The sequence below is a fragment of the Streptomyces sp. NPDC004065 genome (assembly GCF_044903565.1).
In the GTDB taxonomy this organism is placed as follows: domain Bacteria; phylum Actinomycetota; class Actinomycetes; order Streptomycetales; family Streptomycetaceae; genus Streptomyces.
Window position 1 is genome coordinate 1 of the sequence record NZ_JBJDQT010000001.1, and the last position, 112,956, is coordinate 112,956.

Below are 112,956 nucleotides of genomic sequence, written 5' to 3' on the forward strand. Positions count from 1 at the left end.
TTCTTCCTGCCCTGAGGCTTCGTCCGGTCCTTACGGATCTCGAAGTCCATCGCATCCCCTGAACTGGGGTGTTGCAACGACTCCTAGAACCCAAGAACTTTCCGTACCGCCCCTTTCGCATGCCCCGCGCGGGCCACGGACGGCGTCCGCCGCACCGGTCCGCCGCCCGCCGTGGCTACTTCACCGCGAGGAGCAGGGTGTCCGAGGGCGAGCACCAGACCGGGCGCGCCTCCGCGAAGCCCTTCTCGCGCAGTACGCGGGCGTGCCACGCCGGGGAGGGCATGTCGCCGTCGGCGTGGTCCCCGTAGATCTCGTAGCGGCGGGCGGTGGGAGCGGCGAGGACCGGGTCCTCGGCGGCCAGCCGCCACCACTCGGCCCAGTCCAGGACGCCGGCCTCCTTGGCCCGGTCCATGCGCGCGTGCCGCTGCGCGCGTTCCGCCGCGTTGATCCGGGGAGTGGTCTCGTCGATCATGTGGTCCGCGTTCATGAAGACACCGCCGTCGCGGACGACGTCCGCGATCTGACCGTAGAGGGCCGCGAGGGGTTCGTTGTGCAGCCAGTGCAGGGCCGTGGCGGTCAGGACGGCGTCGTAGGAGCCGTACGGCAGCTTCGCCGGCCAGCCGGGGTCCCTCAGGTCGGCCGTCACGAAGGTGACCCGCTCGTCGCCCTCGAAGGTGCCGCGCGCGATGGCGAGCAGCGCCGGGTCGAGGTCGACGCCGGTGCTGGTGGCCCCGGGGAAGCGGGCCAGCAGCCGGGCGGTGATGGAGCCGGTGCCGCAGGCCAGGTCGAGGACGCGCGGCGCGGTGCCGACGAGGGCCTCCACCATGTCCAGCATGATGCGGAAGCGGTCCTCGCGGTCCGGCATGTACCACTCCTGCTGGCGGTCCCAGCTCTTCTGCCAGGCCTGCCAGTCGGCGCCCGCCGCACCGATGTCCGTCGTCGTATCCGTCATCGCCACCCTCCATGACACCACTTGCGTAATACCCTGGAACCACGACCGGCTATTACCCGACCGCTCACACGACCATAGAGCGCCCCCGTAAGGACTACAAGTGGAACTGGCCTATTACTCGGACTACGCCGTACGTCTCGTCAACAGCGAGGAGCCGGCCCGGGGCAAGGACACGCTGACCTCGGTCGAGGCCGTCCGGGACCTGTTCGGCGCGAACTCGTCGGCGGCCCGCCGGGCCACCGACGCCGATGTCACGCGCTTCCGCTCGGTCCGGGCCCGGCTGCGCTCGGTCTTCGAGGCGGCCGACACCGGGGACGAGACCCTCGCGGTCGACCTGCTGAACTCGCTGCTGCTGGAGTTCCCGGTGAGCCCGCAGATCTCCGGGCACGACCACCGCGACGAGGACGGCCGCCCGCTGTGGCACATGCACCTGGCCGACCATCCCTCGAACGCCACCGCCGGGTACGCGGCGATCGCCGCGATGGGCCTGGCCTTCCATCTGACCGAGTACGGCGTCGACCGCCTCGGCCTGTGCCAAGCGGCGCCGTGCCGCAACGCCTACCTGGACACCTCGACCAACCGCTCGCGCCGCTACTGCTCCGACCGCTGCGCCACCCGCGCCAACGTGGCCGCCTACCGGGCCCGCAAGCGCCTGGAGGCCGACCGGTCGGTGAGGACGGGCCTGGCGGCCGACAGCGCCCAGCGCACCAACTCCAGCGGCGACCGGCGGGCGGACGTGCGCGGCCGGTAGCGGAACCACACCTTGCCCAGGACCAACTCCTCCGGCACGGTGCCGTAGTCGGTGCTGTCTCCCCCGGCGTACGCGTTGTCCCCGAGCACCCACCAGCCGCCCTCGCGCCGCTCCGCCGCGCGCTTGACGACCAGCAGGTCCTGCTGGAAGGGATGCCGCAGGACCACCACGTCACCCGGCCGGACGCGGGCGCCGTACTGCACCAGGAGCCGGTCCCCGTGGTGCAGCGTGGGCACCATCGACGGCCCGTGGACCTCCGCCAGCCCGAAGGGCAGCACCGCCCCCCTGCGCTCGCTCTCCTGCGACAGCTCCGGCATTCCCGGCACCTCCCCGGTCCGTTCCTCCACAGTCCCAGTCTGACCCCGGACTTTTGCCCTAAGCCCTAGGGGGCACTCGCGAAAACACGCCTTGCAGGGAGTAATGTCCCACCTGAGAAGACGATCACGAGGAAGGAATGCTCCATGCTTTCCCGCCTGTTTGCCCCGAGGGTCAAGGTCAGCGCACACTGCGACCTTCCCTGCGGTGTGTACGACCCGGCCCAGGCCCGCATCGAGGCGGAGTCGGTGAAGGCCATCCAGGAGAAGATGGCCGGCAACGACGACCCGCACTTCCAGGCGCGTGCCACCGTCATCAAGGAGCAGCGTGCCGAGCTGGCGAAGCACCACGTCTCCGTGCTGTGGAGCGACTACTTCAAGCCGCCGCACTTCGAGAAGTACCCGGAGCTGCACCAGCTGGTCAACGACACGCTGAAGGCCCTCTCCGCCGCCAAGGCGTCCACCGACCCGGCCACGGGCCAGAAGGCGCTGGACTACATCGCCCAGATCGACAAGATTTTCTGGGAGACCAAGAAGGCTTGATCTTGGATCATGCTCTCTGACCTGCGATTTCCTTGGTTGCAGTGTCTCGGAGTCCGCACCCGGTCCGCAGGCCGCCAAGAACGGCGTCCATGACGGTCCGGGTGCGGTCTTCTTCGCCCGGCCAGAGGTGCGCGTAGATCCGCAGTGTGATGACGGCGGACTCGTGGCCGAGGACCAGCTGGACCTGCTTGACGCTCGCTCCGCCGGCGATGAGGGCGGAGGCGTAGAAGTGGCGCAGGTCGTGGGTCACCATGTGCGGCAGCTCGACGGGCTTGCGGCCTTCGCGCTCGGCCGTCTCATTCTCGGCCGCCCGGAGCGCCCTGCGGGCGCAGTTCCCCTCCGTCTTCCAGCGGCGGTAGTTGAGGGGCTCGCCCTCCTCCATCGTGAACAGCCACTCCTTGGAGGGGCGTGCGGCGAGGTGCGTGAGGAGGGCGTCGGTGACGACCTCGCCGACCGGTACCGTACGCCGGGACTTCACGGTCTTCGGTGGGCCGATCTTTCCCGACTGGAGGCGCTGCCGCTCGACACGGATGGTGCCAACCTTGAAGTCGATGTCCGACACCTTGAGGCCGAGCAGCTCGCCTATTCGCAAGCCTGATCCGGCGAGCGTGACAATCGCCGCGCGTATGTACGGTGGCATCACTCGGGCCATGGCCTCGACCTGCGCGACCGTGGGCGGGGTGACCTCCTCGTCCGGCATGGGCGGAAGCGTGATCCGGCGGCACGGGCTGGAGGCGATGACCTTGTCCTCGACAGCCGCGGTCATGACGCGCACGAGGACGTCGTAGACGTTGCGCACGCTGCCGGGACCGAGCTGTTCGGACAGGCTCTTGAACAGCACCTGTACGTCATTGCGGCGTATCGCCGCCATGGCGCGGGAGCCCAGCGCCGGGACGAGGTGCAGCCGCAGCGCGTTGTCCGTGATGCGCTCGGCCGCCTCACCCGCGATGAGCGACTCCTCCCACTTCTCCGCGTATGTCGCGAACGAGAGCCGTCCGGCGCGCGGGTCGACGTACTGGCCCGTGACGATGCTGGTCGTGACCTCGTCGAGCCAGCGCTGGGCGTCGAGCTTGCGGTCGAAGTGGCGGGCGTGCTCCTTGCCGTCGAGGTCGCGGTAGCGGGCCCGCCATTTGCCGTTGGGGCGCTTCTGAATGTTGGCCAAGTGGCCTCTCCTTAGGTTCGGTTAGCGGTAGTAGCCGCCGTCCTCGATGTGCTCCGTGAGGGTGCGGGCGTCGCGCTCGTCGCCCGTGAGGCGACGGCACTGCTCGTGGATGGCCCGCGAGCTGTCCGGGTGGGCCTGGATGTGTTCCGCGATGGCGGTGACGGCCCAATGCAGGCGGTCCTGTGCCTCGCGCGTCTCGTAGAACGCCTCGACGGCCTCCTGCACGAGCCGCCGGCCGTTGACGTCGAGCCCCTCCAGGGGCGGGGACATCAACTCTTCAAGGGGAAGCTCGAAGACGCGGGCGAAGGCGAGGGCCTCGTCGAGGTTGATCCTGCGACGGGGGGTGCCGTTCTCGATGCGCCAGACAGCCGTCTGGTTCATCTTGACGCCAGCCCTGGTCACCCGCTCCGCCAGCTCGGTCGTGCTCCACCCTCTGACTTCGCGCTTCGTCGGCGACGCCGCGCTCGCCGTCGCCCTCGGCAAGGCGGGCATGGTCGGCAGCCCGGAGGACGATCCGGTCCGCCCGCTGATCGAGGCCATCGAGGCACACACGGTTGCGCTGAACCGTATCGGCAGCAACCTCAACCAGATCACCGCAGCCATCCACCGTGGAACAGTGCCCGAGCGTGCCGAGGCGGTGCTGGACCGCGTCGAGCAAGCAGCCCAGAACAGCTACCGGCTCATCGACCAGCTCGTGGCGGAGGGAGCCAGCCATGGTGCCTGACGTCTCCACCGGCTCCGACACACGCGGACTGATCGTCTACCTCTTCGGCCCCGGCCGCCGCGACGAGCACACCGACCCGCACATCGTCGCAGCCTGGGACATGGCCGGCGCCCCCGACCCCGGCCGCGACCAGGCAGCCACCTACACCCAGCTCGCCAAGCGCCTCGACCACCACGTCGACCTACGCACCCACGAGCTGGGCGGCTAGAAGCCACCCCAGCATGTCTGGCACTGCCCGGTCCGTACCGCGCCCGGCGACCGCTACCTCACCGACACCGAGTGGGCCGAAGTCGCCCGCCGCATCGTGGCGGCCACAGGCATCGCCCCCGAGGGCGACGAGAAAGCATGCCGGTGGATCGCGGTGCGCCACGCGGACGACCACATCCACATCATGGCCACCACCGTCCGCGCCGACGGGCGCCGCCCCCGCACCCACCGCGACGGCCAGCGCGCACAGCAGGAGTGCCGCAAGATTGAAGCCGAGTTCGGGCTGCGCCGTCTGAAGTCCGGCGACCTCACCGCGCCGCCCACGCCGACCGGAGCGGAGCGCGCCAAGGCCCAGCGCCAGGGCCAGCAGGTCACCGCACGGCAGTGGCTGCGCGAGCAGGCATACGCGGTTGCTGCCGCCGTACGCACCGTGGAGGACTACTTCACCGTGCTGCAGTCCTTGGGCATCCAGGTCAAGACCCGCATCGGCCCCGAGACCGGCGACGTGATCGGCTACAGCCCGGCCGCCCCTGGCGACACCGCCCACGGCGAACCGGTCTGGTACGGCGGCTCCAAACTCGCCCCCGACCTGTCCATCAACCGTCTCCGCGAACGCCTCCCAGCCCAGAATGTGGCCGCCCGCCCGCAGCATGTGGCGGACCCCGCCAAGGCATGGCGGCACACCGCCACCGCACTGCACACCGCCCGCACCGTTCTCGACTCCGGCGACGAGGCCGCCGCCCAGGGCCACCTGGCCGCCTTCGGCGACGCCCTGTACAACGTGGCTAGCGCCACCACAGGCCCGCCTCGAGCGGAACTGCAAGCGGCAGCACGGGCGTTCAACCGCGCCCGCCGCTCGTCGATTCGCGCCGACCACCAGGCCGCCACCACCCTACGCGAGGCCGCCAAGGAACTCGCCAACGCCTCCCATGTGCCGGGCGGCGTCGCCATCGCCCTGGTCTTCACCGCCCTCCACCTGGCGCGCGCCGCCGCCAAGTGGCACGAACAACGCGGCCACCAACAGCAGGCCGCAGCAGCCGAGGAAGCCTTCCGCAACCTGCAGGCGGGCTACCAGCAGGCCGCCACACCAGTCCTGGCAGACCTCGCCCGACGCGCTCCCCGCGCCACAACCATCCACCGCTACGAGGACGATCTCCGTGCGGCCATCCCCGACCACGCCGACCGCATCCTCACCGACCCATCCTGGACCGCCCTGACCACCACCCTCGCCCGCGCCGAAAGCGCCGGCCACAACCCCCGCCACCTCCTGACCGAAGTCGCCGCCCACCGAGAACTCGACACCGCCGAACACCCTGCGGAGGTCCTCAACTGGCGCATCACCGCGCAACCAAATAGGCGGGCTCAAGCGGCTCGGAGGCGCAGCGCCGTCAGCGGCGCGTCGTCCATGTCCCCCACGCCACACCCTCCGGCCGCACCGGTGGGCATGAGGCCAGAAGACCGCCGTCGGCACCGCTGACGCTGGTCAGATGCCCTCGCCACACACCGTGGCGAGGGCATCGACTCTTCGCCCCGGGTCGCGTCAAGCCGCTTCCGTTTCGCGCGGAGCGGCGGGCACAGCAGTCCGCGTAGCGAGCAACTGCCCGGCCCACGCTCGGGCCATGGCCAAGTGTTCAGCCTGGAGCCCTGCGTGCGGTTCCGGCTGCACAAGGAGGGTCAGGGCCCCACTCGCTGTGCGCTCCGCAGCCCATGCGTGGTCCAGGCGAGTGAAGTCGTCGTCGATCCAGACAGCCGGGGCTTCTCCCAGCCAGGCGTCGACGTGGTCGCGCTTCCAGAGGTAGCCGTTGGGGTGGCTAGTGGTGATCTGGGGACGCGGCAGGTCGACATGCGGCAGGGGCGGGAGGTCGAGTAGTGGGCCGATCAGCGTGGTGGCGTCCTGGCGCCAGCTCGTGCACCAGACGGGCGTGATCAGACCCGTACGGAACACGTCCATGAGCATGGGGCCGTGGGCAGGGTTGAGCCAGATGGTGACCGGGTCGTCGGCGCTGCGGCCGGTGGGGACGACGTCATGTCGGGCGTGGGCGTCCGGGGTCGAGCCGTCCGCGTTGGGGAACGGTATGAGGACGCCGTCGATGTCGAGGAGCAGGTAGGGCGGGCGCATCGATTCCTCCACGGGGAGCCGGGGGTCAGAGCTTGCGCGCGGTGATCAGCAGGGTGGTGGGCCAGCGGCCCTGTCGGGGGTCGTGGAACTCCTGGGCCGAGGCGAGCCACATGCCCGCGCGGTCGAGGTGCTTCTCCCAGCGGGCAGCGTCGAAATCCCAGCGCGCGACGGGCAGGCGGGTGCGGTCGGGCAGTGTGACGTAGTCGCGGCGGGGCCGGTCGTCGACGGAGGGCTTCCTGCCGCCGCGCTGGGGGTGAGGGACGGAGAAGGCGAGGGTGCGGCCGGGTTTGAGGCGGTGGGCGATGGCCGGGAGCAGGAGTTCGGGCGCGACGAGGCCGATGGCACCGAAGACGGAGTAGATCGCGTCGAACTGCTCGTCGGAGGCGTGCAGGTAGTGCAGGGCGTGGCCGGCGACGAAGGTGAGGTTGTTCGGCCGTCCGTAGTGGGAGCGGGCGCGGCGTACTTGCAGGCCGACCAGGTCGACGCCGGTGACGTTGGCCGTGTGCCGGGTGGCGAGGCAGGCGGCGTTGTGTCCTGGGCCACAGCCGAGTTCTACTACACGCTTGCGGCGCAGGTCGGGGCCGAGGATCTCGGCTCCGGGGCCGAAGCCTGGCCGTGTGGTCCACTCCATGCGGGTGGGCGCGACGAGGGGTTCGGCCGGACCGGTGGCCGTGCGTTGGAGGGCGTGGGCGTACCAGGGTGAGGCTTGGGCGAGCACCTACACCTCCAGAAGGCGAAGGGCGTCGGTGACGTGCCGGCGGACGACCTTGATGTAGGTGAGGTCGGTGGCGGGGTCGTTGATCCAGCGGATGGCCTGCTCCATGAACCACTCGACGGCCCAGATGCGGTGCCATCCCAGCGCCCACTTTTCGGCGGGCAGGCCGCCGCGCTCGGCGAGGGCATCAGGGGTGCCGCCCTCGGTGACGTAGGACTCCAGGAAGACGCGCAGGCGTACGGGGTCGGGGTCTTCGGTGGTGCCGTGCCAGCTGGCGAGGTCGAGCGGGCCCGGTCCGGTGAAGGCGCGAGCGAAGTCCAGCAGGCGCCAGCCGCGCTGGCCGATGTGGAGGCTGGTGGGGTGGAACTCGGAGTGCACCCAGCCGAACGGGGCCAGGGTGGTTCCCTGCGCGCGGGTGTCGGCGGCCTGGGCGATCTGGTCGAGGGCCTGCTCGACGTCGTCGGCGTCCTGCCAGCGGTCGGCCTTGCGAAGCTGGTCGAGATGGTCCAGGGCGCGGCTGGGCAGGGCCCGCAGCCCCTCCTCGTGCAGTACGGGCAGCGCACCGGCGGTGCGGGTGCGGTGAAGGACCACGGCCGCTGCAGCACCGTCGAGGTCGTCCGCTTCCCGGATGGGGGTGCCGAGGTCCTCCAGGAGCATGCCGAGCCAGCCCTCGACGTGAACCGAGGTGTAGACCTTCGGGGCGGGAATGCCAAGGGTGTCCACCAGCCGGAGGGCCTGGTCCTCGCTGTCGAAGGGCCTCTTGGCGTACTTGAAGATCCGGGTACTGCCGTCGGGAAAGGTCACGCGTTCGACGCCGGACATCGACCACACCCGTACCTCCTCGCGCTTGGGCGTGGGCTGGTCGACGAGGGTGCACAGGTTGGTGAGGAGGTCGGTGGTGAGGTTGTCGTTCACGGGGGCTCCGTTGCGTTTTGTGGCGTCCGGGGCGGGCGAGCGTGCCTGCCCGCCCCGGAGCCTTGCTGCCGGGTGTTACGCGGCGGGGGCCACGCGGTGTGCGTAGACCTGCTCGAGCCAGCCGGCCTTGAAGGCGGCCAGGTCGTCACGGAAGGTCGCCATCGACGCACCGTAGGGCGCGACGACGCCGCCGGACTGGTCCGGCACGGACTGGCAGCCGTGCACGAGGCGCCCGCCGAGCGCGGCGTGGGCCTTGATGGACTCGATCCGGCGGTGCTCGTTGAACCAGCCGCCGTGATAGACCTCGTCCAGCATCCCGCCCATGTCGTCGTCTAGGTCGAAGACAACGGAGGTGGCGGCGGGGAAGAACCAGCAGGGGCCGACGTTGGAGATGTGTCCGTCCAGCTCGACCTTGTTGAGCGCCATCAGCGTGGCGGCCTCGCGCAGCATGCGCAGGTGCTCGGCGGTGATCTGCGGCAGGCCGAGCCCGTCGAGGTGCTCGTCGCGGAACAGGTAGGCGTACACCTCGTACGCGGTGGACAGCACGCGGGCGGCGTCCGACGTGGACTCACCGTGGCTCTTGATGAAGTCCAGCGCGAGCTGTTCGACCGCGCCCTCGGTGGTCTCCTCCACGTCCAGGAGTTGGGACTTGACCAGTTCCCAGTCGGCGACGAGCCAGGTGTTCGACTCGAAGCGGAAGAAGTACATGGCCGGGTCGATCGTGATACGCCGGCCGTCGACCTGGATGCCCGGCAGGCGGCTCCAACGCTCGTCGAACGCCTGCGGCAGCTCGACCGTGATGGCCGTGGTGTCGATGGTGGTCACCGTGTCTCCGTCTCTGATCGGCCGGGTACGGGCACAGGAATGCCCGGACCCGGTGCGGGTGTACGGAACTTCGAGGGAGCCGCCCGGAGCCGTGGGGAGAGCCAGGATTGCAGTCGGGCAGTCCGGGCGGCTGCGATTAAGTGAACCCGCCATCACGCACAGTGGGTACGGTGAGGGCGAGGCCAAGCGGTATACGCGGTTTACAGACCCAGGACGGAGGAGGTCATGGCGGCACCCAACAGACCCAATATCCGCCTGCGCGAGGTCATCGCCGCGATCGACTGCACGTACGAAGCGCTGGCCAAGGACGTGCGCCGGATCGCCGCTGAGAACGGCGAGATCATCCACACCAACAAGTCGGCGATCTCCCACTGGGTCAACGGCACCAGGCAGCCCACTGGTCAGACCGGCCACTACCTCGCGGAGGCCCTCTCTCGCAGGGCCGGCCGCACCATCACCCTCACCGAGATCGGCCTGCGTGACCCGGAGGGGGCCTCCCTGACGACCCGGACCCCGTCTTCACGGCCACCGACCTGGGCCGCGCCGATGTTGAACGGCGTCGCTTCCTGGCTTTGGCCGCTTTCACCACCGCAGGCGTGGCCATGCCACTGGCCTACGACCATGAGGCCGCATCCCGCATGCTCCGCGCCCGCACCGGCAGGGCCCTGGTCGGGGCGGAGGACGTCGACGTGGTCCGCCAGATCACCGCCGCGTTCAGAGCGGCCGACGAACGCCTTGGCGGCGGCCACGGACTGACCACCGTCACCGCCTACCTCGCCGACACCGCCGCGCCCATGCTGCGCGCCCGCTTCCCCTCCGACGCATTACGGCGCGGTGCCTTCGGCGCCGTCGCCGAGCTGGCCTACCTCGCGGGCTGGAAACACCACGACCTCGGGCACGAAGGCGCCGCCCAGCGCTACTACCAGGTCGGCTACCAACTCGCCTGCGAAGCTGATCCGCACGGCCACGCCGCCTGGATGATGCGCGCCCTCGCCCACCAGGCCCTCAGCCTCAAGCAACCCCACCACTGCGTCGACCTCGTCGAAGGCGCCCTCAGTCGCGGACTCGGCCACGTCGACGGCCAGACCGAAGCGCTGCTCCACATCACCCACGCCCGCGCCTTTGCCGCCGCGGACGAGAAAGCCGCAGCGGCCCGCGCCCTGCTGGCAGCCGAGGACGCCCTGCTCCGCGAAGACGGCCCCCAGCCCAGCTTTTCCCTCGTGAGCGGACCAGCCGCCGGCACCGTCGCAAGCCACACGGCCCGCACGCTGACGGACCTCGCCGATCACGTCGGAACCGAGCAACAGCACCGGGACGCGCTCGTGCGCTGGGACCCCGTGAAGTACAAGCGCGTCCACGCCCTCACCTACGCCGACCTCGGCGACAGCCTCGCCGCCCAGGCCCGCGCCGATGAGGCCGTCGCCGCCTGGAGCGAGGCCCTCACGCTGATGGAGGGCATGACCTCCGACCGCACCCGCAAGGCGATCACCTCCATCCGATCAACCCTGGCGGTCTACCAACGGCGCAAAGTGCCCGGCGCCGCCGAACTCGCCCGTCGCGCCCGAGAGGCACTCGCCTAACATGCCCACAAATCCGGCCGAAGAAGGGACCCCCGTGGCTCAGCCGACAACCGATGACCAGCCCAAGGCGCTCAAGCCCGCCCTGGAATCCATGACCCTGCTGGTCGCCGCCGTCATCGTCCACGACAAGGCCACCAACCGCGTAGTCCTCCTCCAGCGCAGCGACCAGGCCAAATTCGCCAAGGGCCAGTGGGACCTCCCGGTCGGCAAGAGCGAGCCCGGCGAGCCGATCACCGCGACGGCCGTCCGCGAGCTGTACGAAGAGACCGGTCTGACCGTCAAGCCGGAAGCGCTTAAGGTCGCCCACATCATCCACGGCGCCTGGGGCGTGGAGGCCCCAAACGGCTTCCTCACGGTCGTATTCGTCGCCCACGAGTGGACAGGCGAGCCAGAGAACCGCGAACCGTGCAAGCACGCACAGGTCCGATGGGTCGGTGCCGACGCCATCCCCGAAGACTTCGTCGAGACCACCGCCAGCGCGCTCCACCGCTACCTCTGCGGCGGGCCCCAGGTCTCGCTTGACGGCTGGCGGTAGCGAGAGGCAGCTCCGTTTCGCAAAGGCCGTCGTCGCAAGGCATCGGTGGGCTCGTCCGCTTCTGCAGCAGTGTTCGCGCCAGTCGCGATTGTGCCCCTACGCCAAGTGCCCGGGGAGGCGGCCGTACGGGATGTCGGAGACTGCAGGCTCCTGCGGGCGCCCCGACGACGTGACACGGATCATGCAGCGAGATCAAGTCAACTCATCTTATTAACCGACACATTGGGAAAGGTGCCGCTGTAGGTTCCCCTGTGACCATTCTTGATCGTTCCTAGGGGGAACCTTGTCGCGTTCGCGCGCGAGATTCTTGGCTTCGGTGTGCGCCGGAGTCACCGCACTTACCGTTCTCGGCACCGCTCCGTCGGCGAGCGCCGCCGCACCCAAGGAAGCCTGCACCGGCCTCTACAACGCCCGCATCACCTTCTGGGCGATGACGTGCAGCCAGCCGGGCGAGCCGATGATCGGCGGCTTCGCCACGTGGCGGAACATACCGATCACCTTCGATCAAAGCGATACAGGTTCGGCTACCGTCCAGGCAGCCAACTATCTGCGCGTCAGCCCGAACACGTCGAGCGGGCCACTCGCCCCCAACATCGAGATCGGCCTGTACGCGGAGAAAACAGGAAAAACCACCTCCACCTACGGTCCCCGCTGGTCGGAGCTGACCACCAGCGGTGGCCGCACTCAGGCCATCAAGGCCGGGGTCAACCCCACCAAGCCGGACAAGCGCAACCACACCTACATGACCGTCCGCCAGGCCAGCGGCAATCAGTGGGATGTGCTCTACGACTTCAACAAGGTCGGCTCCACCACCAAACAGCTCAAGGTGATCGGGGGCAACACCAACCGCATCGACGTCGGCCTTGAGGTGACCGGACCTAAGTACGTGGACGTCCCCTCCATCGCGAACCGCATGCAATTTATGACGGGAAACAAGGTGTGGCAGCAGGTGGCGACGGCCAACGTAGGGTCTGTCAAACAAACGGTGTAACTCGGGTTGTTGGAGTTACTGGCGTGCTGCGGAGAGTCGGCCGTCGAAGGTGATGTCGAAGGCGTTCAAGGCTGTCTTCCAGCGCATGGTCCAGCGGGCCTGGCCCTTGCCGGTCGGGTCCAGCGACATGATCGCCATGTAGACGCACTTCAGGGCGGCCTGCTCGTTCGGGAAGTGCCCGCGAGCTTTCACCGCCCGTCGGATCCGTGCGTTCACGGACTCGATCGCGTTCGTCGTGCAGACGATGCGGCGGATCTCGGTGTCGAAGCGCAGGAACGGAGTGAACTCCTCCCAGGCGTTCTCCCAGAGCCGGACTATCGCCGGATACTTCTTGCCCCACGCGTCGGCGAACTCCGCGAACCGCTCGAGGGCCGCGTCCTCGGTCGCCGCGGTGTAGACGGGCTTGAGGACCTTCGCAATCTTGTCCCAGTCCTGGCGGGCGGCATAGCGGAAGGAGTTCCGCAGCAGGTGGACCACGCAGGTCTGCACGACGGTGCGGGGCCAGACGGCCTCGACGGCGTCGGGCAGGCCCTTGAGCCCGTCGCAGACGAGCATGAGGACGTCGTTCACGCCGCGGTTCTTGATCTCGGTGAGGATGTGCATCCAGTGCTTGGCGCCCTCGCCGCCGTCGCCGGCCCACAGGCCGAGGATGTCCCGCCGGCCCTCGGCCGTGACCGCCAGTGCGACGTAGATGGGCCGGTTTGCGACCGCGCCATCGCGGATCTTCACGTGGATGGCGTCGATGAAGACCACCGGGTAGACGGCGTCCAGGGGCCGGTTCTGCCATTCGGCCATGCCCTCCAGGACCTTGTCCGTGATCGTGGAGATCGTCTGGCGCGACACGTCGGCGCCATAGACCTCAGCCAGGTGGGCCTGAACCTCACCGGTGGTCAGGCCCTTCGCCGCGAGAGATATGACCATCTCGTCGACGCCGGACAAGCGCTTCTGGCGCTTCTTGACGATCTTCGGCTCGAAGGAGCCCTCGCGGTCGCGGGGCACGGTTATCTCCACCGGGCCCACGTCGGTCAGCACAGTCTTGGCGCGGGTGCCGTTGCGTGAGTTGCCGCCGTTCTTCCCCGCCGGATCGTGCTTGTCATAGCCAAGGTGGTCAGTGATCTCGCCCTCGAGGGCGGACTCCAGGAGCCGCTTCGTCAGCTGCTGGAGCAGCCCACCCTCACCGGTCAGCTGCATGCCCTCGGCCTGAGCCCGGCCCACCAGCTCGTCAATCAGCCGGTCGTCCACAGGCTTCGCCGGCACCGCCTCGGACGGGTCTACGGACTCGGTCTCTGTCACGTTGTTGCTGGTCATCGATGCATCTTCCATGATCAGGAGTTACACCGAACGTTTTACAGTCCCTCTTCACGCAGGCCCGCGTGGAACTCGTGATGAGCCAGAAGGACCCGGCAGTCAACGAAAGTGCCCTTCACATCTACGACGCCCTGAACCGACCTGAGCGAACCTTCCCCTCCTGGCCCGGCAAGAGCGTGCCGGGAGCGAAGGAGCCCCTGCACCGGCTCGTAAACCAGACCAAGATCGACGAGAACCGCGAGAAGTCGATTCGGGAATGCAAGAAAGTCTGGGGGGACTACACCGGCAGCGGCCTGCAGTGCGATGAGTACCCCTTCGCCTCCACCAAGGAAGGTTCCACCAAGGGGGACAATCGTTTCTCCGTCCGACTGATCGACGGCAAGGACAACCGCAAGGGCGGCGAGCGCCTCGCCGCGATGTATACGCTCAACCGCGTCCTGGACGGCGACGCGTTCTACATGAAGATCACCGGTTAGCGGAGAGGGCGGCGGCACCATGGCGCTCCTGACTGAGTACCGTTGCAAGGCCACCCCGGCCCGCTGCGTCGTGGAGGTCTACGACGCCGATGCCTACCTCGGCGACGAAGCAGCCCTGGACGCCGCCGAGGTACAGGTGGTCGCCGGCAACGGCTACCACCTGTACCTCCTCAGCCTGCAACCCGACATTGAAGTCGAGGTCGCCATCCGCGTCTGGGACATCGCACCCGGCCCGCCCGCCGAGGCCGAAGGCCACGTCCGTGTCAGCATCGAGTCCGAGACCGGAGTCCTCGTCGTCAACCAATTGGAATACGGCCCCGCAGGGGAGATGACCCTGCCCCGTCCCGGTGTCTACGAAGGTCACGCCTGGTGGGAGAACCGGCAGGCGACAGCCGACTACTACGCGACGACGCTCGACCACCCCACCGACGACACCTTCGAGGACCACCTCACCCAGGCGTGGAACAACCCCCCGGTCACCGAACGCTACGTCTTGGACCTCGCCTACATCCGCGAGCCCGAACCCGTCGACGACGAAGATCTGTAAGCCGACGCAGTCCGCACACAGTCCGCGGGACACCCGGTCGGGACCGTCGTACGCCATCGCCAGCCATCGGGAAAAGGCCAGGTCAGCAACCTGCGGCCATCATCACCGCAGGTCACCGACCTGGCCCATTACTAGGAGACCAAGAAGGCGTGATCTCCTCTTACGCCCTCTGACCTGCGGTTCTTCGCTGCAGCGTCAACTTCCGCACCCGGTCCGCAGGCCGCCGAGCACGGCGTCCATGACGGCCCGGGTGCGGTCTTCTTCGCCCGGCCCCAGATGGGCGCGGTCGACAGTCGCGTCGAAGGGCACGTCGTGCTGGTCCGCCCAAGCGCGGTACGAAGCCATGTGGCAACCACAGGCTCGAGTCGTGGACAGTGATGGTTCCAGGCAGTTCGACGACCTCCGCACGGCCGAACTCCTCGCCGGGGAAGGCGGGTCCGGGGACCCCGTGACGTCACCTGAACGGCACGGATCAACAGACGCTGCAATCCTGCCTGGAGAGCGCCCCTGACAGCTGCCTGGCCACCGTGACCGGCCGGCGTTTCTGCCGCCGGCATCCGGGTTCGTGCGCAGCCGCCTTCGACGTGCCCGGTATCGCTCTCACCGAAGAGCCGCCCGCGTCATCGGCAGTTGGGCTGAAGGGCCAGTCACTCGTCGCTGGTGACGGCGACGCCTTCTACATGAAGATCACCAGTTAGCAGAAAGGGCAGCGGCACCATGGCGCTCCTGGCTGAATACCGTTGCAAGGCCACACCGGGTCGCCGGGTCGTGGAGGTCTACGACGCCGATGCCTACCTCGGCGACGAAGCAGCCCTGGACGTCGCTGAGTTACAGGTGGTCGCCGGCAACGGCTACCACCTGTACCTCCTCAGCCTGCAACCCGACATCGAGGTCGAGGTGGCCATCCGCGTCTGGGACATCGCGCCCGACCCGCCCGCCGAGGCCGAAGGCCACGTCCCCGTCAGCATCGAGTCCGAGACCGGAGTCCTCGTCGTCAAGCAACTGGAATACGGACCCGCCGGGGAGACGACCCTGCCCCGGCCGGGCGTGTACGAAGGCCACGCCTGGTGGGAGAACCGGCAGGCGATGGCCGACTACTACGCGACGACGCTCGACCACCCCACCGACGACACCTTCGAAGACCACCTCACCCAGGCGTGGAACAACCCCCCGGTCACCGAGCGCTATGTGCTGGACCTCGCCTACATCCGCGAGCCGGAACCCGTCGACGACGATGACCTGTAAGCCGGGGCAGTTCGCACACGGACCGCAGGACAGCCGATCGGGACCGGCCCCCGCCACTTCGTCCGCCCGCGCTCGGCCGCCGAGCCCGGCCGCATGGGGAGCGCGGGGCGCGGGGTGCCGGGTGGGTTTGCCGGGTGGGGGGCGTCGGGCCGTCGGGCGTGGCATGCTGGCCCGGTGACGCGCGAAGACCTGGTGCGGTTGCGGCGGGCCCGTGACCGGATGAACCGCGAGTACGCCGAGCCGCTGGACATGGCCTCGCTGGCGCGTGACGCGCTGATGTCGCCCGGGCACTTCCAGCGCAGCTTCCGGGCCGCCTTCGGCGAGACGCCGTACGGCTATCTCATGACCCGCCGTATCGAGCGGGCGAAGGCCCTGCTCAGGCGGGGGGACCTGAGCGTGACCGAGGTCTGCATGGCGGTCGGCTGCACCTCGCTCGGGTCCTTCAGTTCCCGCTTCACCGAACTCGTCGGCGAGACGCCGAGCGCCTACTGGGCGCGGTCGCACGAGGACGGCGCGGTGATCCCGGCGTGCGTGGCCCGGACGTTCACGCGCCCGAGGCGCGCGGGGCCGCCGCCCGGGCCCTAACGTGTGGGCATGGACCTCAAACTCCGCCAGTGCTTCATCGCCGTCGACGACCATGACAAGGCGCTCATCTTCTACCGCGACGTGCTGGGGCTGGAAGTCCGCAACGACGTCGGGTTCGAGGGGATGCGCTGGGTGACCGTGGGATCGCCGCTGCAGCCGGACGTGGAGATCGTCCTGGAGCCGCCCGCCGCGAACCCCGACGCCTCCCCCGCCGACAAGGAGGCCATGGCCCGGCTGCTGGCCAAGGGTGTGCTGCGCGGCGTCATCTTCACCACCGCCGACTGCGACGCCCTCTTCGCCCGGGTCCGGGAGCACGGCGCCGACGTGGTCCAGGAGCCGATGGACCAGCCGTACGGGGTGCGCGACTGCGCCTTCCGGGACCCGGCCGGGAACCTGCTGCGGTTCATGGAGCGGTCCGAGGGCCGGGGCTGACGGCGGAGGTCCGGGAGCCAGGCGGACGGCCGGGGCGCCAAGAAGCAGGCGTGGGCGGCGCGTTGACCGTCCCGCGGCGGGCGCCCGGCCTTCCGGGCCCCGCCCCCGTGGGGAGCGTGCTCAGGATCCGGGCTCGGACGGCTCGTCGTCCCGCTGGTCGGCCGGGCGGGGCGCCGGCGCTCCGCAGTCGGGGTTGCGGCACGGTCCGGGTGCCCAGACCGGCACCCACGCGCCCAGCGTCTTGTGCCGCCGGACCACCATCTCGAGCGGCTGCCCGCAGACGGGACAGCGGTGCTCCCCGCTCGTCGCACGGCCGGGGCCGCCCGCCGCGCCGGCCCGGGCGGGGTCGTCGGAGCTGCGCATGCCCTCAAGCCTAGGACCGCCGCGGCCACGGCGCTCCCCGTCGTGCGGCCCGCGGTCAGGGCCGGGCGGCCGTCCGCGGCTCGCGCCACATCGGCCACATGCGGGGCCCGCCGTCCGGGAGGTCGAGCGGGGTGCCGGTGCGGGCGAAGCCCAGCCGCTCGTAGAGCCTGGTGCTGCGCGCGCTGCTGGCCTCCAGGTAGGCGGGCAGGCCCTCGCGGTCGCAGCGGTCCAGGACGTGCCCGATCAGCGCGCCGCCCAAACCCTCGCCCTGGCGGGACGGCGTCACGCCGATCATCCACAGGTACTCGTGGGCGCGGTCGGCGGGGTGCGCGGCGGCCGCCAGCCGGGCGATCCGCTCCACCCGCTGGTTCGCCGGATCGACCGCCTCCCGCAGCCGTACGGCGTCCTCGGCGCCGTCCCCCTGCCCGGCCCCGGGGTGACCGCCGGCGGGCACCGACACCCACAGCGCGCACGCCGTGCCGTCGGCGGTGACGTCGATCCGGCCCTCGGCGAGCACGATGTCGGTGAAGGCCGCCATCAGGCGGGGGTGGGTCCGGCGGCGGTACTCCTCGCCCGGGAAGACCCAGCCGCTCACCGGGTCGTCCTGGAAGGCCTCGTCCAGCAGCCGCACCACCAGCTCCCAGTCGTCCTCGCCCGCGGCCCGGATCCGCACGCCCATCTTCCGCCCCTTCGCCTCAACACGCCTGTCCCTGACGGGTGTTGAGCCTACCGGTGCCCATGGGGAGGGCGATGGGGGCGGGCCCCGCACACCGTGGGGAAGTGCGGGACCCGCCGGACCGGGGCCCCGGGGCCGTACGGGGTCAGGAGCCGTACGGCCCCGAAGGCTCCGGGGTCCTGCCGCGTGGCGGCCGGTCTCAGCTGGTGCGCCTGGTGACGAACTCCGCCAGGGCCAGCAGGCCGTCCGCCGCCGCGGGATCGGGGACGGCACGCGCCAGGTCGTCCATGGCCCGGGCCATCCGGTCGGCCGCCTGGGCCTGCGCCCAGTCGCGCCCGCCGGCCCGCTCCACCGCCAGTGCCGCCTGCTCCTCCTCCCCCTCCCGGTGGGGGCGGGCGTACAACTCGGCCAGTTCGGCGGCGGCCGGGGTGCCCGAGGTGAGCGCGGCGACCACCGGCAGGGACTTCTTGCGGACGGCGAGGTCGGCCCCGGCGGGCTTGCCGGTCCGGGCGGGGTCCCCCCATATGCCGATCACGTCGTCGATCAGCTGGAAGGCGAGCCCCGCCTGCCGGCCGAACGCGTCCAGCGCCTCGACCACCTCCCCGGCGGCGCCCGCGTACAGCGCGCCGACGGCGCAGGCGCAGCCGAGCAGCGCCCCCGTCTTGGCCTCCGCCATGGCCAGCACCTCGGTGAGCGTGACCGCGTCGGGGGCGCGTTCCTCCAGTGCCGTGTCCGCCTGCTGGCCCGCGCACAGCTCCACGACGCAGGCGGCCAGCCGGGAGGCGGCGGCCCGGGAGGCCGGGTGCGCGTCCTCGGCGAGCAGCCGCAGGGCCAGCGCCTGGAGGGCGTCCCCGGCGAGGATGGCGTCGGTGTCCCCGAACACCTTCCACGCGGTGGGCCGGTGCCGGCGGGTGGCGTCCCGGTCCATCACGTCGTCGTGCAGCAACGTGAAGTTGTGGACCAGTTCCACCGCCGCCGCGGCGCGCGCGGCGGCCGCCCGCGCCGCCGGTCCGCCGAGCGCGGCAGCCGCGGTCAGGACCAGCGCGGGACGGATCGCCTTGCCCGCGTTGCCCGCCGCCGGTGTTCCGTCCGCGTGCTCCCAGCCGAAGTGGTAGCGCACGATCCGGCGCATCGAGGCGGGCAGTGAGGTCACCGCCGCGCGCAGTTCGGGCTCGACCGCGGACCGCGCGCGCTCCAGGATCACCTCCGCGTCGTGGCCCCCGCCCGCGCCCCCGGGTGCCTCACCCCGCTCGCCGGCGGGCCGGCGCGGCAGTGGCCCGGCGGGTGCCTCCCCTCCCGGCACCGCCTCCTGCGACGGCACCGTCGCGCCCCCCGGTACCGGCACCGCGGCGGAACGCCGCGCGCCGGGCACACGCTGTGTCGTCTCCGTCATGAACTCGACCATCCGATCCCCCTCGGGCAGTCCCCGGGCGGCGGCGCCGGCGCCGCCGGAACCGGGCGCGTACCCCCGGGGTGTACCCGGCCCGCGGGGCCGGGACACCGTGAACAGGTGAGAGACCTCAGCGCCAACGGCCGACCTCGATGTTCTCGAGGACGCCCAGCGCGTCCGGCACGAGTACCGCCGCCGAGTGGTAGGCCGTCACCAGGTACTGGACGACCGCCTGTTCGTTGATGCCCATGAACCGCACGGACAGGCTCGGCTCGATCTCGTCAGGGATGCCCTGGGCGCGCAGCCCGATGACGCCCTGCTCCTCCTCGCCGGTGCGCATGGCGATGATCGAGCTGGTCCGGGCCTCGGTGACCGGGATCTTGTTGCACGGGAAGATCGGCACACCGCGCCAGGTGGGGATGCGGTGGCCGCCCATGTCGATGGTCTCCGGGACCAGTCCCCGCTTGTTGAGCTCGCGCCCGAACGCGGCGATGGCCCGCGGGTGGGCGAGGAAGAGTTTGGTGCCGCGGCGCCGGCTGAGCAGTTCGTCCATGTCGTCGGGGCCCGGCACCCCGTCGTGGGGCTGGATCCGCTGGTCGTACTCGCAGTTGTGCAGCAGGCCGAAGTCCCGGTTGTTGATCAGCTCGTGCTCCTGGCGCTCCTTGAGCGCCTCCACGGTCAGCCGGAGCTGCTGCTCGGTCTGGTTCATCGGCTGGTTGTAGAGGTCCGCCACGCGCGTGTGGATGCGCAGCACGGTCTGGGCGATGCTCAGTTCGTACTCGCGGGGCCTGGCCTCGTAGTCGACGAAGGTGTGCGGGATGTCCGGCTCGCCGCTGTGGCCGGCGGCGAGTTCGACGGCCTTCTCGCCGTACTTGTTGGTGCGCTGCGCCGGGATGGACCGCTGCCGCTGGAGGTGGGAGCGCAGCGACTCGGCGCGCTCGGCGACCTGCTCGAAGTCGTCACGCGACAGGACGAGGACGGTGCAGGCGGTGTCGGCGCGTGCGGTGTACTCCCAGATGGACTCGGAGTCCAGCAGCACCTGGTCGCCGAAGTGCGCCCCGTCGGCCAGGACGCCGAGGACCTGGTCGTCGCCGTAGGGGCCGGTGCCGACCTTCTCGACCCTGCCGTGGGCGAGCAGGTACACCTCCTCCGCCCGGTTGCCGAACGAGGCGATCACCTGGCCGGCGCCGATCTCCCGCTGCCGGCAGCGCCGGGCGAGTTCGGCGAGCACGTCCTCGTCCTCGTAACCCCGCAGGGCCGGCAGTTCGCCCAGCTCGGCCGGGATCACCTCGACCCGGTCGCCCGTCTTCACGAACGTGATCCGGCCGTCGCCGACGGTGTAGGCCAGCCGCCGGTTCACCCGGTACGTGCCGCCCTGCACGTCCACCCAGGGCAGCATCCGCAGCAGCCAGCGCGAGCTGATCTCCTGCATCTGTGGAACGGACTTGGTGGTGGTGGCCAGGTTCCGCGCGGCCGCGGTGCCGAGGCTCTGCTGCGGCCTGTCCGGCTCCGTGCGGATCTCTTCGCCTACCGACATAGACAATTGCCCTCCCGCTCATGCCCGGCGCGGTCCGCGCCGGGCACCGGTTTGCGGGCACAAGCCTTCCATCACGCAATGTGCTCGTGCCATTACACGAAAGAGCGGGAATGGATCATCGTCGTCCCGGGCACATGCGGCCTTTTCCGCCGGTCCGGCCGGGCCGCCGGACGGTTCCGCCGTCAGGCCCCCGGGCCCGCGCCCCGGACCCTGGCTCCGGGGACAATGGCCTGGTGACCAGTTCCGACGCTCCCGACGCTCCCGGTCCCGCCGCGCTCTCGCCGCGGCTGCCGTCGCCGCTGCAGGAGGCCGAGGACGACCGCTTCGCGCGCCGCGGTCTGCGGCTGCTCCTCAAGCGCGACGACCTGATCCACCCCGAGCTGGTCGGCAACAAGTGGCGCAAACTCGCGCCGAACCTGCCCGCCGCGGCCGGGCGGACGATCGTCACCTTCGGCGGCGCCTACTCCAACCATCTGCGCGCCACCGCCGCGGCGGGCCGGCTGCTCGGCCTGCCCACGGTCGGCGTGGTCCGCGGGCAGGAGCTGGCCGGCCGGCCCCTGAACCCCTCCCTGGCCCGCTGCGCGGCGGACGGGATGCGCCTGCACTTCGCCGACCGCCCGTCCTACCGCCGCAAGGAGGAGCCCGAGACCCTCGCGGCCCTGCTGCGCGCCGCCGGGGTGCGGGACGCCCACGTCGTCCCCGAGGGCGGCAGCAACGTCCTCGCCGTGCGCGGCTGCCGCGACCTCGGCCGGGAGCTGGGCGAGCACGCCGGCGTCGTCGCCCTGGCCTGCGGGACCGGCGGCACCCTCGCCGGGCTCGCCGCCGGTCTGCCGCCCGGCCGGCGCGCCCTCGGCATACCGGTGCTGAAGGGCGGCTTCCTGGCCGGCCGCGTACAGGCGCTTCAGGAGGAGGCGTTCGGCGCCCGCCGCGGCACCTGGTGGCTCGACGAGCGCTTCCACTTCGGCGGCTACGCCCGCACCACCGCCGAACTGCACGACTTCGCCGAGGACTTCACCGCACGCCACGGACTGCCCGTGGAGCGCGTGTACGTCGCCAAGATGCTGTACGCGCTGGTCGCGCTGGCCGGCGAGGGCGCCTTCCCGCGCGGGACGACGATCGCCGCGGTGATCACGGGCCGCCCGTTCCCCGAGGTGTCCTGACCCGCGCGCCCGGCTGTCCGGGTCACGCGGCCTCCCGGTAGGCCGCCGCCTCCTCCAGGTCCAGCCGGCGCAGCAGGCTGCGCAGCATCTCGTCGTCGATGTAGCGGCCGTCCCGCAGCCGTACGAACACCTCGCGCTCGGCGCTGATCACCTCGCGGGACAGGCGGCGGTAGGTGTCGTCGACCGACTCGCCGGTGACCGGATTGGTCTGGCCGAGGCGTTCCCACACGGAGTCGCGCCGGCGCTCCAGGACCATCCGCAGCCGGTCGGCGAGCGGTCCGGGCAGGGCGTTGCGCTCGTCGGCGAGGAGTTCCTCCAGGCGCCGCTCGGCGGCCAGCGAGGCCTGCGCCTGGGCGTTGGCCTCGGCGAGCGTGGCGGCCTGCGGATCGTAGCCGGGGAACTTCAGCAGCCGGATCAGCGGCGGCAGTGACAGGCCCTGCACCACCAGCGTTCCGATGACCGTGGTGAAGGTCAGGAACAGCAGCAGGTTGCGATGCGGGAACGGGCTGCCGTCGTGCAGCGCCGGCGGGATGGACGAGGCGATCGCGAGCGACACCACCCCCCGCATCCCGGCCCACGAGGTGATCAGCGCTCCTCGCCAGGTGGGGTTCTCCTCCCGCTCCCTGATCCGCCGGGACAGCAGCCGGGGCAGGAAGGCCGCCGGATACACCCAGACGAAGCGGGTGGCGACGACCACCAGGAAGAGGGCGGTCGCGTACCAGGCCGCCTCCGCGGCCCCGTACCCCTCGAGGCCGCCCAGGATGACCCGCAGTTGCAGTCCGATGAGGGCGAAGACCGCGGACTCCAGGATGAACGCGACCATCTTCCACACCGCCTCCTCCTGGAGCCGGGTGGCGAAGTCGACCTCCCACGCGCGGTGCCCCAGGTAGAGGGCGACCGTGACGACCGCGAGGACCCCGGAGGCACCCAGCTGCTCGGCGACGGCGTACGCGGCGAAGGGGATCAGCAGGGAGAGCGTGTTCTGCAGCAGGGCCTCCTTCAGGTGGGTGCGCAGCCAGTGCAGCGGCGCCATCAGCACCAGGCCGACACCGACCCCGCCGAAGGCCGCGATGGCGAACTCCTCGAGTCCGCCCGCCCAGGTCGCGCCCTCACCGACCGCCGCGCCCACCGCCACCTTGAACGCGGTGATCGCGGTGGCGTCGTTGAGCAGGGACTCCCCCTGGAGGATCGTGGTGATCCGCGAGGGAAGACCCACCCGGCGGGCGACCGCCGTCGCCGCGACCGCGTCCGGCGGCGCGATCACCGCGCCCAGCACCAGCGCCGCCGTCAGCGGCAGCCCGGGCACGATCAGATGGACGGCCGCGCCGACCACCACGGTCGCGAACAGCACGTACCCGACCGAGAGCAGCGCCACCGGCCGCAGGTATCTGCGGAGGCCGAGGTAGGAGCTGTCGACGGCCGACGTGTACAGCAGCGGGGGCAGCAGCAGCGGCAGCACGGTGTGGGCGTCGAGGCTGTACTCGGGCACCCCCGGGATGTAGGAGACCACCAGTCCGGCGGCGACCAGCAGCAGGGGCGCCGGCACGGGGGTCCGCCGGGCGGCGCCGGCCACCGCGGCACTGCCCGCCACCAGCAACAGCAGCGGCATCACGTCCATGGCCCTCGTCCGCCCATCGTCTCGTCCGCCCGTCTTCCCGCCCGCTTTTTCCGCGCGGTCACCGGCGCGCCCGTCGTAATCTGGCAATCATGAAACAGTGCACGCACGCCGGCACGCTGCCGGATCCGGAGCCCGCGGCCCAGACCGACACGTGCATGACGTGCCTGGCGGAGGGCACGCACCCGGTGCAGCTGCGGAAGTGCCTGACCTGTGGCCACGTCGCGTGCTGCGACTCCTCGCCGGGGCAGCACGCGACGAGGCACTACAAGGACACCGGCCACCCGGTGATGCGGACCGTCGAGCCCGGTGAGGACTGGCGCTGGTGCTTCGTGGACCACGTGCTCGTGTGACCGGGGCCGGGGACGGTTCGACCGTCTGACGTCTGGGTACGTCAACCCGGCGCGCGCAGTTCCCGATTGGCTCCGCAGACCCCTGTACACGGAGCGTGTCCGGAGTTTTACTATGAGTGACGGCAAGGGGTCGGGGCCCCGGGACAGGAATGCCGAGAGCGCGGTAGCGTCACCGCTGAACCACGTAGGGCGTTACCCCCGGGGGGCGACCCTCGGCCCTGAGAATGCTTGTACCACCTTGGAGGTGAGGGTGTCCCAGATCGCAGGCGAGCCCGCGGCGAACCAGGACTTCGTGGAGGTCCGGCTGCCGGCTGCGGGTGCCTACCTGTCGGTGCTGCGGACGGCCACGGCCGGCCTCGCGGCCCGTTTGGACTTCACCCTCGACGAGATCGAGGACCTTCGCATCGCGGTGGACGAGGCCTGCGCGATCCTGCTCCAGCAGGCCGTGCCCGGCTCGGTCCTCAGCTGCGTGTTCCGGCTCGTCGACGACTCGCTCGAGGTCACCGTCTCGGCCCCGACCACGGACGGTCACGCCCCTTCGCGGGACACCTTCGCCTGGACCGTCCTGTCCGCCCTGGCGGGCAAGGTCTCCTCGGCCGTGGACGAGGACAGGACCGTTTCGATCAGCCTCTACAAACAGCGCGGCGCGGGACCCGGGCCGGCGTGAGGAACGGGGACGGGCCGGTGCGGGACGAAGAGCGCGGCACACGGGAGCTGCCGGCCGAGGGCGGGATTCCCCCGCGCGCGGACGGGGCCGGGAATCCGGGCGCGGGCGGTCCGGACGCGGCCCGGCGCGCCCCGGGCGGCATCGACGGCATCCCCGAACAGGCCAGACCGCACCCGGAGGACGAGGCCCTCGGGGCGCGTCCCGCGGACGAGGCGCGGCGGCCGGACGGGGACGACGCCGTGACGGGCACGCCTTCGGCGGCGCGGAGCGAGGCCTCCGCCGGCCACGGGGGTCCTCCCACTCGAGACAGGCCGAGGGTGGGGGAGGAGGCGAGGTCTCGGGGAAGGGCGACGGGCGGGACGATGAGCGAGCACCAGCGGAACTCCGAGGACGACGCGCAGGGCGCGCCGAGTGTGCACGGCACGCCGCACGACCCGCAGGACCGCAGCGGCGCACGCGCGATGTTCGTCGAACTGCGCACCCTGAAGGAGGGCAGCCCGCAGTACGCGGAGCTGCGCAACCAGCTGGTGCGCATGCACCTGCCGCTGGTGGAGCACCTCGCGCGCCGCTTCCGCAACCGCGGGGAGCCGCTGGACGACCTCACCCAGGTCGCCACCATCGGTCTGATCAAGTCGGTGGACCGGTTCGACCCGGACCGCGGTGTGGAGTTCTCCACGTACGCCACTCCGACGGTCGTCGGCGAGATCAAGCGGCACTTCCGGGACAAGGGCTGGGCGGTGCGCGTGCCGCGCCGCCTCCAGGAGCTGCGGCTCGCGCTCACCACGGCGACGGCCGAGCTGTCCCAGCTGCACGGCCGCTCCCCCACGGTGCACGAACTCGCCGAGAAGCTCGCGATCTCCGAGGAGGAGGTCCTGGAGGGCCTGGAGTCGGCCAACGCCTACTCCACGCTGTCGCTGGACGTCCCCGACACCGACGACGAGTCCCCTGCGGTCGCGGACACCCTCGGCGCCGAGGACGAGGCGCTGGAGGGCGTGGAGTACCGCGAGTCGCTGAAGCCGCTCCTGGAGGACCTGCCGCCGCGCGAGAAGCGCATCCTGCTGCTGCGGTTCTTCGGCAACATGACCCAGTCGCAGATCGCGCAGGAGGTCGGCATCTCCCAGATGCACGTCTCCCGGCTGCTGGCCCGCACCCTGGCCCAGCTGCGGGAGAAGCTCCTGGTGGAGGAGTAGCGGCGCCCCGCGCCGCTACGGCTGCCGCTAGGGCTGCCGCTGCCCGGCGGTCCGCCGCCGCTCGGCCGGCTCCTGGGCGCGGCCCGGTCCCCTGATGCCGAGGGCCCGGGTCGTGGCGGGACTGACCAGCAGCACCAGCGCCGTCACGGCCACGACCGCGAGCACGACGCCGGCCGGGATGGCCACGCTGTCGGCCTGGAGCAGGCTGTAGGCCACGGGCAGCGCCATGATCTGCGTGATGACCGCCGGCCCCCGGCTCCAGCCGCGCCGCAGCAGCAGGCCGCGGGCGGCCAGCAGCGGCAGCAGCGCGAGCACCAGCACCGTGATACCGCCGGTGACCGCCTGCTGCCGGTCGCCGGTGTCCCCGGTGACGCCGAGGACGAGCATCCAGATCCCTCCGGCGAGCAGTGCCAGGCCCTCCAGCGCGCACAGCGCGGCGGCGTACGTCAGCCGCTTCGGGCGCGGCCTGGGGGCGTCCGCGGTTTCGGGGGTGGGGTTCTGCTCACTGCTCACCCCTGCAGGGTAGCCCTCGCGCGGCGGCCTCCCGTGTCGAGGCTCACGCCCGTGACTCTTACCCGATCCCTACCTCGGTATGGGCCGGGTACTACCCAGTAGGTACGCTGCACCCCATGCGTGCACTTCTCGTGGTCAATCCGGCGGCAACCACCACAAGCGCACGTACGCGCGACGTACTGATCCACGCGCTCGCGAGCGAGATGAAACTGGACGCGGTCACCACCGAGTACCGCGGCCACGCCCGCGACCTGGGCCGGCAGGCCGCGGACAGCGACGACATCGACCTGGTGGTGGCCCTGGGCGGCGACGGCACGGTCAACGAGGTCGTCAACGGACTGCTGCACCGCGGCCCCGACCCCGAGCACCTGCCACGCCTCGCCGTGGTGCCCGGCGGCTCCACGAACGTCTTCGCCCGCGCGCTGGGCCTGCCCAACGACGCGGTGGAGGCCACCGGAGCGATCCTGGACGCGCTGCGCGACGGCGGTGAGCGCACGGTCGGTCTGGGCCTGGCGTCCGGCACACCGGGCACGGAGGACGCCGCCGTACCGGCCCGCTGGTTCACCTTCAACGCCGGGCTGGGCTTCGACGCCGGCGTGGTCGGCCGGGTGGAACAGCAGCGCGAGCGCGGCAGGAGGTCCACCCACGCCCTCTACGTCCGGCAGGTGGTCCGCCAGTTCCTCGGGGAGACCCATCGCCGGCACGGGACGATCACCCTGGAGAGGGAGGACGGGGACCCGGTCACCGATCTGGTGGTCGCCATAGTGTCGAACACCTCACCGTGGACGTTCCTCGGCAATCGCCCGATGTACACCTCCCCCAAGGCGTCGTTCGACAAAGGGCTCGACGTACTCGGTCTCAGCCGTCTGTCCACGGCCGCGGTTGCCCGGTATGGCACCCAGTTGCTCACTTCGTCCCCGGAGCGGGGACCGCACGGCAGGCACGCATTTTCGTTGCACGACCTGACCCGCTTCACCTTGCATTCGAAGGTGCCGCTGCCTCTCCAGATGGACGGTGACCACCTGGGGCTGCGAAAGAGCGTGACGTTCACAGGCGTACGCCGTGCACTGCGTGTGATTGTGTGAGTGGAAGCGGCCAAAGTCCTTTCACTCGAACGTTTAGGCCAGGATCCACCCCATGGAAGTACGGCTGTGACCTAGTCGACACCGAGGAATCAAAAAAAACTTTCCGGAAGGGGTTGTATCCGCCGCCGAGGTTTGCGAGTCTCTACGTGGCGATCGGGGCGGCCCACCACACGGGCCCCAGAGGTCACCGGAACCCCTCTTCAATCCACAGGACCACGGTCAGGGCAACCTGGCGGTCGGCCCTTTGCTTGTCGAGGGATTCGTGAAAGCGTTCACATTCACAAGCAATCCGCACGAAATACCAAGAGAGGTAGCAGCCATGGACTGGCGTCACAACGCCGTTTGCCGCGAGGAAGACCCCGAGCTGTTCTTCCCCATCGGCAACACCGGTCCTGCGCTGCTGCAGATCGAGGAAGCCAAGGCCGTCTGCCGTCGCTGCCCCGTTGTAGAGCAGTGCCTGCAGTGGGCGCTCGAGTCCGGCCAGGACTCCGGCGTCTGGGGTGGTCTCAGCGAGGACGAGCGCCGCGCGATGAAGCGCCGTGCCGCCCGCAACCGGGCCCGTCAGGCCTCCGCCTGACCACAGCCACCCCGCTGACAGCCTGAGCTTGGCGGCGCGTACAGCGAGTACGCATCTCCCGCCCCCGAGCCGCAGCGCGCAGTACCCCGCGCTTGAAACAACAGCGAGCACTGGCCTCGGACCGAACGGGTCCGAGGCTTTTTGCTGTGCCGGGAGCCGTCAGCCGGGAGCGGGGAGCGGGGGAACGAAGAAGGACCGGAAGCGGAGAAGGACCCGGAGCGGAGACGGGGGTCGTGCGCCCCCGGGCCGGCGGGCGCACGCGCGGCACGGTGCCGGCTACTTCTGCGCCCGCACCGGGATGTCCAGGATCACGCGCGTGCCGCGTTCCGGGGCCGGGACCATGTCGAAGGCGCCGCCCAACTCGCCCTCGACCAGGGTGCGGACGATCTGCAGGCCGAGGTTGCCCGAGCGGTGCGGGTCGAAGCCCTCGGGCAGGCCCATCCCGTCGTCCTGGACGGTGACGAGCAGCCGGGCCTCGCGGCTGGTGCCGCCGCGCACCGCCGAGACCTCCACCGTCCCCGTCTCCCCCGGGCCGAAGCCGTGCTCCAGGGCGTTCTGCAGCACCTCGGTCAGCACCATCGACAGCGGGGTCGCCACCTCGGCGTCCAGGATGCCGAAGCGGCCGCTGCGCCGCCCGCTCACCCTGCCCGGCGAGATCTCCGCGACCATCGACAGCACCCGGTCGGCGATCTCGTCGAACTCCACACGCTCGTCCAGGTTCTGAGACAGCGTCTCATGCACGATCGCGATCGAGCCGACCCGCCGCACCGCCTCCTCCAGCGCCTCCCGGCCGCGCTCGGAGTCGATGCGCCGGGCCTGCAGCCTGAGCAGGGCCGCGACCGTCTGGAGGTTGTTCTTCACCCGGTGGTGGATCTCCCGGATGGTCGCGTCCTTGGTGATCAACTCGCGCTCGCGGCGCCGCAGTTCGGTGACGTCCCGGAGCAGTACCAGCGAACCGATGCGGGTGCCCTTGGGTTTGAGCGGGATGGCCCGGAACTGGATCACCCCCTCGCTCGACTCGATCTCGAACTCGCGGGGCGCCCAGCCGCTGGCCAGCTTCACCAGCGCCTCGTCCACCGGGCCCTTGGTGGGGGCCAGTTCCGCGGTGGTCCGGCCGAGGTGGTGCCCGACGAGGTCGGCGGCGAGGCCGAGGCGGTGGAAGGCCGACAGGGCGTTCGGGGAGGCGTACTGCACGATGCCGTCCGCGTCCAGCCGGATCAGGCCGTCCCCGACACGGGGCGAGGCGTCCATGTCGACCTGCTGGTCCGGGAAGGGGAAGGAGCCGGCCGCGATCATCTGCGCCAGGTCGGAGGCGCTCTGCAGATAGGTCAGCTCCAGCCGGCTGGGGGTGCGGACGGTCAGCAGATTGGTGTTGCGGGCGATGACCCCGAGGACGCGGCCCTCCCTGCGCACGGGGATCGACTCGACGCGGACGGGGACCTCCTCGCGCCACTCCGGGTCGCCCTCGCGCACGATCCGGCCCTCGTCGAGCGCCGCGTCCAGCATGGGCCGGCGGCCGCGGGGGACGAGGTGGCCGACCATGTCGTCCTGGTACGAGGTGGGGCCGGTGTTGGGCCGCATCTGGGCGACCGAGACGTACCGGGTGCCGTCGCGGGTGGGGACCCACAGGACCAGGTCGGCGAAGGAGAGGTCGGAGAGCAGCTGCCACTCCGAGACCAGCAGGTGGAGCCACTCGAGGTCGGAGTCGTCGAGGGCGGTGTGCTGGCGTACGAGTTCGTTCATGGAGGGCACGTCTGCGAGCCTACCTGGGGCTTTGTGCGTGGGCTCGGGTACACCCGCGGGCCGCGGCGCGCGAGAGGGACCCTCAACCCTCCCGGCACCGCAGCCCGGAGCAGTATCGGCCGTGGGGTGTGCGGTCCCGGTCGGCCGAAGGATGAGGACCCGGGGCAGTCAGGGCAGAGAGCTCCGGTTCCTCGGTCCGCCTTCCTGTGCGGGGAAGGCGGAGGCTCGTGCGTTCATCTGTCGCGCGCGGACGGGCCGCGTGCGTCGCGCTGTTCGAGACTTCCCCCCGCATTGTGGACTAGACCAGTTGCGCCTGTCCATGAGCGGGGCGAGCTTCGTCGGTGTTTCTTTCCACCGGCGGGCGGCCCCGCGGGACCGGCTCGCCGCTTCGCCGGTCGCCCGGCGTGCACCACGCAGCCTAGCCCGCCCGGCCCCGGATGCGGGACGGGATGACCGCCCCGATTTCCGCGAGTGCTCCGTTCCCCACCGGCTCGCGCCGTCGCGCGCCTCCCGGGCGGGCCCCGCCGGGCCCCCGCCCCTGCGGCAACCGCTCCCCGATCCGTGGGTCGCGGGGGTCAGTGGGTACTCCTGAGCCTGCGGGTGCTCCCCCGCCCACGCCGCTTCCCCGGCCCGTGGCTCCGAGCGCGCCGCACCCCGGCGCCACACCCCCACCTCTGTTAGATTGGTCTAAACCACACGACCCTCGTTGTCGGGTCCCGTCCCCTCTCCCAAGATCGGCAGGCCCAGCGTGGAAGTTGTCATCGTTCCGGACGCCCGAGCGGGCGGCGAGCTCATCGCCGAGGCCATGGCGCAGCTGCTGCGGCGCAAGCCCGACGCCCTCCTCGGTGTGGCGACGGGTTCGACGCCGCTGCCCGTCTACGAGGCGCTCGCGGCCAAGGCGGGCTCCGGCGCCGTGGACACCTCGCGGGCGCGGGTCGCCCAGCTCGACGAGTACGTGGGGCTGCCCGCCGACCATCCCGAGTCCTACCGCTCCGTGCTGCGGCGGGAGGTGCTGGAGCCGCTCGGGATCAAGATGGAGGCGTTCCTCGGGCCCGACGGCACGGCCGAGGACGTGCAGGCCGCCTGCGAGGCGTACGACAGGGCTCTCGCCGAGGCCGGCGGGGTGGACCTCCAGCTGCTCGGGATCGGGACCGACGGGCACATCGGGTTCAACGAGCCGTGCTCCTCGCTCGCCTCGCGCACCCGGATCAAGACGCTGACCGAGCAGACCCGCGTCGACAACGCCCGCTTCTTCGGCGGGGACGTGGAGCAGGTGCCGCACCACGTCATCACGCAGGGCATCGGCACGATCCTGGAGGCGCGGCACCTGGTGCTGCTGGCCACGGGCGAGGGCAAGGCGGACGCGGTCGCCGCGACCGTGGAGGGCCCGGTCGCCGCCGTCTGCCCGGCCTCGGCGCTGCAGCTCCACCCGCACGCCACGGTCGTCGTCGACGAGCCCGCCGCGGCCAAGCTGAAGCTCGCGGACTACTTCCGCCACACCTACGCCAACAAGCCGTCCTGGCAGGGCCTGTAGCCCCTGCCGGACCTCACCGGAAGGCGACGGGCAGCCCGAGGGCCCCGAGGCGCGGGGAGGGTCCTGGAGCCCCATCTCCGCGGCCCGTCGGGCGGACCGCGCCCGGCAGCCGCTCGCCGGGCCGGGCGGCCGGGCCTGGGGGCCGGGCCCGGGCGGGTCACCTGTCAGCCGCGCCGCCCCGGGCCGGGCGGTTCCCGGACCCCGCCGCACGGGCCGGGGTCGAGCCCGTAACCGAGGCGGGGCGAACTGCCCACGGCCCGGTACCGCCCCGGTCACCGGCCATCCCCACCTCACTCGCAGCCCGCGGCCCGGAACCCACAGCACGCAGCCCGCAGCCCGCCGGCCGGAGCAACCCCGGCCGCCCGGCCCGAGGGCCACGTGCCGTCGCCCTCGGGCCGGGTGCGCGCCCCGGCACGGCCTCCGGCCGCAGGGCGACCCCTCGTACCGCCCCCCGGCCGCAGACCGGCCACCTGGCACCCACGGCCGCACACCGGCCCGCCCCGCCCCACGAGGCCACCGCCCACGTGCCACCCGCCCGCAGTGCGCCCCCGGCAGAGCGTCCCGCCTTGGCCGGGTGGCGGGCCGCCGCAGGGCGCCCCGGCCGGACGGCAGGACGCCGTGCCGCGTCGCCGCCGGCGGCTCCGGCGGCTGCGGGGCGGAACCAGCGGCTCCGGCGCCGAACCGGCCCGGGCCGTCCCGGTGTTCACTCGCCCGCGATGACCTCCGCGGCGGCCCGGCCGCAGACGCGGGCCGCGCCGTGGGTGGCGATGTGCAGGGCGCCACGGGCCGGGGCCTGCGGGACGCCCATCTCGACGACGACCGTGTCGGGGCGGGCCGCGAGCAGGGCGCCGAGGGCGGACGCCATCCAGGGGTGGCGGTGTTCGTCCCGGACGACGGCGACCACCCGGCGGTCGCCGGCCGCCTCCAGGGCCGCGCGGCCCGCGTCCTCGCCGGCGAAGCTGCCCGTCCGGGTGCCCGGCAGCAGCCGGGTGAGCTCGGCGGCCACGCCCCAGGGCGTCTCGTCGCCGACCGCGATGTTGGCGACGGGCGTCAGCGCGGCCACGTAGGGCGGTTCGGTCAGCGGGGCGAAGCCCTCGCCGCCGGTGATCCGCAGTGCGCGCCGGGCCGCCCGCAGGCCGACCGCCTCGTCGGCGGCGGCCCGCGCCGCGGGAGCCGCCCGCTGAGTCCAGCGGGCGAGGGCGCGCACCCGAGCGGCGGCGTCCGCCAGCCGTTCCTCGGGCAGTTCACCGGCGCGGACGGCGGTCACGAGGGCGTCGCGCAGGCGCCGTACGGTCTCGTCGTCCGCCAGCCCGCCGCCCACGCAGATCGCGTCCGCGCCCGCCGCGACGGCCAGCACGCTGCCCCGTTCGATGCCGTAGGTGCCGGCGATGGCCCGCATCTCCATGCCGTCGGTGACGATCAGCCCGTCGTAGCCGAGTTCACCGCGCAGCAGCGCGGTGAGCACCCGGCGGGACAACGTTGCCGGACGGTCCGGGTCCAGCGCGGGGACCAGGATGTGGGCGCTCATCACCGCCTTGGTCCCGGCCTCGATCGCGGCCCGGAAGGGGGCGAGTTCGCGCTCCTGGAGCACCGGGGCGTCCACGTCGATGCGGGGCAGCGCGTGGTGGGAGTCGACGGCGGTGTCGCCGTGCCCGGGGAAGTGCTTGGTGCAGGCGGCCACGCCCGCGGACTGCAGTCCGGTGACGTAGGCGGCGGTGTGCCGGGCGACCAGCGCGGTGTCGGCACCGAAGGAGCGCACCCCGATGACCGGGTTGCCGGGATTGGAGTTGACGTCCGCGGACGGGGCCCAGTTGAGGTTCACCCCGCACTCCGCCAGGCGCCGGCCCAGCTCCCGGGCCACGGCCCGGGTCAGGTCCGCGTCGTCCACCGCGCCGAGCGCGTGGTTGCCGGGGAAGCTGGAGCCCGTGCGCACCTCCAGCCGGGTGACGTCGCCGCCCTCCTCGTCGATGGCGACCAGGACGTCCTCGCGTTCGGCGCGCAACTGTGCGGTCAGGGCGGCCAGTTGCTCGGGGGAGGCGATGTTGCGGCCGAACAGGCCGACGGAGGCCAGCCCTTCTCCCAGGCGGCGCAGCAGCCAGTCGGGGGCCTCGGTGCCGGTGAAGCCCGGCTGGAGGACGGTGAGCGCGTCACGCGTCAGGCTGTCGTTCTCCGAGTTGGACGCAGTGGTACCGCTGGCGAATGTCGTCATCGGGTGGCGTTATCCCTTCACGGCGCCCGCGGTCAGGCCCGCGGCCATCTTGCGCTGGACGAGGAGGAACAGGACGACGATCGGCACGGCCATCATCGTGGCGCCGGCCATCATCGGGGCGTACTCGGTGCCGTGCTTGGTGGTGAAGTTGCCGAGCCAGACGGTCGCGGTCTGGTGCTCCTGGCTCATCAGCATCAGCGCGTACAGGTACTCGTTCCAGGCCTGGATGAAGCCGTAGACCGAGGTGGCGACCATGCCGGGGGCGAGCAGCGGGAGGACCACGCGGAGGAAGGCGCCGGTGCGCGAGCAGCCGTCGACCATCGCGGCCTCCTCCAGTTCGCGCGGGATGTTGACGATGAAGCCGCGCAGCGTCCACACGGTGAAGGGGAGGACGAAGGTGAGGTAGGTGATGACGAGGCCGGTCAGCCGGTCGTACTGGTCGAGGTCGTTCAGCAGCAGGAAGACCGGGATGATCATGGCGACCAGCGGCACCATCTGCACCGCCAGGATGCCGACGATCACGATCTTCCGCCCGCGGAAGGCGAACCGGGAGATGGCGAGCGCCGCCAGCATCCCGACGACCATGCCGATCACCACGACCGACAGCGAGACCACCAGGCTGCGCCCGACCGGGCCCCAGAAGTCGGCGATGTCCAGGGCACGGCCGAAGTTCGACAGCGTCAGCCCCGTGGGCAGCAGGGCCGGGTCCGGGTCGATGGCGTCCTTGGCCGGTTTGAAGGCCGTGTCGAGCATCCAGTAGAGGGGGAAGCCGGCGGTGAGGAAGACCAGGAGGCCGACGAGGTTCCAGCCCAGTTTCGACCTGCGGCGGGACGCGGGGGCGAGCGTGCTCATTCGACCTCTCCGATCTTCAGCATCTGGCGCATGTAGACGGCGACGACGCCGAGCAGCAGCAGTACGGTGATCAGGGCGATCGCCGAGCCCTGCGCGTAGTCGTTGACCACGAAGGCGCGGTCGTAGGAGTAGGTGTTGAGCACCTGGAACTCCGCCTCGGGGTGGCCGCCCCGCATGACGAACACCTGCGGGAAGACGCCCATGTCCCAGATCACCGACAGGGTCGTGAGCATCACGATGATCGGCTTGAGGACGGGCAGGGTGACGTACCGGAAGACGCCCCAGGCGCCCGCGCCGTCCAGCCGCGCGGCCTCCTCCAGCTCCCTGGGCACCTGGGTCAGGCCGGCGCTGAGGGTGATGACCACGAAGGGCACGGCCCCCCACACCACCAGCAGCATGATCACGGCCAGTCCCTGGGGGCCGTCGGCGAACCAGTTGTGGCCGATCATCTCGACGCCGGGCACCTTGCTGAGCAGTGCGTTGAGGACGCCGTAGTCGGAGTCGAAGAGCCACTTGAAGACGGTGGTGGCCACGATGACCGGCATGCCCCAGCTCGCCACGAGCACGATGTTGATCAGGGTCTTCATCCAGGGGGAGACGCGCTGCAGCAGCAGCGCGATCGCCATCCCGGCGACCATGGTGAGCACCACCGAGCCGCCGGCGAAGACGACCGTGCGCAGCACGACGGCCCAGAACTCGCGGTCGCCGAGCACCTCGGTGAAGTTGGCGAGTCCGACCCACTCGGCCGGCTGGAAGCCCCACAGCTGGGGCTGGCCGAACTTCTGGAAGGACAGGGTGACCAGCCGGGCCAGCGGATAGGCCATCACCAGGGCCAGCACCAGCAGACAGGGCGCGAGCAGCAGCCAGGGCGTCGCCGCCCCGCCCGACGTCGCGCGCCGTCTGCGCGGCCGGTCCGGGGCGGCCGGCGGCGGCGCCTGCCGCGGTGGCGGCACCTTGGCGGGGGTGGTCGTGTCTGCGGCACTCATCGCGCGCTCCTCAGCGGTCCCTCAGGGGTCGTACGAAGGCGAAGCCCGGCACGGCCGCCGCGCCCGGCTCGGGCCCCGCACGGCCGTGCGGCCCCGCACGACCGCACACGGACGCGAAAACCCCGCACGGTCGCACGAGAAGCAGGGCCCCGCCCGGCGGCAGGGCCCTGCGCTCAGGTCACTTGTTGTTGATGACCTTGTCGATCGCGGCGTCCGCCTCCTTGGCGGCGTCCGCCACCGACTTCTTGCCGGTGCCGATGTTCAGCATGGTCTGCAGCACCTGGGCCTTCTCGACCTGGCCCCAGCCGGGCGCCATCGGGACGAACCAGTTGGACTCGGCCGCGGTGGCCGGGACGGCCGTGGCGGGGTCGTTCTTCAGCGTCGCGAGGTCGGTCTTGTTGTTGGGCAGGTTGCCCTTGGCCATCAGGCCCTTCTGGCCGGAGGGACCGGTGAAGGCGTTGATCCACTCGGCGGCCAGGTCCTGCGCCTTGGACTTGACCGGCACGGCCAGGTCGGAACCGCCGAGGAAGACCGGCATGTTCTTGCCGGACGGACCGGGCATCACGAAGTTCTCGAGGTTGTCCTTGAGCTTGCCGGTCTTGTCGTTCTTCGGGTCGGCCGCGGTCGCGCCCTCCCAGGCCGCGCCGAAGATCATGCCGGACTTGCCCTGGCCGTAGACGATGTAGCGGTCGGCCTCGTCCTTGGTCTTGTCGCCGTGCATGTACTTGTCGACGACGTTCTTGAACTCGGTGAGGCCCTTGACGGACTCGGGCGAGGAGAGGCTGGCCTTCCACTGGCCGCCCTCCTCCTTGGCGATGGAGCCGCCGGCGTCGTAGACGAAGGACATGGCCGCGTACCAGTCGCGGGTGGGCTGGTACCAGGCGCTGAACTTGCCGCCCTGCTTGTTCTGGACCTTGTCGAGGGCGGCGGTGAGCTCCTGGTAGGTCTTCGGCGCGGACTTCACGCCGGCCGCGGCGAAGACGTCCTTGCGCCAGTTGGCGACGCGGCCGCCCGCGTAGTACGGCACGCCGTAGGTCTTGCCCTCGTACGTCACCGAGGTCTTCAGGCCGTCGAGCCAGGCGGAGGAGCCGGCGAACTTCGCCGGGTCGACCGGGGCGAAGGCGCCCTTGACCATGTAGCCGAGCATCTCGCTGTTGCCCATCTCGACCACGTCGGGGGCCTTGTCGGTGGCCAGGACCGCGTCCAGCTTGGCGTTCTTGTCCGGCCAGCCGTAGTACTCGTGCTTGATCTTCAGGCCGGGGTGCTTCTGCCGCACCGCCGCGTCGGCGGCCTTCACCAGCTCGGGCCAGTTGTTCTGCGCGTCCACGGTGAGCCATACGGTCAGCTCCTTGGCGTCCGCCCCGCCCTTGCCGGAGTCCCCGCCCTTGTCACCGCCGCACGCCGCGATGGAGACCATCATGCCCGCGATACCGATCGCGGCTGCCAGCTTGCGCTTCACGCCACCCTCCTCAGGGATGCCACAAAACCCCCCTGCCTCCCCGCGGCTCAAGCGTCAACGCATACCGCCCGTGGGGCCGGGACCTGGACCAATGGTGTAGACCAGTACGGGGAGCTTGGCCCAGACCAATAGGGCTGTCAAGGGTGCGCAGGCACGCTCCTGACGTCCGTTATGGGACCGCGATATGCAGGGACCTTTCATTGCCCAACCGGCCAAACGGACGCGGTCGTTCCAGCGGAGCGCGGAGTGGACCACCGGCGCCCGGACCCCTGCGCGCGCACGCTCGCGCGCGTGGACCACGTGCCCCGGGAGGGGGTTGGACTAGACCAGCGAGAGTCACGGGGGTATACAGAGGAGATCACGGAGCGTGCGGGTGACCACCCCGCACGACAAGCCGTGCCACGATGTGAGCCGTGGCCGATGGATGTCGGTCGCTTCGGCACGTGAGCCGGGAAGGCAGAGCATGAGCACCGACGTCAGCAGTGCGGAGAACGAGGGTGGGGCGACCGTCCGTACCGCGCGTGTGCCCAAGTACTACCGTCTGAAGAAGCATCTGCTCGACATGACGGAGACCCAGGCGCCCGGGACGCCGGTCCCGCCCGAGCGGACGCTGGCGGCCGAGTTCGACACCTCGCGCACCACCGTGCGCCAGGCGCTGCAGGAACTCGTCGTCGAGGGGCGGCTGGAGCGCATCCAGGGCAAGGGCACCTTCGTCGCCAAGCCGAAGGTCTCGCAGGCGCTGCAACTGACCTCGTACACCGAGGACATGCGCGCCCAGGGCCTGGAGCCGACCTCGCAGCTGCTGGACGTCGGCTACATCACCGCCGACGACCGGCTCGCCGGACTGCTCGACATCACCGCGGGCGGCCGGGTGCTGCGCATCGAGCGGCTGCGCATGGCCAACGGCGAGCCCATGGCCATCGAGACCACGCACCTGTCGGCCAAGCGCTTCCCGGCGCTGCGCCGCAGCCTGGCCAAGTACACCTCCCTGTACACCGCGCTCGCCGAGGTCTACGACGTCCACCTCGCCGAGGCCGAGGAGACCATCGAGACCTCGCTGGCCACCCCGCGCGAGGCCGGCCTGCTCGGCACCGACGTCGGCCTGCCCATGCTGCTGCTGTCCCGGCACTCCCAGGACCGCGAGGGCCGCCCGGTGGAGTGGGTGCGGTCGGTGTACCGCGGCGACCGCTACAAGTTCGTGGCCCGGCTCAAGCGCCCGGCCGACTGACCCGGGCGGCCCGCACCCGGTCCACCCCGGACGGCGCGTACCCGATCGACCCCGGACGGCCCGTACCCGATCGGCCCCAAGGGGCCCGCACACGTCGAAGCGGCGCGGCTCTCGCCCGCGCCGCTTCGACCATGTCCCCAAACGTGTGCGGACAAGGGGTTCCGTTTCCTCGACACCGTGACCTAGATTGCCTGCGCGTTACATCGGTGACCTGCGAGGGGACGGAGCCGCACATGTCAGAAGCCCCAGAAGTCGGCAGAGGGATGGTGACACCCCTACGGGTGGTCATCGGCCTCTGCCTCGTCGCACCGTTCGTCGCGATGCTGTGGGTCGGTTCGTACGCCGACACCGACCCCGCGTTCATCGGCGTCCCGTTCTTCTACTGGTACCAGATGCTGTGGGTGCTGCTGTCCACGGCGCTGACGATGACCGCCTACAAGCTGTGGCAGCGCGACCAGCGCGGCCGGACCGCCCGGACCGCGGACGGGGGCGAGGCGAAGTGAAGGACGGCGTCAACGGCGTCGCGCTCGGCGTCTGCATCTTCTTCTTCCTGCTCGTCACCGTCATGGGCTTCCTGGCCGCGCGCTGGCGCAAGGCCGAGAACGAGCACAGCCTGGACGAATGGGGCCTGGGCGGCCGGTCGTTCGGCACCTGGGTCACCTGGTTCCTGCTGGGCGGCGACCTCTACACGGCGTACACCTTCGTGGCCGTGCCCGCGGCGATCTACGCGACGGGGGCGGCCGGCTTCTTCGCGGTGCCGTACACCATCCTGGTCTACCCGCTGATCTTCACCTTCCTGCCGCGCCTGTGGTCGGTCTCCCACCGGCACGGATACGTGACCACCTCGGACTTCGTGCGCGGCCGGTTCGGCTCCAAGAGCCTGTCGCTCGCGGTGGCGGTCACCGGCATCCTCGCCACGATGCCCTACATCGCGCTCCAACTGGTCGGCATCCAGGCCGTGCTGGACGTGATGGGGGTCGGCGGCGGCGACACCACCAACTGGTTCGTCAAGGACCTGCCGCTGCTGATCGCCTTCGGCGTGCTCGCGGCGTACACCTACTCCTCGGGGCTGCGCGCGCCCGCGCTGATCGCCTTCGTGAAGGACGCGCTGATCTACATCGTGATCGCGGTGGCGATCATCTACATCCCGATCAAACTGGGCGGGTTCGACGACGTCTTCGCCAAGGCGACGGACGCCTTCAGCCAGACCAACCCGGCCACGGGCAAGCCGAGGGGCGCCGTCGTACCGGCCGAGGCGGGCCAGTGGACGTACGCCACGCTGGCCCTCGGCTCCGCGCTGGCGCTGTTCATGTACCCGCACTCGATCACCGCGACGCTGTCCTCGCGCAGCCGTGACGTGATCCGCCGCAACACCACCATCCTGCCGCTGTACTCGCTGATGCTGGGCCTGCTCGCGCTGCTCGGCTTCATGGCGATCGCGGCCGGGGTGAAGGTGACCAACGGCCAGCTCGCCATCCCGCAGCTGTTCGAGAACATGTTCCCCGACTGGTTCGCGGGCGTGGCGTTCGCGGCCATCGGCATCGGCGCGCTGGTGCCGGCGGCCATCATGTCGATCGCGGCGGCCAACCTGTTCACCCGCAACATCTACAAGGACTTCATCAAACCCGACGCGACGCCCAAGGAGGAGACCCGGGTCTCCAAGATCGTGTCGCTGCTGGTGAAGGTGGGCGCGCTGATCTTCGTCCTGACCATGGACAAGACGGTCGCCATCAACTTCCAGCTGCTGGGCGGCATCTGGATCCTGCAGACCTTCCCGGCCCTGGTCGGCGGCCTGTTCACCCGGTGGTTCCACCGGTGGGCGCTGCTCGCCGGATGGGCGGTCGGCATGGTCTACGGCACCCTCGCCGCCTACGGGGTCGCCTCGCCCACGCAGAAGCACTTCGGCGGTTCGGCCAAGGAGATCCCGGGCATCGGTGAGATCGGCTACATCGGCCTGACGGCGTTCGTGCTCAACGTCGTCGTCACGGTGGTCCTCACCTTCGTGCTCAAGGCGCTCAAGGCGCCGGAGGGCGAGGACGAGACCCGGCCGTCCGACTACACGGCGGACGCCGGCGACCCGGGCGTCCAGGTGGAGCTGCCCCCGGCCACGGCGGGTGCCGCGCACTGAGCCGCGCACCGAGCCGCGCACCGAGCCGCGCTCCTCACGGCGGGCCGTCGGAGACATCCGGCGGCCCGTTGTCGTACCCGTGGGGCACACTCGCACGCATGGACATCGTGATCCGGCAGGCGCAGGCCGGCGAGTACGGAGCACTCGGCGAGATCACCGCGCAGGCCTATCTGCGCGACGGGCTGCTCGACTTCGGGGAGAGCGACGCCTATCTCGGCGAGCTGAGGGACGTGGCCAAGCGGGCGGCGGCGGCCGAGGTGCTGGTGGCCGTGGGCGAGGGCCGGCTGCTCGGCGGGGTGACGTTCGTGTCCGGCGGCGGTCCGATGGCCGACATCGCCGGGCCCGGGGAGGCCGAGATACGGATGCTCGCGGTGGCGCACGCCGCGCGGCACAGGGGCTGCGGCGAGGCGCTCGTGCGGGCCTGCCTGGAGCGGGCGCGGGCCGTGGAGGGCTGTGTCCGGGTGGTGCTGTCCTCGCAGCGCGCGATGCGCTCGGCCCACCGGCTCTACGAGCGCCTGGGCTTCGTGCGCACCCCGGAGCGCGACTGGAACCCGCTGCCGCATCTCGACGACATCCAGTTGATCACCTATGCGCTGACGCTCTGACACGCTGCGCAGCCGGCACGGCACACCCCGGCAACACCGCGCAGGGGCACAACATATGGGGGTGGTCGATCCACCCGGCACAAGATGTATGCTCATGCTCGCTGTCGCCGCAGGGGAATCCGGTGCGAATCCGGAACTGTCCCGCAACGGTGTACTTGTGCGTGTCCGTGCCCGTGGCCGGAGGCGCGCTCGCGTCAGTCCGAGGACCTGCCGACAGTGCGCCCGGCCGTCCGGTCCGGGCGCCTGACGTCCGGGCCTCGCGGAATGGGCCGGTGGACGCGGCGCCGTGCGCGCTCGTGTGCTGCCGCCCGCGCCCTCGCGAAGGCCCGCTGCCGAGCGAGGGAGAGCCCCCACGTGACCATCGCGCCTGCCGATCCGGCTCCAGCGACCGCGGTGGACGGTGACGGTCCCGGTGCCGCGCTGCTGCGGACCCTGACCGAGCTGACCGCCGACCTCCCCGACGCCGACCCCGGCCGGGTGGCCGCCGCCGCGCTGCGGGGCCGCTCCGCGCACGCCGACGAGGCGGAGTTGCGGGAGCTGGCCACCGAGGCGGCGGCCGGACTCATCTCCGAGGACCCCGCCTACTCGCGGCTGGCCGCCCGGCTGCTCGCCGTCGGCATCCGCGCCGAGGCCGCCTCCCAGGGCGTCACATCCTTCACCGGCTCCGTCGCCGTCGGGCACCGCGAGGGCCTGATCGCCGACCGGACCGCCGAGTTCGTACGGCGGCACGGCGAGCGCCTGGACGCCCTGGCCGACCCGGCCGCCGACGACCGCTTCGGCTACTTCGGCCTGCGCACCCTGCACAGCCGCTACCTGCTGCGGCACCCCACCACCCGCAAGGTGATCGAGACGCCCCAGCACTTCCTGCTGCGGGTAGCCGCCGGGCTCGCCGAGGACGACACCGCCCGCTCCGCCGGGGAAGTCGCCTCGCTGTACCGGCTGATGAGCCGGCTGGACTACCTCCCCTCCTCCCCCACCCTGTTCAACTCCGGCACCCGGCACCCGCAGATGTCCTCGTGCTACCTGCTCGACTCCCCCAAGGACGAGCTGGACAGCATCTACGAGCGCTACCAGCAGGTCGCCCGGCTGTCCAAGCACGCCGGCGGCATCGGCATCCCCTACTCCCGGGTCCGCGCCCGCGGTTCGCTGATCCGCGGCACCAACGGGCACTCCAACGGCATCGTCCCGTTCCTGAAGACCCTCGACGCGTCCGTGGCCGCCGTGAACCAGGGCGGCCGGCGCAAGGGCGCGGCGGCGGTCTACCTGGAGACCTGGCACGCGGACATCGAGGAGTTCCTGGAGCTGCGCGACAACACCGGCGAGGACGCGCGCCGCACCCACAACCTGAACCTCGCGCACTGGGTCCCGGACGAGTTCATGCGCCGGGTGAACGCCGACGAGCAGTGGTCGCTGTTCTCCCCCTCGGACGTGCCGGAGCTGACCGACCTGTGGGGCGAGGAGTTCGACGCCGCCTACCGCCGGGCGGAGGCGGCCGGGCTGGCCCGCAGGACCCTGCCCGCCCGGGAGCTGTACGGCCGGATGATGCGCACCCTCGCCCAGACCGGCAACGGCTGGATGACCTTCAAGGACGCCGCCAACCGCACCGCCAACCAGACCGCCGAGCCCGGGCACGTCGTGCACTCCTCCAACCTGTGCACCGAGATCCTGGAGGTCACCGACGACGGCGAGACGGCGGTGTGCAACCTGGGGTCGGTCAACCTCGGCGCGTTCGTGGACGGCGGGGACATCGACTGGGAGCGGCTGGACGAGACGGTCCGCACCGCCGTCACCTTCCTGGACCGCGTGGTCGACATCAACTACTACCCCACCGAGCAGGCGGCCCGCTCCAACGCCCGCTGGCGTCCGGTGGGCCTGGGCGCCATGGGCCTGCAGGACGTCTTCTTCAAGCTGCGCCTGCCCTTCGACTCCCCGGAGGCCAGGGCCCTGTCCACCCGTATCGCCGAGCGCGTCATGCTCGCCGCCTACGAGGCCTCCGCGGATCTCGCCGAGCGCAACGGCCCGCTGCCGGCCTGGGAGCGGACCCGCGCCGCCCGGGGCGTGCTGCACCCCGACCACTACGGCGTCGAACTCACCTGGCCCGAGCGCTGGGCGGCCCTGCGCGAGCGCGTGGCCGCCGTCGGGATGCGCAACGCGCTGCTGCTGGCCGTCGCGCCCACGGCGACCATCGCCTCGATCGCCGGCGTCTACGAGTGCATCGAGCCGCAGGTGTCCAACCTGTTCAAGCGCGAGACGCTGTCCGGCGAGTTCCTCCAGGTCAACTCCTACCTGGTCGACGACCTCAAGCAGCTGGGCGTCTGGGACGCCCGCACCCGGGAGGCGCTGCGCGAGGCGGGCGGCTCGGTGCAGGGCTTCACCTGGATCCCCGAGGAGGTGCGGCGGCTGTACCGCACGGCGTGGGAGCTCCCGCAGCGCGCCCTGATCGACATGGCGGCGGCCCGCACCCCGTTCCTGGACCAGTCCCAGTCGCTGAACCTGTTCATGGAGACGCCGACCATCGGCAAGCTCTCCTCGATGTACGCCTACGCCTGGAAGCGGGGCCTGAAGACCACGTACTACCTGCGCTCCCGCCCGGCGACCCGTATCGCCCGCGCGGCCCGCGCCGCCGTCCCCGTGCGGCAGACCGCCCCGGACCCCGAAGCGGTCGCCTGCTCCCTTGAGAACCCCGAGTCCTGCGAGGCCTGCCAGTGACCACCAGCCGCGACACCCACCTGCTCGACCCGGGCTTCGAGCTGACCCTGCGCCCCATGCGCTACCCCGACTTCTACGAGCGCTACCGGGACGCCATCAAGAACACCTGGACCGTGGAGGAGGTGGACCTGCACTCGGACGTCGCCGACCTCGCCCGGCTGAGCCCCGGCGAGCAGCATCTGATCGGCCGGCTCGTCGCGTTCTTCGCGACCGGCGACTCGATCGTCGCCAACAACCTGGTGCTGACCCTCTACAAGCACATCAACTCCCCCGAGGCGCGCCTGTACCTGAGCAGGCAGCTGTTCGAGGAGGCCGTGCACGTCCAGTTCTATCTGACGCTCCTGGACACCTATCTGCCCGACCCGGACGACCGGGCGGCCGCCTTCGCCGCGGTGGAGAACATCCCGTCCATCCGCGAGAAGGCGGAGTTCTGCTTCACGTGGATGGACTCGGTGGAGAGCATCGACCGGCTCGAGACCAGGGCCGACCGGCGCCGCTTCCTGCTCAACCTCATCTGCTTCGCCGCGTGCATCGAGGGCCTGTTCTTCTACGGCGCCTTCGCCTACGTCTACTGGTTCCGCAGCCGGGGCCTGCTGCACGGCCTGGCCACCGGCACCAACTGGGTGTTCCGCGACGAGACGATGCACATGTCGTTCGCGTTCGACGTGGTGGACACCGTGCGCAAGGAGGAGCCGGACCTGTTCGACGACGAGCTGGGCCGGCAGGTCACCGACATGCTGCGGGAGGCCGTCACGGCCGAGCTGCAGTTCGCGCGCGACCTGTGCGGTGACGGCCTCCCGGGGATGAACACCGACTCGATGCGGCAGTACCTGGAGTGCGTCGCCGATCAGCGCCTGGTGCGCCTCGGCCTGCCTCCGGTGTACGGCTCCGAGAACCCCTTCTCCTTCATGGAGCTCCAGGGGGTTCAGGAGCTCACCAACTTCTTCGAGCGGCGTCCTTCGGCGTACCAGGTGGCGGTGGAGGGCACCGTCGACCTGGACGAGGACTTCTGAGCCGGGGCGGAGGACTCCGCCCCCTCGTGTGCCGCCCGGGCCTCCTGGGCCTCGCGGATCCTGCGGTCGATGCGGCGGTCGTGCACGATGCCGATCACCGACGGCAGGACCATGAGGACCAGGAGCCCGAGGACGGCGACCATGGCGATCAGGCCTTGCAGCTGTTCCGTATCCATGAACACCACTGTCGCGCCTGATGCTCCTTACCGTGAGTGGCAGGACTGCCGTACACCTTCAATTTCCTGCCATCGAGGAGCACACTGGCGGCATGCTGAAGAACGTGGCGGCCGTCCTGCTGGACGGCGTGCACCCCTTCGAGCTCGCCGTCGTGTGCGAGGTGTTCGGGCTGGACCGCAGCGACGAGGAGCTGCCGGTGTACGACTTCGCGGTCGCCTCCGCGGAGGGCGGGACGCTGAACACCCATGTCGCCGGCCTCACCGTGTCCACCCCGCACGGGCTGGAGCGGCTGGAGGAGGCCGACCTGATCGCCGTCCCGGCCTCGGACGCCAATCTCGTCCGCGACTACCCGCCGGACCTGCTCGACGCCCTGCGCCGGGCGGTGGACCGCGGGGCCCGGGTGCTGAGCGTCTGCTCGGGCGTCTTCGTCCTGGGCGCGGCCGGGCTGCTGGACGGGCGCCGCTGCGCGGTGCACTGGCGGCACGCCGACGAGCTCGCCCGGCGCTACCCACGGGCGCGGGTCGAGCCGGACGTGCTGTACGTGGACGAGGACCCGGTGATCACCTCGGCCGGCACCGCCGCGGGCATCGACGCCTGTCTGCACATCGTGCGCAAGGAGCAGGGGCCGGAGGTCGCCAACAGGATCGCCCGGCGGATGGTGGTGCCGCCGCACCGCGACGGCGGGCAGGCACAGTACATCGAGCGGCCGCTGCCGCGGCCCTGCGACACCGTCGGCGAGGTGCTGGTGTGGATGGAGCAGCACCTCGACCAGGACGTCACCGTGGAACAGCTCGCCGCCCGCGCCCATATGTCGCCGCGGACCTTCGCCCGCCGCTTCCAGCAGGAGACGGGCACGACGCCGTACCGCTGGATCCTGCGCCAGCGCGTGCTGCTGGCGCAGGAGTTGCTGGAGGCGACGGACGAGACCATGGACGCCATCGCCGACCGGGCCGGCTTCGGGACGGCCGCCGCGCTGCGGCACCAGTTCGTCCGGGCGCTCGGCACCACGCCGAACGCCTACCGGCGCGCGTTCCGGGGCCCTCGGGCCGCCTGACCGCGCGCCGGGCGGCGCCGGCGGCCGGTCAGCGGGCGACGGGCCGTACCAGCAGGTTGTGCGGGCGCAGGGTGATGCCCACCCGGACCGCGTCGTTCGACCCGGCGACCTGCTCCAGGCGGAAGCCGGTCGCCACCGCCGCCGTGAAGAGGCTCAGCAGAGCCATGGAGAAGTGGTCGCTCGGGCACTTGCGGTTGCCCACGCTGAAGGGGCGCATGGCGTATTTCGGTACGTCCTTGGAACGTTCCGGACGCCACCGGTCGGGGTCGAACTCCAGGTGGTCCGCGTACGACCGCGGATCGCGCTGGATGGCGTACGGACTGTAGATGATGTCCGCCCCGGCCGGAATGCGATACCCACCGAGTTCCGTGTCGGCGACCGCGCGGCGGGTCAATATCCATACCGCCGGGCGCAAACGCATCGTCTCGACGATGACATTGTTGGTGTGGGTGAGAGCGCGGACGTCGTCGAATCCGACGGGTCGGCCATTGGTCGCCGATTCGACCTCCGCACGGATGCGGTCGGCGTGTTCGGGATGCGCGGCGAGTGCCTGAAGCAACCACATGATCGTGGAAGCGATGGTTTCGCTGCCGGGGGTGAGGATGGCGACCACCTGGTCGTGGATCTCCTGCTCCCCGATGGGCTCGCCATTGTCGTCGGTCGCCTCCAGCAATGCCGTCAGCAAATCATCCGGCTTTTGACCGGATGCGCGGCGCTCCGCGACGATCTCGTCCACGAGGAGATGCAAATCGGCCAGCGCCCGGTTGAATTCCCGGTTGCCCGGCAGCGGCAGCCGGTACAGCGGCCCGAGCGGGACGACCATCCGCTGGTACATCCCGCGGAAGACGGTGGCGAGCGCGCCGCACAGCCGCTCGGCCCGCTCGTCCATGAACTGGCCGCGCAGCAGGCAGCGGGCGGCCACGCGCACCGCGAAGCGGAAGGACTCCGAGGTGCAGTCGACGACCTCGCCGGAGCGCCAGCGCCTGGTCAGCGCGTGCGTCTCCGCCTCCATGATCGGCCCGTACTCCGGGATCGCGTCGAGCCGGAAGGCGGGCTGGATGGTGCGGCGCTGGCGCCGGTGCAGGGCGCCGTTGGCCGTGGCCACGCCCTGCCTGCCCAGCAGGTCCTCCAGGGACTCCCACAGCGGCCCTGAGATGATGTAGTCGGGGCTGAGGGCCACCGCCCCGGTCAGGGCCGGCGTGGTGACGGCGTACACCGTCTTCGGACCCAGCCGCAGCCGGACCACGTCGCCGTGGTCGCGCAGCTGGGCCATGAAGGCCAGCGGGTCGCGGACCAGCTTCAGACCGTGCCCGAACACCGGGACGGCGCCGCCCGCGACGGGCGGTTCGGCCGGACCGGCGGCCGCCTTGCGCGACGTGCCGGGCGTCTCGGGTTTCACCGACTCGACGGTCATTTCTCACCTGCCGCTTCGTTGTTGACGTACGGGGGCGTGGACCGGTCGTCCCAGCTGTCCACCGCGTAGCGGCCGGACTCGTGGTGGAACCAGTAGACGGAACTGAACCAGTTCCGCATATTGCCGACACAGGCCCGTACGGCGGCGCCGAGTTCCTTTCCCCGTACCGTGCCGTCCGCGAGGTCGTCGGCGAAGCGTAATGCCTCACGCTCGGCGACGATGAATTCGGAGATGCATTCCTCGACGCGTCGCCTGATTTCGGTGATCGCCTGCTCCAGGGTCAGCCCCTCATGGGTGACGAGACTGATTCCGAGATTGTGCACCTCGTCGCCCGCGATTTCCTTGGGCAGCGAGCACAGGTCGTTGTACCAGGCGGCGAATTCCTGGCTGAGCAGTGCCGGGCGCCGGTATGCGCGGTTCTTCCGCACGGCGGCCGGGAGTTCCAGTCCCGCGCTCGGCTCCAGCAGGTCGGTCCAGATCCAGTGCGCGAAGGTGAGCCGGCGCAGCGCCAGGTATTCCTCGACCGTGGGGATGACGCCCTCGGTGCGGTTGTGGAACTCCCGGTCGTACGCCTCGATCACCGCGTGGAAGTGGCGCGCGAAGCGGGCGTTCCACCGCGCCGACAGGAACGAGTAGAGCCGCAGCACGCTGTCCGCGAACCCCGCCACCAGGGCGTCCCGGTGGTGCAGGTGCTCCTTGGGGGAGTCGAGGGCCGCGTGCAGCGCCCTGCGCAGCCGGCGCCAGGCGGCGGGCCGGCCGTGGACGATGTCGCGGTCGTGGCGGTCGTCCCAGACGAAGAACCACGCGCTGTAGTCGGCGATCGCCTGGAGGACCTCGTCGGGGGCGCCGAGGTAGTACCCCGCCATGAGGTCGGTGTAGCACAGGCCGTCGGCATATTCCTCCACCTTGTCCGCCGGCATCAGCCGCTTTTCCAGCAGCCAGCAGCGGGTCTTCTCCTGTAGCTCCGGCCAATAGGCGTGCAGTTGCCTGGGAAACGCGGTCTCGATCACCGGCAGGGCGAGCGCCGGTGGAACGGCGAGCGCCGTCGCCGCCGCCCTGGATGTGGTGCTGTGTGGGAAAGCTGGCACGAACAAACCCCTCTCAGCCGCCGGTCGCGTACGCCCCTTACGTCGTGCCGGGCGCACGCCGTCGCATATCCCCGCACTATCCATTCAGCACCACAACTGACCGGTCTGGGAACGGATTTGGCTCAGCCGCTCCACCGGGATGCGGAGAATCACCCCTTGTGTGGCTGAATATGAATCAATAAGTGTGCACAAGGGATCGATTGTGCGACGCACACACGAACGGCGCCCACCGGACAACCGCCGGCGGGCGCCGTGTGCACGGGGAACTTGAGCCCCGACTGCCGCGAGGGGCTCAGTCGTTGGCGACCACCGGGTAGCGCGGCTCGTTCTCGGCCATCTGCCGCAGCGCGTCCTTGCGCTCGCGCTTGGACAGCCGGTCGATGTAGAGGTAGCCGTAGAGGTGGTCGGTCTCGTGCTGCAAACACCGGGCGAAGTAACCGGTGCCGCGCACCTTGATCGGGTTGCCCTTCTCGTCCTGCCCGGTGACCTCGGCGTAGTCGGGGCGGGCGAGCGGCGCGTAGGCGGTGGGCACGGACAGGCAGCCCTCGTTGCTGTCGTCCAGCCGGCGCCGCTCCGCGGGCAGCTCGACCAGCTTCGGGTTGCAGACCACGCCGACGTGCCGGACGCCCTCGTCGTCGGGGCAGTCGTAGACGAAGACCTTCAGGTCGACGCCGATCTGGTTGGCGGCCAGGCCCACGCCCTCGGCGGTGCGCTGGCTGGCGAACATGTCCGCGACCAGCTGCTGGAGCTCCTCGCCGAACTCGGTGACGTCCCGGCACTCCTTGTGCAGCACCGGGTTGCCGACGACCGTGATCGGACGCGAGGTGCCCCGCTCGCGCCAGGCCGTCTCGCGCTCCTCGGTGTCCTCGGTGTCGATGACGAAGCCCTCGTCGTCCACGGGGAGCACGCCCGCGTGCTGCTGATCGGTGTCCTGCTGCGCCATGACCGACGTACGCCTTCCTGCAAGCCTGGGGAAACCTACGGGTACAGCCTAAAGGTCACCGTGCCCGGTCATGGGCTCAGCAGACTTCCTCGAGGTCCCGCCAGTCCCGCGAGTCCGGGCTGTCCGCCACCCAGCCGTCCAGCAGGCCCCGCACCAGTGAGGCGGGGGCCGCCAGTCCGCACTCGCGCTCGGGCACCCACAGCTGCCCGTCGGTGCGGTGGCCGAGCGGTCCGGGATGCCCCGGCTCGCTGTGGTCGTGCGGGTCGAGGTGCACGCCGTCGCCCTCGTCGGACGGCATCCGCGACTCCGAGCACATCCGGCACAGCAGCCGCACGGAGGACGACCAGTCCTCGGCGGCGAAGCCCGCGTCGGCGGCGAGCTGCTCCAGGGCGTCCCGGTCGGCCTCGGTGGCGGCCTCCAGCAGCACCACCCAGGTGGGCACCGGTGAGGGCGCCCACAGCTCGATCTCGTCGAAGACGGGGTAGGTGTGCCCGGCCGCGGTGGTCCGCTCGCCGTGCGGCACACCGTCGTGCAGGACGACCTCGCCCCAGCGCCGTCCCGAGGACGGCAGCGGAATGGACAGCACCTCGATCCGGGCCGGGTCCAGCCGCCGGCCCCACACCACCTCGGCCTCGCCCTCCGGCGACAGCCGCACGGCCGCGCTGCCCAGCTCCATGCCCACCGGCTCCCCGGTGGCGGCCACTCCCCCGGGCACCTTCAGCCCGTACGCCTGCCAGGCCCGCCGGGCCAGCGGCCAGTCCTGCAGGGCGGTGGCGGCGATGCCCACGTTCCACCAGTCGGGCGCCCCGGTCTCCCGCTCCAGCAGGGCCACGGCCCGCAGTCCCGCCGTCCTGGCCTGCTCCCAGTCGTGCCGGAACTTGTGCAGCAGGGCCAGGTTGAACCAGGACTCCGACAGCCACGGCTCCAGATCGGCGGCACGCGTCAGAAGTGCCCCCGCGTCCTCGTACCGGCCGTCACCGATCAGGGTGAACGCCCGGTCGGTGGCCTGCCGCCAGGAGGCGGAGGGCCGGTGCCGTCCCTTTCCGAAGATCCTCACGATTCCCGCCTGCCAGTTCCGTTCAGTGGGCTGGCTTCTGCCCCCGGACAGCCTCTCATTCGCATCCAACCACGTGCCGTTGGAAGGGCGCTCATTACCCATGGGTTACCCCGCGCCGGGCAGCGTCAGACAGTCCCGCGCGAGCACTCTGGCCAGTGACTCCACCACCTCGGGGGCGTACTCGCCCGCGCCGGCCAGCCGCAGCTCCTCCAGCGCCTTCAGGCCCCCGCCGGGCCCGGCGGCGCGCGCCTTCTCCTCGTAGGCGTTCACCGCGCGCACGATCCGCGCGGACAGCGGCTGCTCCCGGCAGGGGTCGGCCTGCCGCTCCACGACCACCGCGACCTCGGCGTCCACCCCGGTCTGCCGGACCACGGCCCCGCCGAGCAGCGCGATGCGCCGCTGCTCGGCGGCGGGCAGGCCGGCCGTCGCGCCGGCGGGCACCGGGTCGACCAGGCTGAGCTGCCCGATGTCGTGCATCAGGGCCGCGTGCTCCAGGACCGTCAGCTCCGGCCCGGACAGTCCCAGGTCCCGCCCCACGGCCCGGCTGAGCGCGGCGACCCGGCGGGCGTGCCCGGCCGGGGTGCAGCCGGCCACCTCGGTGGCCCGGGCCAGGCAGGCGATGGTCTGCCGGTAGGTGGCCCGCACGGCCGCGTACCGCCGGTAGGACAGCTGGGTGAGCAGCAGCGGCACCGAGAACACGGGCAGCGCCCACAGGCCCACCACGGCGACCGCGAGGGCCATCACCGCGCCGGTCGCGCACACCGCGGAGCCGATCCCGAGCAGCCCCCGCAGTTCCTCCCGCAGCAGCGGACCGAACGGCCACCCGGTACGGCCGTGGGCGGAGGCGGCCGCGAGCACGGCGCCGCACAGGGCGGTCAGCACCAGCAGCGCGACCAGCAGCACGGCGTAGGCGGGGCCGCCCCACTCCCGGAACACGCCTCGGCCGTACAGCGGTTGGAAGCAGACGGCGGCGAACGCGACGGTCAGCACCCGGCGCGCGAGGTGGTCCAGGCTCGGGCTCCGGCCCCGCGCGATGTGCGGCACGCTGCCGAGCAGACCGGCGGCGAGCACCACGGCGACCACCTGGAAGGCGCCGTGGTGGGTGGGCCGCCCCGCGTCCTCGCCGAGCAGCGCGTACGACAGCGCCCCGGCGGCCCCGAGCGGCGCGGCCTCGCGGACGTCCGGGCCGCTCCACCGGGTGACCTCCCCGACCAGCACCAGCGCCCCGAAGGCGAGCGCGGCCCCCGGCTCCTCCAGCCCGGTCCACAGGGTGACGGTCAGGGACAGCACGGCCACCGCGAGGGCACAGCCGCGCACGGCCGGCAGCGGGCCGGGCCGGCTCACCGGCGTGCCTCCTGGGGGCCGGGCACGGCGGGGGACGCCGGGGGCGCGGGCCCGTCGTCGTCGGCGGTGACGGCCGGGTGCCAGCCGTACCGGGTCAGCGCCCGCACCAGCGCGGCCACCACGCGCGGATCGAACTGCGTCCCGGCGCAGCGCTCCAGCTCGGCGACCGCGGCCCGCACCGGGCGGCCCCGGCGGTAGGACCGGGTGGACGTCATCGCGTCGAAGGCGTCGGCGACGGCCACCACCCGGGCGCACTCGGGGATCTGGCCGCCCGTCAGCCCGTAGGGGTATCCGGTCCCGTCCAGCCGCTCGTGGTGGTGGAGGATGGCCGAGCGGGCCTCGCCGAGGAAGGAGATGCCGCGCACCATCTCGTGGCCGTACTCGGGGTGCAGCTCGATCACCCGCCGCTCCTCGGGCGTCAGCGGCCCGTCCTTGCGCAGCAGCCGGGTGGGCACGCCCAGCTTGCCCACGTCGTGCAGGATGCCGGCGAAGCGGAGCACCTCGACGCGCTCGTCGTCCATGCCGAGTTCGCGGGCGATGAGCATCGAGGCGTGCCCGACCCGCTCGCTGTGGCCGCGGGTGTAGCCGTCCTTGATGTCGACGGCCTGCACCAGCGCCCGGATCGTCGCCCGGTGGGCGGCGCGCTCGCGGTGGTACTGGGCGTAGACCCACCAGGACACGCACATCGGCAGCAGGACCAGCAGGGCGGCGACGGGACCGTACGGGCTGCGCCAGAGCACGGCCATCATCAGCCCGGCGAGCCCCTGCACCGCGATCGGCGCCAGCGACCGGGCGAACAGCCCCTGCCAGGCCCGCCGTACGGGGACCTGCTCGGCGAGCGCGAGGATGCCGCCGTCGAGCGCGGTCAGCACCAGGCAGAAGGCGGCCACGGCGGCCGCGGCGGGGACGAGGACGTAGGGGAAGTCGGAGCCGGTGACGGCGTCCCGGCCGCCGAGCGCCCAGTGCGTCCGGCCGGCCGCCCAGGCCGCCAGGGCGAGCTGGGCCGCCCGCCAGACACGGCGCAGTGCCTCGGGCCGCTGCCCGGCCCGGGTGAGCAGGGCGCCGGGCAGCGGGACGAGCGCGGCGGCCGGTGGCGGCAGCAGGAAGACCGCCGCGAGCAGCACGGGGTAGAAGGGCCCGGCGAGGCTGCGCGGGGCGAGCTGCCGGCAGCCGGCGTACACCGCGGCGAGCAGGGCGACCGCCCACCAGGGGACGTGGGTCAGCGGCAGGGGCAGCAGACAGGCCAGGGCGCCGAGGACGGTGCAGGCGACGTACGCACGGGCCCGTGGTGGAACCGCATCCATGACGCCCCTCCCCGGTCATGCCTGTCCACGGCCTGTGAGCCTAGGGCGGGCACGGGGGACCCGCGGGCCGATAACCCGCGGATTAGCACGTACGAGTGACGTACGGGGCCCCTGGTCAGGGCGGCGCCGGGGCGGTCAAGGCGGCGCCGGGCGGCGGCCAGGACGACTGGGGCGACCCGGGCGGTCAGGACGACCGGGGCGGTCAGGACTCCTGCGGTGTGACCGGCGCCGCGGTGACGTCGCGGTCGGGGACCGTTCCGCCGGAGCGGATCAGCTCGATCCGTCCCATGACCTTCGCGCGCAGGTCGGCGGGTACGTCGTCATGTCCGCAGCACCGCTTGACCAGCTTCTTCACGGCCTGCTCCAGGCCGTACTTCTCCAGGCACGGCGAGCACTCCTCGAAGTGGTGCTCGAACTTGGTGCGATCGACTTCCGGCATCTCACTGTCGAGGAACTCGTAGAGATGATCGAGTACCTCACTGCAGTCCGTCTCGTGCGGCTCTCCGCAGCTCATGAGCCCGAGCCTTTCGCTTCGTTCGACTCTCCGGCACCGGCGGGGACCAGGCCGCGCTCGCGGGCGTAGTCCTCGAGCATGCCGCGCAGCTGACGGCGGCCCCGGTGCAGCCGGGACATCACCGTACCGATGGGTGTCCCCATGATGTCCGCGATCTCCTTGTACGCAAAGCCCTCGACGTCCGCGAGATAGACGGCGATGCGGAATTCCTCGGGGATCGCCTGGAGCGCTTCCTTCACGTCCGAGTCCGGCAGGTGGTCGAGCGCCTGCGACTCGGCGGAACGCAGACCGGTCGACATGTGCGACTCGGCGCGGGCGAGCTGCCAGTCCTCGATCTCCTCCGCGGCGCTGCGCTGGGGCTCGCGCTGCTTCTTGCGGTAGGAGTTGATGAAGGTGTTGGTGAGGATCCGGTACAGCCACGCCTTCAGGTTGGTGCCCTCGCGGAACTGGTGGAAGGACGCGTACGCCTTGGCGTACGTCTCCTGCACCAGGTCCTCGGCGTCCGCCGGGTTGCGGGTCATGCGCAGCCCGGCCGAGTACATCTGGTCGAGGAATTCGAGCGCGTCCCGCTCGAAGCGCGCGCTGCGCTCGGCGGTCGACTCCGGGGACGTGCCCATGCCCATGCCCTGGCCCTCGGGCTGCTCCGCCAGGCCGTTGTCGGTCCCTGCGTCGGTACCGGGAACCGGACCCACCTCCTCAAGCGATGTCGTGGGACCGAGAGAGATCCCACTCGAATCGGAGGATAGACGACGACCCGTGCCTGCCGCCGCTCGAATCGGAGCGGCCTTGGCCGCGTACAGCACGGTCCAGTCCAGGTCACCGCGGCTGCTGCGGTCCGGGCATACGGTCGAACCCATGCGTCGGACTTCCTCTCCTGTGGCGGCGCTGGTACCCCAGCGGTTCTGACGGCCACAACAGCGCGGCCCGGCCGGGCATTCCCAGGCCGTCACCCGAGTGACGCGGTCCACCGCGCCACGCCGTCGGTGACGGTCCGCAGCGCCTGCTCCGGACTGGTGGCGGCGCGTTTCGGGACGCCGAGGCCGTGGTCGCCGTACGCCACCTCGACCAGCTCGTAGGGGCCCCGCGGGAACTCCGCCGGCCTGCCGAACGGGTCGTTGCCGCCCTGCACGACGAGCGTGGGGAGCGCGGCGGCGGCGTCCAGCAGCTCCCCGGCGCGGGACTTCTCCGGCCTGCCCGGCGGGTGCAGGGGGAAGCTCAGGGCCAGCACCGCGCGGGCGCCCAGCTCGGCCGCCGTGCGGCAGGCGACGCGCGCGCCCGCGCTGCGGCCGCCGGAGACGACCGGGGCCCCGGGGGCGGTGAGGGCCGGCCAGACCCCGCGCCAGCCGGTGTCCAGCGTCTTCGGCGAGGGCGCCAGCTTCCGGCCGGCCACCCGCCAGGGCTGCTCGACGAGCGCGACGGTGACGCCGTGCTCCGGCAGTGTCCGGGCGAGGGCCTGGAGGTCACGGGCCTCGACGCCGCCGCCGGCTCCGTGCCCGAGGGCGAGGACGAGCCGGGGCCGGGCGGCCCGGTACCAGGTGATCCGGGCGGCGCCCGCCGGGGTCTCGACGGTTTCGGCGGCTGCGGTGCTCAGGTCGGGGGTCACGTCAGAAGAGTGTGCCCTCTTCCGGGGCGGCCAGCTCCTTGAGCAGCTCGGGGCCGTTGTTGCGCACATTGCTCACCGCGGTGGACACGGGGTACGCCCGCATCAGCCCGGGGGGCGGGGGCGCGAGCAGCCCGCGCAGCTCCGCCACGTCGGTGCGGGCGGGGTCCAGCCAGGCGTCCCAGCGGTCGGGCGTGAGCATCAGCGGCATCCGGGGATGGATGTCGGACAGCGAGCGCGGGCCCTCGGCGGGGGCCACCGCCAGCGGGGTCGTCTCCGCCTCGGTGGTGATCACCGAGCAGGTCGCCCACCAGGCCCGCGGGTGGTCGTCGGGCAGCGTGCGGTCCCGCCAGAACTCGTACAGCCCCGCCATCGCGAAGACCGAGCCGTCCGCCGGGGTGACGAAGTACGGCTGCTTGCGCGGCCGCTTCCGCTTGCCCTCGACCTCCAGGTCCCGCTCCTGGGCGCCGGTGACCCACTCGTAGTACCCGTCGGCGGGCACGATGCAGCGGCGGGCCGCGAAGGCCCGGCGGTACGACGGCTTCTCGTGCACGGTCTCCGCACGGGCGTTGATCATCCGGGCGCCGCCCTCGGGGCTCTTGGCCCAGGACGGCACCAGACCCCACCTCAGCCGGCGCAGCTGGCGAACCGGACGCGGGTCCGCCGCGTCCTTCACAGGACGGTCGAGGACCACGGGGACCTCCTTCGTCGGAGCCACGTTGTAGTCCGGCGCGAAGCTCTCCCGCGGCTCCCTCCCTCCGGCCGCCCCGTCCGTGCCGTCCGTGCCGTCCGTGGCCTCCGCGCCGTCCGTGGCCTCCGTGACGTCCGTGACGTCCGGGGGGACCAGCTCGATCTCAAAGATTCCCGCGAGATCCTCGGGTCCACGACTCGCCGCATACCGTCCGCACATACGTGCCACACTGCCAGATCCGGTACGGAGCAAGGGAGCCACTCGCCGAACATGGACAGCACCGCATCCACCGCGCTGCCCGACATCTGGGACCGCCTCACCGGCACCCAGCCCGACCCCGACCTGTGGGTGGTGCTGGCCACCGCGGCCGCCGCCCTCGCCGTCGTCGTCCCGCACGGCCCGTGGCGGCTGTCCCGGAACGCGATCACCATCGCCCACGAGGGCGGCCACGGACTGGTGGCGCTGCTCACCGGCCGCACCCTGACCGGCATACGCCTGCACTCCGACACCAGCGGCCTCACCGTGAGCCGGGGCAAGCCGCACGGCATCGGCATGATCCTCACCGCCGCCGCCGGCTACACCGCTCCCCCGCTGCTGGGCCTGGGCGGCGCGGCGCTGCTCGCGGCCGGGCGCATCACCCTGCTGCTGTGGGCCGCCACCGCCCTGCTGCTGGCCATGCTGGTGATGATCCGCAACGCCTACGGGGCGCTGACCGTGATCGTCACCGGTGGCGCGTTCCTGCTGGTGTCCTGGCTGGCCGGGCCGCAGGTGCAGGCGGCCTTCGCGTACGCCGTGGTGTGGTTCCTGCTGCTGGGCGGGGTGCGCCCGGCCTTCGAGCTGCAGGCCAAGCGGGCGCACGGGGACGCCGGCGACTCCGACGCGGACCAGCTGTCCCGGCTGACCCATGTGCCCGCGGGAATGTGGCTCTTCCTGTTCCACGCGGTGTCGCTGTGCTCCCTGATGGGCGGGGGGCGCTGGCTGCTCGGGCTGTGATCACGGCCCGCCCGGACTGCGGCCGGTCCCACCGCCTCCTTATAAAGTGGGCCCATGGCCCCGAACAACGCGCACACCGCCCTCTGGCCCGCCCCGCACGCGAGCGGAGCCGTCGACGCGACGGTCCACGTTCCGGGGTCGAAGTCGGTCACCAACCGCGCCCTGGTGCTCGCCGCCCTGGCCTCCGAGCCGGGCTGGCTGCGCCGCCCGCTGCGCTCCCGCGACACGCTGCTGATGGCGGGCGCCCTGCGCACGATGGGCGTGGGCATCGAGGAGACCGTGTCCTCCGCCTCCGGGGCGGGCGGCTCGGGCGAGGCGTGGCGGGTGATCCCCGCGGGGCTGCACGGCCCCGCCACGGTCGACGTGGGCAACGCCGGCACGGTCATGCGCTTCCTGCCCCCGGTGGCCGCGCTGGCCGACGGCCCCATCCGGTTCGACGGCGACCCGAGGTCGTACGAGCGTCCGCTGCACGGCGTGATCGACGCGCTGCGCGTCCTGGGCGCCCGGATCGACGACGACGGCCGCGGCGCGCTGCCGCTGACGGTGCACGGCAGCGGGGCGCTGGACGGCGGTCCGGTGGAGATCGACGCCTCCTCCTCGTCGCAGTTCGTCAGCGCCCTGCTGCTGTCCGCCCCGCGCTTCAACCAGGGCGTGGAGGTCCGGCACGTGGGCGCGACGCTGCCGTCGATGCCGCACATCCGGATGACCGTCGACATGCTGCGCGCGGTCGGCGCCCAGGTGGACACCCCCGAGTCGGGCGGCGAGCCGAACGTCTGGCGGGTCACTCCGGGCGCGCTGCTGGGCCGGGACCTGACGGTGGAGCCGGACCTGTCCAACGCGCAGCCGTTCCTGGCGGCGGCGCTGGTGACCGGCGGCAAGGTGGTGATCCCCGACTGGCCCGCCCGGACCACCCAGCCGGGTGACCGGCTGCGGCAGATCTTCACCGAGATGGGTGGCTCCTGCGAGCTCACCGAGTACGGCCTGCTGTTCACCGGGTCGGGGTCCGTGCACGGCATCGACGTGGACCTGAGCGAGGTCGGCGAGCTGACCCCGGGCATCGCGGCCGTCGCCGCCCTGGCGGACTCGCCCTCGACCCTGCGCGGAGTGGCCCATCTGCGGCTGCACGAGACCGACCGGCTGGCCGCGCTGACCAAGGAGATCAACGAGCTCGGCGGCGACGTCACCGAGACGGCCGACGGCCTGCACATCCGCCCGCGCCGGCTGCACGGCGGGATCTTCCACACCTACGAGGACCACCGCATGGCGACCGCCGGTGCGATCATCGGCCTGGCGGTCGAGGGGGTGCAGATCGAGAACGTGGCGACGACGGCGAAGACCCTCCCGGACTTCCCCGACCTGTGGACCGCGATGCTCGGGGCGGCGTAGGGACGCGGGGAGCACGTCATGCGCCGCTACGGCAAGCACACCGACGAGGACGACATCCGCGCCCGGCCCAACCGCCGCGGCAACCGGCCCCGCACCCACATCCGGCCCAAGCACGAGGACGCCGCCGAGGGCATGGTGCTCACCGTGGACCGGGGGCGCCTGACGTGCCTCGTCGACGGCCGTACCGTCGTCGCGATGAAGGCCCGCGAACTCGGGCGCAAGGCGGCGGTCGTGGGCGACCGGGTGGCCCTGGTCGGCGACCTGTCGGGGCAGAAGGACACCCTGGCGCGCATCGTGCGCATCGCGGAGCGCAGCTCGGTGCTGCGCCGCACCGCGGACGACGACGACCCCTACGAGCGGGTGGTCGTGGCCAACGCCGACCAGCTGGCCGTCGTCACCGCGCTGGCCGACCCCGAGCCGCGCCCGCGGCTGATCGACCGCTGCCTGGTGGCGGCCTACGACGGCGGTCTCACGCCGCTGCTGGTCATGACCAAGTCGGACCTGGCCCCGCCGGACAAGCTCCTCGAGCTGTACGGGGCGCTGGACATCCCCTACGTCGTCACCAGCCGGGCCGAACTGGAGAACGGGGACGCGGCCGACCGGGTGCGCGAGCATCTGGACGGCAAGGTCACGGCGTTCGTGGGCCACTCCGGTGTCGGCAAGACGACGCTGGTCAACGCGCTGGTGCCAGAGGAGCGGCGCCGGAGCACGGGGCATGTGAACGCGGTGACGGGCCGGGGCCGGCACACCACCACCTCGGCGCTCGCGCTGCCGCTCACGGGGGCCGACGGCTGGGTCGTCGACACCCCGGGCGTACGGTCGTTCGGCCTGGCGCACGTCGACCCGTCCCGGGTCATCCACGCCTTCCCCGACCTGGAGCCGGGCACGGAGGGCTGTCCGCGCGCGTGCAGCCACGACGAGCCGGACTGCGCGCTGGACGCGTGGGTGGCCGAGGGGCACGCGGACCCGGCGCGGCTGTACTCGCTGCGCCGCCTGCTGGCCACGCGGGAGCGCACGGAGGGCGACTGAGCGCGCCGGGCGGGCGCCCGGCCGGGCGAGTGATCGGCCGGCAGGCAGGGCGGATGGCCGCTCGCCGGATCGTGCGGCGGACCGGTCCCGTGGGGTGGCCGGGACCCGCTCCGACCTCCGCGTTGTTTGCGTACGGCGTGGCACGGCAAGTGCATAATCGCACGGAGCCGGATCCGGACTCGCCCGAGACATGATGTGACGCGGTCACGGCACGCGAACGCACGGGAGGACAGCACATGGCGTGGCTGCTGGTCATCGTGGCCGGGTTGCTCGAAACCGGTTTCGCCGTGTGCCTGAAGCTGTCGCACGGCTTCACCCGGCTCTGGCCGACCATCGCGTTCTGCTGTTTCGCCCTCGGCAGCTTCGGGCTCCTCACCCTGTCCCTGAAGAAGCTCGACGTGGGTCCCGCGTACGCGGTGTGGACGGGCATCGGCGCGGCCGGCACCGCGATCTACGGCATGATTTTCCTCGGCGACCTGGTGTCCACCCTCAAGATCGTCTCGATCAGTCTCGTCATCATCGGCGTGATCGGATTGCAGCTGTCCGGTTCCGCGCACTGAGCCGGGGCCGGTGGCGGGTGGCTCAGACCGGCTGGCGGTGCAGCACCCCGCGCACGAGTTCGGCGACCCCTCCCTCCCCCGGCGGGGCCGCCACGCAGGACAGGGCCAGGCGCATCACCAGTTCGCAGGCGCGGCCCAGGTCGGCGGTGTCCGCCCGGGAGGTGCCGAAGCCGGTCATCGAGGTCACGGCGCGGTCGCGCACCAGCGCCAGGAAGTCGGCGGGCGAGGGCAGCGGCCCGTCCGCCCGGCGCTGCGCGGGCACGGCGGAGGTGGACGGCACGGCCGACAGCGTCGGCGTGGGCAGCCGCTCGCTCCAGCAGCCGGTGAGCATCGCCTTCACCAGCGCGTTCTCCCGGGCGGCGGTGACGGTCCACTCGGCGGCCGCGATCAGCCGCTCGCGCGGGTCGGTGTGGGTGGCGAGCGCCCGCTCGGCCCCGGCGAGGTAGCCGTCCGCCTCTCTCCTCACCAGCGCCCTGGCCAGCCCGTCCTTGCTGCCGAACTCGTTGTACAGCGTCTGCCGGGACACTCCGGCCGTCGCGGCCACGTCCACCATCCGCACGGCGGACCACGGCCGGCGCGCCAGTGCCGTATAGGCGGCGTCGAGCAGGGATTCCCGCGCTGCAGGCATCATCGCCTCCCTGGGGCGAGCGACTTAGCGCCCAGATTTGACGGGCGATGACGCACTGTCAAGGGTCCGCGACCCTCAGGAGGGGCGCTTGTCGGCCACGTGCGGCGGGCAGGCGACCACGTGCGGCGGGCAGGCGGGCAAGCGGCCCGTGCGGCGTGCGGGCGGGCAGGCGGCCCGTGCGGCGTGCGGGCGGGCAGGCGAGCGGGCGGTCACTGCGGCCGAGCCGCCCAGGCGGCCACCACGGGGAAGGCGCGCCGTCCGCCCCCGTACCCCCTGTGGCCTCGTGTCCCCCGGACGGATACGGTTCCTTCCATGCCGGACTACCTCGACGACCTGCGCCTGGCCCACGTTCTCGCGGACGCGGCCGACGCCGCCACCATGGACCGCTTCAAGGCCCTCGACCTCAAGGTCGAGACCAAGCCGGACATGACCCCGGTCAGCGAGGCGGACAAGGCGGCCGAGGAGCTGATCCGCGGCCAGTTGCAGCGCGCCCGCCCGCGCGACGCGGTCCTCGGCGAGGAGTACGGCATCGAGGGCACAGGTCCCCGCCGCTGGGTGATCGACCCGATCGACGGCACCAAGAACTACGTCCGCGGCGTTCCGGTCTGGGCCACGCTGATCTCGCTGATGGAGGCGGGCGAGGGCGGTTACCAGCCCGTGGTCGGCGTGGTCTCCGCCCCCGCCCTCGGACGCCGCTGGTGGGCCGCCAAGGGCCACGGCGCCTTCAGCGGGCGCAGTCTGTCGCAGGCGACCCGGCTGCACGTCTCGCGCGTGGCGCGGCTTTCCGACGCCTCCTTCGCGTACTCCTCGCTCAGCGGCTGGGAGGAGCAGGGCCGGCTGGGCGGCTTCCTGGACCTGACCCGCGAGGTGTGGCGCACCCGTGCCTACGGCGACTTCTGGCCGTACATGATGGTCGCCGAGGGCTCGGTCGACCTCTGCGCCGAACCCGAGCTGTCGCTGTGGGACATGGCGGCGAACGCGATCGTCGTCACCGAGGCCGGCGGCACCTTCACCGGCCTGGACGGCCGCCCGGGCCCGCACAGCGGCAACGCCGCCGCGTCGAACGGGCTGCTGCACGACGAGATGCTGGAGTATCTCGACCGGCGCCGCTGAGCCGTTCGACTCGCCCGCGCACGCCCCCCAACTGACCGCGTACGCCCTCTTGTTGACCCGTGCTTTACCTGCGACTCTGAGAGTCCCCCCACTTGTGAACTTGTGAATCCTTGCACTAGCGGGATTCCTCGAGGAGGTGGCTCCATCCCATGCTCGTCCGCGACGCCATGAGCACGGTGGTCCTCACCATCGGCCCCGCCCACACCCTCCGTCAGGCCGCAAGGCTGATGTCCGCCCGCCGGGTCGGCGCGGCGGTGGTCCACGACCCCGACGCCGGCGGCATCGGCATCCTCACCGAACGCGACATCCTCAACTCCGTCGGCCAGGGCCAGAGCCCGGACACGGAGCACGCCCACGCCCACACCACCACCGACGTCGTGTTCGCGGCGCCGTCCTGGACGCTGGAGGAGGCGGCCCGCACCATGGCGCACGGCGGCTTCCGCCACCTGATCGTCCTGGACCGCGGCGAGGTGGCCGGCATCGTCTCGGTCCGCGACCTCATCCGCTGCTGGGCCCCGGCCCGGGAGCGGGCGGAGCAGGCGCTGCCCGCCTGAGCGGTACGCCGGGGTGTCCGCCGGGCCCGGCACCCGGCGGACGCCCGGGCGCATGCCGGTGGGCCGGACCCCCGAGGGAGCCCGGCCCACCGCCTGCGGCACGCGGTCCAGGTGCCGGGGATCAGCCGCGCAGCGCCTGCACGGCCACCTCCAGCCGCTTGCCGAAGTCACCGTCCGCCCGGCGGAAGTTGTCGATCGCGCGCTCGACGATGTCCTCGCGCGAGACCTTGGAGATGGCGCCCGCCAGGTTGCCGATCAGCCGCTCCCGCTCCTCCTGCGTCATCAGCCGGTAGAGGTTGCCGGCCTGGACGAAGTCGTCGTCCTCGGCGTGCCGCGGCGTCTCGTGGTCACCGGTGGCGCCGGCGACCGCGATCGGCTGCCACAGCGGCCGGTCGGTCTGGAAGGGGCCGCCGAAGCTGTTGGGCTCGTAGTTCTTCGCGCCCTTGTGCCGGCCGTCGTACAGGTAGCCGTCACGGGAGTGGGTGCGCGCCTCGGTGGCGTGCGGCCGGTTCACCGGCAGGTGGTCGGCGTTGATGCCGACGCGGTAGCGGTGGGCGTCGCCGTACGCGAACAGGCGGCCCTGGAGCATCTTGTCCGGGGACGGGCCGATGCCGGGCACGAAGTGCGCCGGGGAGAAGACCGACTGCTCGACCTCGGCGAAGATGTTCTCCGGGTTGCGGTTGAGCTCCAGCTTCCCGATCTCGACCAGCGGGTAGTCGGCGTGCGGCCACACCTTCGTCAGGTCGAAGGGGTTGAAGCGGTACGCCGGCGCCTCGGCCGCCGGCATGATCTGGACGAAGACGGTCCACGACGGGTACTCGCCGCGCTCGATCGCCTCCCGCAGGTCCCGCTGGTGGGAGTCGGGGTCCGCACCGGCGAGCCGGTCGGCCTCAGCCTGGGTCAGGCACTTGATCCCCTGGTCGGTCTTGAAGTGGTACTTGACCCAGAAGACCTCGCCGGCCTCGTTGTTCCACTGGTAGGTGTGCGAGCCGAAGCCGTCCATGTGGCGGTACGACGCCGGGATGCCGCGGTCGCCGAACAGCCAGGTCACCTGGTGCGTGGACTCCGGGGACAGGCTCCAGAAGTCCCAGACGTTGTCCATCTCGGTCGAGCCCGTGTAGGGGTCGCGCTTCTGGGTGTGGATGAAGTCGGGGAACTTGATCGCGTCCCGGATGAAGAACACCGGGGTGTTGTTGCCGACGAGGTCGTAGTTGCCCTCCTCGGTGTAGAACTTCAGCGCGAAGCCGCGCGGGTCGCGCACGGCGTCCGCGGCGCCCAGGTTCCCGGCCACGGTGGAGAAGCGCAGGAAGGTCTCCGTCTGCTTGCCGGCCTCGGAGAGGAACTTGGCGCGCGTGTACTTCGTGACATCGGCGGTGACCGTGAAGGTGCCGTAGGCGCCGGCGCCACGGGCGTGCACCACGCGCTCCGGGATGCGCTCGCGGTTGAAGTGCGCGAGCTTCTCCAGCAGGTGCTGGTCCTGGACGAGCACGGGGCCGCCGATGCCCGCGGTCTCGCTGTTCTGGTTGTCGGAAACCGGAGCACCGGCCTCCGTCGTGAGCGGTCCGTGGGTCACGTCGCCTCCTGCGCCACTTGTGTGTCTTGCTGTTCCTCGGCCAAAGCCGTTCTCGATCCTACATTGGACATTGTCCAAGTCAAACTAGGATCCAAAGTCACACCTGTTCGGAAACTGGTCGCCTTGCTGATAAGCTGTGGCCATGAGCGACCTTCTGGATCGGCTGCGCGGACGCGGATGGCGGATGACCGCGCAGCGACGCGTCGTGGCCGAGGTCCTCGACGGCGAGCACGTCCATCTGACGGCCGACGAGGTCCACGCCCGGGCCGTCGCGAAGCTGCCCGAGATCTCCCGGGCGACCGTGTACAACACGCTGGGTGAGCTGGTCAGCCTCGGTGAGGTCATCGAGGTCGCCACGGACAAGCGCGCCAAGCGGTACGACCCCAACGCCCACCGGCCGCACCACCACCTGGTCTGCGCCGGCTGCGGCGCGATCCGGGACGTCCACCCGAGCGGCAACCCGCTGGCCGACCTGCCGGACTCGGAGCGCTTCGGCTTCACCGTCTCGGACGTCGAGGTGACCTACCGCGGCCTGTGCCCGAACTGCGCGTCCGCGTAACCGGGCCCTTCACGCACGGAACCCCGGCACCACCAAGGTGCCGGGGTTCTTCCGTCTTCGCCGGCGCGCCGGCACGCTGTCCACTCCGGCGTCCTCGCACCCATATCGCGGGGCCTCGCGCCCGTCCCGCGGGGACATCGCGTCCGTAGCGCCCGTACCGCGCATACGCCGAGGGCCGGAATCCTTGATCGGATTCCGGCCCTCGGTCATCAGTAGCGGGGACAGGATTTGAACCTGCGACCTCTGGGTTATGAGCCCAGCGAGCTACCGAGCTGCTCCACCCCGCGGCGATGAACAGAACAGTACGTGACCGACGGGGAAAGAAGCAAATCGCTTCCGGCAGCCCCGCGCCCGGCCGCCCCGCCCGCTCCACCGGACGGCCGCTCCACCGGCCACCGGACCGCCCGCTCCACCGGCCACCGGACGGCCCGCCCCACCGGACGGCCCGCCCCACCGGGCGGCCGGGCCCGCCGTCACGCCGACAGCTCCTCCCGCAGCGCGTCCCGCAGCCGTCCCGCCCGCTCCGCGACCGACGCGGGCCCGAGCTCCACGGCCCGGTCGGCCCACCGCTGCCCCTCCGCCAGCTCCCCCCGACGCGCGTAGACGAGGGCGAGCCGCAGCGCCGCCCGCCCGTGCCCGGCGTCGGCGGCCCGGGTCCACCACACGGCCGCCTCCGGCTCACTGCCCTCGCGGGCCAGCAGCAGGCCCAGGTTGAACGCGCCGTTGCGGGAGCCTGCCTCCGCGGCCGTCCGGTACCACCGGGCCGCCTCCACCACGTCGCCCCGGGCCGCGGCCAGCATGCCGACCCGCACCTGGGCGCGCCGGTGCCCCTGGGAGGCCGCGCGCTCGTACCACTCCTCGCACTCGCTCTTCTCGTGCACGGCCGGCTCCCCGAGCCCGTGCGCGGGCGCCGGCGGGCGCCGTGCGTCCAGCACCGTCGCCAGCCGGTAGGCGGCCTCCGCGCTGCCGCCCCCCGCCGCGCAGCGCAGATGGCGCTCGGCCTCCCGCTCGTCGCCCGCCCGGAGCCGGGCGATGCCCACCTGCAGCGCCGCCTCGGTGTGCCCGGCCGCCGCCGCCCGCTCGTACCAGCGCAGGGCCTCGGCCTCCTCGTCCCGCTTGGCGTACAGGATCCCGAGGTTGAACGCGGCGTCCACGCTGCCCGCCTCGGCGGCCTTGGAGAACCACGGCTCGGCCCCGGTCTCGTCGCCGGCCTGCAGCAGCAGGATGGCCAGCGCGTTCGCCGCCTCCCGGTGGCCGGCGTAGGCCGCGCGCCGGTACCACTGCTCGGCCTGCGCGGTCCGTCCCTGCTCGGCGCAGAGGAGACCGAGGTTGTGGGCGCCGTTGACGTCGCCCGCGTCCATCGCCGCCCGGTACCACCGCTCGGCGGTCTGGGTCTCGCCGCGCTCGGCGTGCAGCGCGCCGAGCGCGTTGGCCGCGTTGCCGTCGCCGTCCTGCGCGGCGCGCAGCCACCACACGGCGGCGCTGTCGGTGTCGCCGGCGTCGCGCAGCAGGAATCCGAGCGCGCAGGCGGCGCGCGCCTCGCCGTCCTTGGCGGAGGTCAGGTACCAGCGGCCGGCCTCCTTGAGCTCGCCGCGCTTCTCCAGGATCGCGCCGAGGTGCAGCGCGGCCCGCCGGTGCCCGCGCGCGGCGGCCTGCCGGTACCACTGCTCGGCCTCCCGCGCCCGGGCGACACCGTTGTCGCCCGCGGTCTCCTGCCCGGCCCGCCGGTCCAGTGCCCGTGCCAGGCGGTACGCGGCCTCCCGGTGCCCGCGCTCGGCGGCGGCGCGCATCCAGCGCTCGGCCGCGGGGTCGGCGCGGTGCTCGAGCAGGTCGGCGAGCGCGTACGCGCCGAGCACGTGGCCCTGCTCGGCGGACTGGCGCAGCCAGTACTCGGCGGCCGGCTCGTCGCCGCGCTCGCGGTGGTGGCGGCCCAGCGCGTGGGCCGCCGCGGCGGAGCCGGCGACCGCGGCGATGCGCCACCAGCCGGCCGCCTCGTCGGCGTACCCGCGCTGGTGGAGGAGGACTCCCAGGTTGTTGGCGGCGGCGCGGTCACCGGCCGCGGTGGCGGCACGCAGATGGGGTTCGGCTCCGTCGAGATCGCCGCGGCGCAGCAGCATGGCGCCGAGGACGCTCATGGCCTCGACGTCGCCGGTCTCGGCGGCGAGCCGGCGGCGCGCCAGCTCGGCCACCTCGTCGGCGGCCGTCGCGGCGTCGCCCTCGCGGGGCGCGCCCGCGGGGTACTCGGGCTCCGCGGGATCGGAAGCCTGTACAAATCGCCCTGTCTCGAACAGAGTTACTTTGTCCCCCATAACGTCCATCGTCGCACCACCTGCAACCTGGGTACACCTGGTATACCGCAGCCAGTGAGGTCACTTCAGCGTTTTGTCGACATGCCCACAGAGAGACAAGTCAAACACAAACGGCCCAACTCTCCACGGCGGCAGGGCCGTCCGACCGGTCGGCACATGCGTTCGCACACCGCGAGGGCCCGGATCCGCGACGGGATCCGGGCCCTCGTACGGGGAGCCGTCAGCGACCGCTTCCTCCGCCTCCACCGGCGGACTTGTCCGCCTGTGCCTGTGCCTGCGCGGCCCGCTTCAGCGCGTCCTCCAGCGCCTTCTGCGCCTTGCCGTACGCCTCCCAGTCCGGCTTCTTCAGCGCGGCCTGGCTGTCGTCCAGCGCCTTCTGCGCGTCCTTCAGCGCCTGCCGGACCGTCGGACTGGCCGATGGCGGCGGGTTGTTGCCGGTCCCGGTCTCCGCGGGCGGCGGCGTCGCGCCGGACGCCCCGAAGACCTTGTCGAGGGCCTCGCCGAGGGTGTTCTCGAACGCGGTGGCCCCGCCGTAGGTCACCAGCACCTTCCGCAGCAGGGGGTACTTGAGCTGCCCGCCGCGCACATAGACCGGTTCCACGTAGAGCAGTCCGCCGTCCAGCGGCACGGTCAGCAGGTTGCCGTACTCGATCTCCGAGTCACCGCCCCTGATGAGCCGGACGAACTCGGCGATGTTCTGCTGGGAGTTGGAGTTGAACTGGCTCTGCACCTGTTTGGGGCCGCCGACGGTCGTACTGGTGGGCAGTTTCAGGATTCTGATCTGTCCGTAACCGGGCGTGCCCGCCTGGGAGTCGACCGCCATGAAGGCGCTGAGGTTGTCCCGGCCGTTGGGCGTGAACGTCGTCGTCAGCGAGAACGCCTGGGAGGCCTGGTCGGGCATCTTCATGGTCAGGTAGTACGGCGGCACCGCGTTGCCCGACTTGTTGGTCGGGTCGTCCGGAACCTGCCACACCTCGCTGCCGCTGAGGAAGGTCTGCGCGTCCTGCACGTGGTAGCGGGTCAGCAGTTCACGCTGCACCTTGAACAGGTCCTGCGGGTAGCGCAGATGGGCCATCAGCTCGGTGGAGATGGCCGACTTCGGCCGCACCGTGTCCGGGAAGGCCTTCATCCAGGTCTTCAGCACCGGGTCCTCGGTGTCCCACTGGTACAGCTTCACCTCGCCGGTGTAGGCGTCGACCGTCGCCTTGACCGAGTTGCGGATGTAGTTGACCCGGTTCTGCTGGGCCACCACCGCACGCGAGTTGTTGGTCGCGGTGAGCGAGTCGGCCGTGGTGTCGCCCAGCGTGGTACGGGACGCGTAGGGGTAGCCGTTCGTCGTCGTGTAGGCGTCGACGATCCACTGGATACGGCCGTCCACCACCGCCGGGTAGGCGTCGCCGTCGATGGTCAGCCAGGGGGCGACGGCCTCGACGCGCTCCTTGGGCGTGCGGTTGTACAGGATCCGCGAACCCTCGCCGATCGCGCCGGAGTAGAGGATCTGCGGCTCGCCGAAGGCCAGCGCGTAGGCCGCCCGGTTGACCGGGCTGGACAGGCTGACCCCACTCCTGGCCTGGTAGCTGGTGGTCTTCTCACCGCTGTTGTCGGAGTAGTCGATCTCCTTCTGCGGACCGCCGACGATCGAGTACGTGGTGGTCTTCTCGCCGTAGTAGACCCGCTGCTGGTACGTCCCCAGCTTGCCGGTGGACGGCAGGTCGGACTCGGTGAAGACGGGCTGGCCGTTGGGGTCGGCCTCGGTGCCCTTGGCCGCGACGACGCCGTAGCCGTGGGTGTAGCGGAAGTGGTTGTTGATCCAGTTCTTCTTCGGGATGCCGGCGAGGTTCAGCTCGCGCAGCCCGAGGACGGTGTCCTGGACCTTGCCGTCGTTGTCGTAGCGGTCGACGTCCAGGTTGTTGGGGAACGTGTAGTAGTTCCGGATCTGCTGGAGCTGCTGGAACGTCGGCGAGACGATGTTGGGGTCGAGGATGCGGATGCTGGCGGTCTTCTCGACCTGGTCGCGCAGGGTCGACTTGTCCTTGGTGGCGCTGGTGCCGGGGTACCCGGTGACCTTGGCGTCGTCGATGCCGTACGCCTCGCGCGTCGCCTCGATGTTCTTGGCGACGTACGGCGCCTCCTTGGCCTGCTCGTTGGGCTGGACCTGGAACTTCTGGACGATCGCCGGGTACAGGCCGCCGATCAGGATCGCCGAGAGGACCATCAGGCCGAAGCCGATCACGGGCAGCTGCCAGGTGCGCCGCCACAGGGTGGCGAAGAACAGCAGGGCGCAGATCACCGCGATGCAGAACAGGATCGTCTTGGCCGGCAGATAGGCGTTGGCGTCGACGTACCGAAGGCCCGTCCAGTTGCCGGTCGCCTTGAAGTCGCTGGACTTCACCGCCAGGCCGTACCGGTCGAGCCAGTAGGCGACCGCCTTCAGCGCGACGAAGACACCGAGCAGCACCGACAGATGCCCGGTCGCCGCGGCCGTCGCCTTGGCCCCGGGGCTGGTCACGCGCAGCCCGCCGTAGAGGTAGTGGGTGAGCGCGGCGGCGATCAGCGACAGGATCGTCGCCGCGAAGCCGAAGCCCAGCAGGAAGCGGTACCAGGGCAGGTCGAAGGCGTAGAACGAGACGTCGAGGTGGAACTGCGGGTCCCGCTGGTGGAACGGCACGCCGTTGACCCACATCAGCCAGGTCCGCCACTGGCTCGACGCGGAGGCGCCCGCGATCAGGCCGACCAGCGCGGTGATCCCGCTCAGCAGCCACCGCTTGTACGGCGCGATGCCCATCCGGTACCGGTCCAGGCTCTGCTGCTCAGTCGACATGGCGCTCAGCGGGGGCCGCAGCCGGTGGGCGAGCCAGATGTTGAAGCCGACCGCGGCCGCCATCAGCACGCCGAAGACGCAGAACAGCCCGATCTTGGTCCACAGCGTGGTGGTGAACACGGACGAGTAGTGCACCGACCGGTACCACAGCCAGTCCGTCCAGAACCCCGCGAACATGGTGAACGCCATGCCGAGGACGGCAAGGACGCCCAGGGTGGTCAGCAGGGTCCGGATTCGCCGGGACGGGCGGCCTGCTCTGATCCGCGGCCCCGTCGGGCCCCCGCCGCGGTCCGGCATCTGGAAAGCCAAGGTGTGCACCTCGAAGTTCGCTGTTGGTTCTCGGTCGTTGCGTCGGGCCCCGTCTCCGTGGACCGTACGGCGGGTCCCCCTGTCGGGGGCCCACACCTATGCAACTTACTCACCGTTTACTCGGTTCCCGATTCCGGCCGGGAACGAGGCAGGATTGTGACCATGTCCAACACTCCCATGGCAGCGAGCCCGCTCACCCGGGCCGTACTCGAGATCGACGAGTACGCCTCCGGCCTCGGCTGGGACCAGCCCGCCCGCCTCTTCGCCCTCGTAGACACCGCGCGGCTGCGGACCCAGGAACCCGCCCTCGCGGCACAGCTCGGCCTGGAGGACGAGCAGCAGGCCTCCGGCCTCACCCCCATCGAACAGGACGAGATCCCGTCCGACCGGCCGCTCGACGAGTTCCTCGGCACCATCGCCTGGCCCGACGCGGTGGCCGGCTGCGCGCTGACCGTGGAGCGCCTGATGCTGCCGCCGTCCGCGGAGGCGCAGGTCCCGCAGGGGCTGGACGAGGCGAAGCTGTCGCAGTGGGTGGCCGAGCACCCCGAACGCCAGGAGGTGCGCATGACGGTCGCGGTGCTGCGCGACGGCGCCCGTGAGTCGGCCCTGCGGCTGCGCGAGAAGGACTCGGCCACCGAGGTGCTCACCGGGGCCGACCTGGTCCCGGGCCTGGCGGAGGCGCTGGCGGCGACGTTCGAGGACTGAGCCGCCGGACGAAGTCCGGCGGGGCGCGTGGGCGGCGGGGCGCGTGGGCGGCGGTCGGTGTGCGGTGGGGGCGCGCTCGGTGGTGCGTGCGCCCCCACGGCGCGCTGGGCCGCCGTGGGGGCGCCGGGGAGCGCCCGGCCTTCTTACGGGCCGCCCCGCCTTCTTACAGGCGCTGGGCCTCCTTGCGGGGGCCGGGGGCCCTGGCGGTCCGAGCGGGGGCCGGGAGCCCTGGCGGCCCTTACGGGCGCCGGGCGCGCGCCGGGCTCCCGGCGGGTGCCGTCAGCCCTTGGCCGTGCACTTCGGCAGGGCGGCGGTGTCGCCGGAGCGGATGTCCTTCAGGGCGTCCAGGGCGTCGCCGATGGTGCCGACCTTGACCAGGGTGAGTCCCTCGGGGGTGTCCTTCGCGGCGGCGGCGCAGTTGTCGGCGGGCGTGAGGAAGTACTGGGCGCCCTTGTTGCGCGCTCCGACGGTCTTCATCTGGACCCCGCCGATCGGGCCGACCTTGCCGGCGTCGTCGATGGTCCCGGTCCCGGCCACGAACTTCCCGCCGGTCAGGCTGCCCGGGGTGAGCTTGTCGTAGATGCCGAGCGCGAACATCAGGCCCGCGCTCGGGCCGCCGACGTCGGCGAGCTTGATGTCGACCGTGAACGGGAAGGTGTGATCGGTCCCGGCGGAGATCCCGACGATGGCCCGCTTCGCCCCGCTGTCGTCGGACTGGGCCGTCGTGATCGTGACGTCCCGGGTGGCGGGGGCCCGCTTGTGCGCCTTCTCGGCGGCGGCCTGCTCCTTGGCGGGCACGATCGTGAAGACCACCCGCTGCCCCGGCTTGTGCTTCGTGACCAGCTTGGCCACGTCGGAGGGCTGCTTGACCGCGGTGCCGTCCACGGCCTTGATCACGTCGCCGGCGTGCAGCCTGCCCTGGGCCGGGGTGCCCTTGACGACGGCCGAGACGACCACCCAGGACCGCACCGGGATGCCGAGCTCCTTCAGCGCGGCCACCTTGGCGCTCTCCTGGGACTGGCTGAACTCCTCGGCGTTCTCCTGGGTCGACTGCTCCTCCGTCTTGCCGTCCGGGTAGAGCGTGTCGTGCGGGACGATCTTGTTGTCGTGCGCCAGCCAGCCGTAGACGGCCTCCACCAGGTTCATCCGGTAGTCGGCACTGGTGACCCGGACGGTGGTCATGTTGAGGTGGCCGTCCGTCGGGTAGGTCTTGCGCCCGGCGATCTGCAGCACCGGCTCGCCGTCGTGCTCACCCAGGGTGTTGACCGTGGGTCCCGGGGACATCTCCGCGTACGGCACGGGGAGGAAGACCCCCGCGCACAGGAGCGCGATCAGCATCAGGGTGGAGGCGAGCATCGTCGCGGTGCGGCGTGGCATGAGTCGACAGTACGGGACGGGGCTGTCAGCGCACCGTCAGGGCCGCCCCCGGCCGCCCGCCTCACATGCCGGAATGGGACCTCTCCATGGCCTCGCGGAAGCGGGCGTACCCGTCCAGCTCCGGGCCGTCGCTGCGCGCTCTGCGGGTCCGGTTCGCCCAGCTCCCCCACAGTCCCGCGCCTATCGCGGCCATGAGTGGAATCAGCAACCAGGCGAGTGCCGCCATGCCGACCTCCCAACCCCTACTGAGCGTCCGCAACTGACTGATCAGCAGATTAACCATCCGTACTGACAACGCTCATGGCAGGGGGGCGGTTACGCAACCCGGGGTACGGCGTGGGTGCGCGCGGCGGATCCGGCGGGCGCGCGGGGGGCTCAGCAGGCGCCGACCCACTCCTCGGTGCCGTCGGAGAACTTCTGGTGCTTCCAGATCGGCACCTCGTGCTTGAGGTCGTCGATCAGCTTGCGGCAGGCCTGGAACGCCTCGCCCCGGTGCGGGCACGACACGCCGACGACGACGGCGAGGTCCCCGACCCTGAGGTCCCCCACCCGGTGCACGGCGGCGAGCGCCCGTACGGGGAACTCCGCGGCGACCTTCTCGGCGATCCGCCGCATCTCGGCCTCGGCGCTGGGGTGGCAGGAGTACCCGAGCTCGTCGACGTCGGCGCCCCCGTCGTGGTTGCGCACGGTCCCCACGAAGAGCGCGGTGCCGCCGGCGGCGTCGTCCCCGACCGCCCGGAAGACCTCGTCCAGGGAGAGCGCGGTGTCCCGGATCGCGATCAGCTTGATGGGGTCGTCCGCGGCGTGCTCGCCGGGGTGCTCAGCGGTGGATGCCATGCATCCATCGTGCCGTACCCGCGGACCACACCGAAACGCCGGTCCGCCCGTCCGCCGGGCTGACCGGCTCAGCCCCGCGGGGCAAAGCCCCGCCCGGGGTGCAGGGGCGGAGCCCCGCGTGGGGTCCGGGGCGGAGCCCCGCCCGGGGTGCAGGGGCGAAGCCCGGCATGGGGTCCGGGGCGGAGCCCCGTGGCGGTGCCGTCTCAGCCCAGCGAGTCGGGCGGGCCGGATGGGGCAATGGGGGGTGCAGGGGGTGCAGCCCCCGCCCGGGGGTGCAGCCCCCGCCCGGGGGTGCAGGGGGCGCAGCCCCCGCCCGGGGGTGCAGGGGCGGAGCCCGGCATGGGGTCCGGGGCGCAGCCCCGTGGCGGTGCCGTCTCAGCCCAGCGAGTCGGGCGGGCCGGATGGGGCAATGGGGGGTGCAGGGGGCGCAGCCCCCGCCCGGGGCCTGCGCGGTTCACCGCGCAGGCCCAGCGCGCCTCAGATGCGGCGCCGCGCCTTGCGCGCGCGGCGCACGACCGCCGCGGCACCCAGCAGGGCCACCGTCGCGCCGGCCGCGCCCGCCGCGGTGGCGTCCTTGCGCCCGAGCCGCCGTCCGGCCACCGTGTGCCGCCCGGAGACCTCCTCCAGCAGCTCCGCGAGGACCTCCTCGTTGGTCCACTTCGGCCGCCACCCGGCGTCGTGCAGCCGGCTCCCGCTCACCACCCACGGGTACATCGTGTACGCGAGATCGCCCGCCGGGGACGGCGTGAGCCCGATCCGGTGCAGCCGGGCCGCGGCCCCCAGGGCGACCGCCGACGGCAGCTCCATCCGCCGGATGCCGCTGAGCTCCTCGACCTCCTCCTGCTCCAGCCACCCGTCGCAGCCGACGGCCAGCTCCCCGTCGACCTTCTCCAGGACGGCGTACTCCAGCGCGCTGCACAGGTCCTCGACGTGGCAGAACTGCCAGGCGGGCCGCGAACCGGCCACGACCAGCAGCCGCGGCGACTCGAAGTACCTGGTCAGCGCGGTGTCGGTGCCGCCGACCAGCACGGCGGGCCGGACCACGGTGACGTTCAGGCCCGGGTGCGCCCGGGGCGCGCGCCGCGCGAGCCGCTCGATCTCCAGCAGATCCCCGACGCCGGTCGCCTCCGCGGTCGCCCGCAGCTCGGCGTCCTCCGACAGCGGAAGCTCGTTGTCCGGCAGCGCTCCGTAGACCATCGCCGAGGTGCACAGCACCACCCGGTGGACCCCGGCCGCGGCCGCGGCCGTCAGCACGGTCTGGGTCCCCCGGACGTTGTAGGCCGTACGGGCGGCGGGGTCGGTCTCCAGGTCCAGGTCGAGCGCCAGGTGCACCACCACGTCCGCGCCGCGCAGCTTGTCCGCGATCGCCGGGTCGCGCACGTCGAGGATGTGCCACTGCGCCGCCGCGCACTCCCCCCGCCGCTCGTCGATCGCGACGACCCGCTTGACCTCCTCGGACGCGGCCAGCCGCGCCGTGAGCAGGGCGCCGACGCCGCTCGCGGCTCCGGTGACCGCGACGACGGGCCCGCGCACGGCGGGAGTGCTTTCATGGTTTCGCGCTGCGCGAACCTGTGGATCTGGGGAACTCACCGGGCGTCTCCAGCGGTTGTCTTCCATACGGGCGCGAATGACGCGTACGTACCAGGTGGCTCCATCCTGCCGCAGCCGTTGTGTCGGCGAAGCACCGAGGCCCCAACCGCCCTCGGTGTCTACGCTGGGTGGTGTTGTCGGGCAGCCGCGCCGCCGGAAAGAACCGGTGGCCCTACCAGCCGAGGAACCCCGTGAGTGACACCCCATTCGGATTCGGCCTTCCGCCGGAGGAGCCGGACGACGGCGACGAGGGCAAGAAGAAGGACCAGGAGAGCGGTGGTGGGCAGGGGCCGGCCAACCCGTTCGGCTTCGGGCTGCCCGGGGCCGGAGGCCTTGGCGGGCCCGGCGCCGACAATCCGCTCGCAGCCATGTTCGGTTCGCTGAACCCCACCGACCTGGGCGCCGCGTTCCAGCAGCTCGGCCAGATGCTCTCCTACGAGGGCGGCCCGGTGAACTGGGACATGGCCAAGCAGATCGCCCGCCAGACGGTCGCCCAGGGCACCGCCGACGGCACCAAGGACTCCAGCGTCGGCCCCACCGAGCGCACCGCGGTCCAGGACGCCGTCCGCCTGGCCGACCTGTGGCTCGACGACGTGACCTCCCTGCCGTCCGGGGCCGCCTCCGCGGTGGCCTGGTCGCGCGCGGAGTGGGTCGAGGCGACCCTGCCCGCCTGGCAGGAGCTCGTCGACCCGGTCGCCGAGCGCGTGGGCACCGCCATGGGCGACGTGCTGCCCGAGGAGATGCAGGCCATGGCCGGCCCGCTGATCGGGATGATGCGTTCCATGGGCGGCGCCATGTTCGGCACGCAGATCGGGCAGGCCGTGGGCGTGCTGGCCGGCGAGGTGGTCGGCTCCACCGACATCGGCCTCCCGCTCGGTCCGGCCGGCCGGGCCGCGCTGCTGCCGGTGAACATCGAGGCGTTCGGCAAGGACCTGGGCGTGCCCAGGGACGACGTGCGGTTGTACCTGGCGCTGCGCGAGGCCGCCCACCAGCGCCTGTTCGCGCACGTGCCGTGGCTGCGCTCGCACCTGTTCGGCGCCGTCGACGGGTACGCGCGCGGGATCAAGGTCGACACTGCCAAGCTGGAGGACGTGGTCGGCCAGTTCGACCCGCAGAACCCCGAGCAGCTGCAGGACGCCCTTCAGCAGGGCATGTTCCAGCCGGAGGACACCCCGGAGCAGAAGGCCGCCCTGGCCCGCCTGGAGACCGCTCTGGCGCTCGTCGAGGGCTGGGTGGACGCGGTGGTGCACGCGGCGGCGAAGCCGCGTCTGTCGTCCGCGGACGCGCTGCGCGAGACGCTGCGCCGGCGCCGTGCCTCGGGTGGCCCGGCCGAGCAGACGTTCGCCACGCTGATCGGGCTGGAGCTGCGCCCGCGCCGGCTGCGCGACGCCTCCCGGCTGTGGGCCTCGCTCACGGACGCGCGCGGGGTCGAGGGCCGCGACGCGCTGTGGGCCCACCCGGACATGCTGCCGACCGCCGCCGACCTGGACGACCCGGACGGCTTCGTCCACCGTGAGCAGATGGACTTCTCCGAGCTGGACAAGATGCTCGGCGAGGCGGCCGGCGGCTCCGCCCCGAAGCCGGACCTGCACAAGAAGGACGGGCGCGGCCAGGACGCGGAAGACCGGGACGACCAGGGCGACGGCGCCGAGTGAGCCTGTACGACGACGTGGTCCTCGAGCTGAAGGGCTTCGAGGGATTCGAGGAATTCGAGGACCAGCGGGAGCTGCGCCAGACCTATCTGGACCATCTGACGGCGCACCCGGACGGCCTGTGGAAGGCCTGCCACGCCGGGCACATCACCGCGAGCGCGCTGGTGATGGATCCGGAGCGGGGCCGGGTGCTGCTGACGCTGCACCGCAAGCTGCGGATGTGGCTCCAGATGGGCGGCCACTGCGAGCCCGGTGACCGGACCCTGCGGGCCGCCGCCCTGCGGGAGGCCGAGGAGGAGTCGGGCATCGCCGGGCTGACGCTGCTGCCCGGCGGTCCCGTGCGGCTGGACCGGCATCCGCTCCCGCCGCCGTGCCACTGGCACCTCGACGTCCAGTACGCGGTGCTGGCCCCGCCCGGCGCGGTCCACGAGATCAGCGACGAGAGCCTTGACCTGCGCTGGTTCGGCTACGAGGAGGTGGCGGGCGTGGCCGACGAGTCGGTCGTACGCCTGCTCGAGGCCGCGCGCGCCCGTCTGTGAGGAGCGGCGGGGCGAGGGGTGACCACCTCTGGGTGGTCACCCCTCGTTCGTGGTCAGCTCCAGACGTTGCCCTGGTTCTGTCCGCGCGCGCCCTGCTGCCCCATGCCGAACTGTGCGGCCAGGCCCTGCCCGATCACCGCGTTCTGCGGCGGCAGCAGCTCGCTGGGCTGCACGAGCGCGAAACCGCTGCCCATGAAGCTGAGCTCCCAGCCCTCGCCGGTGTTGCCGCGGCGCCGCCACACGCCGGAGGAGTGCGTCTGCGCCTGCATCTGCACCCGCAGCCCGGTGGACCAGGCGACGATCGCGTCGGCGTCGCAGTTGACGTACTTGTCCGGCGTCACCTGCATCAGCAGCGGGGCGCCGGAGGTCATCAGGGCGACCTTGCCGCGGCCGGTGATGTTCAGCTGGTACTTCCCGGAGCCGGAGATGCCGTACACGCTGTCGACCGCGATGACCTCGTGGTGCAGGGAGGAGTCCATCGCCAGCACATAGCTGCTGTCGACCGTGAGGCCGTCCTGCTCGACGTCCATGAGGTGGACGTACTGGCCGAGGTTGGCGAGGTAGACGGTGCCCTGCCCGTGGCAGCGCATCAGGTCCAGGCCCTCGCCCGTGCGGGCACGCGCGCGTGCCTGCCCGTGGCTCTGGTACTCGGCGTCGAACTCGACCAGGCCCTGGTAGGCGACCATGGTGCCCTTGCGGGCGAGGATGTCGTCGTGGCCCTCCAGGGTGACGCGCAGCATCTGCTTGTTCTGCAGGCTCCAGCGCTCCTGGGTCTGGGTGTCGTTGAAGGCGAAAAGCGGGCTCTGCATGGTGTCCTGTCTCCCCCTCAGCCCCGGAACCGGAGGCGGTCGGTGCTGTCCTCGCTGGGCTGCACGACGACGATGCCGGTGCCGGAGAAGGCCATCTGGTAGGCCTCGCCGCTGCCCCGGCCGATCAGCGACTGCGCCTTGAAGCTGCGCTTGCCCTTCACCTTCAGGTTCGGGGACCAGGCGACGAGCGCGTCGGGGTCGACGTAGGTCTCGTCCTCGCCGCCGCCGCAGTCGACGACGATCGGCTTGCCGCGGGAGGTCAGCGCGACCCAGCCCTGCCCGGAGATCTTCGTGTTCCACAGGCCCTGCCCGGCGAACTTCGCCAGGCCCTTGACCCGCTCGACGCCCCACTGCAGGCTCGCGTCGAAGGCCAGCAGGTTGGTGGCGTTGACGGAGATCGCGTCCCCGTTGAGGTTGATGACGACGACGTTGGCGCCGTAGTCGGCGAGGTACAGCAGGCCGTCGCCGGAGCACTTCATCAGGGGCGCGCCCTCGCCGGTGATCCAGTCCCGGGCGACCTGGCGGACGGCCGGCGGGTTGGGCTCGTACTGGATGAAGCCCTCGTAGGCGACCATCGACCCCACGCGCGCGAGGAGGTCGTTGCCGGTCTGCAGGGCGACCTTCAGCATGTGGCTGCCGTGGTTCTCCATGCGGGCGGTGACGGGTGCGGGGGCGTAGCCCGCGAGCGGCTGGTTCATGACGGGCTCCCTCTAGACCTCGTACGGCTGGACGACGACGAAGTTGCCGGGCGCGGCCCGGAACTGCAGGTTGACGCCCTCCCCGGTGTGTCCCGGGTAGGCGTTGCGGCGCATCCGCACCTGGCTGGAGACGATCACCTGGGCGGCGGCCGACCAGGCGACCACGGCGTTGGAGTCGACGAACGTCGTCGGCGTGACGGGCAGCACCACGGGTGTGCCGTGCGTCTTGACGACGATCGTGCCGGTGCCCTGGAACTGCATGGTGAACAGGGCGCCTCCGGGGATGCCGTGTCCCTCGATGCGGCGGACCTCGTACTGGAGGCTCTCGTCGAAGGCGAGGACGTTCTCGGCGGAGACGCACAGGGCGTCGCCCTGCAGTTCGACCGGGTGCAGGTGGGTGGAGTTCTCGGCGAAGAACACCTGGCCCTGGCCGGTGCAGCGCATCAGCTGCATCTCCTGCCCGGTGGCGTTGCCCACGAGGCGGCCGGCGAAGCCGGCGCCCTTGTAGCTGAAGTCGACCTTGCCCTGGTAGAGCACCATGCTGCCCTGCCGGGCGAGGACGGGCTGGCCGCCCACCCCGAGGTCGGCGCGGATCATCTTGCCGTTCTGCGGCGTCCAGCGCTGCCCGGTGGGCGTCTCCTTGAACTGCTGGAGCGCGGCGGCCACACCGGCGCCCTGGGGAGCGCCCTGCGGAACGCCGTGGGCCGCGGGCGCGGCCTGGCCGGGGACCTGGCCGTACGGCTGCGCGCCGTAGCCGGGCGGCGGGGTGGGCTGGCCGTATCCGGGCGGAGGCGTGGGCTGTCCGTAACCGGGCGCGGGGGCCGGGGGAGCCGGCGGCTGGGCGTAGCCGGGCGGCGGGGGCGCCGCCTGGCCCGGGGCCTGGTGGCCGTACGGCGGCTGCTGGCCGGGCTGGCCGAACGGCGCGGGGGCCGGCGACGGGGGCGGGACGGTGCCCCCGGGCGGGGTCATGGGCGCCACGATGGTCGGGGCGGCGTGCACCGGGGGCGCGGGCGGCGCCGCGGGCGAGGGCGGCGGGGTGGACCCGGGGGGCGGCGCGAAGCCCTGCGCGGCGGGTTGCGGCGCGGGGGCGGCCGGTGCGGGGGCGGCCGGTGCGGCCGGGACGCCGAAGGCCGGCGGGGCCGCGGCCTGGGCGGGCGGTGCGAAGCCCGGGGCTCCACCGGCCTGCGGCTGCTGCGGGGCCTGTGCCGGGGCGGGGGCGGGGCTCTCCTCCTCCGCGACCTCGCCGCCGAAGTTCTTCAGCAGCGCCTCCAGGCCGCCGTCGAAGCCCTGGCCGACGGCCGCGAACCGCCACACGTCCTTGAGGTAGAAGTCGCCCAGCATCACGGCTCGCTCGGTGGAGAACTCCGAGCCGTTGAACGTGTACCGGGCCACCTCCTCGCCGCCCGCCACGATGCGCAGGTAACCGGGGTTGATCTGCGACATCTGCCCGGCGCCGTCGATGGTCGCCGTGAACGACAGCTTCTGGATCCGCGGCGGGACACGGTCGAGCGTGACCCGGAAGGACTCCGTGTCGCCCGCCTGGGGACCCAGCAGCTGGATGGCCTCCTCCGGCGACTTCGGCTGGTTGAAGAAGACGAAGTAGCGGTCGTCGGACAGGCGCTCGTCGGCGTCGAGGCCGAAGCAGCTGATGTCGAAGCTCAGTCCGGGGGCCGAGATCTGCACACCGACGTACAGATCCGTGCCCGCGGTCAGGTCACTGATCCTGGCCTTGTGGCCGCGTTGGAATTCCCTGGGCATGCGTAACGACCGTCCCCCATCCCGAGTGCGAGTTGCGTCGCGCCAGGCTAACCGCAAACACGGACACCGGACGATGCCGGTACAGACCCGGTACACAATCACCCTCCGGCGGGGGACGGGCCCGTCCCCCGCCGGGGGGACCCGCCAGGGGGACGGGTCGCGTCCCGCCACGGGGACGGGCCCTGGCCGTCACTCGGGGCGCGCGCCCGGCGGATGGGGCAGCCGGGGCGCGGCCGCCACGCCCTCGAGGTAGCCCCTGGCGCGCTCGGTGCGCGGGTAGGACTCCAGCAGCCGCCAGAAGTCCGGGCCGTGTCCGGGGACGAGCAGATGGGCCAGTTCGTGCAGGAGCACGTAGTCGACGACGTAGTCGGGCATGCCCTGGAGGCGGTGGGAGAGGCGGATGCTGCCCTCCGCCGGGGTGCACGAGCCCCAGCGGGTGTTCTGGTTGGTCACCCAGCGGACCGAGGCGGGCCGCGCCCGGCCGGCGAAGTACTGGGCCGACAGGCGCCGGGCCCGCTCGGCCAGCTCCCCGTCGCCGAGGACCCGCCTGCTCTCCTGCGCGGCCAGTTTGTCCAGCATGACGCTCACCCAGCGCCGCTCCTCCGCCTCGGACATCCGGGCGGGGATGAGCACGACCGTGCGGTCGCCCTCGCGGTAGGCGGAGACCGTGCGGCGGCGCCGGGCGCTCCTGCGGACCTCGACCGCGCTCGCCGCCGGGCCGCTCGGTGGCGGGCTCGTCTTGCCGCGCGGGGGTGTCGTGGCGCGGTTGAGTGGGTCGGCGGACACGCCCCGACGTTACCGGGTGTACGTACGAGAAGTCCCGGGTCCGGAACGCTTCCGTACCGATCCCTCACCGGGCGTTTGATTCGCGCGGCCCGACAGCGGCGGCCGATGGATGCGACAAGTACGACGAATACCCACCGCCTGTGGACAACTCTCCGCACCGTCCGGCCGGGCCCGGCATCCTGTCATTCGCCGGCACTCGCCGCAGTCCTTCGGCGCTCGCCGGCAGTCGCCGGCAGTCGTCGGCGACTGCCGGCGGAGCGTGACCGGCTCCGGCTCCACCGGCAGCCACACCTGACGCGGAGGGACGTTCCCGGACGTTCCCCTCCGGCCTCTCCCCCGCGTTCCTCACCGGGACGCGGGGACGTGAACCAGCGGACCACACCAGCACGGGGGCCTGTATGCATCCGATGATGAAGCCCGCCTTCCGGCGCGGCTGGCGTGACCTGAACACCGTGCAGTTCGGGATGACCCCGGCGCACGCGCTGACGCTCGGCCCCGTGGACACGGCCACGGGCAGCTTCCTGGATCTGCTCAACGGCACCCGCGGCCTGCCCCTGCTGAGAGCGGAGGGACACCGCATGGACCTGCCCGAGGGCCATGTCGACCGCCTGGTGGGACGGCTGGCGCGCGCCGGGCTGCTGGACGACGCCCGGGGAGGCGGCGCGGCCGCCGCCGCGCTGCGCGAGGAGCGGGAGGTCATGGACCGGCTCGGTCCCGATCTGGCCTCGCTCTCCCTGATCGCGGGCGAACCCGGCGAGGCGATCGACCGGCTGGCCGCCCGGCGGGGCCTGCGCGTGCAGGTACGGGGCGCCGGCCGGGTGGGTGCGGTGCTGGCCTCGCTGCTGTCCGGCGCCGGGGTCGGCGAGGTCGACGTGCGGGACGTCGGCCGGGTGGAGTCGTGGGACGTCGCTCCGGGCGGACTGCCGGCCGAGTGCGTCGGCGAACGCCGGGACGCGGCGGCGCGGCGGGCCGTGCGCCGGGCGGCCCCGGACCGTTCCGCCCGCCGCGGCCACCGGGCCGCGGCCGAGGCGGGCGAGCCGGGGTTCTCCCTGGTCGTGCTCGCCCCGCGGGACGACGTCGCCGTGCACGCCCCCGACCCGTCCGCCGCCGCCCCTCTCGTCGAGTCGGGCACCCCTCATCTGTACGCGGGCGTGGTGGAGGGCACGGGCGTCGTGGGTCCCCTGGTGCTGCCCGGCGAGACGGGCTGCGCCGGCTGCCTCCAGCAGGACCGAACCGACCGGGACGCGACGTGGCCGCGTCTGGTGGCCCAGTGGCGCGCCGCGCGGCCGCGCCAGGTCCGCCCCTGCGATCTCGCCCTCGCCACGACCGTCGCGGGCCTGGCGGCCGCGCACGCACTGGCCTTCCTCGACGGTGCGCGGCCCTCCAGCGCGGGCGCCCGCTGGGAGGTTTCCCTGCCCGGTCTGCACTGGCGCTCGCGGCCGGTCCGGCCGCATGCCGCCTGTCCGTGCGCGGCGGCCGGAGAAGGCATGAGGGAAGGCGTTGGGGAAGGTACGGGAGAAGGCGTGGGGGAAGACACCCCTAAGGACGGGGGGCGACGCGCGACAATGGCTGGGCAACGGCCGTCATCGACGCCATGCCGACAGGCAGACGCGGCGCGGCTTGCTGGGACTTGGAGGGCGCATGTCTGATCTTCCCCGGAAGGCGGTCACCCGGACCGCCAAGCTCGCCGCGCTTCCGCTCGGCTTCGCCGGGAGAGCGACCTGGGGACTCGGCAAACGGATCGTCGGCGAATCGGCGGAGATCGTCGGCCGGGAACTGCAGCAACGCACGGCCGAGCAGCTGTTCAAGGTGCTGGGCGAGCTCAAGGGCGGGGCGATGAAGTTCGGGCAGGCGCTGTCCGTCTTCGAGTCCGCGCTGCCCGAGGAGGTCGCCGGGCCCTACCGGGCCGCGCTGACCAAGCTCCAGGAGGCGGCGCCGCCCATGCCGACCCGGACCGTGCACTCCGTGTTGGAGGAGCGGCTCGGCGCGGACTGGCGCGAGCTCTTCGTGGAGTTCGAGGACAAGCCGTCCGCGGCCGCCTCGATCGGCCAGGTGCACCGGGCGGTGTGGCACGACGGCCGGGAGGTGGCGGTCAAGGTCCAGTACCCCGGCGCCGGCGACGCCCTGCTGTCCGATCTGGCCCAGCTGAGCCGGTTCGCCCGCCTGCTGGGTCCGCTGATCCCCGGCATGGACGTCAAGCCCCTGATCGCCGAGCTCAGGGACCGGGTCTCCGAGGAACTCGACTACGGTCTGGAGGCCCAGGCCCAGCAGGCGCACGCCGAGGAGTTCGAGGACGACCCCGATGTCGTCGTCCCGGCCGTGGTCCACCAGCGCGAGCAGGTTCTCGTCACCGAGTGGATCGACGGGGTCCCGCTGTCGGAGGTCATCGCGGACGGCACCCGTGAGCAGCGGGACCGTGCCGGACAGCTCCTCGCCCGGTTCCTGTTCTCCGGCCCGGCCCGCACCGGGCTGCTGCACGCCGACCCGCACCCGGGCAACTTCCGTCTGCTGCCGGGCGGCCCGGACGGTGAGGACGACTGGCGCCTGGGCGTGCTGGACTTCGGCACGGTCGACCGGCTGCCCGGCGGCCTGCCCACGCCGATAGGCGAGTCACTGCGCATGACCCTGGACGGCCAGGCGGAGGCGGTCTACGACATGCTGTGCAGGGAGGGGTTCGTCAAGGAGTCCATCGAGCTGGACCCCGACGCCGTCCTCGACTACCTGCTGCCGATCATCGAACCGGCGCAGGTGGAGGAGTTCACCTTCACCCGGGGGTGGATGCGCAGCCAGGCGGCCCGTATCGCGGACCCTCGCTCTCCCGCCTACCAGTTGGGCAAGCGGCTGAACCTGCCGCCGGCCTACCTGCTGATCCACCGTGTCACCCTCAGCACGATCGGCGTGCTGTGCCAGCTGGGGTCGACCGTGCGGCTGAGGGAGGAACTCCTGGAGTGGCTGCCGGGTTTCGTGTCCGAGCCGGACGCCGAGGAGTCGCCGGCCGCCGGGGCCTGAGCACGGGCGGCCGCTACCACCAGGCGGAGTCGAGCCGGCCCTCGATCGAGCGGAGGTGCTCCCGGGAGCAGCGGTCGCAGAAGTAGCGGCGGGCGCCGTTCTCCACGGAGCAGGTCCAGGTCGGCGGTGGCGGGCCCTCGGCCGGGGTGCCGCATCGCGCGCACACCAGGGACGGACGCTCCGCGGTGGAGCCGCCGTGGTCGCTGCCGCCGGTGGGACTCGTCACCCGGCGACGATACCGCCGGGTGCGCCGGGCGGCAGGGACAACGCACCGCGGGGGCCGGCCCACTCACGCGGACCGGCCCCCTGGGTACGGTTGTCGCTTCCCTCACCGGGAGGCGGCCGCCGGACGGCGGCGGTCGGTCACTGCATGACCGCCATCGCCAGCGCGCGGCGGGCGCGCAGCGAGGCACGCTCGGCGCGGCGCTGCATCCGGCGGGCGGCCGCCAGACGCACGGCCTGGCGCTCCCGCTCCGCCTCTCGCAGCCGCTCGTGCATATGCGCACGTGCCAGGGCTTCTGGGATGAGTTGCATCTCTCGGGTCCTGTTCTGACGCGAGTCGTTCGCGCCGGTGGTGGTGACGTCTTCGGTCGCGGAGCCTGCGGGCTCGCTGGTGGACGGCTTCATCGGGGCCTGCTTCTTGGGGTCGTGCGTGAGGGGGCGGTCGATCGTTCCTGCGGTGTTCATGCCGTGACCGGGTTCTTGCGCGGGCGGCCACGCGGCCGCTTCCGGGCGACGACGACACCCTGGACGAACAGCTCGCCACCCCAGACGCCCCAGGGCTCACGCCGCTCCTTGGCGCCGGCGAGGCAGGCCTCGATCAGCGGGCAGGTGCGGCAGAGGGACTTGGCGTACTCGACGTCGGCCGGCGACTCCGCGAAGAAGACCTCGGGGTCGTAGGAGCGGCACGGGACGGGCACGCCCAGGTTCTCGATGGCGTCGTCGAGCGCGGTGAGCGCGGTGAGCGGGGTCAAGGTGGGGTCCTCCGTGAGACCGGGCTTGGGGATCGTGTCGGAAGGCGGTACGGACGGGGCGTGCGCTTCGAGTTGCACGGTTCGTCTTCCTCGTCTGGTCGGTCCGGCCGGTCGGCCGGGTGTCGGCTGGGTACCGGGTCTTGTCTGTCCCGAGGCCCCTTCGCTCCGTCGTCCCGTTTCAGGGAAAACAGAAGGGCCGCGGATCCCGGGTGGGGTTCCGCGGCCCTGAAGGCGCCGGCCTGATCGGCGATCAGGCTGGATCACTCCAGGGTTTCGGCCCACGGAAGGCCCACATCAGGTGGTGCTGCGTCGTCTGCTTCCGGATTCCGGCACCGGCCGCCGCAAAGGCATAGGCCTGCGCCTGTGCCGCTACTGCTTCCAGTGCCTTGGTCGGTCGCTCATTGCCCGCGCGGACAGGGAGACCCGCGAGAGACAGGGAGGACGCCGGGCGGACGGCACGAATGCCGGACACACCGGTGCCCTGGTCGGAGGCGCCGAGCATGCACAGGGAGGCGACCGAGCGATCGGTCATTTTGGCGGTGCTGAAGAAGCTGCTCTTGATGCTGATCACTGGACTCGCCTCCTCTCGGCGTCTAGAGGGACTGGGGTGAGCCAGTCCGTGCGGGTATGCAAGTACAACACGGAATCAGGGCCTCAGGAAGGCCGCCGTTCCCGTGACCAAGAACCTATGGGGATTCCCGGGGCGTGCGCAAACTATTTTTTCGACGAGTTGGCATCAGTCCGCACCGACTTCGCCGCCGGGTTCCCGGCCTGCGCAGATGGCGAGAACGTCGGTTCCGTAGCGGCGCAGCTTGCGCATGCCGACCCCGGGGATACGGGCCAGCTCGCGCTCGTCGTCGGGCACGGCCTCGGCGATGGCCACCAGGGTCTTGTCGGTGAAGACGCAGAAAGCGGGCTGCCCGCTGCGGCCGGCCTGCTCCGCCCGCCACGCGCGCAGCCGCTCGTAGAGGCCCTCGTCCATGTCGGAGGGGCAGTCCTCGCAGCGCATCAGCTTCATCTCGCCGGCGTCGGTGAGCGTGCGCCCGCAGACCCGGCATCTCGCCGGGGTGCGCCGCAGGCGCCGTGGGGCGGCGCCCGCCCCGCCCGCGGCCCCCGCCACCACCCGGGCCGCGGCGAGTCCGCGCTCGACGCCGCCGGAGCCGCCCGTGCCGGTGCGGCCCGGGCCGCCGGGCGAGCCGGGGCGCAGTCCGTCGAGGAAGCGGCTGGGGCGGCGGCTGGGGCGGCTGCCGGGCGAGCGGGACACCGACCAGGACACGTACAGGTGCTCGCGGGCGCGGGTGACGCCGACGTAGAGCAGGCGGCGTTCCTCCTCGATCTGCTCGTCGGTCCGGGCGTAGGTGATCGGCATCATGCCCTCGGCGACCCCGACCAGGAAGACGGCGTCCCACTCCAGGCCCTTGGCGGAGTGCAGCGAGGCCAGGGTGACGCCCTCGACCGTCGGGGCGTGCTGGGCGTTCGCCCGTTCGTCGAGCTCCGCCACGAAGTCCGTCAGGGTGGCGCCCGGGCGTGCGGCGGCGAAGTCCCGCGCCAGGTTCACCAGGGCGGCCAGTGACTCCCAGCGTTCCCTGACGGCGCCGGAGCCGGCCGGGGGCTGCGGGGTCCAGCCTTCCGCGGACAGCACGGCCCCCACCTGGGAGGGCAGGTCGACGGCGTCGTCCAGGAGGGAGTCGTTGCCGCCGAAGCGGGCGGCGGCGCGCAGCGCGGTGCCCGCCTTGCGCACCTCGGGCCGGTCGAAGAAGCGCTCGGCGCCACGCAGCTGGTAGGGCACCCCGGCGTCCGCCAGGGCCTGCTCGTAGGTCTCGGACTGGGCGTTCGTGCGGAACAGGACGGCGATCCCGCTCGCCGGGACGCCGGAGGCGATGAGGTCGCGGATGCGGCGGGCGGCGCCCTCGGCCTCGGCGGGCTCGTCGGTGTACTCGGTGTAGACGGGCTCGGGCCCCGGGGGACGCTGGGAGACGAGTTCCAGCCGGTGGTCGGCGGCGCGGCCGCGGGCCTGGGCGAGCAGTCCGTTGGCGAGGTGGACGACCTGGGGGGTGGAGCGGTAGTCGCGGACCAGCTTGACGACGGTGGCGCCGGGGTGACGCACCCGGAAGTCGAGCAGATGGTCGGGGGTTGCGCCCGTGAACGAGTAGATCGTCTGGCTGGCGTCGCCGACGACGCACAGGTCGTCCCTGTCCCCCAGCCACAGCTCCAGCAGGCGCTGCTGGAGCGGGCTGACGTCCTGGTACTCGTCCACCACGAAGTGCTGGTACTGGGCGCGCACCTGTTCGGCCACGTCCGGGTGGTCCTGGAGGACCGCGACGGTCAGCAGCAGGACGTCCTCGAAGTCGATCACCGACCGGTTCCGCTTGAGGTCCTCGTAGACCGAGTACAGCTGGGCGATCTCGGCCGGGTCCCGGGGAGCCTCGCGGCCGGCCTTCGCGGCTGCGAGGGCGTAGTCGGCGGGGACGGTCTGGGTGACCTTGGACCACTCGATCTCCGCGGTGACGTCCCGCAGCTCGCCGCGGTCCAGGCGGATGCGGCAGGCGGCCGCCGCGTCCGCGACGAGCTGGATCTTGCGGTCGACGAGCCTCGGCATGGCACCGCCGATCGCTTTCGGCCAGAAGTACTGGAGCTGGCGCAGGGCGGCGGAGTGGAACGTCCGTGCCTGCACCCCGTGCGCGCCGAGCTGGCGCAGCCGGCCGCGCATCTCCCCCGCCGCGCGGTTGGTGAAGGTGACGGCGAGCACGCTGGGGGGCTGGAGGATGCCCGCGCGCACCCCGTAGGCGATGCGGTGGGTGATGGCCCGGGTCTTGCCCGTGCCGGCGCCGGCCAGCACGCACACCGGACCGCGCAGGGAGGTGGCCACCTCGCGCTGCTCGGGGTCGAGCCCTTCGAGCACGGCGTCGGCGGAGTCCGGTACCTGCGAGAAGAGGGGGGAGTGCGTTGCTGCTGTCACACCGCCATGCTGCCAGGTCGCGCGAGACGGGTGAGGAGGTTGTCCACAGGCAGGCCCACCCAGTCATATGAATGCGGCAGGCGTCACGCCGGGCGGGATACCCCCGGTGGGAATGCCGCGTGCATGACGTACGTTGCCCCACTGCGACGATCCACTCCCCGACCCGCCGAAGGAGCGCGAGACACATGCCGGGCACTGTGACGATGTACAGCACCACGTGGTGCGGCTACTGCCGCCGGCTCAAGAGCCAGCTCGACCGCGAGGGCATCGCGTACAACGAGATCAACATCGAGCAGGACCCGGAGTCCGCGGCCTTCGTGGAGAAGGCGAACGGGGGCAACCAGACGGTGCCGACCGTGCTCTTCGCGGACGGATCCACGCTCACCAATCCGTCGCTGGCGCAGGTCAAGCAGAAGATCGGCGTCTGACCCGGCCGATCGCCGGCCCGCCGGACGCGGAGACGGGGCGGCTCCCGGGACTTCCCGGGGGCCGCCCTCGCGCTGTTCCGCGTCCCCCGTGGCCGCGCGGGTCCGGGCGACCAGGTCCGGACGACCGTCCGCGCGGACAGCCGCGTCCGGACAGCCAGGCCCGGAGCCAGGCCCGGACAGCCAGGCCCAGACAGCCAGGCTCGAACGGCCGGGGTCAGACGGCCGTCCGCGTCGGCAGGGGCTTGCCGTACCACAACTCGATGAGGCGGGCCGCGATGGAGATGCCGTACGGGGGCAGGACCTCGCCGGACTCGAAGGCCGCGCTCAGCTCCTCGCGGGAGAACCAGCGGGCCTCGTGGATCTCGTCCCCGTCGACGTCGATGGCGGTGGAGGTGGCCTGCGCCATGAAGCCCAGCATCAGGCTGGAGGGGAACGGCCAGGGCTGGCTGGCGACGTACTCGACCTGGCCGACGGCGATGCCGACCTCCTCGTGGACCTCCCGGCGCACCGCCTGCTCGATGGACTCGCCGGGCTCGACGAAGCCGGCGAGGGTGGAGAAGCGGCCCTCGGGCCAGTGCACCTGGCGGCCGAGCAGGATGCGGTCCTCCTCGTCGGTGACCGCCATGATCACCGCCGGGTCGGTGCGCGGGTAGTGCTCGGCGCCGCAGGCCGGGCAGCGGCGGATGTGACCGGCCGCCGCGATCACGGTGCGCTCGCCGCAGCGGGAGCAGAAGCGGTGCAGGCGCTGCCAGTTCTCCAGCGCCACCGCGTGCACCATCAGGCCCGCGTCGCGGGGCGAGAGCAGCAGGCCGGCCTCGCGCAGCCCCGCCGGGCGGGCGGACTGGTCGATGCGGCCCGGCAGCGAGTCCTTCTGCAGGGCGAAGTAGCTGACGCCGTCCTCGTCCGTGCCCAGGAAGTAGCGGTGCGCCTCGGTGAGGGGGGCCTCGAAGGAGGGCGTCATGACGAGCTCGGTACGGCCGTCGGGCGTCTCGTCGATGAGCACCTGGCCGCCGGAGACCACGAAGCAGCGGGTGGTGGGGTGGCTCCATGCCGCGGCGAGCCATGCCTCGTCGAGCCGGTGGTGGGCGGCCCGGTCGATGCCGCTGGGCGCGGTGAGCGAGATGGGCCGGTCGGCGGTGTGGTCGGTCCAGGTGGTCACGGGTACTTCCAACTCCCCCGGTGCAGCGGATGTTTCAGCGGCGGTTCAGCGGGTGGTACGGCGGCGGGCGACCGGGGCCGGCGGGGCGTCGGGTGCGGGGCGGCCCTTCCAGTGTGCCCCGCCCGGGTCACCGCCCCGGTCAAGGCGTGCGTCAGGGGGCGCCGCGCCAGTGCTCGGCGAGGTCGCCCCACAGGTAGGCGCTGGTCTCGACGCCTTTGAACAGGAGGTCGAGTTCGACCTTCTCGTTCGGGGCGTGCCAGCCGTCGGACGGCACGGAGATGCCCAGGAAGAGCACGGGCGCGCCGAGCACCTCCTGGAGATCGGCCGCCGGACCCGAGCCGCCCTCGCGGGTGAAGCGGACGGGTGTGCCGAAGGCGCGGCCCATGGCGCGGACCACGGACCGCAGGGCGGGATGGTCGAGCGGCGTCAGGCAGGGGCGGGTGGCCGATCCGAAGGTGATCTCGCAGCGGATGCCGGCGGGCACCTGCTCGGCGGCCCAGGCGCGGACGGCCTTCTCGATGTGGTCGGGGTCCTGCCCGGCCACCAGGCGGAAGGACAGCTTCACCATCGCGGTGGAGGGGACGACCGTCTTGCTGCCGGGTCCCTGGTAGCCGCCGCCGATGCCGTTGACCTCGGCGGTGGGACGGGCCCAGACGCGCTCGAGAGTGGTGTACCCGGCCTCGCCGTACGTGGCGCGGGACTTGGCGGTGTCCAGCCACTTCTGCTCGTCGAAGGGCAGTTCGGCGAACAGCTCGCGTTCGCGGTCGGTGAGTTCGACCACGCCGTCGTAGAAGCCGGGGATCGCCACCCGCGCGTGCTCGTCGTGCAGGGCGGCGACGAGGCGGGCGGCCGCGGTGGCCGGGTTGGGCACGGCGCCGCCGAAGGAGCCGGAGTGGATGTCCTGGGCGGGCCCGGAGAAGCGGATCTCGCACTCGGCGAGGCCGCGCATGCCGGTGCACACCGTGGGGGTGTCCTCGGACCACATGCCGGTGTCGGAGACGATCACCGCGTCGGCGGCCAGACGGTCGGCGCGGCTCTCGACGAGGGCCCGGAAGTGCGGGGAACCGGACTCCTCCTCGCCCTCCACGAGCAGCTTCAGGTGGACGGCCGGGGCGGCACGGCCGGTGGCGGCGAGGTGGGCACGGACGCCGAGTGTGTGGAAGAACACCTGGCCCTTGTCGTCGGCCGCCCCGCGCGCGTACAGACGGCCCTCCCGGACGACCGGCTCGAAGGGGTCGCTGTCCCAGCCGTCCTCGCGGGCGGCGGGCTGCACGTCGTGGTGGCCGTAGACCAGGACGGTGGGGGCGTCGGGGTCGTCGGAGGGCCACTCGGCGAAGACCGCGGGCGCGCCGTCGGTCGGCCAGACCTCGGCGGTGGTGAAGCCGGTCTCCTTGAGCTTGGCCGCGAGCCAGTCGGCGCTGCGCCGTACGTCGGGCGCGTGGTCGGGCTGCGCCGACACGGAGGGGATGCGCAGCCATGCGGCGAGGTCGTCGAGGAAGGCGGTGCGGTGCTGCTGGATGTACGTACGGACGGCGCTGTCCGGGGTCGGGCTCATGCTCCCGAGCCTATCGGCCCGCGGAGGCATCCCGTTCGGGCGGTTCGTCACACTCCGGCTCGTCCGGCGGCTCCTGGAGCAGCAGCCGCTCCAGCGCGGCCCGGTCCGGCAGGGACGGCGGCCGCACGACCTCGCCGCTGCGCACGTACAGGAAGGCGGCGGTGACGCGGTCCAGCGGCAGGCCGTGCCGCTCGGCCCAGGCCAGCCGGTACAGCGCGAGCTGCAGCGGGTCGGCGGTACCCGCCCGTCCCGTCTTCCAGTCCACGATCTCGTACGTCGCCTCGTCGCCGTCGCCCTCCTTGTAGACGGCGTCGATCCGGCCGCGCACCACGCGGCCGGCCACCTCCAGCTGGAAGGGGGCCTCGACGCGGTGGGGCGTGCGGTGCGCGTACTCGGTGCGCTCGAAGGCGTCCTTGAGCGCCTCCAGATCGCGCTCGTCGGCGATCTCCGCGTCGGAGCCGGGCAGCTCCTCGGGTTCCAGCATGGGCAGGGTCAGTTCCTCGAAGCGGCTCTCCACCCAGGCGTGGAAGCGGGTGCCCCGGCGTGCGGCGGGCTGCGGGGGGCGCGGCATGGGGCGCGCGAGTTCCCGGGCGAACTCCTCCGGGTCCGCGGCCAGCCGCATCACCTGCGAGGCGGTCAGCGTGCCGGGCAGGGGGACGTCGGTGACCTGCCGGCGGGCGCGCTGGAGTTCTCCGGCGAGCGCGTCCAGGTCCCGGTCCCAGGAGGCGACGACACGGGCCTCCTCGGGGGTGAGGGGCGCGGACCGCGGTGCGGCGGGGTGCGGGCGCGCGGGGTGGGGGCGCACGGAGGCACGGCCGGGCGCGGTCGCCTGGTGCGGGACCGTGGGGCGCGCGGTGGTCCAGGAGTCCCGGTCACCGGGGTCTCCGTCGCCGGGATCTCCCTCGCCCGGACCTCGGTGCGGGGCGTGCCCGCGGGGGGCGGGCTCCTCGTGGGAGGCGCGGCCGTGAGAGGCGGCCTGGTCGTGGGGGAGGTCGTCGTCGTGGGGCGGTGTGTCGTACGGCGGCTCGTCGTGGGGCGGCTCGTCATCCAGGAATGCGCCGTACAGGGGCTCGTCGTACGGGGGCTCGTCGTGGGGCGGCTCGTCGTACGGCGGTTCCTCGTCCTCGGGTGGCGGGGGCCAGTCGGGGTCGTCGTGGGCGTCGGGGTCGTGGGCCGCCGTCGGGCGCCCCGTCCCGCGGGTGGCCAGGTCCTCCAGGTGGGCGAGGACGGTCCGCGCGGCGGCGCGGCGGCGTGCCATGGCCGCCTCGTCCAGCGGCAGCGGCCACACCTGCTCGGCGGCGGACCGGTGCAGAGCGGGGTTCTCCTCACCCTCCTCCGGCGCGTCCGCCCAGGCCTCGATCTCGCCGTACCCGGCGGCGCAGTGGTCGTACAGCGCCTGGAGGAAGGCGGAGGGGCCGCGGGGCTTCTTCTGGCTGGGGCCCCACCAGTGACCGGAGCCGAGCAGCAGCGAGCGGGGACGGGTGAACGTGACGTAGCCGAGCCGCAGCTCCTCGGTGCGCTGGTGCTGCTTCATCGCCTCGTGGAAGGCCTTCAGGCCCCGGGAGTCCCAGCTGTCCACGTCGGGCAGCGTGTCGGCGTCGCCGCGCAGGGCGTGGGGCAGCACCTTGCCCTGGCTGGTCCACTTCTCCCGGCCCTGGCCGCTGGGGAAGGTCCCCTCGACCAGGCCGGGGACGGCGACGACGTCCCACTCCAGGCCCTTGGACTTGTGCGCGGTGAGCACCTTGACGGTGTTCTCACCGCCCGGGAGCGCGTTGTCCAGGCCCTTCTCGTACTGGGCGGCGGTGCGCAGGAAGCCGAGGAAGGCGAGCAGGCTCGCCTCGGGCTCGTTCGCGGCGAAGGAGGCGGCGACGTCCAGGAAGTTCGACAGGGTCTCCCGGCGGCGGGCCGCCAGGGCGTGCGGCGAGGCCGCCAGCTCGACCTCCAGGCCGGTGACGGCCAGGACCCGGTGCAGTACGTCCATCAGGGGGTCGGCCAGCGAGCGGCGCAGGTCGCGCAGTTCGGCGGCGAGCCGGGCGAACCGCACGCGCGCGTCCGGTGAGAAGGGGAGCCCGTCGTCCTCCCCGGCTCCGTCCAGGGGGGACTCCAGGAAGGTGTCGAGGGCGTCCGCGAGCGAGACCACCTCGGCCGGGTCGACGCCCTCGACGGCCTCGGCGAGCCGCCGGTCCGGGTCGTCGGCGGCGTCCGCGCGCGCGTGCGCGTGCGCGTGCGCGACCAGCAGCCGCGCCCTGCGCCCGAGGAGCGCGAGGTCGCGCGCGCCGATGCGCCAGCGCGGGCCGGTCAGCAGCCGTACCAGCGAGGCGTTGGCCCCGGGGTCCTGCAGGACCTCGCAGACGGCGACGAGGTCGGCGACCTCGGGCAGGTGCAGCAGCCCGGACAGGCCGACCACCTCGACCGGGACGTCACGGGCGACGAGGGCGCCCTGGATCTCGGCGAAGTCGGTCGCCGTACGGCACAGCACGGCGATCTCACCGGGCGCCTTCCCGGTGCCCACGAGATGGGCGATGGAGTCGGCGAGCCACTCGATCTCCTCGGCGTGGGTGCGCAGCAGCGCGCAGCGCACCAGGCCGTCGCGCTCGGCGCCGGGTGCGGGGCGCAGTGCCTCCACGCCCGCGTGCATGGCGCGCAGCGGCTCGGCGAGGCCGTTGGCGAGGTCGAGGAGCCGGCCGCCGCTGCGGCGGTTCTCGCTGAGCGCCTGGCGGGTGGCGGGGCGGCCGTCGGCGTGCGGGAAGTGCTCGGGGAAGTCGTCCAGGTTGGCGACGGAGGCACCGCGCCATCCGTAGATCGCCTGGCAGGGGTCGCCCACCGCGGTCACCGGATGGCCGGTGCCGCCGCCGAACAGGCCGGCGAGCAGGATGCGCTGGGCGACCGAGGTGTCCTGGTACTCGTCGAGCAGGACCACGCGGAACTCCTCGCGCAGCGCACGGCCCACTTCGGGGAGCTGGGCGAGCCGCGCGGCGGAGGCGATCTGGTCGCCGAAGTCGAGCAGGTCGCGCTCGCGCTTGGCGTCCCGGTAGCGCAGCACCAGTTCGGCCAGTTCCCGGCGGGCGGCGGCGGTCTCGGGGACCTTGCGCAGATCGGCGTTGCTGAGCTTGGCGCCCTGGAGGGTGAGCAGCAGCTCCGCGTCCCAGGCGCGCAGCCGCTCCGGGCGCACCAGGTGTTCGGCCAGCTCGGCGTCGAGGGCGAGGAGGTCCCCGACCAGGTCCGGGAACGAGCGGGTGAGCGACGGGTACGGGCCGGGGGCCTCGCGCAGCACCCGGGCGGCGAGCTGGTAGCGGGTGGCGTCGGCCAGCAGCCGGGCGGTGGGCTCCAGTCCGATGCGCAGGCCGTGGTCGGTGAGCAGACGGCCGGCGAAGGCGTGGTACGTGGAGATCGCCGGCTCGCCGGGCGGATGGTCCGGGTCGATCGCGTCGGGGTCGGTCACGCCCGCCCGCACCAGCGCCTTGCGGACGCGCTCGGCGAGTTCTCCGGCGGCCTTGTTGGTGAACGTCAGACCGAGGACCTGCTCGGGGGCCACCTGGCCGGTGCCGACCAGCCACACCACGCGGGCCGCCATCACGGTCGTCTTGCCGGACCCGGCGCCGGCCACGATCACCTGCGGGGCGGGCGGCGCGGTGATGCAGGCCGTCTGCTCCGGGGTGAACGGGATCCCTAGGAGCTCCTTGAGCTGCTCGGGGTCGGTGATACGGGCGGGCACGCCGAAGAGGCTAGCGGCGGGTACTGACAGCCGGTGCCGGATCGTCCTGCGGGCCGGAGGAAACGCAGGTCAGCACACGTGGTGCCGTTCGTCACGCGGGTGCGGTGCCCCGGCAGCCACGCCACCCGGTCCGCCACCACGCGCCCACCGGTCCGTCCGCCCCGCACCCGCGCGGCCGCCGGGCCCGTCCGCCCGAACCCGCCGCCCCGACCGCCCCGCCCCCACCGCTCCATCCGCCCGTGGGCCCGCGGACGACTCGGCCCGCCGCCCGTGGGCCCGCGGACGACTCGGCCCGCCGCCCGTGCGGCGCCGCGGACCACACCGGGCCGTAGGGCCGCAGGGCCGCACGGGCCACCCGGACCACGCGGCCCGCGGCTCACTCGACCACGTGCCGTCCCTCCGGCCGGGCGCTGCACGAGGCGCGGAACGCGCAGTGCGCGCAGTGCTGGCCGGCCGTCGGGGTGAACCGCTCGTCGAGGACCTTGGCGGCGGCCGTGGCCAGCAGTTCGCCCGCCCACTCCCCCTCCGGCGGCTCCTGCGCCTGCACCTTGGGCAGGCCGTCGCCGCCGTCCCGCCGCGCCGCGCCCTGGCGCAGCTGGACGAGTTCGGCGCCGCCCGGCGCGGGGCGTGTCCCGCCGAACGCCTCGTCGACGGCGCCCTCGCGGACAGCGAGCTGGTAGACGGCCAGCTGGGGATGGCGGGCCACCTCGGCCGAGGTGGGCGCCTGCTTGCCGGTCTTGAAGTCGACGACATAGGCGCGGCCCTCGCCGTCGGTCTCCACCCGGTCCATGGAGCCGCGCACACGCACCTGGAAACCGCCCGCCTCCAGGGTGACGTCGAAGTCGTGCTCACTGGCCACCGGCGTGCGGCCGGCCCGCTCCAGGACGTGCCACTTCAGGAACCGTTCGAGCGCCACGCGCGCGTGCTCCTTCTCCTGCGCCGACTTCCACGGCGCGTCGAAGGCCAGCGCGTTCCACACCGTCTCCAGGCGCTCCATGAGCACGTCGAGGTCGGCGGGGGTGCGCCCGGAGGCGACCTCGTCGGCCAGCACGTGCACCACGTTGCCGAAGCCCTGCGCCGCGGTGGCGGGGGCGTCGGCCTTCACCTCCCGGCCGAGGAACCACTGGAGGGCGCAGGTGTTGGCGAGCTGGTCCAGGGCGCTGCCGGAGAGCACCACGGGCTGGTCGCGGTCGCGCAGCGGCACCTTGCTCTCGGTCGGTTCGTCCATGCCCCACCAGCGGTACGGGTGCGCCGAGGGGACCAGTGGGCGGCCCTCGTCGTCGGCGAGCGCCGCCAGCCGGGCCAGCCGGTGCGCGGCGGCCCGTCTGAGGGCGTCGGAGGCGCGCGGGTCCACCGTCGTGGCGCGCAGCTCGGCGACCAGCGCCGCCACGGACAGCGGGCGGCGCGGGCGGCCCGTGACGTCGACGGGCTCCACGCCGAGTTCGGCGAGGAAGCGGGAGGGCTGGTCGCCGTCGTCGGCGGGGGCCTTCACCGCGGTGACGACGAGACGCTCCCGCGCGCGCGTGGCGGCGACGTAGAACAGGCGGCGTTCCTCGCTCAGCAGCGCGCCGGGCGTGAGGGGCTCGGCGAGTCCGTCGCGGCCGATGCGGTCGGCCTCCAGCAGGGAGCCGCGGCGGCGCAGGTCGGGCCACAGGCCCTCCTGCACGCCTGCCACGACCACCAGGCGCCACTGCAGGCCCTTGGAGCGGTGCGCGGTCATCAGACGCACCGCGTCGGGGCGTACGGCCCGCCGGGTGAGCGTGTCGGCGGCGATGTCCTGTGCCTCGATCTCCTCCAGGAAGTTCAGGGCGCCCCGGCCGCCGGTGCGCTCCTCGGCGCGCGCCGCGGTCGCGAACAGGGCGCACACGGCGTCCAGGTCCCGGTCGGCGTTGCGCCCGGCGGCGCCGCCGCGCCGGGAGGCGCGCTCCAGGCGGGTGGGCCACGGCGTGCCCTCCCACAGGTCCCACAGCGCCTCCTCGGCGGTGCCGCCCTCGGCCAGACGCCGTCTGGCCCTGGCGAGCAGGGCGCCCAGGCGCTGGGCGCCGCGCGCGTAGGCGGGGTCGTGGGCGACCAGCCGCTCGGGTTCGGCGAGCGCCCGGGCGAGGAGCTGGTCCGAGGGCGGCGGCAGGGGGTTGCCCGCGGTGCGCTCCTCCTCGCGCAGGGCGCGGCCGAGGCGGCGCAGGTCGGCGGTGTCCATGCCGGCCAGCGGGGAGGCGAGGAGGGCGAGGGCGGTCTCGGTGTCGAGCCAGCACTCCGGAGCACCTTCGGCAGCCGCCTGCGCCTCTCCGGCGCCGGGCGCGTCGGCATCCGGCGTCTCGATGTCGGGCGCGTCGGCATCCGGCGTCCCGATGCCGGGCGCGTCGGCATCCGGCTCCGCGTCCGTCACGCCGACGTCCGCCGCCGTGGCGCCCGCTCCCCCGGTTTCCGTGCCCTCCGCGTGCGCCTCGCCCCCGGTGCCGGGCTGGTCGCCGCGCCGTGCGGTCGTCGGCTCGTCGCCGGGCCGCCGGGCCGCTTCGGCCGTGGCCACCGCGCGCAGCGCCGTCAGCAGGGGCGCGACCGCCGGTTCGTGGCGCAGGGGCAGGTCGTCGCCGTCGACCTCCACAGGCACGCCGGCGGCCGTCAGGGCGCGGCGCAGCGTGGGCAGGCTGCGGGCGCCGGCCCGCACCAGGACCGCCATCTCGCCCCAGGGAACCCCGTCCTCGAGGTGGGCCCGGCGCAGGATGTCGGCGATGTTGTCCACCTCGGTGCCCGGCGTCGGGTACGTGTAGACCTCGACGCGGCCACCGTCGTGGACCGCGGTCAGCTCGCGGTGCGCCCGCACCTTCTCGGCGGGCAGCCGGGTGAGCGGCATGCGCCGGGTCAGCAGGCGGGTCGCGGCCAGCAGGGCCGCGCCGGAGCGGCGGGAGACGCGCAGCACCTCCACGGGCGCGGGCCGGCCGTCCGCGCGCGGGAAGGTCTGCGGGAACTGCAGGATGCCGTTCACGTCCGCGCCCCGGAAGGCGTAGATCGACTGGTCGGGGTCGCCGAAGGCGAGCAGCGTGCGGCCGCCTCCGGCCAGGGCGCGCAGCAGCCGTACCTGGGCCGGATCGGTGTCCTGGTACTCGTCGACGTAGACCGCGTCGTACTGGGCGGCGAGCTGCGCGGCGACCTCGGGGCGCTGGGCGAGCAGCACCGCGCGGTGGACGAGTTCGGCGTAGTCGAGCACGCCCTGGAGGTCGAGGACGTCGAGGTACTCGGCGAGGAAGGCGGACGCGGCCTGCCAGTCGGGGCGGCCGATGCGGCGCGCGAACGCCGCCAGCTCGCCGGGTCCGAGGCCCAGCTCGCGGCTGCGGGCCAGGACCGCGCGGACCTCGTCGGCGAAGCCCCGGGTGGTCAGGCAGGCGCGCAGCTCGTCCGGCCAGCGCAGGTGCGCCAGGCCCAGCCGCTCCAGGTCGACGTGGCCCGCGAGCAGTTCCCGTACGGTGACGTCCTGCTCGGGGCCGCTGAGCAGGCGCAGCGGCTCCACGAACAGGTCGCTGTCCTGGTGGGCGCGGACCAGGGCGTAGCAGAAGGAGTGGAAGGTGGTCGCGCGGGGCGCGCGTGCCGCCCCGGTGCGCAGCGCCATGCGGTCGCGCAGTTCGACGGCCGCCTTGCGGCTGAAGGTCAGCACCAGGATGCGCTCGGGGTCCGTGCCGCGGGCCGTCCGTGCGGCGACGGACTCGACCAGCGTGGTGGTCTTGCCGGTGCCGGGGCCGGCGAGGACGAGCAGCGGACCGGAGGCGTGGTCAACCACGGCGCGCTGTGCCGCGTCCAGACGAGGGGGGTCCGGCCGGGCCGGCGGGGTACGCACCAGTCGGTAGGCGCCACGGCTCCCCTGACGCACCTGGGAGTGCGGCAGGCGTCTGGTGGAGGAAGAGGAGCTCACGTGGTTCGCCGGTCCTGGTGGGTGTTCTCGGGTCTGTCGGGTGCGGCGCGCGGGGCCGCGGTCGCGTGGACGGGCCGCCGGACGGGACGGGCGGTGGCCGCGAGGTGAGGGGGACACGCGCAGCCGACGGTACGCCGGTGCCGGGGCCGGAAGCAGGGCTTCCCCTTCTTCCCGGCGGTCCCAACGGTTCCGCCGGTCGCCTGGGTCTCGTCGGTCCCATCAGTCCGGTCAGTCCCGTCGGTCCCGAACGTCGCGACAGTCGCGTCTGTCTCCTGCGTCAAGCTGGTCCCCTCGCTCCCGCCGCTCCCTCCGGGCGCCGCCGTCACGCGTGTCTCTCGACGCACGAACGTACGGCATGCCGGGCGGGTGCCCGTATTTCCCCGTACGGTCGGCGGGCTCCCCGTCGCGGCGCCGGATGGCGGAAGCTGTCAGGTGTGACCCCGCGCACGTTCGCCGCCGTCCCACCGGGCCCGCCTCATGTCGAGACGCGGCACGTGGTCCCCGGCCGATCCGCCCGCCTCCCTCAAAGGTGTGCCCTCGGTGCGGTAGTGGGCGAGGGCGCGCAGTTCGTGCCCCGGAAGCAGCACGCCGTCGGCGCGGACCACCCGCCACCACGGGACGGCCCCGCCGTACAGGGCCATCACCCGGCCGACCTGCCGGGGCCCGCCCTCCTCGAGCCACTCGGCGACGTCGCCGTACGTCATGACGCGCCCCGGCGGGATCGACTCGGCGACCTCCAGGACCCGTTCGGCGTACGGCGGCAGGGCGCCGGGGTCCCGCGCGGCACCGTCGCCCGGGGCACGTTCCGCGCCGTGCCCGTCCGGAAGGCTCACTTCGCTCATCCGCCCCATCCTGCCCCACCCCACCGACAGTGGGACGCGCCCGTGACGGGGTGGGCCCCTCGCCTCGGCGCGACACTTCGGGCAGACTGTGCGACCCCGCATATGCACCCTGATGTCCCCGTGTGTCGGTGGGGCATGCCACCATCGTGCGGGCGGTGACCGGTGATACGAGACCAAGAAGAGACCATGAAGCAGCAGGGTGTGCACCCCGATGACGCGGAGGGCACCTCTGGGGTCTCGTCGCGCCCCGGCACCGGCGACACGGCAGGCGCGGACCCGCGGGCGACCGCCGGCCAGGACCGTCCGGAGACGGCGGGCGCTGAGGACCGTTCGGAGACGGCGGGCGCGGAGGACCGTGGAGGCCGTCGGCAGGCGGCGGGCGCGGAGGACCGTGAGGACGGCCGGGAGCCGGCGGGCGGACAGGACCGCCGGGACCCGGCCGGCAAGGGGAACGCCGAGACGGGGAGGAAGGCCGCGGCCGCACGGAGGAGGTCCGGCGAGGGCGCCGAAGTGACGGACATCGACGAGGTCGAGGGCGACGAGCCCCTGCTCCCCGCGCGCGTGCACCGCCCCTCCGATCTCATGCGGCTGCTGGTGGGCGTACTCGGCATCGCCGTCCTGCTGGCGATCGCCGCCTTCGCGCACGGCACCACATCAGGTCTCGAACAGGACATCAACAAGGGCACCGGGCAGGCGCCCGACCTGCTCATCAAGATCGCCGGCCTGGCCTCCAGCATCGCGATCCTGCTGGTGCCGGTCGCCTTCGCGATCGAGCGGCTGATCAAGCGGGACGGACTGCGCATCGCCGACGGCGTGCTGGCGGCGGTCCTCGCGCACGGAGTGACGCTCACCACCGACCTGTGGGTCGCCAAGGCCGCCCCGCCGTCCATCCAGGAGGCCCTCACCCAGCCCTCCCCCGGCGACATCCACGCCCTGACCGACCCGGTGCACGGCTACCTGGCGCCCGTCATCGCGTACATGACCGCCGTCGGCATGTCCCGCAGGCCGCGGTGGCGCGCGGTGCTGTGGATCGTGCTGCTGCTCGACGCCTTCTCGATGCTGGTCACCGGTTACACGACGCCGTTCTCGATCATCCTGACGGTGCTGATCGGATGGACCGTCGCCTACGGCACGCTCTACGCGGTCGGCTCCCCGAACGTCCGCCCCACCGGACGGACCCTGATGGCCGGACTGCGGACCGTCGGATTCCGGCCGGTGAGCGCGGCCCGCGAGGAGACGCCGGACACCGCGGACGCCGACCGCGGCCGGCGCTACTTCGTCACGCTGGAGGACGGCCCGCCGCTGGACGTCACGGTCGTCGACCGCGAGCAGCAGGCGCAGGGCTTCTTCTACCGGGTGTGGCGCAATCTCACGCTGCGCGGCTTCGCCACCCGCAGCAGCCTGCAGTCGCTGCGCCAGGCCCTGGAGCAGGAGGCGCTGCTGGCCTACGCGGCCATCGCGGCCGGCGCCAACGCGCCCAAGCTGATCGCGACCTCCGAGCTCGGCCCCGACGCCGTGATGCTGGTCTACGAGCACACCGGCGGACGCACGCTGGACGCGCTGGCGGACGAGGAGATCACCGACGAGCTGCTGCGCCACAGCTGGGAGCAGGTGCTGTGCCTGCAGTCGCGCCGGATCGCGCACCGCAGGCTGGCGGGCGACGCCATCCTGGTGGATCGTTCCGGCAGGGTGATCCTCACCGATCTGCGCGGCGGCGAGATCGCGGCCGGTGACCTGCTGCTGCGGATGGACGTCGCCCAGCTGCTGACGACGCTCGGCCTCCGGGTGGGCGCCGGGCGTGCCGTGGCCTCCGCCGTGGAGGTCCTGGGTCCCGACGCGGTCGCCGACTGCCTGCCCATGCTGCAGCCCATCGCGCTGACCCGGAGCACCCGCGCGACGCTGCGCCGGCTGGCCCGGGAACGGGCCCAGCGCGAGCGCGAGGCGGTCCTCGAGGCCTCCCGGCTGGCGAGACAGGCCCGAGCCGAGGCGGCCGAGGCGGCCGGGGCTGCCGGGGAGGGTGGCGGGCCCGTCGTACTGGAAAAGCCCGACGGGCCGGACAGGGAGAAGGAGAAGAAGAAGGACAAGAAGGCCGAGCGCGCCGAGGCGCGGGCGGAGAAGCGGGCCATCGACGAGGCCGTGGAGGAGGCCCGTGAGGAGGACCTGCTCACCCAGATCCGCCACCAGGTGCTGCGGATCAGACCGCAGGCGCCGGTCGAGCCGGCCCGGCTGGAGCGGGTACGGCCGCGCACGCTGATCAGCTTCATCGCGGGCGCCATCGGCGCGTACTACCTGCTGACCCAGCTCACCCACATCCAGTTCGGGCCGCTGGTCGCGAACGCCCAGTGGGGCTGGGTGCTGGCGGCGGTGCTGTTCTCGGCGCTGAGCTATGTGGCGGCGGCGATGGCCCTGCTGGGGTTCGTGCCGGAGCGGGTGCCGTTCCCGCGGACCGTGGCGGCGCAGGTGGCCGGGTCCTTCGTGAAGATCGTCGCGCCGGCCGCGGTCGGCGGTGTGGCCCTCAACACGCGTTTCCTGCAGCGGGCCGGTGTGCGGCCCGGGCTGGCGGTGGCGAGTGTCGGCGCCTCGCAGCTGTTCGGGCTCGGCTGCCACATCCTGATGCTGCTGTCCTTCGGCTACCTGACCGGCACCGAGAAGACGCCCTCGCTGTCGCCGTCCCGGACGGTCATCGCGGGCCTGCTGACGGTCGCGGTGCTGGTGCTGGTGGTCACCTCCGTGCCGTTCCTGCGCAAGTTCGTCTCCACGCGCGTGCGGTCGCTGTTCGCCGGTGTGGTCCCGCGCATGCTGGACGTGCTGCAGCGCCCGCAGAAGCTCGTCACCGGCATCGGCGGGATGCTGCTGCTGACCTTCTGCTTCGTGATGTGCCTCGACGCCTCGATCCGGGCCTTCGGCGACCACACCACCTCGGTGAGCATCGCCAGCGTCGCGGTCGTCTTCCTCGCCGGCAACGCGCTGGGCTCGGCCGCCCCGACCCCGGGCGGCGTGGGCGCGGTCGAGGCGACCCTCACGGTCGGTCTGATCGCCGTGGGCCTGCCCAAGGAGGTGGCCGCCCCGGCGGTGCTGATGTTCCGCCTGCTGACCCTGTGGCTGCCGGTGCTGCCGGGCTGGCTGGCCTTCAACCATCTGACCCGCAAGGGATCGCTGTAAATCACGTTCCGCGCACCGGGCCGCTCGACGCCCGCGCACCGGGCCGCCCGAAGCCCGCGGCGGCCCGGGCCGCTCGCCCGGACGGCCCGCGTCCCGCGCGGGAGCGCGGCCGCGGCGCGAGGATGGGGGTATGCCAAGCCCCCGCGGGCTGCGACTCGCCGCCCTGACCGCAGCCGCCGTCCTGCTGTCCGCAGCGGCGGCGGGCTGCGGTGGCGGCGGTTCCGAGGACGGTGACCTGACGGCCCAGAAGCTGGACTGGAAGGACTGCCCGGCCCCGTCGGCGGCCGAGGGCGGCGGCCCGGCCCCCTCCCCGCTGCCCCACGGGGGCAAGTGGGAGTGCGCCACGATGAAGGCGCCGCTGGACTGGGGCAAGCCCAAGGGGGACACGATCGGCATCGCGCTGATCCGGGCGAGGGCGAGCGGTCCCGGCGCCCGCATCGGCTCGCTGGTGTTCAACTTCGGCGGTCCCGGCGGCTCGGGGGTCAGCACCCTGCCCGCGGTGGGGCAGGACTACGAGAAGCTGCGCACCCGCTACGACCTGGTGAGCTTCGACCCGCGGGGGGTGGGGCGGAGCGCGGGCGTGCGCTGCGAGAGCGACGCCCAGCTCGACCAGTACTTCCAGCAGGACGCGACCCCCGACGACGCCGCCGAGCGCACCGCCTTCCTCGACAACACCAAGCGGTTCAACGCCGGCTGCGACGAGAACGCGCCGAGGATCCTCCCGCATGTGCGCACCACCGACGCGGCGCGCGACATGGATCTCATGCGGCAGGTCCTGGGCGATCCCAAGCTGTACTACTTCGGCATCTCGTACGGCACGGAGCTCGGCGGCGTCTACGCCCACCTGTTCCCCAAGCACGTGGGCCGGGCCGTCCTGGACGCGGTCGTCGACCCCACCCAGACCCCCGAGCAGAGCTCGCTCGGCCAGGCCAGGGGCTTCCAGCTCGCCCTGGACAACTTCGCGCGTGACTGCGTCTCCAAGTCCACCAAGTGCCCGGTCGGCGACAGCGCGCAGGACGTGGAGAACCGCATCGCCGCGCTGCTGAGGAACCTCGACGCCAAGCCGATCCCGGGCATCTTCCCGCGCCGGCTGACCCAGACGGCGGCGACGAACGGCATCGCGCAGGCCCTGTACTCCAAGGAACTGTGGGGCCCGCTCACCGAGGGGCTGCAGCAGGCGTACGCCGGCGACGGCAGGATCCTCATGCTGCTGTCCGACGCGATGAACGGCCGCAGCGAGAACGGCGAGTACAGCAACATCACCTCGGCGAACGTCGCGATCAACTGCGCCGACGACAAGCAGCGCTACGACGTGGGCCAGGTGGAGCGGAAGCTGCCCGAGTTCCGGGCCGCCTCCCCGCTGTTCGGCGAGTTCCTGGCCTGGGGCATGCTCGGCTGCACCGACTGGGCCGTGCCCGGCGCCGCCGAGCATCCGGACGTCCACGCGCCCGGGTCGGCGCCCATCCTCGTCGTGGGCAACACCGGCGACCCTGCGACGCCCTACGCGGGCGCGAAGAAGATGGTGGACGCCCTTGGCAAGGGCGTCGCCGTCGAGCTCACCTGGAAGGGCCAGGGACACGGCGCCTACGGCAGCGGGAATCCGTGCGTGCAGAACTCGGTGAACGGCTACCTGCTCGACGGGAAGGTGCCCCCGGCCGGCTCCGTCTGCTCCTGACCGGCAGCCGCACAAACCCTTGAAAGCGGCAGAGCGGCGACAAAACAGCAGGTCAAGGCGTTATCCACAGGCCGTCACCGGCCGGACGGGATCCGCCTACCATGGCAGGACCGCTTCCCGTGGGCCATCCGCGGGGAGCACAGGAGCGGATACGGGGGATGCACATGTCGCGTTTCGTGCGATGGACGGCGGCCGTCGCCGCGACGGCACTGCTGGCGGGGTGCGGCGGGGCGTCGGGGGGCGGGGACGAGGACACCGGCAAGGGCGGCGTGCGTCCGCCGTCGTCCGTGTCGCCGCCCGCCACGGCCACCGCGGACCTGCCCGCCCGCCTGACCGGGCAGCGGCTGGACTGGAAACGCTGCACCGCCACCGCCCGGTCCGCCACGCCGGGCGACGACTGGCGGTGCGCGACGCTGAAGGTGCCGCTGGACTGGTCCCGGCCGGACGGCGAGACCATCGGCCTCGCCGTCATCCGTGCCGAGGCCACCGGACACCGCACCGGCTCCCTGCTGTTCAACTTCGGCGGACCCGGCGCCTCCGGTGTGGCCACGATGCCGGCGTACGCCACGGCGGTCGGCGCGCTGCGCAAGCAGTACGACCTGGTGAGCTGGGACCCGCGCGGGGTCGCCGCCAGCGAGGGGGTGCGCTGCCGCAGCGACCGGCGCATCCAGGCCACCGAAGGGGTCGACACGACCCCGGACACCCCGGCCGAGGAGCAGGCCTACCTGCGGGACGCCGCCGACTTCGGCAAGGGCTGCGCGAAGGCCGCGGGCAGGCTGGTCTCCCACGTCTCGACCACCGACACGGCGCGGGACATGGACCTGCTCCGCCAGGTCCTCGGGGACCGCCGGATGCACTACTTCGGCATCTCCTACGGCACCGAACTCGGCGGCGTGTACGCCCACCTGTTCCCCGGGCACGTGGGCCGGATGGTCCTGGACGCGGTCGTCGACCCCACCGCCGACTCGGTGGGCCACGCGATGAACCAGACCCTGGGCTTCCAGCGGGCTCTGGACGACTACCTGAAGTCCACCGGACAGGACCCGAGGCAGGGATCACGGAAGATCGCGGACCTGCTGAAGCGGATCGACGCCAAGCCGCTGCCGGCCGCCTCCGGACGGAAGCTCACCCAGACCCTGGCGCTCACCGGCATCGTGCTGCCGCTCTACAGCAGGGACAGCTGGCCCACCCTGACCAGCGCGCTCGCCGCCGCCGAGCGGGGAGACGGCTCCGAACTGCTGTCCCTGGCCGACGCCTACAACGACCGGGACACCTCCGGCCACTACGGCACGACGACCCACTCGCAGCGGGTCATATCGTGCCTGGACGACAAGCAGCGGCCGACCGTCGAACAGACCAGGCGGCTGCTGCCCCGCTTCGAGAAGATCTCCCCCGTGTTCGGCGCCTTCATGGGCTGGGACACGGCCGGCTGGTGCCACGACTGGCCGGTGCCCGGACAGTACGACCACCCGCAGGTCAGCGCCCCGGGAGCGGCCCCCATCCTGGTGGTGGGCAACACGGGGGACCCGGCGACGCCGTACGAGGGCGCACGGAAGATGGCCGACGGACTCGGCAAGGGCGTCGGCGTCCTGCTCACCTGGAAGGGCGAGGGCCACGGCGCCTACGGCAGCGGAAGCCGCTGCGTGGACTCCACGGTGAACACCTACCTGCTCCAGGGCACGGTCCCGCCGGACGGCAAGACCTGCTCCTGACGACGGTGGGGGCTCCGGGCGCCCACGGCACCCGAAGCCCCCACCACCCCCTCGCTGGGGAAAGCCGCTCAGTACACCGGCTTGTGCGGTTCGATCTGGTTGACCCAGCCGATGACGCCGCCGCCGACGTGGACGGCGTCCGCGAAGCCCGCGGACTTCAGGACGGCGAGGACTTCCGCACTGCGGACACCCGTCTTGCAATGCAGGACGATCTTCTTGTCCTGCGGCAGGCTCTCTAGGGCGGTGCCCATGAGGAACTCGTTCTTGGGGACCAGCCGGGCGCCCGGGATGGAGACGATCTCGTACTCGTTCGGCTCGCGGACGTCGATGATCTCGATGTTCTCGCCGTCGTCGATCCACTCCTTGAGCTGCTTGGGAGTGATCGTCGAGTCGGCGGCCGCCGCCTGGGCCTCCTCGGAGACGACGCCGCAGAAGGCCTCGTAGTCGATGAGCTCGGTGACGGTCGGGTTCTCCCCGCACACCGCGCAGTTCGGGTCCTTGCGGACCTTGACCTGGCGGTACTGCATCTCCAGGGCGTCGTAGATCATCAGACGGCCGACCAGCGGCTCACCGATGCCGGCCAGGAGCTTGATGGCCTCGTTGACCTGGATGGAGCCGATGGACGCGCACAGCACGCCCAGGACGCCGCCCTCGGCGCAGGAGGGCACCATGCCGGGGGGCGGGGGCTCCGGGTAGAGGCAGCGGTAGCAGGGACCGTGCTCGGACCAGAAGACGGAGGCCTGACCGTCGAAGCGGTAGATCGAGCCCCAGATGTACGGCTTGTTCAGCAGCACGCACGCGTCGTTGACCAGGTAGCGGGTCGCGAAGTTGTCCGTGCCGTCGACGATGAGGTCGTACTGGCTGAAGATGTCCATCACGTTGTCGGCCTCGAGCCGCTCCTCGTGAAGGACCACGTTCACGTACGGGTTGATGCCCTTGACGGTGTCGCGCGCCGACTCGGCCTTGGAGCGGCCGATGTCGGCCTGGCTGTGGATGACCTGGCGCTGCAGGTTCGACTCGTCGACCTCGTCGAACTCCACGATGCCGAGCGTGCCGACGCCCGCCGCCGCCAGGTACATCAGCGCCGGCGAACCCAGCCCGCCGGCGCCCACACACAGCACCTTGGCGTTCTTCAGCCGCTTCTGCCCGTCCATGCCCACGTCGGGGATGATCAGGTGGCGGGAGTACCTGCGGACCTCGTCTACGGTGAGCTCGGGGGCCGGCTCGACCAGGGGTGGCAGCGACACGGGGACTCCGTTGGTCGGTCAATCACTACGGTTGTTCTCCCCGTAACACTGCCACGGCCTTCTTCATTCCGAGACACCCGTTCCGACTCGCGAGACGATCTCGTCCCAGTAGCCGGGCAGCGCCTCCCACGGGTCGGCCCGGCCGCCGCGGTCGGTGCGGTCGGTGAACCAGATGGTGGCGGCGCCCTGCCAGCGGGCGACCCGCAGCGCCTCCTCGAGGTGGCCGCGCGGGACACCGTGCACCAAGTGGCAGAAGCGCTCGGGCGGGTGGTCCGCGGTCCACTCGGCCACCTGCGACCAGCGGTACTCGCTCCACGGGCCGCGGAAGGTGACCAACTGGTCGGCGTTCTCCGCGTAGCCGGGGTGCGGGTGGGTGCCGTGCCCGAGCACGATGTGCGCATCGTCACGCAGCGCGCGCAGCGCACCGACGACGCGGCGGACCCCGGGCAGCGCGTCGCGGCCGGCCGGGCAGCGGTCCAGCAGGAAGCCGTCGACCCGGTACCACTCCAGGTACCGGTGCGCCTCCGCGATCAGCTCGGGCAGCGAGCGGGCGCCGTGCGCGGTGTCGAGGTGGCCGAGGACGCGTACGCACCCGTTGCGCAGCCGCCCGGCCGCGTCCAGGCAGTGCGGGTCGGGCCGCACACCGGGGCCGTCGGCGACATTGAGGACGACCCAGTGCAGCGGCGCGCCCGGCCGGGTGAGCGTGTTCCACTCGGTCTGGGCGAGCAGGGGGTGTGCGCAGCCGGGGACGCCGAAGCCGGTGCGGACGTCGGTGCCGGAGATTCCCGCCGGGGCGCTGGTCAGATACGGCATGCCGCCTCCATCCAGATGTCGGCGAGGGACTCCTCGAGGTTGATCCGGGGACGCCAGCCGAGCCGGTCGCGCGCGGTGCGCACATCGGCCTGCTGCCAACTGCCGCAGCCGTCGGGGTACGGGTACGCGACCGGGGCCGGGTGGTCCGGATCGTTGCGGGGGTGCCCGATGGCGGACCTGAGGTGGCCGGCGGGCGGGGCGTCGACCTCGTGGAGGGCACCGCCGTATCCGGCCACGCGCGCCAGGATCGTGGCCGCGTCGCGGAGCCGGACGGCGCGGCCGGAGCCGATGTTGATGACGCCCTGGGCGGCGGAGAGGGAGGCGGCGTGCACGGCGCGGGCCACGTCGCGGACGTCGACGAAGTCGCGCTGGGCGCCCAGGCCGCCCAGCTTGAGCTCGCCGTCGCCGGACTGCATGGCGCGGCGCATCGCCTCGGCGAGCCGGCCCAGCGGTGAACCGGCCGGGGTGCCGGGCCCCGCGGGCGAGAAGACGCGGAGCACCACGGCGTCCAGGCCGGAGCCGAGCACGAGTTCGGTGGCGGCGAGCTTGCTGACACCGTACGGGCCGCCGGGGCGGGGCACGGCGTCCTCGGCCGTGGAGGAGCCGGGCTGGCTGGGGCCGTACTCGGCGCTGCACCCGATCTGCACCAGGCGCGCGCCGCAGCCGCTGCGGCGCAGCGCCTCGCAGACGGTGGCGACGGCCACCGTGTTGTGCCGGGTGAGGTCACGGGCGCCGCCCCGGGTGGCGCCCGCGCAGTTGACGACGACGCCGGGGTGCACCGCGTCCAGGAAGCGGGTGAGCGCACCGGGGCTGCCCGTGGCGAGGTCGAAGCGGACGTCGGCGTCGTCGCCGCGGCCGAGTGCGGTGAGCTGGACGGCCGGGTCGGCCAGCAGGCGGTCGGCGACGAAGCGGCCGAGGTATCCGCCTGCTCCCATCAGCAGAACCCTCATCGGGCGGCTCCCGGGGTGTGCGCTCCGGTGGCTCCGGATGCTCCGGACGCTCCGGATCGGGCGGTGGTCATCTGGTGTTCTCCTTCACAGGGGTGTGCGGTTGGCTCCGGCGGCACACGCGGTCGCCGGCCGTCGGCGCTCGTGCGGCGGACGGGCGCGGTTGGCGGACCGGCCATGTGCCCGTCATGGCCGGCCCTCCGCCGGTGCGTGGGCCGAGGCCCGGGTCAGGGTGCGCATCGCGTGGATCAACAGGGCCGTCGCCGCGGTCCCGCAGGCCAGGACCGCGACCGCGCCCGGCCCCCAGACGGCCGTGAGGGTGTCGACGGGGACGGTGAGGGCGTCCCAGCCCGGCAGGCGGCCGGCGAAGACGGAGGCCTGGGCGATCGCCTCGACCGCGGCGGCGGCGCCCAGCGCGGTCGCCGGGGCCTGGGTGAAGCCGTGGACGGTGAGGAGGCGGGCGAGCAGCAACAGGGCGCCCAGGGTGAGGGTCTGCACCGGACGCGCGGGCTCGTGCAGGACCGCGGCGCAGGCGGCGAGCAGCGCGGTCAGGGCGCCCAGGAACAGGGCGAACACGCCGAGCAGCAGGGGCCGTACGGCGGCGGCGAACTCCTCCAGGCCGCGGCTGGCCGTGAGTCGGCGTGCCGCCCGCGCGGCGAACAGGTGCGCCGTCCAGGCGGCCGGGGCGCAGGCAAGGGTGAGCGCGAGGACGGGTGCCGTGGCCATGGGCCAGTCCCCGGCCGCGGTGAGGCCGGGCGGCCCGTCGGGGCCGCCGCCGACGGCGGTGCCGAGCAGGCCGTCACCGAGGAGGGCGTAGCCGAGCAGCCAGTACGTCCCCGGGCGTGTGCCCGGGGCGGACGTGCCGGGCAGGGTCTCCCGCCTGGGGGCTAGCGGGCCGCGGCGGAACAGGGCCCGCACGCTCAGGGCCACGGCGAGCACGCCGACGGCGGCGATCGCGAGGCGGGTGCGGCCTGCGGTGAGGCGCAGACCGGTCGTCGTGGCGGCGCACAGGGCGCCGGGCAGCAGGCCGAGGAGCACCAGCCGGCCGGCACGCACCCGGGGTGCGGCGGCGGCCGTCACGGGGCCGGCGGGCGCCTCCGCCTCGCGGGACGCCCGGGCGAACATCTCCTCGGCGAGCGAGAAGACGTCACGGTGGCGGAAGCGGGCGGCAGTGCGGTCGGTGACGCCGTGCGCCTCCAGGCCCGCGGCGATCTCCAGCGGGTCGACGGCCCGCTCGCACAGCTCGCGGTGGCGGTGCATCAGCGCCTTCACCGGGTCTGCGGCTCCCCGCCGGGAGGCGGGCACGGGTCTGCGGGAGGGGGCGGACCCGGCGTCCTGCGGTGCGCGGCCGGCGGTCATCGGGTGGCCTCCGTGGTGGGCGCGGGTGCCGGCGTGGTGGGCGCGGTGGTGGTGGGCGCCGTCGCGGTGGGCGCGGATGCCGCCGTCGTGGCCGCCGGGATGCGGGGTGGCCGGGCCGCGGGTCCGGGGACCGCCGGGTCCGTGGACCGGTCGAGGCCGGCAAGGTCCTGGGACCGGTCCGGTCCGGCGGGGTCCGTCGCCCGGTCCGGGCCGGGGGTGACCCAGGCCGGGCCGCCGCGGACGGTGTCGCGGGCCCCGACGTGGGCGGTGTCGCGGGCCCCGACGTGGGCGGTGTCGCGGGTGGTGACGCCGGCGGGGGCTCCGGGGCCGGTCCAGTGGCCGGGTACGTGGACCTCGGCCGGGACGGCGAACGGGAGGGGGTCGCCGCCGTCGTCGAGGACGACGCGCCGGACCGGGCAGTGGGAGACGATCTCGAGATAGATGCCGTGGAAGGCCGCGACGTTCTGCTCGACCGTGAAGAGTTCCAGCGCGCGGGCCCGGGCGGCGGCGCCCAGGCGGGCCCGGCGCTCGGGGTCGCGCAGCAGCGTCACGCACGCCTCGGCGAGCGCCCGCGGATTGCGCGGGGGCACCACGAGCCCGGTGCCCCCGATGACCTCCACGACCGCGCCGACGTCCGTGGAGACGGTCGCCCGGCCGCAGAACATGGCCTCGACCAGGCCGACGGGGAGGCCCTCGACGACGCTGGACAGCACGACCACGGCTCCCGCGGCATAGGCGTCGGCGGCGGTCGGCGCCTCCGGGCCGCCCAGTTCCTCGAAGGACACCGGGTTGTCGCCGACGGTGTGGAGGCCCTCGGCCTCGTCGGGGAAGAGCTGCGCGGCCAGGGCCCGGCAGTGCCCGAGGTAGGCGGCGCCGTCGGGACTGCCCGCCCCGCCCAGGATCCGCAGCCGGGCCGCGGGCTCCTGTCTGCGGACCTCGGCGAAGGCGTGCAGCAGGGACACCAGGTCCTTGGTGGGCTCGACGCGGCCGACCCACACCAGCGTGCCCGGGCCGGGGGCCTGCGGGCCCTCGCCGACCTCGGCGAAGGGCAGGGCGTCCATGCCCGGGTGGACGGTGCGCAGCCTGGCCCGGTCGGCTCCGCAGCGCTCCTGCCAGCGGCGGGTGTGGGCGTTGCCGTGGGTGACGACGGCGGCGCGCCGGTAGACCTCGGCGGCGAGCCGGCCGTGGAAGGCGGCGAGCAGGGCGCGGGCGGCCGGGGCGGTGCCGTCGGCGCCGGGGGCGAGGTAGTGGGCGCGCAGCGGTACGCCGTACTCGGTGACCAGCAGCGGGACCCCGCAGAAGTGGCGGGCGAGCAGTCCGGGCAGGGCGGCGGTGCCGCCGGAGGCCGCGTGGCACACGTCGGCGGCGCCCAGTCCGTCGTCCTCGTACCAGTCGAGCGAGAGGGGGCGCAGGGCGCGTTCGAGGTGCGCGGCCACCGTGAGCAGATCCGGTACGCGTGCGGTGCGCGCGGCACGTACGGCGCCGGGCGCGCGGCAGGCGCGCTCCAGTGCGCGGACGGCGGTCTCCGAGCGCAGCGCGCCCGTCAGGCCGCCCTCTTCGCGGGCGAGGTCCGCGAGCTCGTACAACGCACTGGCGAAACGGTCCGCCTCCTCCGGCGGGCCGTCTCCGGCCGGCGCGTCGGCGTCCGTCGCCCCCAGAGGGGCGTTGCTCGTCGCGGACAGGACCTCCGCGAGTTCCGAGAGGCACCCCGTGAGGCGTCGGCGTGCGCGGCGCCCGAGGACCGTGCCGTCGGTGCCGTCCGTCCACAGGGGCGCGGTGCGCACCCGGGCGACCTGCGGCGGCAGCGGAAGCCGGCCCTCGCGCTCCTGCTGCCGGCTGCGGCTGAGCGCGTAGAGGTCGAACTCGTGCTGCTCGAGCCCGTGCACGAGCCGTTCGCACCAGAGTCCGGCGTCACCGCCCACATACGGGTAGCCACCCTCCGTCACCAGTCCGATGCGCACGCGTGCACCCCCGCTCTCTCCCGTCTCCTCCTGGGGAGCCGCCGTCGCACCGGCGGCTCGCAGCGGGAAGAACGTATGCGGACAAGGCGGTGGTGCGACGGACGGTTGTCCGTCGCACCACCAAAAGGGGTGAACGGTCGTAACTTTCCTGCGCGGGTCGCGTTCCGTCGCGCTAGAAGTTCACTCGGACACGAAAGGTCACACGGCGGCCGGTTCCCGGCGCGCCGCGCGCCGGCGGGCGGCGATCCCGGGGTCCAGGGACGGTACGGCGTTCAGCAGCTGCCTGGTGTAGGGGTCCCGCGGCGACGCGTACACGCGGTCGGCCGGGCCCTCCTCCACGATCCGGCCGCGGCGCATCACCGCGACCCGGTCGCTGACCTGCCGCACCACGGCCAGGTCGTGCGCGACGAAGACCAGTGCGAGCCCGAGCTCCCGCTGCAACTCTCCCAGCAGCGCGATCACTTGGGCCTGGGTGGTGACGTCGAGCGCGGACACCGGCTCGTCGCACACGATCACCCGCGGGTCCGCCGCGAGCGCCCGCGCGATGCCCACGCGCTGGCGCTGTCCGCCGCTGAACTCGTGCGGGTAGCGGTCGTGGTGCGCCCCTTCCAGGCCCACGCGCTCCAGCAGCTCCCGCACGCGTTCCCGGATGCGCCCCTCGTCGCGTTCGCCCCGGGCGCGCAGCGGGTCGGCGATGGACTCGCCCACGCCGCGGCGGGGGTTGAGCGAGGAGACCGGGTCCTGGAAGACCATCTGCACCGCGGGCCGCACGCCCCCGCGGGAGCGGCCCTCGAAGCGGACCTCGCCGGCCGTCGGGTCCAGCAGCCCGACCAGCATGCGGCCCAGCGTGGTCTTGCCGCTGCCGCTCTCGCCCACGATGCCGAGGGTCTCCCCCCGGCGCACCGCCAGGGACACCCCGTCCACGGCCGCGAAGGCCCGCTTGCCGCGCCCGAACTCACGGCGCAGCCCCGCCGCCTCCAGCACGGGCGGCTCACCGGCTCCGCCGGCCACCGGGCCGGCTCCCCCCGTCACCGCGTCGGCCGCGGTCACCGAGTGGGCCCCGGCCACCGCATCGGCGTCGGAGACCGCCGCCCGCGCCGCGCCGCCGTCCGCACCGGCCCCGGGCACCTCGCCGTCCGCACCGGCCCCGGGCAATCCGGCGGACTCCGCCGCACCGGCGGCCTTCGCGACCGCGCCCGTCCCGCCCCGTACCGGCTTCCGCGCCATGTCCACGCGCGGGACCGCG

99 protein-coding genes, 1 tRNA gene, 3 pseudogenes and 1 riboswitch (1 of these 104 only partly in view) are annotated in these 112,956 nt (G+C 72.6%); of the genes and pseudogenes, 42 read left to right on the forward strand and 61 right to left on the reverse strand.

The window, feature by feature from the left end:
* Positions 1-175: 175 nt before the first annotated feature.
* Positions 176-952, reverse strand: coding sequence for a class I SAM-dependent methyltransferase (locus ACI2LW_RS00005; protein WP_404728813.1), 777 nt, complete (start codon positions 950-952; stop codon positions 176-178).
* A 100-nt stretch (positions 953-1,052) separates the two neighbouring features.
* On the opposite strand from ACI2LW_RS00005, the gene ACI2LW_RS00010 reads away from it, so the two are divergent.
* Complete coding sequence (locus tag ACI2LW_RS00010; protein WP_404728814.1) at positions 1,053-1,703, forward strand: CGNR zinc finger domain-containing protein; 651 nt, start codon at positions 1,053-1,055, stop codon at positions 1,701-1,703.
* Here ACI2LW_RS00010 and sodX read toward each other — a convergent pair.
* A complete protein-coding gene (sodX, locus tag ACI2LW_RS00015) occupies positions 1,586-2,020 on the reverse strand; it encodes a nickel-type superoxide dismutase maturation protease (protein WP_404729474.1) in 435 nt (144 codons plus the stop codon). The genes ACI2LW_RS00010 and sodX overlap by 118 nt on opposite strands.
* Positions 2,021-2,164: 144 nt before the next feature.
* Here sodX and sodN point away from each other — a divergent pair, with 144 nt between their 5' ends.
* Complete coding sequence (sodN, locus tag ACI2LW_RS00020; protein ID WP_404728815.1) at positions 2,165-2,560, forward strand: superoxide dismutase, Ni; 396 nt, start codon at positions 2,165-2,167, stop codon at positions 2,558-2,560.
* Positions 2,561-2,567: 7 nt separating this feature from the next.
* On the opposite strand, the gene ACI2LW_RS00025 is transcribed toward sodN, so the two are convergent.
* Complete coding sequence (locus tag ACI2LW_RS00025; protein WP_404728816.1) at positions 2,568-3,722, reverse strand: tyrosine-type recombinase/integrase; 1,155 nt, start codon at positions 3,720-3,722, stop codon at positions 2,568-2,570.
* A 21-nt stretch (positions 3,723-3,743) separates the two neighbouring features.
* Positions 3,744-4,214 (reverse strand): helix-turn-helix transcriptional regulator, encoded by a 471-nt coding sequence (locus ACI2LW_RS00030; protein ID WP_404728817.1) that lies wholly within the window; start codon positions 4,212-4,214, stop codon positions 3,744-3,746.
* Here ACI2LW_RS00030 and ACI2LW_RS00035 point away from each other — a divergent pair.
* Together ACI2LW_RS00035 and ACI2LW_RS00040 are read left to right on the forward strand one after the other, a co-directional pair.
* Positions 4,168-4,446, forward strand: a pseudogene (locus tag ACI2LW_RS00035) (hypothetical protein); the annotation flags it as partial. The gene ACI2LW_RS00030 and the pseudogene ACI2LW_RS00035 overlap by 47 nt on opposite strands.
* Positions 4,436-6,130 (forward strand): annotated as a pseudogene (locus ACI2LW_RS00040) (relaxase/mobilization nuclease domain-containing protein). The pseudogenes ACI2LW_RS00035 and ACI2LW_RS00040, both read left to right, overlap by 11 nt.
* A gap of 63 nt (positions 6,131-6,193) precedes the next feature.
* Here ACI2LW_RS00040 and ACI2LW_RS00045 read toward each other — a convergent pair.
* The 4 genes from ACI2LW_RS00045 to ACI2LW_RS00060 all read right to left on the reverse strand — a co-directional run bounded on the left by ACI2LW_RS00045 (position 6,194) and on the right by ACI2LW_RS00060 (position 9,227).
* On the reverse strand, positions 6,194-6,772 hold the full coding sequence (locus ACI2LW_RS00045; RefSeq protein ID WP_404728818.1) for an HAD domain-containing protein: 579 nt from the start codon (positions 6,770-6,772) through the stop codon (positions 6,194-6,196).
* A 25-nt stretch (positions 6,773-6,797) separates the two neighbouring features.
* Entirely contained in the window at positions 6,798-7,490 is a 693-nt protein-coding gene (locus tag ACI2LW_RS00050; protein WP_404728819.1) for a class I SAM-dependent methyltransferase, read from the reverse strand.
* Positions 7,491-8,402 carry an aminoglycoside phosphotransferase family protein gene (locus ACI2LW_RS00055; protein ID WP_404728820.1) on the reverse strand — a complete coding sequence of 304 codons (912 nt, stop codon included), beginning with the start codon at positions 8,400-8,402 and terminating at the stop codon, positions 7,491-7,493.
* A 75-nt stretch (positions 8,403-8,477) separates the two neighbouring features.
* The gene (locus ACI2LW_RS00060; protein WP_404728821.1) at positions 8,478-9,227 is read right to left on the reverse strand and encodes a hypothetical protein; all 750 of its coding nucleotides are present in this window, start codon (positions 9,225-9,227) and stop codon (positions 8,478-8,480) included.
* 225 nt (positions 9,228-9,452) lie between these two features.
* On the opposite strand from ACI2LW_RS00060, the pseudogene ACI2LW_RS00065 reads away from it, so the two are divergent.
* The 3 genes and pseudogenes from ACI2LW_RS00065 to ACI2LW_RS00075 all read left to right on the forward strand — a co-directional run bounded on the left by ACI2LW_RS00065 (position 9,453) and on the right by ACI2LW_RS00075 (position 12,333).
* A pseudogene (locus ACI2LW_RS00065) lies at positions 9,453-10,807 on the forward strand (tetratricopeptide repeat protein).
* A 1-nt stretch (position 10,808) separates the two neighbouring features.
* Positions 10,809-11,342, forward strand: a complete 534-nt coding sequence (locus ACI2LW_RS00070) for an NUDIX domain-containing protein (RefSeq protein ID WP_404728822.1) — start codon at positions 10,809-10,811, stop codon at positions 11,340-11,342.
* Between the two features lie 316 nt (positions 11,343-11,658).
* The gene (locus ACI2LW_RS00075) at positions 11,659-12,333 is read left to right on the forward strand and encodes a hypothetical protein (RefSeq protein ID WP_404728823.1); all 675 of its coding nucleotides are present in this window, start codon (positions 11,659-11,661) and stop codon (positions 12,331-12,333) included.
* A gap of 15 nt (positions 12,334-12,348) precedes the next feature.
* Here ACI2LW_RS00075 and ACI2LW_RS00080 read toward each other — a convergent pair whose 3' ends face one another.
* A complete protein-coding gene (locus tag ACI2LW_RS00080) occupies positions 12,349-13,641 on the reverse strand; it encodes an IS256 family transposase (protein ID WP_404728824.1) in 1,293 nt (430 codons plus the stop codon).
* A gap of 77 nt (positions 13,642-13,718) precedes the next feature.
* Between ACI2LW_RS00080 and ACI2LW_RS00085 the strand changes: the two genes are divergently transcribed.
* Together ACI2LW_RS00085 and ACI2LW_RS00090 are read left to right on the forward strand one after the other, a co-directional pair.
* A complete protein-coding gene (locus ACI2LW_RS00085) occupies positions 13,719-14,117 on the forward strand; it encodes a NucA/NucB deoxyribonuclease domain-containing protein (protein ID WP_404728825.1) in 399 nt (132 codons plus the stop codon).
* A gap of 19 nt (positions 14,118-14,136) precedes the next feature.
* Positions 14,137-14,664 carry a hypothetical protein gene (locus ACI2LW_RS00090; protein WP_404728826.1) on the forward strand — a complete coding sequence of 176 codons (528 nt, stop codon included), beginning with the start codon at positions 14,137-14,139 and terminating at the stop codon, positions 14,662-14,664.
* A 195-nt stretch (positions 14,665-14,859) separates the two neighbouring features.
* Here the strand turns inward: ACI2LW_RS00090 and ACI2LW_RS00095 are convergent, their stop codons facing one another.
* Positions 14,860-15,009 carry a hypothetical protein gene (locus ACI2LW_RS00095; RefSeq protein ID WP_404729530.1) on the reverse strand — a complete coding sequence of 50 codons (150 nt, stop codon included), beginning with the start codon at positions 15,007-15,009 and terminating at the stop codon, positions 14,860-14,862.
* Positions 15,010-15,381: 372 nt separating this feature from the next.
* On the opposite strand from ACI2LW_RS00095, the gene ACI2LW_RS00100 reads away from it, so the two are divergent.
* From ACI2LW_RS00100 to ACI2LW_RS00110, 3 genes are all read left to right on the forward strand, one after another.
* Positions 15,382-15,909, forward strand: a complete 528-nt coding sequence (locus ACI2LW_RS00100; RefSeq protein ID WP_404728827.1) for a hypothetical protein — start codon at positions 15,382-15,384, stop codon at positions 15,907-15,909.
* Positions 15,910-16,083: 174 nt separating this feature from the next.
* Positions 16,084-16,494: a helix-turn-helix transcriptional regulator gene (locus ACI2LW_RS00105; RefSeq protein ID WP_404728828.1), complete on the forward strand. Its 411-nt coding sequence runs from the start codon at positions 16,084-16,086 to the stop codon at positions 16,492-16,494.
* Positions 16,495-16,503: 9 nt separating this feature from the next.
* Positions 16,504-16,926, forward strand: coding sequence for a VOC family protein (locus ACI2LW_RS00110; RefSeq protein WP_404728829.1), 423 nt, complete (start codon positions 16,504-16,506; stop codon positions 16,924-16,926).
* A gap of 120 nt (positions 16,927-17,046) precedes the next feature.
* Here ACI2LW_RS00110 and ACI2LW_RS00115 read toward each other — a convergent pair whose 3' ends face one another.
* The 4 genes from ACI2LW_RS00115 to ACI2LW_RS00130 all read right to left on the reverse strand — a co-directional run bounded on the left by ACI2LW_RS00115 (position 17,047) and on the right by ACI2LW_RS00130 (position 20,892).
* Positions 17,047-17,289: a hypothetical protein gene (locus ACI2LW_RS00115; protein WP_404728830.1), complete on the reverse strand. Its 243-nt coding sequence runs from the start codon at positions 17,287-17,289 to the stop codon at positions 17,047-17,049.
* A gap of 55 nt (positions 17,290-17,344) precedes the next feature.
* Positions 17,345-17,968 (reverse strand): GNAT family N-acetyltransferase, encoded by a 624-nt coding sequence (locus ACI2LW_RS00120; protein ID WP_404728831.1) that lies wholly within the window; start codon positions 17,966-17,968, stop codon positions 17,345-17,347.
* Between the two features lie 196 nt (positions 17,969-18,164).
* Positions 18,165-19,358 carry a family 2 encapsulin nanocompartment cargo protein polyprenyl transferase gene (locus ACI2LW_RS00125; protein ID WP_404728832.1) on the reverse strand — a complete coding sequence of 398 codons (1,194 nt, stop codon included), beginning with the start codon at positions 19,356-19,358 and terminating at the stop codon, positions 18,165-18,167.
* 127 nt (positions 19,359-19,485) lie between these two features.
* Positions 19,486-20,892, reverse strand: a complete 1,407-nt coding sequence (locus ACI2LW_RS00130) for a family 2B encapsulin nanocompartment shell protein (protein ID WP_404728833.1) — start codon at positions 20,890-20,892, stop codon at positions 19,486-19,488.
* Between the two features lie 233 nt (positions 20,893-21,125).
* On the opposite strand from ACI2LW_RS00130, the gene ACI2LW_RS00135 reads away from it, so the two are divergent.
* Positions 21,126-22,052, forward strand: a complete 927-nt coding sequence (locus ACI2LW_RS00135) for a 1-aminocyclopropane-1-carboxylate deaminase/D-cysteine desulfhydrase (protein WP_404728834.1) — start codon at positions 21,126-21,128, stop codon at positions 22,050-22,052.
* A 22-nt stretch (positions 22,053-22,074) separates the two neighbouring features.
* Here the strand turns inward: ACI2LW_RS00135 and ACI2LW_RS00140 are convergent, their stop codons facing one another.
* Positions 22,075-23,670: a Na+/H+ antiporter gene (locus ACI2LW_RS00140; RefSeq protein ID WP_404728835.1), complete on the reverse strand. Its 1,596-nt coding sequence runs from the start codon at positions 23,668-23,670 to the stop codon at positions 22,075-22,077.
* An 89-nt stretch (positions 23,671-23,759) separates the two neighbouring features.
* On the opposite strand from ACI2LW_RS00140, the gene ACI2LW_RS00145 reads away from it, so the two are divergent.
* The 3 genes from ACI2LW_RS00145 to ACI2LW_RS00155 all read left to right on the forward strand — a co-directional run bounded on the left by ACI2LW_RS00145 (position 23,760) and on the right by ACI2LW_RS00155 (position 25,877).
* On the forward strand, positions 23,760-24,020 hold the full coding sequence (locus ACI2LW_RS00145) for a UBP-type zinc finger domain-containing protein (protein ID WP_404728836.1): 261 nt from the start codon (positions 23,760-23,762) through the stop codon (positions 24,018-24,020).
* A 250-nt stretch (positions 24,021-24,270) separates the two neighbouring features.
* A complete protein-coding gene (locus ACI2LW_RS00150) occupies positions 24,271-24,687 on the forward strand; it encodes an anti-sigma regulatory factor (protein WP_137301875.1) in 417 nt (138 codons plus the stop codon).
* Positions 24,688-24,704: 17 nt separating this feature from the next.
* Positions 24,705-25,877 carry a SigB/SigF/SigG family RNA polymerase sigma factor gene (locus ACI2LW_RS00155; RefSeq protein ID WP_404728837.1) on the forward strand — a complete coding sequence of 391 codons (1,173 nt, stop codon included), beginning with the start codon at positions 24,705-24,707 and terminating at the stop codon, positions 25,875-25,877.
* A gap of 27 nt (positions 25,878-25,904) precedes the next feature.
* Here the strand turns inward: ACI2LW_RS00155 and ACI2LW_RS00160 are convergent, their stop codons facing one another.
* Entirely contained in the window at positions 25,905-26,390 is a 486-nt protein-coding gene (locus tag ACI2LW_RS00160) for a hypothetical protein (RefSeq protein ID WP_404728838.1), read from the reverse strand.
* 116 nt (positions 26,391-26,506) lie between these two features.
* Here ACI2LW_RS00160 and ACI2LW_RS00165 point away from each other — a divergent pair, with 116 nt between their 5' ends.
* Positions 26,507-27,475: a diacylglycerol/lipid kinase family protein gene (locus ACI2LW_RS00165; protein ID WP_404728839.1), complete on the forward strand. Its 969-nt coding sequence runs from the start codon at positions 26,507-26,509 to the stop codon at positions 27,473-27,475.
* A gap of 319 nt (positions 27,476-27,794) precedes the next feature.
* Entirely contained in the window at positions 27,795-28,052 is a 258-nt protein-coding gene (locus ACI2LW_RS00170) for a WhiB family transcriptional regulator (RefSeq protein WP_040248489.1), read from the forward strand.
* A gap of 276 nt (positions 28,053-28,328) precedes the next feature.
* On the opposite strand, the gene ACI2LW_RS00175 is transcribed toward ACI2LW_RS00170, so the two are convergent.
* The gene (locus tag ACI2LW_RS00175; RefSeq protein WP_404729475.1) at positions 28,329-29,795 is read right to left on the reverse strand and encodes a PAS domain-containing sensor histidine kinase; all 1,467 of its coding nucleotides are present in this window, start codon (positions 29,793-29,795) and stop codon (positions 28,329-28,331) included.
* Between the two features lie 748 nt (positions 29,796-30,543).
* On the opposite strand from ACI2LW_RS00175, the gene nagB reads away from it, so the two are divergent.
* Complete coding sequence (gene nagB, locus ACI2LW_RS00180; RefSeq protein WP_404728840.1) at positions 30,544-31,329, forward strand: glucosamine-6-phosphate deaminase; 786 nt, start codon at positions 30,544-30,546, stop codon at positions 31,327-31,329.
* Positions 31,330-32,032: 703 nt separating this feature from the next.
* On the opposite strand, the gene ACI2LW_RS00185 is transcribed toward nagB, so the two are convergent.
* From ACI2LW_RS00185 to ACI2LW_RS00200, 4 genes are all read right to left on the reverse strand, one after another.
* Positions 32,033-33,538, reverse strand: a complete 1,506-nt coding sequence (locus tag ACI2LW_RS00185) for a glycoside hydrolase family 3 protein (RefSeq protein WP_404728841.1) — start codon at positions 33,536-33,538, stop codon at positions 32,033-32,035.
* A 9-nt stretch (positions 33,539-33,547) separates the two neighbouring features.
* The gene (locus ACI2LW_RS00190) at positions 33,548-34,390 is read right to left on the reverse strand and encodes a carbohydrate ABC transporter permease (RefSeq protein ID WP_404728842.1); all 843 of its coding nucleotides are present in this window, start codon (positions 34,388-34,390) and stop codon (positions 33,548-33,550) included.
* Positions 34,387-35,376 carry a carbohydrate ABC transporter permease gene (locus ACI2LW_RS00195; RefSeq protein ID WP_404728843.1) on the reverse strand — a complete coding sequence of 330 codons (990 nt, stop codon included), beginning with the start codon at positions 35,374-35,376 and terminating at the stop codon, positions 34,387-34,389. Before ACI2LW_RS00195 ends, ACI2LW_RS00190 begins: the two co-directional genes overlap by 4 nt.
* A gap of 178 nt (positions 35,377-35,554) precedes the next feature.
* The gene (locus tag ACI2LW_RS00200) at positions 35,555-36,835 is read right to left on the reverse strand and encodes an extracellular solute-binding protein (RefSeq protein ID WP_404728844.1); all 1,281 of its coding nucleotides are present in this window, start codon (positions 36,833-36,835) and stop codon (positions 35,555-35,557) included.
* A gap of 463 nt (positions 36,836-37,298) precedes the next feature.
* Here ACI2LW_RS00200 and ACI2LW_RS00205 point away from each other — a divergent pair, with 463 nt between their 5' ends.
* From ACI2LW_RS00205 to ACI2LW_RS00230, 6 genes are all read left to right on the forward strand, one after another.
* The gene (locus ACI2LW_RS00205) at positions 37,299-38,063 is read left to right on the forward strand and encodes a GntR family transcriptional regulator (RefSeq protein ID WP_404728845.1); all 765 of its coding nucleotides are present in this window, start codon (positions 37,299-37,301) and stop codon (positions 38,061-38,063) included.
* Positions 38,064-38,326: 263 nt separating this feature from the next.
* Positions 38,327-38,566, forward strand: a complete 240-nt coding sequence (locus tag ACI2LW_RS00210) for a DUF3311 domain-containing protein (RefSeq protein WP_404728846.1) — start codon at positions 38,327-38,329, stop codon at positions 38,564-38,566.
* Complete coding sequence (mctP, locus tag ACI2LW_RS00215; RefSeq protein ID WP_404728847.1) at positions 38,563-40,191, forward strand: monocarboxylate uptake permease MctP; 1,629 nt, start codon at positions 38,563-38,565, stop codon at positions 40,189-40,191. Before ACI2LW_RS00210 ends, mctP begins: the two co-directional genes overlap by 4 nt.
* 98 nt (positions 40,192-40,289) lie before the next feature.
* Positions 40,290-40,796, forward strand: coding sequence for a GNAT family N-acetyltransferase (locus ACI2LW_RS00220; protein ID WP_404728848.1), 507 nt, complete (start codon positions 40,290-40,292; stop codon positions 40,794-40,796).
* Between the two features lie 113 nt (positions 40,797-40,909).
* Positions 40,910-41,004, forward strand: a riboswitch (cobalamin riboswitch).
* A 146-nt stretch (positions 41,005-41,150) separates the two neighbouring features.
* Positions 41,151-43,505 carry a ribonucleoside-diphosphate reductase subunit alpha gene (locus ACI2LW_RS00225; protein WP_404728849.1) on the forward strand — a complete coding sequence of 785 codons (2,355 nt, stop codon included), beginning with the start codon at positions 41,151-41,153 and terminating at the stop codon, positions 43,503-43,505.
* A gap of 56 nt (positions 43,506-43,561) precedes the next feature.
* Positions 43,562-44,518, forward strand: a complete 957-nt coding sequence (locus ACI2LW_RS00230) for a ribonucleotide-diphosphate reductase subunit beta (protein ID WP_404729476.1) — start codon at positions 43,562-43,564, stop codon at positions 44,516-44,518.
* Here ACI2LW_RS00230 and ACI2LW_RS00235 read toward each other — a convergent pair.
* On the reverse strand, positions 44,431-44,694 hold the full coding sequence (locus ACI2LW_RS00235; RefSeq protein ID WP_404728850.1) for a hypothetical protein: 264 nt from the start codon (positions 44,692-44,694) through the stop codon (positions 44,431-44,433). The genes ACI2LW_RS00230 and ACI2LW_RS00235 overlap by 88 nt on opposite strands.
* A gap of 92 nt (positions 44,695-44,786) precedes the next feature.
* Between ACI2LW_RS00235 and ACI2LW_RS00240 the strand changes: the two genes are divergently transcribed.
* On the forward strand, positions 44,787-45,749 hold the full coding sequence (locus tag ACI2LW_RS00240; RefSeq protein WP_404728851.1) for a helix-turn-helix domain-containing protein: 963 nt from the start codon (positions 44,787-44,789) through the stop codon (positions 45,747-45,749).
* 28 nt (positions 45,750-45,777) lie between these two features.
* Here ACI2LW_RS00240 and ACI2LW_RS00245 read toward each other — a convergent pair whose 3' ends face one another.
* The 10 genes from ACI2LW_RS00245 to ACI2LW_RS00290 all read right to left on the reverse strand — a co-directional run bounded on the left by ACI2LW_RS00245 (position 45,778) and on the right by ACI2LW_RS00290 (position 55,923).
* Positions 45,778-47,163 (reverse strand): cytochrome P450, encoded by a 1,386-nt coding sequence (locus ACI2LW_RS00245; protein WP_404728852.1) that lies wholly within the window; start codon positions 47,161-47,163, stop codon positions 45,778-45,780.
* Positions 47,160-48,251 carry an epi-isozizaene synthase gene (gene cyc1 / locus ACI2LW_RS00250; RefSeq protein WP_404728853.1) on the reverse strand — a complete coding sequence of 364 codons (1,092 nt, stop codon included), beginning with the start codon at positions 48,249-48,251 and terminating at the stop codon, positions 47,160-47,162. The genes ACI2LW_RS00245 and cyc1 overlap by 4 nt, the downstream gene beginning before the upstream one ends.
* Positions 48,252-48,543: 292 nt before the next feature.
* Complete coding sequence (gene def, locus ACI2LW_RS00255; protein WP_404728854.1) at positions 48,544-49,194, reverse strand: peptide deformylase; 651 nt, start codon at positions 49,192-49,194, stop codon at positions 48,544-48,546.
* A gap of 76 nt (positions 49,195-49,270) precedes the next feature.
* Positions 49,271-50,251 carry a tetratricopeptide repeat protein gene (locus tag ACI2LW_RS00260; RefSeq protein WP_404728855.1) on the reverse strand — a complete coding sequence of 327 codons (981 nt, stop codon included), beginning with the start codon at positions 50,249-50,251 and terminating at the stop codon, positions 49,271-49,273.
* A 105-nt stretch (positions 50,252-50,356) separates the two neighbouring features.
* Complete coding sequence (locus ACI2LW_RS00265) at positions 50,357-51,577, reverse strand: HD domain-containing protein (protein WP_404729477.1); 1,221 nt, start codon at positions 51,575-51,577, stop codon at positions 50,357-50,359.
* A gap of 14 nt (positions 51,578-51,591) precedes the next feature.
* Positions 51,592-52,899, reverse strand: a complete 1,308-nt coding sequence (locus ACI2LW_RS00270) for an HD-GYP domain-containing protein (RefSeq protein ID WP_404728856.1) — start codon at positions 52,897-52,899, stop codon at positions 51,592-51,594.
* Positions 52,900-53,101: 202 nt separating this feature from the next.
* The gene (rsrA, locus tag ACI2LW_RS00275) at positions 53,102-53,413 is read right to left on the reverse strand and encodes a mycothiol system anti-sigma-R factor (protein WP_404728857.1); all 312 of its coding nucleotides are present in this window, start codon (positions 53,411-53,413) and stop codon (positions 53,102-53,104) included.
* Entirely contained in the window at positions 53,410-54,105 is a 696-nt protein-coding gene (locus ACI2LW_RS00280; RefSeq protein WP_404728858.1) for a sigma-70 family RNA polymerase sigma factor, read from the reverse strand. Before ACI2LW_RS00280 ends, rsrA begins: the two co-directional genes overlap by 4 nt.
* A gap of 254 nt (positions 54,106-54,359) precedes the next feature.
* On the reverse strand, positions 54,360-55,016 hold the full coding sequence (locus tag ACI2LW_RS00285; protein WP_404728859.1) for an alpha/beta family hydrolase: 657 nt from the start codon (positions 55,014-55,016) through the stop codon (positions 54,360-54,362).
* Position 55,017: 1 nt separating this feature from the next.
* A complete protein-coding gene (locus ACI2LW_RS00290) occupies positions 55,018-55,923 on the reverse strand; it encodes an SOS response-associated peptidase (protein WP_404728860.1) in 906 nt (301 codons plus the stop codon).
* A gap of 51 nt (positions 55,924-55,974) precedes the next feature.
* Between ACI2LW_RS00290 and ACI2LW_RS00295 the strand changes: the two genes are divergently transcribed.
* The 4 genes from ACI2LW_RS00295 to ACI2LW_RS00310 all read left to right on the forward strand — a co-directional run bounded on the left by ACI2LW_RS00295 (position 55,975) and on the right by ACI2LW_RS00310 (position 59,672).
* On the forward strand, positions 55,975-56,697 hold the full coding sequence (locus tag ACI2LW_RS00295; RefSeq protein ID WP_404728861.1) for a M50 family metallopeptidase: 723 nt from the start codon (positions 55,975-55,977) through the stop codon (positions 56,695-56,697).
* Positions 56,698-56,751: 54 nt separating this feature from the next.
* Positions 56,752-58,083 (forward strand): 3-phosphoshikimate 1-carboxyvinyltransferase, encoded by a 1,332-nt coding sequence (gene aroA, locus ACI2LW_RS00300; RefSeq protein ID WP_404728862.1) that lies wholly within the window; start codon positions 56,752-56,754, stop codon positions 58,081-58,083.
* A gap of 18 nt (positions 58,084-58,101) precedes the next feature.
* Entirely contained in the window at positions 58,102-59,112 is a 1,011-nt protein-coding gene (gene rsgA / locus ACI2LW_RS00305) for a ribosome small subunit-dependent GTPase A (RefSeq protein WP_404728863.1), read from the forward strand.
* Positions 59,113-59,348: 236 nt separating this feature from the next.
* Positions 59,349-59,672, forward strand: coding sequence for a DMT family transporter (locus ACI2LW_RS00310; RefSeq protein WP_390843093.1), 324 nt, complete (start codon positions 59,349-59,351; stop codon positions 59,670-59,672).
* A gap of 22 nt (positions 59,673-59,694) precedes the next feature.
* Here the strand turns inward: ACI2LW_RS00310 and ACI2LW_RS00315 are convergent, their stop codons facing one another.
* Complete coding sequence (locus ACI2LW_RS00315; protein WP_404728864.1) at positions 59,695-60,303, reverse strand: TetR/AcrR family transcriptional regulator; 609 nt, start codon at positions 60,301-60,303, stop codon at positions 59,695-59,697.
* Positions 60,304-60,612: 309 nt separating this feature from the next.
* Between ACI2LW_RS00315 and hisN the strand changes: the two genes are divergently transcribed.
* Entirely contained in the window at positions 60,613-61,413 is an 801-nt protein-coding gene (gene hisN, locus ACI2LW_RS00320; RefSeq protein WP_404728865.1) for a histidinol-phosphatase, read from the forward strand.
* A gap of 149 nt (positions 61,414-61,562) precedes the next feature.
* Positions 61,563-61,967, forward strand: coding sequence for a cyclic nucleotide-binding/CBS domain-containing protein (locus ACI2LW_RS00325; protein WP_404728866.1), 405 nt, complete (start codon positions 61,563-61,565; stop codon positions 61,965-61,967).
* 121 nt (positions 61,968-62,088) lie between these two features.
* On the opposite strand, the gene ACI2LW_RS00330 is transcribed toward ACI2LW_RS00325, so the two are convergent.
* Positions 62,089-63,540 carry a catalase gene (locus tag ACI2LW_RS00330; protein ID WP_404728867.1) on the reverse strand — a complete coding sequence of 484 codons (1,452 nt, stop codon included), beginning with the start codon at positions 63,538-63,540 and terminating at the stop codon, positions 62,089-62,091.
* 142 nt (positions 63,541-63,682) lie between these two features.
* Between ACI2LW_RS00330 and ACI2LW_RS00335 the strand changes: the two genes are divergently transcribed.
* Entirely contained in the window at positions 63,683-64,099 is a 417-nt protein-coding gene (locus ACI2LW_RS00335; RefSeq protein ID WP_404728868.1) for a Fur family transcriptional regulator, read from the forward strand.
* Between the two features lie 213 nt (positions 64,100-64,312).
* Here ACI2LW_RS00335 and ACI2LW_RS00340 read toward each other — a convergent pair.
* The 3 genes from ACI2LW_RS00340 to ACI2LW_RS00350 form a co-directional block, all read right to left on the reverse strand.
* A tRNA-Met gene (locus ACI2LW_RS00340) sits at positions 64,313-64,386 on the reverse strand.
* 186 nt (positions 64,387-64,572) lie between these two features.
* Positions 64,573-66,417, reverse strand: coding sequence for a sel1 repeat family protein (locus ACI2LW_RS00345; protein WP_404728869.1), 1,845 nt, complete (start codon positions 66,415-66,417; stop codon positions 64,573-64,575).
* 211 nt (positions 66,418-66,628) lie between these two features.
* Positions 66,629-69,526 carry a UPF0182 family protein gene (locus ACI2LW_RS00350; RefSeq protein ID WP_404729478.1) on the reverse strand — a complete coding sequence of 966 codons (2,898 nt, stop codon included), beginning with the start codon at positions 69,524-69,526 and terminating at the stop codon, positions 66,629-66,631.
* 174 nt (positions 69,527-69,700) lie between these two features.
* On the opposite strand from ACI2LW_RS00350, the gene ACI2LW_RS00355 reads away from it, so the two are divergent.
* Positions 69,701-70,243, forward strand: coding sequence for a PPA1309 family protein (locus ACI2LW_RS00355; protein WP_404728870.1), 543 nt, complete (start codon positions 69,701-69,703; stop codon positions 70,241-70,243).
* Positions 70,244-70,522: 279 nt separating this feature from the next.
* Here the strand turns inward: ACI2LW_RS00355 and ACI2LW_RS00360 are convergent, their stop codons facing one another.
* The 4 genes from ACI2LW_RS00360 to ACI2LW_RS00375 all read right to left on the reverse strand — a co-directional run bounded on the left by ACI2LW_RS00360 (position 70,523) and on the right by ACI2LW_RS00375 (position 74,047).
* Positions 70,523-71,620 (reverse strand): PDZ domain-containing protein, encoded by a 1,098-nt coding sequence (locus tag ACI2LW_RS00360; RefSeq protein WP_404728871.1) that lies wholly within the window; start codon positions 71,618-71,620, stop codon positions 70,523-70,525.
* Positions 71,621-71,681: 61 nt separating this feature from the next.
* Positions 71,682-71,846: a hypothetical protein gene (locus ACI2LW_RS00365; RefSeq protein ID WP_404728872.1), complete on the reverse strand. Its 165-nt coding sequence runs from the start codon at positions 71,844-71,846 to the stop codon at positions 71,682-71,684.
* A gap of 149 nt (positions 71,847-71,995) precedes the next feature.
* On the reverse strand, positions 71,996-72,457 hold the full coding sequence (locus ACI2LW_RS00370; RefSeq protein WP_404728873.1) for a molybdenum cofactor biosynthesis protein MoaE: 462 nt from the start codon (positions 72,455-72,457) through the stop codon (positions 71,996-71,998).
* 477 nt (positions 72,458-72,934) lie between these two features.
* A complete protein-coding gene (locus tag ACI2LW_RS00375; protein WP_404728874.1) occupies positions 72,935-74,047 on the reverse strand; it encodes an SDR family oxidoreductase in 1,113 nt (370 codons plus the stop codon).
* A 191-nt stretch (positions 74,048-74,238) separates the two neighbouring features.
* On the opposite strand from ACI2LW_RS00375, the gene ACI2LW_RS00380 reads away from it, so the two are divergent.
* Together ACI2LW_RS00380 and ACI2LW_RS00385 are read left to right on the forward strand one after the other, a co-directional pair.
* Positions 74,239-75,702: a zinc-dependent metalloprotease gene (locus ACI2LW_RS00380; protein WP_404728875.1), complete on the forward strand. Its 1,464-nt coding sequence runs from the start codon at positions 74,239-74,241 to the stop codon at positions 75,700-75,702.
* Entirely contained in the window at positions 75,699-76,238 is a 540-nt protein-coding gene (locus ACI2LW_RS00385; RefSeq protein ID WP_404728876.1) for an NUDIX hydrolase, read from the forward strand. Before ACI2LW_RS00380 ends, ACI2LW_RS00385 begins: the two co-directional genes overlap by 4 nt.
* Before the next feature lie 53 nt (positions 76,239-76,291).
* On the opposite strand, the gene ACI2LW_RS00390 is transcribed toward ACI2LW_RS00385, so the two are convergent.
* From ACI2LW_RS00390 to ACI2LW_RS00405, 4 genes are all read right to left on the reverse strand, one after another.
* Positions 76,292-77,047, reverse strand: a complete 756-nt coding sequence (locus tag ACI2LW_RS00390; RefSeq protein ID WP_404728877.1) for an AIM24 family protein — start codon at positions 77,045-77,047, stop codon at positions 76,292-76,294.
* Positions 77,048-77,064: 17 nt separating this feature from the next.
* Positions 77,065-77,745, reverse strand: a complete 681-nt coding sequence (locus tag ACI2LW_RS00395) for an AIM24 family protein (protein WP_404728878.1) — start codon at positions 77,743-77,745, stop codon at positions 77,065-77,067.
* Positions 77,746-77,757: 12 nt separating this feature from the next.
* A complete protein-coding gene (locus ACI2LW_RS00400) occupies positions 77,758-79,503 on the reverse strand; it encodes a TerD family protein (RefSeq protein WP_404728879.1) in 1,746 nt (581 codons plus the stop codon).
* 189 nt (positions 79,504-79,692) lie between these two features.
* Complete coding sequence (locus ACI2LW_RS00405) at positions 79,693-80,289, reverse strand: M48 family metallopeptidase (RefSeq protein ID WP_404728880.1); 597 nt, start codon at positions 80,287-80,289, stop codon at positions 79,693-79,695.
* 398 nt (positions 80,290-80,687) lie between these two features.
* Here ACI2LW_RS00405 and ACI2LW_RS00410 point away from each other — a divergent pair, with 398 nt between their 5' ends.
* Together ACI2LW_RS00410 and ACI2LW_RS00415 are read left to right on the forward strand one after the other, a co-directional pair.
* A complete protein-coding gene (locus tag ACI2LW_RS00410) occupies positions 80,688-81,938 on the forward strand; it encodes a TOMM precursor leader peptide-binding protein (RefSeq protein ID WP_404728881.1) in 1,251 nt (416 codons plus the stop codon).
* A complete protein-coding gene (locus tag ACI2LW_RS00415) occupies positions 81,931-83,298 on the forward strand; it encodes an ABC1 kinase family protein (RefSeq protein ID WP_404728882.1) in 1,368 nt (455 codons plus the stop codon). Before ACI2LW_RS00410 ends, ACI2LW_RS00415 begins: the two co-directional genes overlap by 8 nt.
* A gap of 13 nt (positions 83,299-83,311) precedes the next feature.
* Here ACI2LW_RS00415 and ACI2LW_RS00420 read toward each other — a convergent pair whose 3' ends face one another.
* From ACI2LW_RS00420 to ACI2LW_RS00440, 5 genes are all read right to left on the reverse strand, one after another.
* Complete coding sequence (locus tag ACI2LW_RS00420; protein WP_404728883.1) at positions 83,312-83,524, reverse strand: hypothetical protein; 213 nt, start codon at positions 83,522-83,524, stop codon at positions 83,312-83,314.
* A gap of 137 nt (positions 83,525-83,661) precedes the next feature.
* Positions 83,662-83,985, reverse strand: coding sequence for a hypothetical protein (locus tag ACI2LW_RS00425; RefSeq protein WP_404728884.1), 324 nt, complete (start codon positions 83,983-83,985; stop codon positions 83,662-83,664).
* Complete coding sequence (locus ACI2LW_RS00430; protein WP_161166992.1) at positions 83,982-84,350, reverse strand: WhiB family transcriptional regulator; 369 nt, start codon at positions 84,348-84,350, stop codon at positions 83,982-83,984. The genes ACI2LW_RS00425 and ACI2LW_RS00430 overlap by 4 nt, the downstream gene beginning before the upstream one ends.
* 172 nt (positions 84,351-84,522) lie before the next feature.
* Entirely contained in the window at positions 84,523-84,843 is a 321-nt protein-coding gene (locus tag ACI2LW_RS00435) for a hypothetical protein (protein WP_404728885.1), read from the reverse strand.
* A gap of 165 nt (positions 84,844-85,008) precedes the next feature.
* Positions 85,009-87,231, reverse strand: coding sequence for an ATP-dependent DNA helicase UvrD2 (locus ACI2LW_RS00440; protein ID WP_404728886.1), 2,223 nt, complete (start codon positions 87,229-87,231; stop codon positions 85,009-85,011).
* Between the two features lie 185 nt (positions 87,232-87,416).
* On the opposite strand from ACI2LW_RS00440, the gene ACI2LW_RS00445 reads away from it, so the two are divergent.
* Positions 87,417-87,659 carry a mycoredoxin gene (locus tag ACI2LW_RS00445; protein ID WP_404728887.1) on the forward strand — a complete coding sequence of 81 codons (243 nt, stop codon included), beginning with the start codon at positions 87,417-87,419 and terminating at the stop codon, positions 87,657-87,659.
* Between the two features lie 214 nt (positions 87,660-87,873).
* Here ACI2LW_RS00445 and nudC read toward each other — a convergent pair whose 3' ends face one another.
* The 5 genes from nudC to ACI2LW_RS00470 form a co-directional block, all read right to left on the reverse strand.
* Complete coding sequence (gene nudC, locus ACI2LW_RS00450) at positions 87,874-88,818, reverse strand: NAD(+) diphosphatase (protein ID WP_404728888.1); 945 nt, start codon at positions 88,816-88,818, stop codon at positions 87,874-87,876.
* A gap of 151 nt (positions 88,819-88,969) precedes the next feature.
* A complete protein-coding gene (locus ACI2LW_RS00455; protein ID WP_404728889.1) occupies positions 88,970-90,373 on the reverse strand; it encodes a dipeptidase in 1,404 nt (467 codons plus the stop codon).
* 10 nt (positions 90,374-90,383) lie between these two features.
* Positions 90,384-94,088, reverse strand: coding sequence for a UvrD-helicase domain-containing protein (locus ACI2LW_RS00460; RefSeq protein WP_404728890.1), 3,705 nt, complete (start codon positions 94,086-94,088; stop codon positions 90,384-90,386).
* 376 nt (positions 94,089-94,464) lie between these two features.
* A complete protein-coding gene (locus ACI2LW_RS00465) occupies positions 94,465-97,992 on the reverse strand; it encodes an ATP-dependent helicase (RefSeq protein WP_404728891.1) in 3,528 nt (1,175 codons plus the stop codon).
* A gap of 428 nt (positions 97,993-98,420) precedes the next feature.
* The gene (locus ACI2LW_RS00470; protein ID WP_404728892.1) at positions 98,421-98,834 is read right to left on the reverse strand and encodes an MGMT family protein; all 414 of its coding nucleotides are present in this window, start codon (positions 98,832-98,834) and stop codon (positions 98,421-98,423) included.
* A gap of 186 nt (positions 98,835-99,020) precedes the next feature.
* On the opposite strand from ACI2LW_RS00470, the gene ACI2LW_RS00475 reads away from it, so the two are divergent.
* From ACI2LW_RS00475 to ACI2LW_RS00485, 3 genes are all read left to right on the forward strand, one after another.
* Positions 99,021-101,996, forward strand: coding sequence for a lysylphosphatidylglycerol synthase domain-containing protein (locus tag ACI2LW_RS00475; protein ID WP_404728893.1), 2,976 nt, complete (start codon positions 99,021-99,023; stop codon positions 101,994-101,996).
* Between the two features lie 130 nt (positions 101,997-102,126).
* Entirely contained in the window at positions 102,127-103,671 is a 1,545-nt protein-coding gene (locus ACI2LW_RS00480) for an alpha/beta hydrolase (protein ID WP_404728894.1), read from the forward strand.
* Positions 103,672-103,835: 164 nt separating this feature from the next.
* Positions 103,836-105,383, forward strand: a complete 1,548-nt coding sequence (locus tag ACI2LW_RS00485; protein ID WP_404729479.1) for an alpha/beta hydrolase — start codon at positions 103,836-103,838, stop codon at positions 105,381-105,383.
* Between the two features lie 68 nt (positions 105,384-105,451).
* Here ACI2LW_RS00485 and moeZ read toward each other — a convergent pair whose 3' ends face one another.
* The 6 genes from moeZ to ACI2LW_RS00515 all read right to left on the reverse strand — a co-directional run.
* Entirely contained in the window at positions 105,452-106,630 is a 1,179-nt protein-coding gene (gene moeZ, locus ACI2LW_RS00490) for an adenylyltransferase/sulfurtransferase MoeZ (RefSeq protein ID WP_404728895.1), read from the reverse strand.
* 63 nt (positions 106,631-106,693) lie between these two features.
* Positions 106,694-107,443 (reverse strand): spherulation-specific family 4 protein, encoded by a 750-nt coding sequence (locus ACI2LW_RS00495; protein ID WP_404728896.1) that lies wholly within the window; start codon positions 107,441-107,443, stop codon positions 106,694-106,696.
* The gene (locus ACI2LW_RS00500; RefSeq protein ID WP_404728897.1) at positions 107,431-108,393 is read right to left on the reverse strand and encodes an NAD-dependent epimerase/dehydratase family protein; all 963 of its coding nucleotides are present in this window, start codon (positions 108,391-108,393) and stop codon (positions 107,431-107,433) included. The genes ACI2LW_RS00495 and ACI2LW_RS00500 overlap by 13 nt, the downstream gene beginning before the upstream one ends.
* Positions 108,394-108,576: 183 nt before the next feature.
* Positions 108,577-109,749 (reverse strand): hypothetical protein, encoded by a 1,173-nt coding sequence (locus ACI2LW_RS00505; protein WP_404728898.1) that lies wholly within the window; start codon positions 109,747-109,749, stop codon positions 108,577-108,579.
* Positions 109,746-111,710 (reverse strand): DUF3492 domain-containing protein, encoded by a 1,965-nt coding sequence (locus ACI2LW_RS00510; protein WP_404728899.1) that lies wholly within the window; start codon positions 111,708-111,710, stop codon positions 109,746-109,748. The genes ACI2LW_RS00505 and ACI2LW_RS00510 overlap by 4 nt, the downstream gene beginning before the upstream one ends.
* A gap of 198 nt (positions 111,711-111,908) precedes the next feature.
* On the reverse strand, positions 111,909-112,956 hold the 3' portion of the coding sequence (locus tag ACI2LW_RS00515) for a dipeptide ABC transporter ATP-binding protein (protein WP_404728900.1). The gene runs 752 nt beyond the window's last position; only the last 1,048 of its 1,800 coding nucleotides appear in the window; the start codon falls outside the window, past its right edge; the stop codon is at positions 111,909-111,911.

Excerpts from the sequence above, each read along its gene's own strand:
- ACI2LW_RS00100 (WP_404728827.1), top strand. The coding sequence starts at position 15,382 with ATGGCGCTCCTGGCTGAATACCGTTGCAAGGCCACACCGGGTCGCCGG.
- sodN (WP_404728815.1), top strand. The coding sequence starts at position 2,165 with ATGCTTTCCCGCCTGTTTGCCCCGAGGGTCAAGGTCAGCGCACACTGC.
- ACI2LW_RS00205 (WP_404728845.1), top strand. The coding sequence starts at position 37,299 with ATGAGCACCGACGTCAGCAGTGCGGAGAACGAGGGTGGGGCGACCGTC.
- ACI2LW_RS00480 (WP_404728894.1), top strand. The coding sequence starts at position 102,127 with ATGCCAAGCCCCCGCGGGCTGCGACTCGCCGCCCTGACCGCAGCCGCC.
- ACI2LW_RS00170 (WP_040248489.1), top strand. The coding sequence starts at position 27,795 with ATGGACTGGCGTCACAACGCCGTTTGCCGCGAGGAAGACCCCGAGCTG.
- ACI2LW_RS00350 (WP_404729478.1), bottom strand. The coding sequence starts at position 69,526 with ATGCCGGACCGCGGCGGGGGCCCGACGGGGCCGCGGATCAGAGCAGGC.
- ACI2LW_RS00220 (WP_404728848.1), top strand. The coding sequence starts at position 40,290 with ATGGACATCGTGATCCGGCAGGCGCAGGCCGGCGAGTACGGAGCACTC.
- ACI2LW_RS00125 (WP_404728832.1), bottom strand. The coding sequence starts at position 19,358 with ATGACGGAGACGACACAGCGTGTGCCCGGCGCGCGGCGTTCCGCCGCG.
- ACI2LW_RS00245 (WP_404728852.1), bottom strand. The coding sequence starts at position 47,163 with ATGACCGTCGAGTCGGTGAAACCCGAGACGCCCGGCACGTCGCGCAAG.
- ACI2LW_RS00355 (WP_404728870.1), top strand. The coding sequence starts at position 69,701 with ATGTCCAACACTCCCATGGCAGCGAGCCCGCTCACCCGGGCCGTACTC.
- ACI2LW_RS00115 (WP_404728830.1), bottom strand. The coding sequence starts at position 17,289 with ATGCGCAGCTCCGACGACCCCGCCCGGGCCGGCGCGGCGGGCGGCCCC.
- ACI2LW_RS00400 (WP_404728879.1), bottom strand. The coding sequence starts at position 79,503 with ATGCCCAGGGAATTCCAACGCGGCCACAAGGCCAGGATCAGTGACCTG.
- ACI2LW_RS00345 (WP_404728869.1), bottom strand. The coding sequence starts at position 66,417 with ATGGACGTTATGGGGGACAAAGTAACTCTGTTCGAGACAGGGCGATTT.
- ACI2LW_RS00190 (WP_404728842.1), bottom strand. The coding sequence starts at position 34,390 with ATGAGCACGCTCGCCCCCGCGTCCCGCCGCAGGTCGAAACTGGGCTGG.
- ACI2LW_RS00360 (WP_404728871.1), bottom strand. The coding sequence starts at position 71,620 with ATGCCACGCCGCACCGCGACGATGCTCGCCTCCACCCTGATGCTGATC.
- ACI2LW_RS00165 (WP_404728839.1), top strand. The coding sequence starts at position 26,507 with ATGCGTGCACTTCTCGTGGTCAATCCGGCGGCAACCACCACAAGCGCA.
- ACI2LW_RS00505 (WP_404728898.1), bottom strand. The coding sequence starts at position 109,749 with ATGACCGCCGGCCGCGCACCGCAGGACGCCGGGTCCGCCCCCTCCCGC.
- ACI2LW_RS00145 (WP_404728836.1), top strand. The coding sequence starts at position 23,760 with ATGAAACAGTGCACGCACGCCGGCACGCTGCCGGATCCGGAGCCCGCG.
- ACI2LW_RS00475 (WP_404728893.1), top strand. The coding sequence starts at position 99,021 with ATGAAGCAGCAGGGTGTGCACCCCGATGACGCGGAGGGCACCTCTGGG.
- ACI2LW_RS00395 (WP_404728878.1), bottom strand. The coding sequence starts at position 77,745 with ATGAACCAGCCGCTCGCGGGCTACGCCCCCGCACCCGTCACCGCCCGC.
- ACI2LW_RS00470 (WP_404728892.1), bottom strand. The coding sequence starts at position 98,834 with ATGAGCGAAGTGAGCCTTCCGGACGGGCACGGCGCGGAACGTGCCCCG.
- ACI2LW_RS00240 (WP_404728851.1), top strand. The coding sequence starts at position 44,787 with ATGCTGAAGAACGTGGCGGCCGTCCTGCTGGACGGCGTGCACCCCTTC.
- ACI2LW_RS00030 (WP_404728817.1), bottom strand. The coding sequence starts at position 4,214 with ATGCCCGCCTTGCCGAGGGCGACGGCGAGCGCGGCGTCGCCGACGAAG.
- def (WP_404728854.1), bottom strand. The coding sequence starts at position 49,194 with ATGGCGCAGCAGGACACCGATCAGCAGCACGCGGGCGTGCTCCCCGTG.
- ACI2LW_RS00175 (WP_404729475.1), bottom strand. The coding sequence starts at position 29,795 with ATGAACGAACTCGTACGCCAGCACACCGCCCTCGACGACTCCGACCTC.
- ACI2LW_RS00195 (WP_404728843.1), bottom strand. The coding sequence starts at position 35,376 with ATGAGTGCCGCAGACACGACCACCCCCGCCAAGGTGCCGCCACCGCGG.
- hisN (WP_404728865.1), top strand. The coding sequence starts at position 60,613 with ATGCCGGACTACCTCGACGACCTGCGCCTGGCCCACGTTCTCGCGGAC.
- ACI2LW_RS00445 (WP_404728887.1), top strand. The coding sequence starts at position 87,417 with ATGCCGGGCACTGTGACGATGTACAGCACCACGTGGTGCGGCTACTGC.
- ACI2LW_RS00495 (WP_404728896.1), bottom strand. The coding sequence starts at position 107,443 with ATGCCGTATCTGACCAGCGCCCCGGCGGGAATCTCCGGCACCGACGTC.
- ACI2LW_RS00270 (WP_404728856.1), bottom strand. The coding sequence starts at position 52,899 with ATGGATGCGGTTCCACCACGGGCCCGTGCGTACGTCGCCTGCACCGTC.
- rsrA (WP_404728857.1), bottom strand. The coding sequence starts at position 53,413 with ATGAGCTGCGGAGAGCCGCACGAGACGGACTGCAGTGAGGTACTCGAT.
- ACI2LW_RS00410 (WP_404728881.1), top strand. The coding sequence starts at position 80,688 with ATGCATCCGATGATGAAGCCCGCCTTCCGGCGCGGCTGGCGTGACCTG.
- ACI2LW_RS00230 (WP_404729476.1), top strand. The coding sequence starts at position 43,562 with ATGCGCTACCCCGACTTCTACGAGCGCTACCGGGACGCCATCAAGAAC.
- ACI2LW_RS00315 (WP_404728864.1), bottom strand. The coding sequence starts at position 60,303 with ATGATGCCTGCAGCGCGGGAATCCCTGCTCGACGCCGCCTATACGGCA.
- sodX (WP_404729474.1), bottom strand. The coding sequence starts at position 2,020 with ATGCCGGAGCTGTCGCAGGAGAGCGAGCGCAGGGGGGCGGTGCTGCCC.
- ACI2LW_RS00140 (WP_404728835.1), bottom strand. The coding sequence starts at position 23,670 with ATGGACGTGATGCCGCTGCTGTTGCTGGTGGCGGGCAGTGCCGCGGTG.
- ACI2LW_RS00455 (WP_404728889.1), bottom strand. The coding sequence starts at position 90,373 with ATGAGCCCGACCCCGGACAGCGCCGTCCGTACGTACATCCAGCAGCAC.
- ACI2LW_RS00080 (WP_404728824.1), bottom strand. The coding sequence starts at position 13,641 with ATGACCAGCAACAACGTGACAGAGACCGAGTCCGTAGACCCGTCCGAG.
- ACI2LW_RS00210 (WP_404728846.1), top strand. The coding sequence starts at position 38,327 with ATGGTGACACCCCTACGGGTGGTCATCGGCCTCTGCCTCGTCGCACCG.
- ACI2LW_RS00425 (WP_404728884.1), bottom strand. The coding sequence starts at position 83,985 with ATGAACACCGCAGGAACGATCGACCGCCCCCTCACGCACGACCCCAAG.
- ACI2LW_RS00005 (WP_404728813.1), bottom strand. The coding sequence starts at position 952 with ATGACGGATACGACGACGGACATCGGTGCGGCGGGCGCCGACTGGCAG.
- ACI2LW_RS00110 (WP_404728829.1), top strand. The coding sequence starts at position 16,504 with ATGGACCTCAAACTCCGCCAGTGCTTCATCGCCGTCGACGACCATGAC.
- ACI2LW_RS00085 (WP_404728825.1), top strand. The coding sequence starts at position 13,719 with ATGAGCCAGAAGGACCCGGCAGTCAACGAAAGTGCCCTTCACATCTAC.
- ACI2LW_RS00365 (WP_404728872.1), bottom strand. The coding sequence starts at position 71,846 with ATGGCGGCACTCGCCTGGTTGCTGATTCCACTCATGGCCGCGATAGGC.
- ACI2LW_RS00235 (WP_404728850.1), bottom strand. The coding sequence starts at position 44,694 with ATGGATACGGAACAGCTGCAAGGCCTGATCGCCATGGTCGCCGTCCTC.
- ACI2LW_RS00325 (WP_404728866.1), top strand. The coding sequence starts at position 61,563 with ATGCTCGTCCGCGACGCCATGAGCACGGTGGTCCTCACCATCGGCCCC.
- ACI2LW_RS00130 (WP_404728833.1), bottom strand. The coding sequence starts at position 20,892 with ATGTCGGTAGGCGAAGAGATCCGCACGGAGCCGGACAGGCCGCAGCAG.
- ACI2LW_RS00070 (WP_404728822.1), top strand. The coding sequence starts at position 10,809 with ATGCCCACAAATCCGGCCGAAGAAGGGACCCCCGTGGCTCAGCCGACA.
- ACI2LW_RS00045 (WP_404728818.1), bottom strand. The coding sequence starts at position 6,772 with ATGCGCCCGCCCTACCTGCTCCTCGACATCGACGGCGTCCTCATACCG.
- ACI2LW_RS00500 (WP_404728897.1), bottom strand. The coding sequence starts at position 108,393 with ATGAGGGTTCTGCTGATGGGAGCAGGCGGATACCTCGGCCGCTTCGTC.
- ACI2LW_RS00090 (WP_404728826.1), top strand. The coding sequence starts at position 14,137 with ATGGCGCTCCTGACTGAGTACCGTTGCAAGGCCACCCCGGCCCGCTGC.
- ACI2LW_RS00095 (WP_404729530.1), bottom strand. The coding sequence starts at position 15,009 with ATGGCTTCGTACCGCGCTTGGGCGGACCAGCACGACGTGCCCTTCGAC.
- ACI2LW_RS00370 (WP_404728873.1), bottom strand. The coding sequence starts at position 72,457 with ATGGCATCCACCGCTGAGCACCCCGGCGAGCACGCCGCGGACGACCCC.
- ACI2LW_RS00390 (WP_404728877.1), bottom strand. The coding sequence starts at position 77,047 with ATGCAGAGCCCGCTTTTCGCCTTCAACGACACCCAGACCCAGGAGCGC.
- ACI2LW_RS00335 (WP_404728868.1), top strand. The coding sequence starts at position 63,683 with ATGAGCGACCTTCTGGATCGGCTGCGCGGACGCGGATGGCGGATGACC.
- aroA (WP_404728862.1), top strand. The coding sequence starts at position 56,752 with ATGGCCCCGAACAACGCGCACACCGCCCTCTGGCCCGCCCCGCACGCG.
- ACI2LW_RS00485 (WP_404729479.1), top strand. The coding sequence starts at position 103,836 with ATGTCGCGTTTCGTGCGATGGACGGCGGCCGTCGCCGCGACGGCACTG.
- ACI2LW_RS00290 (WP_404728860.1), bottom strand. The coding sequence starts at position 55,923 with ATGTGCGGACGGTATGCGGCGAGTCGTGGACCCGAGGATCTCGCGGGA.
- ACI2LW_RS00295 (WP_404728861.1), top strand. The coding sequence starts at position 55,975 with ATGGACAGCACCGCATCCACCGCGCTGCCCGACATCTGGGACCGCCTC.
- ACI2LW_RS00185 (WP_404728841.1), bottom strand. The coding sequence starts at position 33,538 with ATGACGACATTCGCCAGCGGTACCACTGCGTCCAACTCGGAGAACGAC.
- rsgA (WP_404728863.1), top strand. The coding sequence starts at position 58,102 with ATGCGCCGCTACGGCAAGCACACCGACGAGGACGACATCCGCGCCCGG.
- ACI2LW_RS00415 (WP_404728882.1), top strand. The coding sequence starts at position 81,931 with ATGTCTGATCTTCCCCGGAAGGCGGTCACCCGGACCGCCAAGCTCGCC.
- ACI2LW_RS00120 (WP_404728831.1), bottom strand. The coding sequence starts at position 17,968 with ATGGGCGTGCGGATCCGGGCCGCGGGCGAGGACGACTGGGAGCTGGTG.
- ACI2LW_RS00310 (WP_390843093.1), top strand. The coding sequence starts at position 59,349 with ATGGCGTGGCTGCTGGTCATCGTGGCCGGGTTGCTCGAAACCGGTTTC.